Raw genomic sequence first — 114,142 nt, 5'->3', positions numbered from 1 at the left:
ACATGCCGCAGCGGCCGCGCCGGAAGCTGGAGCGGACCACAAAGGACATTGATTTTCGAGTTACCACCCGTCGTCGACGGTGTGGGCGGGAGTGAGGCGGAGCCAGCCGGTGTTTGCGGCGCCTAGCCTCGTCAGCCGACAGGACAGCGCCAAGCCCCCCCTCTCGCAAGCACCGGGGACGCAAGGCCTCGCTCCCGCACCCTTGATGTTGCCGCCGTGCGATCGGGCGGCGGAGCGCATGGAGAAATGGCGCGGCGGAAGCCGACGCCGAAGCCGGCACAAGGGAGGGGATGATGGGCGACGATAGCGCGATCCTGATCGGGGCGCCGCTCGTCTTCACCGCGATCGGGATCGCCCTCGCGGCAGCGCTCAAGACGGTGCGGAAGCGCGCCGATCTCCCGACGGAACCGATCCTGCTGTGTCTGGCCGCCGGGGTCGTCGTGACGATCGTCCAGCTGCTCGAGATGCGGTGGTAGGCCCCCAAAGTAAAAGCCCCAGCCGTTTCCGGCCGGGGCTTGGTCGGTAGTCACTCGGGGGGGGGGGGGGGGGGAGTGTGACTACCAGCGGGGGGGGTACAGGCAGAACGGCCACACCCGTATGGGGTTCCGCGAAAAATCCGCCGCGCGACGATTTTCTTGGATCAGACTGGCAGCAGGACGGTACAACGATGCGGAGCCACGCCGGTGTTGCCGACAAAACGAAGCGCCCCGGAAGGCTCCGGAGCGCTTCGCCGACAGTCCGCCATTCGGGCGACCATCTCCCGTCCCCGGAGACTATATACACGTATTTCCATGGCTTTGGGAGTCGTGTCCAACATGTGCGAAGGCGGGACGGCCAATCGCCGAGGCATCCCGCCGCAGCCGGAAGTCTAATTCAGATCAGGCATCTAACGTCAGCCGTCGTGACGGATCGGAAGCGTGAAGCTGAAACGTGCACCCTGCCCCGGCGCGCTGTCGACGCCGAGATCTCCGCCCATCGCCCGAGCGAGTCGCCGCGCAATGTAGAGGCCGAGCCCGGTTCCGCCCGGTTCCGAGGGATCGACCCGCTCGAACTTTTCGAACACGCGGCCTTGATCCTCCGGCGCAATTCCCCTGCCCTGGTCTGCAACGACCAGAATGGCGAGGTCGCCCTCGCGATCGGTGCGCACCCAGACGCTGCCACCCTCCGGTGTATAGCGGATCGCATTGGTGAGCAGGTTCATGACGATCTGAAGAGCGCGCTTGAACTCGCCGGTGGCGGGCAGCGCATCGACGCCCTCCGGGCCGTCGATGCGGACGCGGCGTTCCGCGGCGCGAACCGAAAGCAGGCCGGCCGCACGACGGGCGACATCAGCAAGATCGATCTCCTCCCGCTCCGGCGCGAAATCGCTACGCTCGATCGCCTGCAGGTCGACGAGGTCGTCGACCAGCGCAAGCAGATGGCGCCCGGCGGCGGCGATATCCTCGGCATAGCCCGCATAATCGGTGCGCAACGGTCCTTCCGGTTGCGCGCCGATCGTTTCCGCATTGCGAATGATGTCGGCGAGCGGCGTGCGCAGGGCCTTGTCCAGCCGTTCGGAGAAAGCGCCAGTGTCGCTGGCTTGCATCTCGGACTCCAGAGCATGCGGCGGCGCCGCCTCGCCGAAGAGGGTCGCAGAACCGCGAAAGCCGGAGAAGCGTCCAGCGCCGTCGATCAGGGGCACGCCGGCCAGACGGTATAGGGCTGCATCACCCCCCCGCAGCTGTGCCACCTGAGCATCGAACCGGGATTGCTCCGCCAAAGCGGCGAGCAGCGGCAAGTCTCCGGCTGGCCCCTCCTCCAACCGGAACAATCTGGTGAGCGGCTGGCCCAGCAATTGTGCGGTCGACTGGCCGGACGCGGCGGCCGCAGCCGGCGAAACCGCGCTCAGCCGCAGGGCGACGTCCGTCTCCCACATCCAGTCGGCGGCGGCGCGCAGGAAGTCCGCCTGGCGCTCAGCCTCCGCACTCGGCGCGGGAGCACGCGGCGGACGCTCGGCCCAACCGGACAGCGCGAGATCGACGCCGCCGTCGTCGGCCGGCACCGCGCGGACCCAAAGATCGATGTCGGTGTCGCCATTCGCCGCCACCGCCGCCCGCGAGATTGTGATGCCGAGCCGCCGCGCCAGCCGCGCCAGAGCGGCGATCTGGGGCACTGCGAACGGCCCGCCCGCATCGCCGCCGGCATCGCGCTGCAGCGCCAGCAGGCGCGGATCGGCGGCGACCAGTCGGCCCTCCGCGTCGACCCGGCCGTGCACCAGGCTCATGATAACCTCGCCACGGCATCGCGGTAGCCGGCATCGGCACGCCACAAGGCGAGCAGGCTTTGCGCCTGCGCCTGGCTCGATCCGTCATAAGTATCCAGCTGAGGCACGAGCGCCACTTCGTCACGAGTGAGGGCGAACAGGATAGCACCGGCGGGCTCGCGCGCCACGCCTGCGGCGCGCAATAAAAAGGCCATGCCGCGGCCGTCGCGGGCCGACATGATCTCCCACACCGCGGAACAGTCGAGGCCGGTACGCACCGACAGAATGGCCAGGAACAGCGACAGACCGGATTCAGAGAGCGCCCGCGCGGCGACCATGTCGTCGAGCTTGCCGGCGTCGCGGAGTGCGCGGGCGAGCCGGAGACTGTGCGAATCGAGCGTGTCGCCTTCGTCATAGGCAGCGAGCAGGCCGCGCCCGGCCGATGCGAGCACCTCGTCGGCCTGGCCGGGCTCGACCCCATGCTGCCCGACGATGTACCGGCGCAGCGCCGCCGCCACCGTCCAGACCAGCTGATGCTCGAGCTCGGCGGAGAGATCCGATCGGATCAGGATCGGCTCGTGGAAAGGATCGAAGCGGCCGCTTTGCGCGATCAACAAGGCCATCGCCTCCCCGGCGACGATCGAATCCGAATCGCCTGCGAGATCGATCAGCAGCGCATTGTCGCCGCCGCCGCCGCCGCCGCCGCCGCGGTGCAGCCTGTGTTCCTCGGCGCGCCGGAGCAGAGCGGTGACCAGCAGCGGATCCTCCGCCGCGCCGCTCTTGGCCAGGATCGGCCCGGCAATGTCGAGCCGGGCGGACGAAAGCGCCGCCCGCAGGGTTTCGTCGTCGAAGGCTTCGGCGATCATCGACCGCAATTCGTCCTCGATCGTGCGCAACAATTTGGGAAGCAGGGTGGCAAGCGTCGCCCGCTGGCGCTCGGTGAGCCGCAGCGCGGCCGGAATGGCAAGATCCGTGGCCGCGGCGGACACGCGCATGCGTGCGGACGCGAGCAGTTGCGCCGCGCCGTCCAGTTCCATCCCGCTCGGCCGCAAATCGGACATGCCGCGGCTGTAGTCCCGACAGAGTTAAGGGGCCGCTAATCAGCCTATGGCAGCGGCGCCGGTTTGTGGACGTGGCGCTGAGCCCAGAAGAAGCTTCCGCCTGCGTAGAATGCAAGCAGGGTGAGGCCGGTGCCCCAAAGGCCCGTCGCCGCGAACGGCAGCAGCAGCCAGCTCATCCCCTTGCGTTCGGCGAGCCACATTCTGCGGGGCACGTCCCTGCCGGCCGCCTCGTTGCGGAGCGCGATGCTGAAGGCGATGATCGTGCCGGCGAGCGCGATGCACCCCCAGCCGCTGGTGCCCGCCAACGTGAAGGCGAGCGCCACGAGCGCCGCCGCGGCAATCGCCGGCAGGAAGGTCGCCCACCAGCTGTCCGATACCGTATCCTGCATGCGCAGTGCCGCCAGCCGTTCGCCGATGCCGTCGAGCGGCGTCGCCAGCAGCAGGCAGGCCATGCCGGTGAGCAGCCAGCCCGAGGCGAAGCTCAGCACTGCGAAGGCGGTCATCAAGGCGGCGGAGAGGCCGAGCATCCCGGGTGTGGCGCTGGTCGGCATCAGCCGCCGCGTCGCGGCCTGCTCGAGGGGGCCGAGAAGATAGCGTGAAACCCAGTCGGTGCGCTGCGCGCCCGCTCCTTCGAACAGGCGCTGCTGGAGTTCGGCCAGATCTTCGGTCCGCTCGGCGATGGTGAGCAGATCGTCGGCCGGCTCGCCGCGGACCGACATCTGGCGGACTCCGGCCTGGATCGAGCGGCGCAGCAGGGTCGATTGCAGATCCCACTCGCCGAGCATCGCCGCCGTGCGTTTCAGCGTCTCGCCGTCCAGCAGCGCGAGGCCTGCCCAGCGGCTGTGCGCATCGATCCGCTCGTAACGATCGTCGACCCGCACATCGGGAACGGTGAGGATCGCGGAGCCACCGAGCCCGATCAGCCGCTCGACATGGATTTCGGTAGCGATCAGGCCGTCGGCGACGATCAGCAACTGGTCCTGCGGATGCACCGCCTCCGCGGCTTCCAGCGCGCTACGCGCCACCGCCACCTTGATCCCCTGCCCGCGCAGCCGGTCGATCGCCGCCAGCAGATCGGGCGGCACCCGCTCAACGGCGACGACGATCAGATCGGCGCCGGCGGCGACCGCGAGCCTGGCCTGGCGCTCGAGCAACGTCCGGCCGGCGAGCGGCAGAGTCGCGCGAAGACCACCGCCGGCTTCGTCGGCTTCGTGATAGGCTGCGATCAAAGCTGCCAGCGTCAAGGACGGACCCCTCCCATGCGGGCTGGGATAGTAAAGGCCGCTGCGCTTCGCAAAGACTAAACCGGCAGCCCCTCCCCCACGGGCGGCCGCCGGCGGCGATCAGCCGGCGGCGAAATCGTCGATCGCGGCGCGCAGCTTGCGAAGCACGACCGGATCGCCCGGTGCCCCTTCCAGCGCCTCGTCGGCGAGCCCCATCAGCCCGACCGCGCCGAAGCTCGCCGCCAGGCTCTTGAGCCGCGAGGCCGCGAATTCCCAATTGGCGTCGCAGCGGGCGCGGCCCATCAGGTCGGCCTGCCGGGCCGCGCCCTCGACGAAGGCGTCGCGCAGCTCGCGCATCAGGTCCATGTCGCTGCCGACGACGGCGGCGAGGGACGCGTTCAGGGCACCGGGATCGTAAGCCATGAGGCGACCGTAGCGACGGACCGTTAACGCCCGGTAACCTTCCGGCCTTCCCTGCGCTGCGAATGGTGGTAAACTCGCCGGCATGACGGGGGCAGACAGAGCCGAGACGCAGCCGGACGGCGGCGCGAACGAAATTCAAGGGCCGGAGGTCGAGAAGACCGAAGCCGACTGGATCGGTGCGGCCGGCGATCTGCCGGACGCGGCTGCCGAGCCGACCGTGCGACGCGAGTCGAGGCTGCTCGCCGCCCTTCTGCTGCTGCTCGCCATCGGATGGCTGGGCGCCGCCGCCTGGTCGATCCGGCAGGCGAATCCGGCTCCGACCCTGCAGACCATCGTCTCGTCGATCGGGATGATCAGCGGCCCACTCGTCCTCATCGTCTTGCTGTGGATCTGGCTCGGCCGCACCCCGCGGCGCGAGGCCGAGCGTTTCGGCCGTGCAGTCGCCGCGATGCGGGCCGAGAGCAGTGCGCTGGAGACGGTGCTGTCGATCGTCTCGACCCGGATCGAAGACAATCATACGCGTCTTCGGGGCGAGGCGGAGCGGCTGATGTCGCTCGGCGACGAAGCCTCGGACCGGCTCGGCCGGGTGACCCACTATCTGTCGAAAGAAACCGCCGCCCTCGACCGCAAGGCGGCGGCCCTCGATGCCGCCGCGGCGTCGGCCAAGGTCGACATCGGCGTCCTCCTTCACGATCTTCCCAGGGCCGAGGCGCAGGCGCGCGGCGTTGCCGAAGCAATGAAGGATGCCGGCATCACTGCCCACAGCCAGGCCGGAGCGCTGGAAGCGCAGCTGTCCGCGCTCTCCGCCCGCGGGCGGGAGGCCGATGACGTGCTCGGCGGCGCGGCCCAGCGCCTTTCCGCGCACGTCGCCCGGATCGAAAGCAGCAGCACCGCCGCAGCCGAGAGCATCGCCGAAGCATCCGCCGGCATGACCGCATCGGTCGACGGCGCGATGACGCGCGCGACCGAGGCGCTCGACGCCGCCCGCGCGGCGCTCGACGCGCAGGGCGTCGCCGTGATGGCGACGATCACTCAGACTCAGGCCGCGCTCGACCGTGCCGGCGAAGATGCCACCCGCAATCTGGCGCAACGGCTCGAACAGCTGTCCAGGAAGGTCGAGGGCCTTGCCGGCCATCTTTCGGCGCAGGACGCGGCCAGCCACGCGCTCGTCACCGGCCTCGCCAAGGAGCTGGCCGAGCTCGACGAGTGGTTCGCGCAGCTCGGCCGCACCGGCGGCGCCGAGAGCGAGAAGCTCGGCCAGGCCGTGCAGGGCGTCCGCGACACCACCCGCGCGCTGATCGCGGAATTGGGCGCGGGCAAGGACGGCAGCGAGGCTCTGACCGGCAGCGCCCGCGAGATGTCGGAGGTGCTGACCGGCGTCGCCCGCCAGCTCGGCGAGGATCTCCCGGCCGCGCTGGCCGCGGTCGAGGATCAGGCGGCGAGGACTCGCGCCACCGCGGTGTCGCTGGCGCCGGTGGTGGCGACCGTGCAATCGTCGGCGACCGCGGCCGCCGAACGGGTGGAGAGCGCCGAGAGCGCCGTCGCCCGCCAGCGCGACGCGCTCGAATCCCTGCTCGCCCGCATCGACGAAGGTACGCGAGGCGGCGAGGAGAAGCTCGCCGCGCTCGGCGCCGCCGCCGCGCAGGCGCAGGAAGCGGCCGCGCGCATCGCCGCCGAGACCGGCCCGCAGCTGGTCGAGGCTCTGCTGCGGGTCCGCGACACCGCCAACCAGGCCGCCGAACGCGCCCGCGAAGCGATCGCGGCGGTGATCCCGGCCAGTGCCGAAGCGCTCGGCGAAGCGGGCCGCAAGGCGCTCACCGATGCGATCGCGGGGACGGTCGAGCGGCAGATGGCTGAGCTCGCCGAAGCATCGGAACGTGCCGTCGCCTCCGCTCGGACCGCTTCCGAGCGGCTCACCCGTCAGATGCTCACCCTGGGCGAGACCGCCGCGGCCGTCGAGGAACGCATCCAGGAGGGCCGCAGCGAACGCGAGGAGCAGGAGAGCGAGAATTTCTCCCGCCGCGTCGCGCTGCTTATCGAGTCGCTCAACTCGACCGCGATCGACGTCACCAAGATCCTGTCCAACGACGTCACCGACAGTGCCTGGGCGGCCTATCTCAAGGGCGATCGCGGAGTCTTCACCCGCCGCGCCGTCCGCCTGCTCGAAGCCACCGAAGCGCGCGAGATCGCCCGCCATTATGACGACGAGCCGGAATTCCGCGAGCAGGTGAACCGCTACATTCACGATTTCGAAGCGATGCTCCGGCGCATCCTCGCCGACCGCGACGGCACCCCGCTCGGAGTCACGATGCTCTCCAGCGACATGGGCAAGCTCTACGTGGCCCTCGCCCAGGCTATCGACCGCATCCGGAAGTAGGCCGGAGCCCCCTCCGCGCACACTCCCCTCACGGCCTTCCGGAAGGGGCTTGGGGGTGGGGCGGCGAAGCCGCGTCTTCTTCTACCGCGCCGCCGGTCGCGGGTGACCGGACACGACGGCACAGCGTTGCGACCTCAAGAGAAAGAACTCGGCGGCTGCGCTATCCCGCCCCCGTCCCCTCCCGGAAGGCCGGGAGAGGAGTCAGGCTGGTGGGGCTATCGCGTCCAGTCCAGCATATCGATGGTAACCCAGCCGAACTGGTAATTGGCGTAGAAGATGGCGAACAATATCGCCGACACGATCGTCGCACGCAGGCTCGCCTGGCCGAGGCTGAAACGGTGCGGCGCGCTTTCGGCGTGGCCGAGCTCCGCCTTGGTCCCCGCTTCCTCGGCGGTGCGAACGCCGAAGGGCAGGACGAGGAACAGGCTCATCGTCCAGAACAGGATGTAGATGGCGAGGATCGACTGGATCTTCATCGTCAGATCCGGATGATCAGAACGTTCACCGTCGGCTTCTTGCCGGTCCACTCGGTGGCGCAGCGGCGCACGGCGAGCCGGATGTCTTCGCGCAACTTGTCCTCGCCCTTCGCGCCCTTGCGGGCGGCGGCGGTGGCCGCGGCGCAGGCCTCCTCGAGGAAGGCGTCACGATCCTCCTCGACCGGAAGGCCTTCGATCGCGATCTCGACATTGCCCTTGACGCGATCGTCGTCGTTCATCGCGACCGCGACGGAAATCACCCCATTGTAGCTCAGCCGACGGCGCGCATTCATCGTCGTGCCGTCCGCGGCGAGGATGACGTCGCCGTCGAGGATCAGACGCCCGACCTTCTCCTCGCCGAGCTTGCGCGGCCCATCGGGCGAGAGCCGGACGAGGTCGCCGTTCGACTGGACGATCCCACGCGGCACGCCGCGCTCCAGCGCGAACCTCTTATGCTCGACCATGTGGCGCATCTCGCCATGAACGGGCACGATGATCTCGGGCCGGATCCACTGGTACATGGCGGCGAGTTCCGGCCGGCCGGGATGACCCGAGACGTGGACGTTGGCCTGGCGATCGGTGATCATCCGGATGCCACGCAGGGCAAGCTCGTTCTGGATCCGGCCGATGGCGATTTCGTTGCCGGGGATCTGCTTGGACGAGAACACCACCAGATCATCTTCGGTGAGCTTCAACTTATGCTGATCGAACGCGATCCGAGCGAGGGCCGCGCGCGCTTCGCCCTGGCCGCCGGTGGCGATGATCATCACGTCGCGGCGCGGCAGCGTCATCGCCTCGTCGAAATCGATCGTGGCCGGGAAATCGGTGAGATAGCCGACGCTCCGTGCGACCCGCAGGATACGATCGAGCGAGCGCCCGGCGACGCAGACCTGGCGGCCGGTATCCTGCGCCACCTTGCCGAGCGTGCTGAGCCGCGCCGCGTTGGACGCGAAGGTGGTGACCAGCACCCTGCCCTCGGCCGCGCCGATCACTTCGTCCAGGCCCTTGCGGACCTCTTCCTCGGAGCCGGACGCCTCTTCTTGGAAAACGTTGGTGGAATCGCAGACCAGGGCGAGAATGCCCTCGTCGCCGACCTTGATCAGCTGCGCGGCATCGGCGGGATCGCCGATCTGCGGGAATTCGTCGAGCTTCCAGTCGCCCGTGTGGAAGATCTTGCCGTAGGGCGTGTCGATCAGCAGCGCATTGCCCTCGGGGATCGAATGGGCAAGCGGCACGAAGCGGAAGCCGAACGGCCCGATCTGGACGTTGCCGCCGATGTCGATGATCTTGACCTTGACCTCCTCGGTCAGCCCCTCTTCCTGGAGCTTTTCGGCGATCAGCCCGGCGGTGAACGGGGTCGCATAAAGCGGCACGCCGAGATCGGCGGCGAGATACGGGATCGCGCCGATATGGTCCTCATGGCCGTGGGTGAGCACGATCCCGAGCAGATCCTTGCGCCGCTCTTCGATGAAGGAAAGATCCGGCAGCACCAGATCGATGCCCGGATATGCGGGATCGGCGAAGGTCATGCCGAGATCGACCATGATCCACTTGCCGTCGCAGCCGTAGAGATTGACGTTCATGCCGATCTCGCCGGAGCCGCCGAGGGCCAGGAAGAGGAGCTCTTTGCCGGGTTTCATCTTGGGTCTTTCGCATCGTCCGACTGGCGAAAGCGGCAGGCGCGGCTTTCGTTCCGGAACAGAGTGGGAAGAAGGGACGGACGCATTCACCGCCCCTTCGCAATGGAATCAGGCCGCGCCGACGCTCCGTTTCCAGAGGAGAGCAAGGCCTTGAATGGTGAGATCGGGCTCGATCTCGTCGAAGACATCCGTGTGGCGATCGAACAGGGTGGCGAGGCCGCCTGTCGAGATCACCTTCACCGGGCGGCCGATCTCGGCCTTCATGCGCGCGACCAGCCCCTCGATCATCGAAACATAGCCCCAATAGATGCCGATATGCATCTGGTCCTCGGTGGTGCGGCCGATCACCGACAGATTGTCTTCCGGCGCCTGGATCGCGATGCGCGGCAGCTTGGCGGCGGCGGTGACCAGGGCATCGAGCGACAGATTGATGCCGGGCGCGATGATCCCCCCTTTGTAGGCGCCGGTATAATCGACGACGTCGAACGTCGCCGCGGTGCCGAAATCGATGACGATGAGATCGCCGGGATGCCGCGCATGGGCCGCGATCGCATCGACGACGCGATCGGCGCCGACGCTGCGCGGCTCGGCAACGTCGAGCTCGATGCCCCAATCCGCGGGCGGCACGCCGGCCACGAGCGGCTCCACGCCGAAATATTTGGTCGCGAGCACCTGCAGGTTGTGGAGGGCGCGCGGGACCACCGTGCCGATGATCACCGCATCGACGACATCGCGCGGGTAATCCTGCAGCGCGATCAGCTGGTGCAGCCAGACGCCATATTGGTCGGCGGTGCGCCGCGGATCGGTCGCGATCCGCCAGCGTGCGCGCACCACTCCGTCCTCCAGCAGCGCGAAGACGACGTTGGTGTTTCCGGCATCGATGGCAAGCAGCATGGCGCTTTCCCTAGCGGGAGGAGCCCGGTTTGGCGAGTGCACAGCATCGGTCCGCTCAGACCAGGAAGACATCACCCGCGTGGATGGTCCTGAGCACCCCGTCCTGCGTGCGCAGACGCAGCGCCCCAGTCTCGTCCAGCCCTTCGAACCGGCCCTCCCCGACCGACGTGGACAAGAGGGTGCCGAGCGGATGCGCAGCGGCAAGCCAGGCCGCGCGCACCGGCGCCAGGCCCAGGGTGCGCCAGCGGTCCAGCCAGCGGGCGAAGGCTTCGGCCAGCTCCCGGCAGAAGAGGCCGGGATCGGGCGCGGTGCCGGTCAAGGCCGCCAGACTGAGCGCCGGCCGCTCGAGGTCGGCGGGATGATGGGCAAGATTGACGCCAAATCCGATCACCACGGCGCCGCCCGCCCGTTCGAGCAGGATCCCGGCCAGCTTGGCATTGCCGGCAAGCAGATCGTTCGGCCACTTCAGGCGGACGCGGTCGCCGCCCGCATAGGCGCCGGCGACTTCGTGCAGCGCCGTGGCCGCGACCAGCGCCAACGTGGGTGCCATTGGATCGCCCGGCTGCAGCCGCACCAGGGTGCTGGCGTAGAGATTGCCCCCTGGCGATCGCCAAGCCCGTCCCTGTCGCCCTCTACCGCCGCTTTGCTGGTCGGCGCGCAACCACAGGCCTTCGGCCGCGCCTGCCGCGGCGAGCGCCGATACGTCGTCATTGGTGGAGCCGGTTTCGGCGACGTGTCGCAGATCGATCATCGGCGTGTCGACAGGGCCGCAGTGGCGGCGCGAACGAGTGGCGGCGGCGGACTCGACGTCCGCCGCCCGGGATCAGAACAACGCGCGCGCGGCGTTGTCGGCAAGCGGTTGAATGAACGGAATGGCAAGATAGCCGAGCGGCGACACGAACAGAGCGGCCGCGACGAGCAGCACCGTCTGCGGCACGTCCGAGGTTCGGCCGTAAGCGGGTGCCGGATCGTCGAAGTACATCGTCTTAACGATCTTGAGATAGTAAAAGGCGCTGATTGCGGAAGTCGCGATGCCGACCGCCGCCAGCCAGGTGAGATCGGCGCGGACGGCCGCATCGAACACCAGGAATTTGGGCCAGAAGCCGAACAGAGGCGGAATCCCGGCCAGGCTGAACATGAAGATTGCCATGCCGGCGGCAAGCGCCGGACGGGTGCGCGACAGACCCGAAAGGGACGCGATCGTCTCCACCGGCTCGCCCGCCTCGTCGCGCATCCGCAGAACGACCAGAAAGGATCCGATCGTCATCACCACATAGACCGCCATGTAGAATAGGATCGCCGACACGCCCTCCGGGTTGGCGGCGGCAAGTCCGATCAGGGCAAAGCCGACATTGTTGATCGACGAATAGGCCAGCAGGCGCTTGATGTTGGGTTGGCCGATCGCGGCGACACCGCCGAGGATGGTCGAGGCGAGCGCCATGAAGATGACGATCTGGCGCCATTCGAAGGTGGCCGGGCCCATGCCCTCGATCGCGACCCGGGTCAGCAGCGCCATCGCCGCGACCTTCGGCGCCGAAGCGAAGAAGGCAGTGACCGGCGTCGGCGCGCCTTCATAGACGTCCGGAGTCCACATGTGGAACGGAACCGCCGAGACCTTGAAGGCGATGCCGGCGAGCACGAAGACGATGCCGAACAATTCGCCGGTCGAAACGCCGTCCGTCTGCAGCCCGATCGCGACGTCCCCGAACAGGGTCGAACCGGTGAAGCCGTAGAGCAGCGACACGCCGTACAGCAGGATGCCCGAGGCGAGCGCGCCGAGGACGAAATATTTGAGGCCGGCTTCCGCCGAGCGGTTGTCGGTACGCTGGAACGACGCGAGCACATAGGCCGCCAGGCTCTGCAGCTCGAGCCCGACGTAGAGGGTCAGCAGATCCCCCGCTGATGCCATCATGCCCATGCCGATGCTGGAGAGCAGGACCAGCACCGGATATTCGGCACGATAATCGCCGGCGCGGCCGAACCAGCCGTCCGCCGCGATCAGCGCCGCGGCGGCGCCGACATAGATCAGCACCTTGGCGAAAGCGGCGAAGCTGTCGGCGACGAAGAGACCGTCGAAGGCGATGCCGCCGCCGGTGGTGATGCCCGGCACCCAGAACGCGGCGAGCGCCAGGGTGGCGACGGCGAGCCAGGTGATCGTCCGGGCGTGACGATCGCCGGCGAAAGCGGCAGCCAGCATCAGCACGATCGCGCCGATGGTGAGAATGATCTCAGGCAGAGTGAGCGCAAGCGACTCGCCCATCAGTGATGCGCTCCTTCAGCGGCAGTTTCGTGGCCCGCGGCGGCGGCGGGCATCTTGGCGGATTTGGCAAGGTGGGCATCGCCGGACGGCGCGGCGCGCTCGACACGGGCCATCAGCAGGCCGACATCGTTGCGCATCGGTGCCAGGAAGCTCTCCGGATAGACGCCCATCCACAGCACGACAGCGGCGATCGCACCCAGGCTGAACAGCTCGCGCGCATTGAGATCCGGCATCGCCGCGGCATCGGCGTTGCGGCTGGTGCCGTAGACGACCCGCCAATAAAGATAGAGCATGTAGGCGGCACCGAGGATGATGCCGGTGGTCGCTACCGCGCCGACCAGGCTGCTCGCGCGGTAGGAACCGATCAGGCTCAGGAACTCGCCGACGAAGCCGCCGGTGCCCGGCAGGCCGACCGAGGCCATGGTGAACAGCAGGAACAGCACCGCATAAGCCGGCATGTTGTTGGCGAGGCCGCCGTAGCGATCGATCTCGCGGGTGTGGAGCCGATCGTAGATGACGCCGACGCAGAGGAACAAGGCGCCCGAGACCAGGCCATGGCTGAGCATCACGATCAGCGCGCCTTCCAGGCCCTGGCGGTTGAAGGCGAAGATGCCGATCGTGACGAAGGCCATGTGGGCGACCGACGAATAAGCGATCAGCTTCTTCATGTCGTTCTGCACCAACGCGACCAGCGAGGTGTAGACGATCGCGACCATCGACAGTCCCATGACCAGCCAGAAGAACTGGTTGGACGCTTCCGGGAACATCGGCAGCGAGAATCGGACGAAACCATAGCCGCCGAGCTTGAGCAGCACGCCGGCAAGGATCACCGAACCTGCGGTCGGCGCCTGGACGTGGGCGTCGGGAAGCCAGGTGTGGACCGGCCACATCGGCATCTTCACCGCGAACGAGGCGAAGAAAGCGAGCCACAGCCAGGTCTGCGCTTCCGGCGGAAAATCGGTCGCGAGCAGCTTCGGGATCGACGTCGTGCCGGCGAAATTCACCATCCACAGCATCGCGACCAGCATCAGCAGCGAGCCGACGAGCGTGTAGAGGAAGAACTTGTAGGAGGCGTAGATCCGGTTGGCGCCGCCCCAGATGCCGATGATCAGGAACATCGGGATCAGGCCGGCTTCGAAGAAGATGTAAAAGAGGAAGATGTCCTGCGCCATGAAGACGCCGATCATCAGCGTCTCCATCAGCAGGAACGCCGCCATATATTCCGGCACGCGCTTTTCGATCGCCGTCCAGCTCGCCAGGATGCAGATCGGCATCAGGAACACCGACAGCATGATCAACATCAGCGCAATGCCGTCAATGCCGAGCGCCCAGGCGAAGCGCGAGAATAGCGGCGCATATTCGACGAACTGCCACTGCGCGCCGCCGATGTCGAAGCTCGCCCACAGGACGATGCCGAGAACGAAGTCGATCAGGGTACCGCCGAGCGCGATCCAGCGCGCGGTCGCCGCGGGCACGAACAGGCAGGCGAGCGCCGAGACGAGCGGCACGGCCAGCATCAGCGAAAGAATGCCGGTCATCGTGCCATCGCCCAGGTCGCGGCGGCGGCGAGGCCGAGGAGCATCACCAGCGCGTAAGTGTAGAGATAGCCGGACTGCAGCCGCGCGGTGACGACGTTGCCGCCCTTCACCAGGGCAGCGGCGCCGTTCGGGCCAAAGCGGTCGATGGTCGCCTCGTCGCCCTTCTTCCAGAAGATGCGGCCAAGCGCGACGGCGGGCCTCACGAACAGCACGTTATACGCCTCGTCGAAATACCATTTGTTGTAGAAGAAGCGATAGAGGATGCCCCATTGCGCGGTGAAGCGGCCCGGGATCGACGTATCGCGGATGTAAGCGAACCAGGCGACCACGAAGCCGATGATCATCACCACCGCGGGCGAGAGCTTCACCCAAAGCGGCACCTCGTGCATCTCGTGGGCGAGATGCTCGCTGAAGGCGATGCTGCCGCGCCAGAAATGCTCGCCGCCTTCGACGCCGATGAACCATTCGTGGAAGACCATGCCGGCGAACACCGCGCCGAGCGACAGCACGCCGAGCGGTACCAGCATCGTCCACGGGCTCTCATGCGGGTGGTAACCACCGGTGCCTTCCTTCACCGCATGCGCCGGGGTCTCGTGCGGACGCGTGTCGTGCCCGGCATCTTCCTGAGCGGGATCGTCATGGTGGTGGCCATGATCGTGCACCGCATGCTGAATGTGCTCGGACTGGATCCAGCGCGGCGCGCCGAAGAAGGTCAGGAAGACCAGGCGCCAGCTGTAGAAGCTGGTCAGCAGAGCCGCGACGACCGCGACCACGAAGGCAATGCCGCCGGCAGTGGTGCCGCTGGCAAACGCGCTCTCGATGATCGCATCCTTGGAGAAGAAGCCCGCGAAGCCGAAGCTCGGCAGCCCCTGGATCTGAATGATGCCGACACCGGTGATCGCCAGCGTGCCGAGAGTCATCGCGATGAAGGTCAGCGGGATGTGCTTTCTGAGGCCGCCATAGAAGCGCATGTCCTGCTCGTGGTGCATCGAATGGATGACCGAGCCCGCGCCGAGGAACAGCAGAGCCTTGAAGAAAGCGTGCGTGAACAGGTGGAACATCGCGGCGCCATAGGCGCCGACGCCGGCCGCGAAGAACATGTAGCCGAGCTGCGAGCAGGTCGAGTAGGCGATCACGCGCTTGATGTCGTTCTGCACCGTGCCGACCGTCGCCGCGAAGATCGCGGTGGCGGCGCCGACGAAGGTGACGACGGTGAGTGCAGTCTGGCTCTGCTCGAACAAAGGCGACAGGCGGCAGACCATGAACACGCCGGCCGTGACCATGGTCGCAGCATGGATCAGCGCGGACACCGGGGTCGGGCCCTCCATCGCGTCGGGGAGCCAGGTGTGGAGGCCGAGCTGCGCCGACTTGCCCATCGCACCGATGAACAGCAGGATGCAGATCAGGGTCAGCGTGTCGACGCGCATGCCCAGGAAGCCGATCGTCGAGCCGCCGAGGGACGGCGCCGCCGCCAGGATCTCGGGGATCGAGACGGTGCCGAACACCAGAAAGGCGGCGAAGATGCCGAGGCTGAAGCCGAAGTCGCCGACGCGGTTGACGACGAACGCCTTCATCGCGGCGGCGTTGGCCGACGGCTTGTGGTACCAGAAGCCGATCAGGAGGTAGGATGCGAGGCCGACCCCTTCCCAGCCGAAAAACATCTGGACGAGATTATCGGCCGTCACGAGCATCAGCATCGCGAAGGTGAACAGCGACAGATAGGCGAAGAAGCGCGGCTGCGACGGATCCTCCGCCATATAGCCCCAGCTGTAGAGGTGAACGAGCGCCGAGACGGTCGTCACCACCACCAGCATCACCGAGGTCAGCGCATCGACGCGCAGCGACCAATTGACGTTGAGATCGCCCGAATGGATCCAGGAAAGCACCGGGTGGACGCCCGGCTCGGCCGTGCCGGCCAGGAAGGCGATGAAAATCGGCCAGGCCAGCGCACACGAAGCGAACAGCGCGCCCGTGGTGACGAGCTTCGCGGCGGTACTGCCGATGAAGCGATTGCCGAGACCCGCGACGATCGCGGCGAGCAAGGGCAGAAAGACGAGGAGCTGGATTTGCACTTCTTGATCAGCCCTTCATCTGATTGATGTCGTCGACGGCGATGGTGCCGCGACCGCGGAAATAGATGACCAGAATGGCGAGGCCGATCGCCGCTTCGCCCGCCGCGACGGTGAGCACGAACATTGCGAACACCTGGCCGACCATGTCGCCGAGAAAGGCGGAGAAGGCGACGAGGTTGATGTTCACCGACAGCAGGATCAGCTCGATCGCCATCAGAATGACGATCACGTTCTTGCGATTGATGAAGATCCCGAACACGCCGAGCACGAACAGGATCGCGCCGACGGTGAGGTAATGGCCTAGGCCGATCATGATCGGCATCCCTCCAGAATATGGCCGATCACAGCTCCACTCCCTGGCCGACACCCGGCTGCATGTTGACGACCGCATCCTCGGGACGGCGGCGGACCTGATCCGACACGCGTTGCGGGCGAACGTCGCTGCGCTCGCGGTGGGTGAGCACGATCGCGCCGATCATCGCCACGAGCAGCACCAAGCCGGCGGCTTCGAAGATGTAGAGATAGCGCGTGTACAGCGCCCGTCCGAGCAGCTCGACGTTCGACACGTCCTGCACTGTCGGCGAGGCCCTCGGCGCGACGATCGTCCCGGCATTCCAGGCGGCGAGCGCGAACACGATCTCGGCGAGCAGCACCAAGGCCAGCAGCGTTGCAAACGGCCAGTAGCGGGCGATGCCGGCGCGAAGCTCGGCGAAGTCGACGTCGAGCATCATCACGACAAACAGGAACAGCACCGCGACCGCGCCGACATAGACGATGACGAGCAGCATCGCGATGAACTCGGCCCCGAGGATGAGGAAGAGCCCGGCGGCGTTGAAGAAGGCCAGGATCAGCCACAGCACGCTGTGGACCGGATTCCTGGCGCCGATCGTCAGCACCCCGCTGGCGATGACGATCGCCGCGAACAGGTAAAAGGCGAAGGCTTGGATCACGTTCTTGTCGGGCCCTTCAGATTCGGGGGCGGATTAGCGGTAGGGTGCATCGGCGGCAAGGTTCGCGGCCAGTGCCCGCTCCCACTTGTCGCCGTTCTCGAGCAGCTTCGCCTTGTCGTAGAGAAGCTCCTCGCGGCTCTCGACCGCGAATTCGAAATTGGGTCCCTCGACGATGGCGTCGACCGGGCAGGCCTCCTGGCAGAGGCCGCAATAGATGCACTTCACCATGTCGATGTCGTAGCGGGTGGTGCGACGGCTGCCGTCCTCGCGCGGTTCGGACTCGATGGTGATCGCCAATGCCGGGCAGACCGCCTCGCAGAGCTTGCAGGCAATGCAGCGTTCCTCGCCATTGGGGTAGCGCCGAAGCGCATGCTCGCCGCGAAAGCGCGGGCTGATCGGGTTCTTCTCGAACGGATAGTTGATCGTCGCCTTGGGCTTGAAGAAATACTTCAAGGTCAACCAATGCGCCTTCACGAACTCCCAGAGCGTGAACGACTTGATGTAGTGGGCGATCATCAGCGATCTCCGGCCGCGCGGTCGCGGCCTCCAAGGTTCGGCATGTGGCTGCGGCAGGACGGCATGTAGCGATCGGCTTCGCTATCGGTGCGGATCGACGCGAGCACGCCGGCGTCGGTCGGGCATTGCGCCTTGGTGGCAAGCAGGTAGCCCGAGACCAGGAACACCCACAGCAGGGAGATCGGCAGGAAGATCTTCCAGCCCAGCCGCATCAGCTGATCGTAGCGGAACCGCGGCACGGTCGCCTTCACCCAGCTGAACACGAAGAAGAAGAACAGGATCTTGGCGAAGAACCAGATGATCCCGGGCACGTAGTAAAGCGGCGCCCAGTCCACCGGCGGCAGCCAGCCGCCCCAGAACAGCACTGCGGTCATGCCGCACATCAGCAGCACGTTGCCATATTCGCCGAGCCAGAAGAGCGCGAAGCTCATCGAGCTATATTCGGTCTGGTAGCCGGCAACGAGCTCCGATTCCGCCTCGGTAAGATCGAACGGTGCACGCGCCGTTTCCGCCATTGCCGAGATGAGGAAGATGATCGACAGCGGGAACAGCAGAGGATTGAAGGCGAAGCCGTTCAGGAAGAAGACGTGGCTGCGCTGCGCCTCGATCACGTCGGACAGGTTGAACGAACCTGTCCACAGGATCACCGGAATGAGGACGAAGCCGACCGAGACCTCATAGCTCACCATCTGCGCGGCCGCGCGAAGCGCCGAGTAGAAGGGGTATTTGGAATTGGACGCCCATCCCGCGATGATCACGCCGTAGACGCCGAGCGACGACACCGCGAGCAGGTAGAGCAGGCCGACATTGATGTCGGCGAGCACCATGCCGTCGCCGAACGGCACCACCGCCCAGCCGATCAGCGCCACCGTGAAGGTGAGGATCGGCGCGATGATGAACAGGCCGCGATTGGCTCCGGACGGGATGATCGTCTCTTTGAGGAAGACCTTGAGCCCGTCGGCGAAGCTCTGCAGCAGGCCGAACGGCCCGACCACGTTGGGGCCGCGACGCAGTGCCATCGCCGCCCAGATTTTGCGATCGGCATAGATGATCATCGCCACCGCCAGCATCAGCGGCAGTGCGATCAGCAGAACGAAGATGAGGGTCGCGACGAACCAGCCGAAGCCGTAGCCGAGAAAACCCTGGAACCAAGCGGTCATTATTTACTCCGTCATCCCGGCGCGGGTCCCATCGAAGTCATACTTCGATGGGTGCCCGAAGGCCGGGATCTCAGGACAAGAAGTCGGGGCGGTCTCCACGAGATTCCGGCCTTCGCAGGGATCACGGGTAGACATCATAGCGTGTTCGATCATTCCGCCGCCTCCTCGAACACCTGGCCGTGCAGGATCTCGGCGGAGCAGCGCTGCATCGTCGGCGAGGAGCGTGCGATCGGATTGGTGAGGTAGAAGTCCTCGATCGGGTAGACAATCTCGCCGGAGACCGAAGCCCCGCCCTCCCCGCCGCCGCCGGCGCTTCCCGGAAAGACGGTGAGCCCGGGCTGGCCGAGATGCGGGAACTCGGCCGCCATCGCGGCACGGAGCTGGCCGAGATCATCGAACGGCAGGGTCTTGCCGACGACGTCCGACAGCGCCCGCAGGATCGTCCAATCCTCGCGTGCCTCTCCCGGCGCGTGCACCGCGAACTCCGAAAACTGCACCCGCCCTTCCAGATTCACGTAGGTGCCGTGCTTCTCGGTGTAGGCGGCGGACGGCAGGATCACGTCGGCGTGGCGAACGCCGCGATCGCCGTGCGTGCCGATGTAGATCGTGAAGGTGTCTGCGAACGCCTCGGTGTCGAGTTCGTCCGCCCCGAGCAGGAACAGGGCCTTGAGCGCCCCTGCCCGCGCCCGGAGCGTCTCGATGCCACCGTCGGTGGCGAAGCCGAGGTCGAGCGCACCGACGCGCGCCGCTGCCGTGTGGAGGACGTTGAAGCTGGCGCCGAACGCGGCGGCCGCGGCGCGCGCGGCTTCATAAGCGCCCTCATGGACCAGCGCGCCCATGCCGACGATGACCGCCGCATTCTCCTTGCCAGAGAAAGCGTCGCGAACATCCTGCGGCAGATTGCCGAGCGCGGAGAGATCGCTGCCGAGATCGATGACCGGGTAAGTGAGGTCCACCGGCGGTCCGATGCGGAACACCTTCGCGCCGGCCTTGATCGCCTTGCGGATGCGGGTGTTGACCAGCGGCGCTTCCCAGCGCGGATTGGTGCCGATCAGCAGGATCGCCGGCGCCGCCTCGATGCCGCCGATGGTGGCGTTGAAGCGATAGGCGGCAGGGTTCGAAACATCGAACCTGGCGCCGTCCTGGCGGCTCTCGTGCAGGGTGGAGCCGTAGGCGCGGAGCAGCTGCTTCAGCGCGTAGATCGATTCCAGATCCTGGAGATCGCCGGCAATGGCCGCGACCTGATCGCCGGTTGCGCCCTCGAGCCGTGCGGCGATCGTCTGGAACGCCTCGGCCCAGGTCGCCGGCTGCAGCTTGCCCTCACGCCGGATCCAGGGCCGGTCGAGCCGGCGGCGGAGCAGGCCGTCGACCGCGTGCCGGGTCTTGTCGTGCGCCCACTCCTCGTTGACGTCCTCGTTGAGGCGCGGAAGCGCGCGCATGACCTCGCGGAAGCGGTGATCGATGCGGATGTTGGTGCCGACCGCGTCCATCACGTCGATGCCCGGGGTCTTGCGCAGCTCCCAGGGACGCGCCTCAAAGCTGTAGGGCTTGGAGACCAATGCGCCGACCGGGCAGAGATCGACGACATTGCCCGAAAGCTCGGAGGTGACCGCACCTTCGAGATAGGACGTGATCTGCATATTCTCGCCGCGATTGATCGCGCCGATCTCCTCGACCCCGGCAACTTCCTCGGCAAAGCGGACGCAGCGCGTGCACTGGATGCAGCGCGTCATCACCGTCTTGACCACGGGACCCATATATTTCTCGGTCACCGCGCGCTTGTTCTCGTGGAAGCGCGAGTGGCCGCGGCCATAAGCGATCGACTGATCCTGAAGATCGCACTCGCCGCCCTGATCGCAGATCGGGCAATCCAGCGGGTGGTTGATCAGCAGGAACTCCATCACCCCTTCGCGCGCCTTCTTGACGAGCGGGGTCATGGTCGAGATTTCCTGGCCTTCCGCGGCTGGAAGCGCGCACGAGGCCTGCGGCTTGGGCGGCCCAGGCTTCACCTCGACGAGACACATCCGGCAATTGCCGGCGATCGACAGGCGCTCGTGGTAGCAGAAGCGCGGAATTTCCTTACCGGCGAGCTCGCATGCCTGCAGGACGGTCGCGCCCTGCGGAACCTCGATCTCTACGCCGTCGACTTTGACCTTGGGCATGCTGTTCTCGTTATCGCTGCGTGGCGACCGCAAGCGCGGGCGCGTCGGACAGAATGTGATGAACCGGTTCCGCGACAACTTCGCGGATGGTGGGAATTGTAAGCGAAAGCTTCACATCGGCGGTCAGGCAAGGCCCAAGCGCCGGTTTCAGCCGCGCAATCGCTCCCCGTTCGGCCGGACTGTCAGGCTCGGACGCAAGCAAGGCAACCGTGTCGGCCCAGGCGCTGGTCGCGATGCAGTGTCCGAAATCCTGCAATGCGATCGACGTCGTGTCGAGCTTTTCTCCGGCCGGAAGCGCCGCAACCGCTGCTGCAAACCAGGGTGAGAGATCTTTCGCGGGCGCCTGCTGGTCGGCCGTCTTGACTTCCTTGCGGACCAAGGCGAGCGCAACGGGACGGCGCAAAGTCCTGGGCTTAAATCCGATCTGCTTGCCGTCCATGACCAACGCGGGTGAGTCCAGGCAGGTCGACATGTCTTCAGTCATGTCCGTGATCAGCTCTCGCTCCGCCGCGGTGCCTGGAAGCATCCCCAGCCAGCTGCGTACGAATGCCGGCTGCCGCGCAACGACGCAGTCGGCGATTTGCCGAATGATGACGGGACCATCCTTCTGCTCGGCATCGCGGCCGATGCGCGTGCCGAGACGCTGCGCGACGCCGGGCGAGGACGTGGCCGCGAGCATCCCGCCGAGCGCGAGCAAGAAGAAGGGCCGCGCCCGTTTCACTCAGCGGCTTCCAACTGGCCCTGCCGCTCGACGATGCGGCGCTCGAGCTCGGGACGGAAATGCCGGATCAGGCCCTGGATCGGCCACGCCGCGGCGTCGCCAAGGGCGCAGATGGTGTGACCTTCGACCTGCTTGGTGACGTCCCAGAGCATGTCGATCTCGCCGATGTCGGCATTGCCTTCGACCAGCCGCTCCATCACCCGCCACATCCAGCCGGTGCCCTCGCGGCACGGCGTGCACTGGCCGCAGCTCTCATGCTTGTAGAAGTAGCTGAGGCGGGCGATCGCGCGGACGACGTCGGTGGACTTGTCCATCACGATCACGGCGGCGGTGCCGAGGCCGGACTTGAGATCGCGCAGGGCGTCGAAATCCATCGGCGCATCGATGATTTCCGAGGCCGGCACAAGCGGCACCGACGATCCGCCCGGGATCACCGCCAGCAGATTGTCCCAGCCGCCGCGGATCCCGCCGGCGTGGCGGTCGATCAGCTCGCGGAACGAGATCGACATCGTCTCTTCGACGACGCACGGCTTGTTCACGTGGCCGGAGATCTGGAAGAGCTTGGTACCCTCGTTCTTCTCGCGGCCGAAGCTCTTGAACCAGGCGGCGCCGCGGCGAAGGATGGTCGGCGTGACCGCGATCGACTCGACGTTGTTGACCGTGGTCGGGCAGCCGTAGAGGCCGGCGCCGGCCGGGAATGGCGGCTTCAGGCGCGGCATGCCCTTCTTGCCCTCCAGGCTCTCGAGCATCGCCGTTTCTTCGCCGCAGATATAGGCGCCTGCCCCGCGGTGAACGAAGACGTCGAAATCGTAGCCGGAGCCCGCGGCGTTCTTGCCGAGCAGGCCGGCGTCATAGGCCTGCTGAACCGCCGCGAACAACGTCTCCGCCTCGCGGATGAACTCGCCGCGAATGTAGATATAGGCCGCACGCGCACGCATCGCGAAGCCGGCGATCAGCGCGCCTTCGATGAGCTTATGCGGATCGTGGCGAATGATCTCGCGGTCCTTGCACGATCCCGGCTCGGATTCGTCGGCGTTGATCACCAGGAAGTTGGGGCGGCCGGGGGTCGGCTCCTTGGGCATGAAGCTCCACTTCATGCCGGTCGGGAAGCCGGCACCGCCGCGGCCGCGAAGGCCGGACGCCTTGATCTCGTCGATGATCGCATCCTGGCCGATCTGCATAAGCCTGGCAGTATTGTCCCAGTCGCCGCGCGCCTGCGCGCCCTTCAGGCCCCAATCCTGAAAGCCGTAGAGGTTGGTGAAGATGCGGTCCTTATCGGCCAGCGGATTGATCGTCATTCCGCCTTCTCCCGGTAATCATGATTTTCGTGGACCATCTCCTTCAAGGTGGTCGGCCCACCTTCCGGATCGCTGGTGCGGCGGTCGACGCCCTGCGGGCCTGGCTTCGGAGTCTCGCCGCGGGCGAGCGCCTCGAGCAAGGCGGTCATCGTCTCGAAGGTCAGGTCTTCGTAATTGTCGTCGTTGATCTGCACCATCGGCGCGTTGGCGCAGGCGCCGAGGCACTCGACCTCGTTCAGGGTAAACAGCCCATCCGCCGACGTCTGCCCCTTGCTCAGGCCCTTGGCCTTGCAGGCGGCGAAGACGTCGTCCGAGCCGCGCAGCATGCACGGCGTCGTGCCGCAGACCTGGAGATGGTAGCGGCCGACCGGGCGCAGGTTGAACATGGTGTAGAAGGTCGCGACCTCGTACGCCCGGATGTAGGGCATATCGAGATAGGCGGCGACATATTCGATCACCGGCACGGGCAACCAGCCCTGCGTCTGCGTCTCGGCGCCGACCTGACGCTGGGCAAGATCGAGCAAGGGGATGATCGCGCTGTGCTGGCGCCCCGGCGGGTAGCGGCCGACGACGGTCTTCGCCTTGGCGCTATTCTCCTCGGTCCAGGCGAACCCGCCCCAGCGGGCGCGGACTTCGTCCATGTCGATGGCGGTGGGCAGAATGTCGGCCATCAGCGGTCGATCTCCCCGAAGACGATGTCGAGCGAGCCGAGAATGGCGGTGACGTCGGCGAGCATATGTCCCTTGCTCATGAAATCCATGGCCTGGAGGTGGCTGAACCCCGTCGGACGCATCTTGACCCGGTACGGCTTGTTGGTGCCGTCCGAGACCAGATAGATGCCGAACTCGCCCTTGGGGCTTTCGGTGGCGACATAAACTTCGCCGGCGGGAACGTGGAAGCCCTCGGTGTAGAGCTTGAAGTGATGGATGAGCGATTCCATCGACTGCTTCATCTCGGCGCGCTTGGGCGGAACCACCTTGCGGTCGAGCGAGGCGATCGGGCCTTCCGGCATGTCGCGGATGCACTGCTTCATGATCCGTACCGACTGGCGGACCTCCTCGACCCGCACCATCAGCCGGTCGTAGCAATCGCCCTTGGTGCCGACCGGAATGTCGAACTCGACCCGGTCATAGGCATCGTAAGGCTGCGATTTGCGGAGATCCCACGGGATGCCCGCGGCCCGGATCATCGGCCCGGAGAAGCCCCAGGCGAGCGCATCTTCCTTGGACACGATTGAGATGTCGACGTTGCGCTGCTTGAAGATGCGGTTGTCGGCGACCAGGCTGATCGCATCCTCGAAGATCGGCATCAGGCCCTTGTCGAGCCAGACGTCCACCTCTTCCAGGAAGCCGGCCGGCACGTCCTGGTGGACTCCGCCCGGGCGGAAATAATTGGCGTGCATCCGCGCCCCGGACGCCCGCTCGTAGAAGTTCATGATGTCTTCGCGCGGCTCGAACAGCCACAAGTTCGGAGTCATCGCGCCGACGTCCATGACGTGGCTGCCGATGTTGAGCAGGTGATTGGAGACCCGCGTCAGCTCCGCGAAGAACGTGCGCAGATATTGCGCACGCAGCGGCACTTCGAGCCCGAGCAGCTTCTCGATCGCGAGCACATAACTGTGCTCCATGCACATCGGCGAGACGTAATCGAGCCGGTCCATATAGGGGATCGACTGGATGTAGGTCTTGTTCTCGCACAATTTCTCGGTGCCGCGGTGAAGCAGCCCGACGTGGGGATCGACGCGCTCGACGATCTCTCCATCCAGCTCCAGCACCAGGCGGAGAACGCCGTGCGCGGCCGGATGCTGCGGGCCGAAATTGATCGTGTAGTTCGCGATCTTGCTCTCGGTCGCGCCGGAACGGGCGATCTCCTGCGAACGCGACATTTCGGGGGAAGCGATGGTCATTTCTTGATCTCGTCCGCCTTGAGCGGGGTCGGGGCGCCCGGCGCTTCCGGTGCCTTTTCGTCACCCGGCAGGATGTAGGCCGCGCCTTCCCACGGGCTGAGGAAATCGAACGCGCGGAAATCCTGGGGCAGGCGCACCGGCTCGTAGACCACCCTCTTCTGCTCTTCCGAATAACGCAGCTCGACGTAACCCGAGAGCGGGAAGTCCTTGCGGAACGGATGGCCACGGAAGCCGTAATCGGTGAGGATCCGGCGAAGGTCGTTATTGCCCTCGAAGATCACCCCGTACATGTCGAACACTTCGCGCTCGAGCCAGCCTGCCACCGGCCACACACCGGTGACGGACGGCACCGGCTTGTCCTCGTCGGTGGTAACCCGGACTCGGATGCGGTGGTTCTTCGTCACCGACAGCAGATGGTAGACGACGTCGAACCGCTCCTCGCGGCTCGGATAATCGGCGCCGGCAATCTCCATCAACTGCTGATAGGCGAAGCGGTCGCGTAAGGTCGTGCAGACCTCGACGATGCGATCGCGGGCGACCGTCAGCGAGACTTCCTGAACGGCATCCCTGGCTTCGATCAGAGCATCGCCGATCGCGGCCGTGACCTCTTCGATGATGCCGTCTCTGGGCGCGATACGGGGGGCGGAATTGTTCATGCGCTCAACGCTCGATCGTGCCGACGCGGCGGATCTTCCGCTGCAGCTGCATCACGCCGTACAGGAGGGCTTCCGCGGTCGGCGGGCAGCCAGGCACGTAGATGTCGACCGGAACGATACGGTCGCAGCCGCGGACCACCGAGTAGCTGTAATGATAATAGCCGCCGCCATTGGCGCAGCTGCCCATCGAGATGACGTAGCGCGGCTCCGACATCTGATCGTAGACCCGGCGCAGAGCCGGCGCCATCTTGTTGCACAAGGTGCCGGCGACGATCATCACGTCCGACTGGCGCGGCGACGCGCGGGGCGCGACTCCGAAGCGTTCCAGGTCGTAGCGCGGCATGTTGGCGTGGATCATCTCCACCGCGCAGCAGGCCAGGCCGAACGTCATCCACCACAAGGAGCCGGTGCGGGCCCATTGGAACAGATCCTCGGTCGACGTGACGAGAAAGCCCTTGTCGGAGACTTCCGACTGGAGCTCGTTGAAGAACTTCGGGTCCGGCTGCTGGAGATCGGCCGGACGGGCGTTCTCGTGGCGCGGGTCGAGGATCACTCCCATTCGAGCGCGCCCTTCTTCCAAGCATAGATGAAGCCGAGCGTCAGCTCAGCGAGGAACAGCATCATCGCGGCCCAGCCGGCGATTCCGATCGACCCGAGCGAGACCGCCCAGGGAAACAGGAAGGCGGCTTCGAGATCGAAGATAATGAACAGGATCGCGACCAGATAGAAGCGGACGTCGAACTGGGCACGGCTGTCCTCGAACGCCGGGAAGCCGCATTCATATTCGGCGAGCTTGTCCGGATACGGGTTGGCGGAGCCGGTCAGCTTCGACACCATCATCGGAAGAACGACGAAGCTGAGCGACAGCGCCAGGGCGACGGCGAGGAACAGCAGGATGGGCAGATATTCGGCGGCGGTGGACGCCATCGAGACTCTCCAGGGGGCTAGGTTGCGGCGGCTTCTAGGACAGGGATCGGAGCACCGCAACACTCTTCACCCCCATTGACAGCTTCTCACCCAAAGGACAGCCTTGCGCCTTCGAACAGGGGGGAAATCGCAATGAAAACCAAGCTTCTGACGCTGCTGCTCGCGGCTGGGATCGGGGCCTCTCCGGCCGCTGCCCAGATGATCCAGGCGCGCGATCCGGGCAGCATCGTCAGTGCCCTGACGCAGGCCGAATTTCCGGCGACCCTGGATACCGACGGCGCCGGCGATCCGATCATCACCAGCAAGCATGACGGCAGTACGTTCAAGATCCTCTTCTACAATTGCACCGATCACAAGAACTGCGCGACCGTTCAGTTCCACTCGGGCTACGATCTCGACGCGGCGATCCCGCTCGACAAGATCAATGCCTGGAACAAGTCCCAGCGCTTCGGGCGGGCCTATGTCGACGAAGAAGGCGATCCGATCATCCAGATGGACCTCGATCTCGACGATGGCGGCATTTCGAAGGCGCTGTTCGCCGACAATCTCGAATATTGGACCAGCGTGCTCGACCAGTTCGAGGAGCATATCGGCTACGACGAGTGACCCGGCCGCCGGGACCGAGAGCATGATCCGATCATGCTCTCATCCTTGATTCAGGCCGCGACGCGGATCAGGCCCGAAGCGCTCCGGCGACGAGGCGGTGCAGCTTGGAGTGAAGCTGGTCATTGGCGGCCAGCACCTGCCCCTTGGCGAGGCCGGCCTCGCTGCCGCGGAAATCCGTGACAAAGCCGCCCGCCTCGCGCACCAGCAGGATGCCGGCGGCGAGATCCCAATATTGGAGATCTTCCTCCCAGAAGCCGTCGAAGCGGCCGGCCGCGACCCAGGCGAGATCGAGCGCGGCCGAACCGTTGCGGCGAATGCCGGCAACATTGGGCGCCACCGCTTCGAGCACACGCTGGAAGCGCGGCAGCTGGCCATGGCCGAAGAAGGGAATGCCGGTCGCGATCAGCGAGTCGGCAAGGTCGCGGCGCGAGGAGACTCGCAGCCGGCGCTCGTTGAGCCAGGTGCCCCTACCCTTTTCGGCCCAGAAGCTCTCGTCGGTGAGCGGCTGGTAGACGAGCGCCTGGGTGATTTCGGGCCGTCCGCCGGCGCCGCGCGGATCCTCGACCGCGATCGAGATCGCGAAATGGGGAATGCCGTGGAGGAAGTTGCTCGTGCCGTCGATCGGATCGACGATGAAGCGGGGCTTGTCCGGATCGCCTTCGATCGTCCCGCCTTCCTCCAGCATCAGTCCCCAATCGGGACGGGCGTGGCGAAGCTCGTCGACGATCGTCTGCTCGGCATTCTTGTCCGCCATCGACACGAAGTCGGCCGGCCCCTTGCGGCTGACCTGGAGCTGCTCGACCTCACCGAAATCGCGGCGCAGCTTGGGCGCGGCCTTGCGCGCGGCGCGCTGCATGACGGTGATCAGGCCGGAGTGGGAAACCATCAGATACTGCCTTTTTTCTCGATGACGAGGATCCGCGCTTCACCTTGCGGGCGCGCAACATGTTCCTCGCCGATGTGAGCGACGAAGATCGCTCCCGGTTCCAGGCGAACGGCCTTTTCGGCGCCATCCGCCTTGTAATGCATCATGACCGTGCCGGACAGCACCGCAAACACTTCGGTGCCGTCGTTGACGTGCCATTGGTAATCGGAGTCCGTCCAGTGGAGCCGGGCGGTCGCGCCCTCCACCTCGGCGAGGTCGAGCGCGCCCCAGGCGCGGTCGGCGCGATAGTCGGCGGGATTCTCGACGATCAGGGGCATTGGTGCTTCCTCCCTCAGCTCCTCTCCCCTTCAGGGGAGAGGGTAGGGAGAGGGGGAGTCGGGAGGTGACGTCGACCTTCGAAGGCACGCATCCCTCACCAACGCCCCCTCTCCTTGCTCGCTTCGCTCGCTTTCCTCTCCCCTCAAGGGGAGAGGCGCCGTTCAATCCGCGCGGCGCACGTAGGTGCGCTCGTAGACGTCGACGACGATGCGGGTGCCTGCGCCGATGTGCGGCGGGACCATCACGCGAACACCATTGTCGAGCACGGCCGGCTTGTAGGAGGAGGATGCGGTCTGGCCCTTCACCACCGCATCGGCCTCGACGATCGTCGCTTCGATCGTGTCGGGCAGCTGGACACTGATCGGGCGCTCGTCGTACAATTCCATGACCACGTCCATGCCGTCCTGCAGAAAGGCGGCGGCGTCGCCGAGCAGGTCGGCCGGCAGGGTGATCTGCTCGTAGCTTTCCTTGTCCATGAAGGTCAGCATGTCGCCGTCGCGGAACAGGAACTGGAAGTCCTTGGTGTCGAGGCGGACCCGCTCCACCGTCTCGGCCGAACGGAAGCGAACGTTGTTCTTGCGGCCGTCGATGAGATTCTTCATCTCGACCTGCATATAGGCGCCGCCCTTGCCGGGCTGGGTGTGCTGGATCTTCACAGCGCGCCAGATGCCGCCTTCATATTCGATGATGTTGCCGGGACGAATGTCCACGCCGCTGATCTTCATGGGTGTCTCACAAGTTGGAAAAGAGCCGCGGCGGCTTTAGCGGCGGGGCCCGTTTCCGGCAAGCAGCGGATAGGGGTTGATCGGGGTGCCCTCGTGCCAATCCTCGCCTGCCGCCATCCGGTTGATCGCGAAATGAAGGTGCGGGCCGGCCGGATTGGCGTTTCCGGTGGAGCCGACCAGGCCGATCGCATCGCCCTGCTTCACCGCCTGCCCTTCGTGCAGCCCCGGCGCATAGGCCTGCAGATGAGCATAATAGAAGGTCCACGCCTTGTCGGCCGAACGGACATAAGCGGTGATGCCGCCGCCGCCATCGCTGAAGAACAGTTTCTCGACCGTTCCCGGCGCCGCCGCGACGACCGGCGTGCCGGCCGGCGCCATGATATCTATGGCATTGTGCACCCGGGCACCGCCGGCCCGGGACTGGGAATAGGTATCGGCAAGCTGGCTGGCCTTGATCCCTGCAACCGGGATGGCGAGCCCGGTCGGCCCGAGCTCGAGATCGGCTTTGGGCGTTGCTACCGGCGGCGGCGGCGCCGCGATCGGGGACCCGGCGGGAACCGGACCGCGGTTGAACGCGATCAGCCAGAAGGCGCTGGTAACGGCGCAGCTGATCAGGGCGGTGACGACGATGACGGCGAGCAATCCGAAGCGACGCATATTCTCTCCTCCGGAGCCGCAACGATTTCGTCGCCGTTCCGTTTCGAGACGCTAATGACCGGAACCATCCGCATCGGCTGCTCGGGCTGGATCTACCGCCATTGGCGGGAGCGTTTCTACCCCGCCAAGCTCGCGCAGCGGCTGTGGTTCGGCTTTTACGCCGAGACGTTCGAGACGGTCGAGCTCAACACCTCCTTCTACCATCTGCCGAAGCCCGAAAGCTTCACCAAATGGCGCGATCAGGCGCCGGCGGACTTCCGCTATTCGGTAAAGGCGCCGCGCTTCATCACCCATATGAAGAAGCTCAAGGACTGCGCGGAGCCCGTTGAGGAGTTTCTGGGCCGGGCCCGCAACCTCGGTGCCGCGATCGGGCCGATCCTCTACCAATTGCCGCCGCGCTGGGCGTTCAACCGGGAACGGCTCGAGCAGTTCATCGCACTGCTTCCGCGCGACCTCGTCCATGTCTTCGAGTTTCGGGAGAAAAGCTGGATCAATGAGGAGGTGCTCGCGCTTCTCGACCGGCACGGCATCGCCTTCTGCGCCCACGACATGCCCGGCTCGGCAACGCCGCGCTGGGCCTCGGGCCCGATCGCCTATGTCCGCTTCCATGGCGGCGAAGGCAAATATTGGGGCCGCTATTCGGACGAGGGCCTGCTCGCCTGGACCGACTGGCTGGTGGCGCAGGCGCGTGGCGGCCGCGACGTCTGGTGCTATTTCAACAACGACATCGACGCCCATGCCATCCACGACGCACTGACCCTGCGCGCCATGGTCGGCCAGGCACTCCGGTGAAGCGGGCTCGGCCGCACGAGCGCGCTCAGCGGGCAAGGATCCCCTGAAATTCCGCGATCGCGGCGGCCGGACCCTGCTCATGGCCCCAGACCGCATTGCACACCGCCAGGAAATCGGCGCCGGCATCGACCAATATCCTGCCATTGGCGGGGGTCACTCCGCCGATCGCCACGCAGGGCATCTCGAACAGCCGCGACCACCAGGAGAGGATCGACGGATCCGGCCGATGGGTCGTCTCCTTGGTCGCGGTCGGGAAGAAGGCACCGAAGGCGACGTAATCGGCGCCCGCCTCGCCCGCTTCCATCGCCAGATGGCGGCTGTCGTGGCAGGTGACGCCGATCTGGGCATTGGGGCCGAGCAATGCGCGCGCGTCGCGCGGATCGCCGTCCCCCTGCCCCAGATGAACGCCGTCGGCGCCGAGCCTTTTGGCCAGGCTCATGCTGTCATTGACGATGAAGGCGACCTCGCGGTCGGCGCAGATCTTCATCAGCGGCTCGGCCGCACGGGCGATCGTATGCTCGTCCGGCCCTTTGATCCGCAGCTGGAAGGCGGCGACCGGGCCGGCGTCGAGCGCCGCCGCGAGCCGATCGGCGAAGTCGCTGCCGACGTCCAGCGGCGAGATCAGGTAGAGTTCGCAGGGCGCGCGATCCTGCGGGTCGAAGAGCTCGGCGAAGCCGGGATCGAGTTCGTCTTCAATCATGCCCCTCTGTGTCAGCGCGGCGCATCAGGCTCAAGCAGAGAAAGCGATCGGGCTTGCGGCCGCGGACGGCGACACAGCCGACGAGCTCGAACGCGGCCGCGCGAGCGACGATCTCCGCTGCGTCATAGGCTTTGAAGCCATGAACGTGACCGGGCCATTTGCGCAGCTCCTCCGGCGGTTCGAAGCAGAGGATGAGGAGGCCCCGGGGACGGACCACCCGGGCGAGTTCCGCCAGCGCGGCGTCGAGATCGGGCCAGAAATAAAGGCTGTTGACGCTCACCGCCTTGTCGATCGCGGCGTCCGGCAGCGGCAGGCGTTCTGGCGAGGTCTGGATCAGGTGCAGGCGCGCGCCGTGCCGCCGGAAGCGGCGCCGGGCGCGGGCCAGCGCGACGGCGGAAATATCCGCCGCGTGAACGTCGCCAGCGGTCGCCGCAAGGATGACGTCCAGCAGCGCCCCGCCGCCGAAACCGATCTCGAGGATGGTCTCGTCGCACTGCGGGGCAAGTTGGGCGAGCGCGAGCCGATTCATGCCGGCGCTGATGCGGTCGAGCCAAGGTGCTATCCAGACGCGGCCGAGCAGGCCCGAGGGACGGGCGAACTGCCGCGCGAGGAATTGGGTCAGCATCGGCTCGCGTGCCTAAAGCGTCATCGAAGCGAAAGCTGGGATCTGAGGGAAAGTACGCGCGGAGCATGTGAAAGCGCCGCGCCTTTCACGCCGGGAGATCCCAGCTTTCGCTGGGATGATGGTCAAGCGTCGCGCCCCGTCCCTTATTCCGCGCCCTTGTAGATCCCGACCAGCTTGTCGAGCATCGCCAGCGCTTCGTCGCGCGGGCGCTGGAAAGTGTTGCGGCCGATGATCGAGCCGTTTCCGCCGCCGTCTCTGATATCGCGGGCATCCTGGTAGACGGCGTCGGCACCCTTGGCGGCCCCCCCGGAGAAGACGACGATGCGGCGGCCGGCGAAGCAGCTCTGGACGACGTGGCGGACCCGATCGGCCTGCGCCGACCAGTCGCTGCCCTCGTACATCGGCTTGGCGTCCTTCTGCTCGATATGGGCGCTCGGCAGCTTGACCTTGATGATGTGAGCGCCGAGCAGAGCGGCCATGTGCGCGGCATAGGCGCCGACGTCGAGCGCGAGCTCGCCGTCCTTCGACAGCTTGCCGCCGCGCGGGTAGGACCAGATCACGGTGGCGATGCCGACCGCCTTGGCCTCCGCCGACATCTCGCGGATCTCCTCCATCATCTCGAAGATGTTGTCGGAGCCCGGATAGATGGTGAAGCCGATCGCCGCGCAGCCGAGCCGGAGCGCATCGTCGACGGTGCCGGTGACCGCCTGATCGATCGAGGTCGCCCAGCTGTTCGAGCTGTTGACCTTGAGGATGGTCGGAATCTGACCGGCGAAGGTGGCGGCGCCCGCCTCCAGCGGTCCGAGCGGGGCAGCATAGGCCGACAGGCCGGCATCGATCGCGAGCTGGTAATGATAATGAGGATCGTAAGCGGCCGGATTGACCGAGAAGCTGCGGGCCGGCCCATGCTCGAAGCCCTGGTCGACGGGCAGGATGATGAGCTTGCCGGTGCCGCCGAGCCGACCCTGCATCAGGATCCGCGCGAGGTTGGTCTTCACGCCGGGATTGTCGCTCTCGTACTTGTCGAGGATCGCCTTGACGGTCGGTGTGATGCTCATCTCTCTACCCCAATGGTTATCGGTTTCGACGGTGATTAGGCCTCGAGCGCTTTGACGCCAGGCAGTTCCTTGCCTTCCATCCATTCGAGGAAGGCGCCCCCCGCGGTCGAGACGAAGGTGAAGTCGTCGGCAACGCCCGCATGATTGAGCGCCGCCACCGTGTCGCCGCCGCCAGCGACCGAGACCAGGCCGCCGCTCTGGGTCAGGGCGGCGGCGGTCTGCGCCAGCGCCACCGTCGCAGCGTCGAACGGAATTGTCTCGAACGCGCCGAGCGGGCCGTTCCAGACCAGGGTCCGGCAGGTCTTGATCGCATCGGCGAGTGCTTCCACCGCGGCCGGACCGACGTCGAGGATCATCTCGTCAGCGGCGACTTCATGGACGTTGACGGTGCGGAGCGACGGCGGATTGGCGGCGAACTCCTTTGCGACCACGACATCGTAGGGCAGATGCACCGTGCAATCGGCACGGTCGGCGGCGTCGAGGATCTCGAGCGCGGTGGCGGTCAGATCATGCTCGCACAGCGACTTGCCGACCGCGACTCCGCGCGCAGCGAGGAAAGTGTTGGCCATGCCGCCGCCGATGATCAGATGATCGACCCTGGTGACCAGATGGCGGAGCACTTCCAATTTGGTCGAAACCTTGGCGCCGCCGACCACCGCCGCCACCGGGCGCTCCGGCGCGCCCAAGGCCTTCTGCAGCGCCTTCAGCTCCGCCTCCATCGCCCGGCCCGCATAGGCCGGGAGAATATGGGCGATCGCCTCGGTGGAGCTGTGCGCGCGGTGCGCCGCGGAGAACGCGTCGTTGACGTAGACATCGCCGAGCGCCGCGATGGCGCGGGCGAGCGCGGGATCGTTCTTTTCCTCGCCCGCATGGAAGCGCGTATTCTCGAGGATGGCGACGTCGCCCGCCTGCATGTCGGCGATGTTGGCGGCGGCGAGTTCGCCCTGGCAATCGCCGATGAAGCGAACCGGACGGCCGAGGACGTCCTCATAGGCACGGGTGACCAGCGACAGCGACATGTCGGGGCGCTGCTCGCCTTTTGGGCGGCCAAAATGGGCCAGCAGCAGGACGATCGCCCCGCGGTCGGCGAGTTCGGTGACCGTCGGCAGGGTCGCCCGCAGCCTGGTGTCGTCGGTGACCTTCAGATCCGCCATCGGCACGTTGAGGTCGACGCGCACCAGCACGCGCTTGCCGGTCACGTCGCCGAGGTCGTCCAGGGTCTTGAAGGTCATCGATCGTTTATCCCAGTCAGAAAAAAGGCGCCCGGAATGCCGGGCGCCTCGTCAGTCAGATCAGCTTGCCCATCGCGCTGGCCGTGTCGACCATCCGGTTCGAGAAGCCCCATTCATTGTCGTACCACGAGACGACGCGGACGAGCTTGCCTTCGAGCACCGCAGTCTCGAGGCTGTCGACGCTCGAGCTGTGCGGATCGTGGTTGAAGTCGATCGAGACCAGCGGCTCCTCGATGAACTGCAATATGCCCTTGAGCGCGCCTTCGGCAGCCGCACGGAGAACGCCGTTCACTTCCTCGACGCTGGTGTCGCGCTTCGGCGTGAAGGTCAGGTCGACCAGGCTGACATTCGGGGTCGGCACGCGGATCGCCGAACCGTCCAGCTTGCCCTTCAGTTCGGGAAGCACTTCGCCGACGGCGCGGGCGGCCCCGGTGGTGGTGGGAATGATCGACATCGCCGCAGCGCGCGCCCGGCGCATGTCGGGATGGATCTGATCGAGGATCTTCTGATCGTTGGTGTAGCTGTGGATCGTCGTCATCAGGCCGCGCTCGATGCCGATCGTGTCGTTCAGCACCTTGGCCACGGGCGCGAGGCAGTTGGTCGTGCACGACGCATTGGAGACGATCGTGTGACCGGCCTCGATCTTGTCCTCATTGACCCCAAACACGACGGTGAGGTCGACGCCCTTCGCAGGCGCCGAGATCAGCACTTTCTTCGCCCCGGCAGTGAGATGGGCGGAGGCCTTCTCACGGTCCGTGAAGAAGCCGGTGCATTCCAGCGCGATGTCGATCTGGTTGGCGGCATGCGGCAGCTTGGCCGGATCGCGCTCGGCGGTGACGTGGATGCGCTTGCCGTCGATGATGAGGTCGTTGCCCTCGGCATGGACCTCGCCCTTGTAGGTGCCGTGCACGCTGTCGCGCTTGAACAGCAGAGCGTTCGACTTGGCGTCGGCGAGATCGTTGATCGAGACGAGCTCGAGACCGCTTTCCGGCTTTTCGAGGATGGCGCGGGCGACGAGCCGCCCGATGCGGCCGAAGCCGTTGATCGCTACTCTGATGGCCATGTCATTGATCTCCCTTGGTTTCGAGTGCCGCGGTGATTTGCGGCACGATCGCTTCGACGGTGAAGCCGAAGCGGCGGAAAAGGTCTTCGGCCGGAGCCGAAGCGCCGAAGCGGTCGAGGCCGATGCGGATGCCGTCGCGGCCCGTATAATGTTCCCAGCCGAGCGTCGTCCCGGCCTCGATCGAGACGGTCAGCACCTCGGCCGGAAGCACGTCCGCGCGATACGCGGCGTCCTGGGCGTCGAACAATGACCAGCACGGCATCGACACAACGTCGGCACCGATCCCCTGCCCTTCAAGGGCATCGGCGGTCTTGAGCGCGAGTTCGACTTCCGATCCGGTGGCAACCAGCACCACCCGGCGCGGCGCCGCGGCAGCGCGGAGGCGATAGGCGCCGCGTGCGCACAGATTCTCGGCGCTCCGCTCGATCCGCACCTGGGGCAGGTTCTGCCGGGTCAGGGCGAGCAGCGAGGGGCCGTCCTGCCGAGCCAGCGACAGGGCCCAGCATTCTGCGGTCTCGACGACGTCGGCCGGGCGGAAGACGGCAAGGTTCGGGATCATGCGCAGGCTGGTGACGTGCTCGACCGGCTGGTGGGTCGGGCCATCTTCGCCAAGGCCGATCGAATCGTGGGTCATCACGAAGATCGAGCGTGCCCGCTGCAGCGCGGCCAGCCGGATCGCCGGCCGGCAATAATCGGAGAAGACCAGGAAGGTGCCGCCATAGGGAATGACGCCGCCGTGCAGCGCCATGCCGTTCATCGCCGCCGACATGCCGAATTCGCGGATGCCGTAGTAGATGTAGCGGCCGGAATAATCGTCCCGGGTGAGCGGCGCCTGCTTCTTGGTCTTGGTGTTGTTGGAGCCGGTGAGATCGGCGGAGCCGCCGATCGTTTCCGGCAAGGCCGCGTTGATCGCCTCGAGCGCGATTTCGGAGGCCTTACGGGTCGCGATCTTCTGCGGATTGGCGGCGAGTGCGTCGAGATGCGCATCGAGGCCGGTGTCGGCCGGCAGCCGCCCTTCCATGCGGCGGACGAATTCCTCGCGCTGCGACGACGCGGCGAGGCGGACCCGCCACTCCTCGTGCAGCGGCGCCGCGCGGCGCCCGGCCTCACGCCAGGCGTCCATGATCGGCTGCGGGATCTCGAACGGCTCGCTGTCCCAGACGAGATGCTTGCGCGCCGCCGCCACCTCGTCGACGCCAAGCGCCGCGCCGTGGGTCGCCGATGTGCCCATCTTGTTGGGCGCGCCCCAGCCGATGATCGTCTTGCAGGCGATCAGCGACGGCCGCGGATCGGCGACCGCTTCGGCGATCGCAGCGCGGATGCTGTCGAAATCATGGCCGTCGCAGGCGACGACGTGCCAGCCATAAGCGCGGTACCGCGCCGGAATGTCTTCGGACGTAGACAGATCGGTCGATCCGTCGATCGTGATATGGTTGTTGTCCCAGAAGACATTGAGCCGGCCGAGGCCGAGATGGCCGGCAAGCCCCGCCGCCTCGTGGTTGACGCCCTCCATCAAACAGCCGTCGCCGGCGATCACCCAGGTCTTGTGATCGACGAGATCGTCGCCGAAGCCGGCGTTGAGATGGCGTTCGGCGATCGCCATGCCGACCGCCATCGCGAGTCCCTGGCCGAGCGGACCGGTGGTCGCCTCGATCGCCGGGATCAGGAAATTCTCGGGATGCCCGGCGCACAGGCTGCCGAGCTGGCGGAAGTTGCGGATGTCGTCCAGCGTCGGCTTTTCGTAGCCGGTCAGGTGCAGCAGCGCGTAAATCAGCATCGAGCCGTGACCGGCCGACAGCACGAAGCGATCGCGGTCGTGCCAGGCGGGATCCGTCGGATCGTGCTTCAAATGCTCGGTAAAGAGCACGGTCGCGACATCGGCCATGCCCATCGGCATTCCCGGATGTCCCGAATTGGCCGCCTGGACGGCATCCATGGCGAGGGCGCGAATGGCGTTGGCGAGCAGTCTCGGTTCGAGGGCCATGCTGTTTCCCACTGGTCGGAGCACCCCGGAAGGCCGGCGAGGCAGGCTCCCCGGCATGCGCCCCGCTCGCCCGCTCCTTTAGAGGCGGAAGCCGCCCCGTCAACACCGAGGTGCGCGGACGGAAAGGTTCAGCGGCCGCTACCCATTTCCCCCGCGCGCCGGAACGTGCTACAAGGCGTTGATGGGGCGCGAAAGAACGACCGCTGCACTTGGCCGGCTCGAGCGTGCGCTTGCACGCATCGAGGCAAGCGCCGTGGCAAGCCGCACGCCCGCCCCAGGCGCCGAGGACGTGGACACTCTCCGCCGCAATCATCTCGCTCTTCGTGCCAAGGTGGAAGGCGCGATCGGCGAGATCGACAGGTTGCTGGACACGCAAGGGAGAGTGTGATGCCGAATGTGGAGGTCGAGATCGGCAACCGCCGCTACTCGATCGCGTGCCGCACCGGTGAAGAAGACCATCTTCGCTCGGTGGCCGCGATCGTCGACGGCAAGGCGAAGGACGCCGCCGGCGCGCTCGGCAATCTCGGCGAAAACAGGCAATTGCTGTTCGCTTCGCTGCTGCTCGCCGACGAAGTGCTCGAACGCCGCGCCGGTCACGCGCCGCCCGCCGATGCCGCTTTGTTCGAGACCAATGACGACGACGTCGCCGATGCGCTGGAACGCCTTGCCGAGCGGATGGAAAAGGTCGCTCGCACCCTTGAGGAGACGGGGCAACCATCCTAGATAGAGCCCTGACGGGCACTGCCATGTACGAGCTTTAGCGAACATCCCTGAGGCGATAAAGACATCCTAGGGGGCTGTCCCTGGCCGGATCCTGGTTCGGTCTACATGGTCCCCACCTGACGTTCTGGCGTCAGAGGATATTCCAGCAAACGGCTAGGGCGGTCCCGTCACTCCCCCGCACCGGAGCCGAGCGTGAGTCCAAAATCGGAAATGCGCAGCCGCGCTCTGGCGGAACGGCGGCTCTACGCCGCCTCGCTCACCGACAGCCTGCGCGCCGAGCTCGAGGCCAAGCTGGCGGAGCGAGTCCTGCCCCATCTGCTCGGCGCCGGCATCGTCGCCGGCTACCATCCGCTCAAGGCGGAGATCAGCCCCTATCCCACCCTGGAGCGGCTCGGTACGGGACAGCGCGCGGCGCTTCCCTGGTTCCTCGATCGCGACGCCCGCATGCTGTTCCGGGAGGCACCTGCTACTGAGGCGAGCCCGTGGGGCGTCCTCCAACCGCCGTCGTCGGCGGATGCGCTGGCCCCCGACGTCGTGCTGGTTCCCCTAGTGACCGCCGACCGCCGCGGCACTCGGATCGGCCACGGCAAAGGCCATTATGATCGTGCCCTTGCTCACTTGCGCGAAGGCGGGCCGGTGTTCACGATCGGCGTCGCGTGGGAATTCCAGATCGTTTCCGAAAATCTCGATCCGGACCCCTGGGACGTCCCCCTCGACGCGATCGCAACCCCCGGCGAATGGATCGACTGCCGATGACTCCCGCATCTCCGACATGGCGCAAACCGGCCGGGATCGGCCTGATCCTCACCCTGATCACGCTCTGGGCGGTAATCGTTGCAAGCGTCGCCGACCTGATGGCGGGCTGGCCGTGGCCCGTGCTCGCCTTGTACTTCATCGTCGCGGGGATCGTCTGGATCCTGCCGCTGAAGCCGCTGCTCCGCTGGATGGAGACGGGAAAATGGCGCCGCTGAAGAGGTGGTGACGGCGCGGCTCCTCAGTCCTCCGCCGGATCGTATCGGCCGGTCTCGAAATCCCGCATGAAGGCGGCGCCGATCGGGGCGTCGACCAGATGCAGCCAGCTGTCGTCGCGGTTGAGAACGGTGCCGAGCGCGACATAGGCGGCGGCACGGGCTTCGATCTCGGCGTCGGTCGCATCACCCATCCGGCCGCGCAGGCGCCAGCCGCTGTCCGGGTGTTCGTCGCCTTTGTCCCCAAGATCCGGTGTCTCGCGATAGAGGTATTCGACCGGTTCGGTGCCGTCGAGCACGCACTGATCGACCATGCAACGCGACCAATATTCGCGGGACGGCGGCGAAGGCGGCGCAGCCTCGGGACGATCCCAGCGGATCGCAATCACATGGTGGCGGTCGAAGACGATCGGATCGCCGAACTTGAGAATGGCGTTCGGCTCGTATGGCATGTTGTCGAGCGTGCCGTGAAGGACAAGCCCGTCCGCTGCGGTGACGGTCACCCACATCCGCTCGACCTGGTAGTCCTGCGCCTCCGGCGCATGTTCGAACATCAGCTTCACCTGGTCACCCGGGCCGATCGCCGCATACTGTTCCGGTGCGGGCAGGAAGAAGGTGTAAGGGGCGTCTGCGGCGATTGCCTGCGGATCGAGGAGCACGAACGCGTCCGACATTCTCATCCTCTCACCCGATTTGTTCGGGATCATGAAGCCGCCAAGGCTTTCAGCAACAACGTATTTGGCTCGATCCGCGCGTCCCTTGTAACCGATCTGGTACAAGATTGCGCGCGCGGAATACCCGAAGACATGCTGAGGTTTGATGAAAACGTCCCTTCGGGACGCTTGCTCGACCTCGAATGAGGGAGCCATTTGTCCAGGAGAGCGTCGCTAAGCGACTGCGTCTCCTGGAGAATGGCGCGAGTGACGGGGCTCGAACCCGCGACCTCCGGCGTGACAGGCCGGCGCTCTAACCAACTGAGCTACACCCGCGTTGGAGGGGCCACTACGGGACGGTTCCGAACCTGTCAACACGATCGGGCGCCGTATTTTTACGGAGCGCGATTTTCTTCGTGCTCCTCGTGATGGGTGCCGGTCAGCGTCCCCTCCTCGAACAGGAAGCCGGCAATGTCGGGCCGCCCGGCGGCATCGAGCACGGTCTTCATGATGATCAGGAGCGGCACGGCAAGCAATGCGCCGGTCGTGCCCCACACCCAGGCCCAGAAGCTCAGCGCGACCAGGATGAGCAGCGGATTGATTGTCAGCCGCCGCCCGACCAGCATCGGAGTCACCACATTGGCCTCGATCAGGTGAATCATCGCAAAGGCGACCGCCGGGAGAAAGGCGTACCAGGGATCGGTGAACGCCATCAGGCCGCCGAGCGCGAGCAGCAGGACCGAGGCGATCGGCCCGAGATAGGGGATATAATTGAGCACCGCGACGATCCCGCCCCACATCAGCGGGGTCGGCATGTCCAGCATCCACAGCAGGAAGGCGACGACCAGCCCCATCGCCATGTTCACCAGGGTGATCGTGCCGAGATAGGTGGAGGTCGCATCGACCACCTGCTGGATCGCCCGCGCCGTCGTCATCGCGCCGTCGAAGCTGGCCCGCGCGACGATCGTCCTCCGCCGCATCGCCGTCCAGCCGGAAAGGAAGAAGAAGATCACCAGCAACGCGAAGAACATCTGGATCGCGGCATGCGGCGCGGAGGTAGCGATGATGTCGAGCATCGAATTGGGCGTTTCGAGCTGCACCGTCCGCGCCGAATGGGCCGAGCTGCCGAATTCCTCGACGATGTCGTTGATGAACCGCTCCAGATCCGAATAGATTTCGAGCACCGGCTGCAGCGTGTCGCGGATCCGGCCGATTCGATCGGGCAGCAACCGCACCCATTCGGCCGCCGGCAGCACGATCGAGGCGATCGCGACGTTGGCGGCGACGACGAACAGGGTGAGGCAGGCGAAGGCGGCGAGGCCCGAGGGCAATCCCCGTCGCTCCAGCCATTCGAGCAGCGGCACCAAAGCGATCGCGACGACCAGAGCGGCGGTGACCGGCAGGAAGAATTCAGCGCCGGCACGCAGGGCGAACGGCAGCGCGACGGCAAGCCCCGCGCCTGCGATGAGAGTCAGGGCGGCGAGCAGACGGTCGCGGCGATAGGCGATCGCCTCCGCCTCGTGGTGCACATCGAGGTCGGGGGCCTTGGCGGCCGCCGAATCCTGTCGGATCGGAAGTTCGGGTCTCTCCAGCCTGTTCATTCGCCTACGCCCTTCAAGCCGCGGATCGCGCCGCGAATCCCTCGCGCCCTCGGTCCGCCAAGCGTCCCGCGCACGCTTTGGACGGCGCGCATGGGCCGCTCCCGCAATGCCTAACAAAGCGGCGCGCGGAAATCACGTGGAGTCGCAAGAGCATCGAAGAAGGCCGCGGGATCATGCCGGATCAAGCCGGCAGCATCGTCGAAAGCGGATGGTGCCCCCGGCCGGAGTCGAACCGGCACGCCTTGCGGCATTCGATTTTGAGTCGAGTGCGTCTACCAATTCCGCCACAGGGGCACGCGAGGCCTGCTAGCCGAGGTCGGCGCGGCCTGCAACCGGAGGATGGCGTATCGCCGCCGGCGCGAGACGCCAGTCCCCCTCTTCCGAAACATCGATCTCGGCATGGCCTTTGCAGATCGCTGCAACCGGAGAACCGCGTCCTGTCATACTATTGACGCAGTGATGAATTGCCTTGCAAGCGCAATGACCCCGTGCAAATTCCTGATTAACGGGGGAATCACTATGATCAGCGAATCGGGAAAGCGGCGCTTGCGCCGCTCGCTGTCGAGGCTTGACTGGAAATTCATCGGCGCCGGACTGGCGGTCGGTCTTCTCGTCTGCATCACCCTGTTCTATGGGCGCTGAACCGACGCTGGGGCCGCGCGCTTACGGGCTCCAAGCACCGCTATCCGCTCAGTTGCGCGGCGCCTGCCGCCGGTAGCTCAGCGCCTCCGCCACATGGACGCGCCCCACCCCGTCGCTGCCCGCAAGGTCGGCGATGGTCCGCGCCACCCGCAGCACCCGGTGGAAACCGCGTGCGGAAAGGCGCATCGCCTCGGCGGCCTGAGCGAGCAGCCGCCGGCCGGGCTCGTCCGGGGTCGCCACCCGCTCGAGCAGATCGCCGTCCGCCTCGGCATTGCTGCGCACACCCTCCCCTGCATAGCGCGCGGTCTGAACGGCGCGGGCCGCGCCCACCCGCGCCCCGACCTCGGCCGAGCCTTCCGCGGGCGGCGGCAGGACGAGGTCGGCCGCGGCGACCGCCTGCACTTCGACATGGAGGTCGATGCGATCGAGCAGCGGCCCGGAAACGCGCGCCTGATAATCGGCGGCGCAACGCGGCGCCCGCGAGCAGGCCAGGGTCGGATCGCCGAGATGGCCGCAGCGGCACGGATTCATCGCCGCGATCAGCTGCACCCGCGCCGGATAGGTGACATGGGCGTTGGCGCGGGCGACGCTGACCGTACCTGTTTCGAGCGGCTGGCGCAGCGAATCGAGTGCGACCCGCTGGAACTCGGGTAGCTCGTCGAGGAACAGCACACCGAGATGGGCGAGGCTCACCTCCCCCGGACGGACGCGCAGGCCGCCGCCGACCAGCGCCACCATCGATGCGCTGTGATGCGGCGCCCGGAACGGCCGCCGCCGGATCAACCGGCCGTCGCTCAGGTCACCGGCGACGCTGGCGATCATCGTCACCTCCAGCGCCTCGGCGGGCGTAAGCTCGGGGAGGATGCCCGGCAGGCAGGCGGCGAGCAGCGACTTGCCGGCGCCGGGCGGCCCGATCATCAGCAGATTGTGCCCGCCCGCCGCCGCGATCTCCAGCGCGCGCTTGGCTGTCTCCTGGCCTTTTACCTGGCGCAGGTCCGGGCCCGACTCGGGCGCGTCCGCGACGCCGGGCACCGGCGGGGTCAGGATCGCCGAGCCCCGGAAATGATTGAGCAGGGCGATCAGATCGGGTGCGGCGAGCACTTCCACATCGCCGGCCCACGCCGCTTCCGGTCCGTGCGCCGCCGGGCAGATCAGCCCCAGATTGGAGGCCGATGCGTGCAGCGCGGCAAGCAGGACTCCCGGGCATGGCGCGATACGGCCGTCGAGGCCGAGCTCGCCGACCGCAACATAGGCGGCGAGCATCTCGGCATCGATCGCGCCCATCGCGGCGAGCAGCCCGAGGGCGATCGGCAGATCGTAATGCGATCTTTCGACTGATGCCATAGCTAAAGCTATCATCCGCAGCATAGCAGGTTGTCCCGGTAGTCCATAGGGGGGACCCGCGACCGCCGCCGCGCGCCATCCACAGCGCTGGCGGTGGCGGTCGCGGGGGGTACCTGTGGACCCACCGGGGCAACCTGCGGCATGCAGGCGACAAAAAGAGGGGGGTTCGGGGGGAGAGGAACGCGGATACTCATTTTGAACGCGCTTCCAGGCAGGTTTGCCGAACGTGGCCTGCAAGAGTTGAAGCCATGTATCGGTTAGGGGTTTGATGCGTAAGCTTCCCAGACGCCCAACAGGAGCCGTGACGTCTCACTGGGGTCCGCGGTGTCTCTCAAGGCCTCATCCCGCCCTTTTCCATCTGCCCGGTACCAGACGTTCGTTCAGCCTTTTGAACTTTGATTAGACACCGCTGCGGCCAGCGGAGCTCGTTGGCTTTTCAGGAGATCCACCACTTCACGTTCGTGCAGGCCAACTCACTGGCGCGATCACCAACGTCAGGCGGAGGAATCGATAATAGTGAGATCAGGGATAATGGGGTGCGAGCGGTAAGGCTGACTCCTCAACAGCTCGCGCCGGGTTTCCAGCCGAAGACGCTCGGCTTCCATGATCTCGTCCAGCTCACTCGGGTAGACGTAGGCGCTGTACCTCGCGGGATCCGCATCCAGGCTGCCGAAATAGGCGAGTTCGAAAAAGCGGAAGTGAGTGCTTGCCCGGCTGAAGTATGGGATAAGCTGCGGCGAGACCATCGCGGAGCCCCTCTCCATCAGTAGACGCCGAAGCTCGACCCCTTTCCTGACCACGGCCTCCAAGAGGTTGGCCTCGCCCTTTGACAGTCCATCCCGCCATCCTGTCGTCAGCAACCCCGTGAGAGTGCGGAACTCCGCCGGAGACGCCTGTCCTCGCTTAAGCTCCCCCGCAAGGATGCGGTTCTCCTCGCTTAGCTGCATGAAAGGTCCCACGAACTCGGAGAGCCGACGATCGAGCGACTCAATCTCAAGCTCGTTGGTCTTCTGGATGATCGCCGCCCGCGAACTCGCCCGCGTGGACCAGAAACCCACCAGTGCGCCCGCCAACGCGGCGACGGCCGAGAGCAGCGCAGTCCAGAGCGGGCTTGTACCCGGGTTGGACGCTAGCCGGATTGGGCCGTCGACCACTAGGTGCGCGGTAAACCTCGGTCCAGCAGCAAGACTGTTGCCGCCGCCGTCTCCGCGATGTCGGAGATCGAGAAGAGCTCGCAGGAAGTCACCAAGATTATCGGAGTGATCGACAAAATCGCTTTCCAAACAAACCTGCTCGCGCTCAACGCCAGCGTCGAAGCGGCGCATGCCGGCGAGGCGGGACGTGCGTTCGCCGTGGTTGCCAACGAAGTTCGGGCCCTCGCACAGCGCTCCGCCGATGCCGCACAGGAAATCGGTCAGCTGATCTCGAACAGCTCCAAGCAGGTCGAGGGCGGCGTTACCCTGGTCGGAGAAGCGGGTAAGGCGCTCGGACGGATCATCGGCTCGGTCGACGAAATCTCAAGTCTGGTCGGGCAAATTGCGATGGCGTCTGATCAGCAGAGCTCGGCGCTGGCGCAGGTCAACACCGCCATCACCGATATGGACAAGGTCACTCAGCAGAACGCGGCGATGGTTGAGGAGAGCAATGCCGCCGCCCGCACCTTAGAGCGCATGGGAAAGCTCTACCGGATGGAGCGAACGGGAACGGGTCTGCGGGTGTTCGGGCATCTCCGCTAAAGTCGCCTTTCCACCCGATCCGGCTGTCACTGGCGCAATCGAAGGCGGCGCCGACGGATGTCCGCTTGCGCGCAACAGGCAGACGTTCGCGCCTGGTCCGGAGCGTTGGCCATCCTACAGCGCGGATCGGCGCATTGCCGCAATTTAGATCGCCAGCCAACCCACGCAGGTCCGCTTCGCTCGGCACCCTGCGTTTCGCCGCGGGCGTGCGCTAGGTGGGGACCTTGGACGTGCTTCGACCATTGGCAGTCCCTACTGTTCCGTTCCACCGGGCGGCTCCGCCGTGAAGCCACCCTTTCTGAAGCCTGCTCGTTGCGCCACGAAAACAGCGTGCCCGATGCACCGATACGGCGTGTTCCCATCACCGCTGACCGTCACCGAGCGCCAGCTCTTTCGAAGTTCACGGAGTGCTTCGATCATTCGGTCTTCGTCGTCGGGCAAGCTAAAGACCTGATCCGCGAACCTGATTTCGCATGCACTCGGCGGGTTGAACCGCACCGCCATAGGAAGTTGTCGCTGATCGGCTCGCTTGGCTGCCGCCAAAGCGGCCGTTGCGGCGAACGCGCTTGCTGCCGAGAATACCGCCACCAAGGCGGCTTTGCTCACCTTCCTCATACCGCCTGTTTAATCAAGCACCTCTCGACCAGCAACGTCGCCCTTTCCACCCACCCCGGCTGTTCCCGGCGCGATCGCCAGGCCACCCCGCGAAGGTCAGCTTCCGCGCGGCAGCCTGACCTTAGGCGCTGGGGTGCCTCACGTCGGGACGGTGGACCGGGTCCGACCCTTCTCAGACCTTTGCGGAGTGGATAGGCCGCTCGTCTGCCACTGATGGAGATCACGATGTTTGATCGATTGAGGAACTGCCTGGGAGCGGCTGCGGTCGGTTCCGGACATTCTCAGCCTCCTCTGATGGAACTCTCCGCAGTAGCCTATCTGGCAAATGGCAAACTGATCATTGCGCCTGTTGTCCGAACGACGGACGGCCTTGGACTCGAAGTCGAACCGAGCACCCTTGGTGGCTCGCCAGATGAAGACAGCATTGCCGAAGCATTGTCTGGCGCGCTCACCCGCTCGGGGCGTGTTGTTCCGCATCCCGCTCAGAGCGAATGGAAAGGGGTCTTTCAACCCTTTCTGAAGGCAGCGAGCGTCCGAAGCTACAAGGCGTTCATGAAGGATGCCCGAACCATCAGTATCAGAGCGACCGAGAACGCGTTGGAACTCACGCCTTATCGGAACCTCGGCAGTAAAGAGGGCTTTCAGCCGATGCCAGAAGAGGTGGTGCTGTTGCACCGCGATGACTTGAAGGGAGCCGCACAGGCCCTGCTTCGACTGGCAGGTCTGAGTACCGGATAATCAGCCGTCGTTTGTTCAGCGTATGTCGCGTTTCCACCCGATTCAGCTGTGCGCGCCGCCACCGGACGTCGCGGCGGCGAACGTCCGGTTCCGCGCGACAAGCCGACGATCGCGTTCGCTGCGAGGGACCGGCGCGTAACGGCTTGTGCACAGCATGCGGGCTCGGGCCGGCGGGCGCGGGGCCGACCTGCCTAGGCTAAGACGAAGGAGGATCAGCTTCTTCGATGCACCACGCCCCTTCTGCGTAGTTGCGGAACGTCGCTCTCTGCATCGTCCAATCGGAGCTACGCTCAGACAGACCTGGATGTGTTTCAACGAACCGCTGGCGATAGCGGCACGAAACGGTTTTTTTCACCTCATCCACCGTACGACAAACCAGATCATCGACCTCAACGCGACCCGGCTTGGCGGCTAAGTTCAAACCCGGTCTGGCAGCCGAGCACCGGCGCCATGTGGAGACCGGATGCGACCACTCGTTCGAGGCGAGCAGCCCCAGTGCTTTGAATCTGCACCGCGTATGTGCGGGCACCATCGATGACCAGATCTTCGATGGACACCCCTTCGATGCGCTTGCCAATGAAGTGGACGGCGGCCTCGCTAATGTCGATGAGGCGATTGCCGACGATCGATATCCTAGCGTCAATCGGCGCATCGAGCGCGTAGAGCCAGAGAGCTCCTACACCGACTTTCCAGTTCGGGTCGAGGCTTCCTCCTCAGACGACGAGATTTGACGCGACCCGGATGTCTCCGCTCAAAGGCACCGCCTCAAATCGGTTGCCAAATGAATGCCGCCTCCCTGCGTAAGCGTATCCGAGACGAGGTTACCCTCAACTATGATGTCCTGTCCGCCATATAAGGGATACCATTGGCTAGGATATCGACGGTTGCACGTCCCTCGTCGTGAGGGTGTCACGATCAACCCCAAGAAGACGCAGCGCCTCTACCGCGAGGAAGCGCTTACGGCAGCGGCGACGGGGACGAAAGCGCGCCGTTGGCGCGCGGGCACCCGCGCCGGTGCTTGCGTCTCCCAACCAGCGCTGGAGCCTCGACGTCGTGCACGACCAGCTCGCTACGGGGCGCCGCTTTCGCGTGCTCAACATCGTCGATGATTTCACTCGAGAATGCCTGCGGGCGATCGCCACGTCGATCTCGGGCAAACGGGTGGTGCGCGAACTTCACTTCCCTGTCTCTAGTTCCAACTGGATGAAAGTTCGAGGTCAGGACACGTCAAGAAAACGCTGCACTCGAACGTTGAACAAGTCTGCCCGCAAGATCTCGGCGATGCCCTCTGCTTGGCTGACATCATCGGTATGGAAACTATGAATAAGGCCGTCTTCATCCTCTCCCTCAGCGATAAACCGCCCCAGGGGTCGTGCCGGCTCGCGGACTTCGCGAATGGTCAGCTTAAGGGAACACATCACGGAATACACCCGGTCAAAAATCAAGAAAGGAGAGCCAATCAGACGTTCGTGAGTAGATAACTGTTAGCGCTCCCACCGGCAACGACATAGCAGTGCCGAAACCGAACCATTTCGGGTTAATCTGATCAGGCGCTTCGTTGCTGACTTGTTTTCCGGATGGTACCGGTTGACGTCCTTCCCGCAGATGGCTCATCTGCGTTTAGGGGGTCATAGATGGGGATAGATCCGAACGGCTTGAAAGTCCGGGCCGAACGCTATCGGGAGCGAGCGCGAGCGGCAGGAGCCCTGCGCGAGCGTGATATCCTGCTGCTCATGGCTGACGCCTATGAAAAAGAAGCAGAACGGCTCGAACCGCCCGTAGCGGAATCTCTACCGCCAAGCCGCGATGGCCCCTCAGCATCTTGACTGCGGGCTCACCGCTCTTCGTCGGTCAGGTGCTGCCGAAAAAGCTCTTCGAGCCTCGAACTCGAAGAGGTGGCGACCGCCTCAACGTCGAGTGTCCGGGGGAGGAAACTTCGACAGGCACGGACCTGCGAGGTGGGCTCGATATCGATCCGGCATCTGCGCGCCGAAAGGGGCTCCCGCCGCCCTCCCGTAGCCAAAGAACAGCAGGCGATCACGCGCGCAGGGGCGGTCGCCGAGGATTATTATCAGCGGACTGTTGCCGAGTGTCGAGAAGCTGGGGGTTCAGAGGCGTGCTTGCCCTGAACGCTAAGGGCATCGCCCTCCTAACGCAGAGGCGCCTGCGCCGCTTCCGACGACCTCGAGTAGGCCAAGTCGCGCTTGCCCGCGCCTTGCACGCGAAAGTCATCCCCCTCCCAGATGAGATCTGGTGCGTCTCAAAGGCTTCGTGGCGACTTTCACTGCGTACCGGCGCTCGGCTGCTTGGTCGGACAGCTTTTAACCAACGTCATCGCGCCCGCGCTGTCTTCGACGACGTGGAGGAAGTAGCGTATCGGGGTCCAGGTCTGCGATCGGGCACCGTGAAAGGAGGCTGATAGCTGCACGTGACCAATTCTATGCCGGCTGAGGGGCTCCGCCGCGGAGAAGGGACATCCACGCGACGGAGCCGATGACCGGGCCCTCCCCCTGGCGCCGAGTCGGTTGACAATACTCCTCACTGGGGTCCGCGAGAAGGCTGACGAAGCAATTCTGCGATGCCCAGGCCCAAAGTCTCGAATGTGATCCGAAACGGTACGTAGATGTGAGGCCGGTTGCACAAAAATTTCCTGCCTCCTCTTCCGCACGGCCGAGGCAGCCGCCCGCGCCCGGCTCGATTTCGTAGCGGTGACCGACGACAACACGACGGCGCAATTCAACGGACTGCGCGAGCTTCAGCCCCTGGTTCGATCGCACCGGCCTCATGCCCGGTATCGAGATCACGATGTTCCGCGGCCGTGCCAATGTCTTGGCGCGGATCGGTTTCGTCGACTCTCGGGTGGGGACGACGGTCTCAACATTCGCGCGCTTCAGCACTCCGTCGCATCAGCGGGCGCGATCATGTCGCTCAATCACCCGGCGGCGCCGTCAGGCGAAAAATGCACGAGCTGTGGCTGGATTTGGCCCGGCGCCACTATGACGCCCTCCCTACGATCAAAGTCGTGAACGGGCCGATCGCGGAAGGGCCGCTTGGGGTCTCGGCTTCTGGTATGCGCCCTCAACGAGGGTCATCGGCTCACCGGTATCGCAGGCAGCGACAATCACGACTCCGATGCGTCTGGGGGCAAGTTGCAGATCGGGCGGCCGTCCACGATCGTGCACGCTCCCGAGCGCTCGAGTGCAGGGATAGTCGCCGGAATGGCGCGCAACGTGTCCAGCGACCTCGAGGAAAGCCACAACCGCCCTCTCGAAGTACCGCGGCCACTCGCGCCCACCAACGCGAACAGCCGCAAAGTTCAAGTTTCGAGATGGTTGCGCCAATCGGCACGTCTAGCCAAAGGGGGCGGTTCCGGTCCGCCACCATGAACGTCTGTCCTGAACGAAGCTGCTGGCTGGCCCGATCGCGTCAACCTTGAACGCGCTCGTGGACGTCGCCTCGGCGGCCGATCTAACGAGGGGGGAATCGAACGGTCACTGCTTCTGATCATTCGTTCATCGCGCACGATAACAGCCAGAAATCTGCGGGTCGCTCGAACCGCTCCTGGGGCGCGCTTGCCTCCGCCTCGCGATGATCTCGACAGAAACGAAGAAAGCTGAGGATCGGAAGCGCAGGAGCGATGAGGAAGCCCTGGATCAGATCGCAGCCCATTACCCGGAGCAGCGCGCGGGACGATTCGCTCTCGACACCTTCCGCGGTGACCTGCATGCCTAGGCCATGTGCCAGGTCGATCGTGGATCGTACGATCAGCGGGTCGCGATGGCTCTCCGCCAGATGCGTGATGAACTGACGATCTATCTTGAGTTCCTGCACCGGCAGCTGTTTGAGATAATTCAGGGACGACATACCGGCCCCATAATCGTCAATCGAAACCCGCACTCCCGCGTCCGCTAGCAGGCGGAGGTTCGACATCGCGATCTCGGGGTTGTCGATGACGGCCGTTTCGGTGATCTCGATCCCGATCTTGCCGATCACTCCCCCGATCATCTCAAGGAGGCGTTGGGCAAATCCCTCGTCACCGATCAGCCGTCCCGACACATTCACATAAATGGGCAGGTCCGAACCGCAGCGCGCCATCAGCATCTGGTCCTGTATCGCCTGCTGCAGCACCCATTCCGTCATTTCCCGGATATCGCCAGTCTCCTCGGCGATCTGGACGAAATCGTCCGGAGCGATACGTCCGCGGACAGGGTGTTCCCAACGGATCAACGCTTCCGCGCCATCAATCGAATTATCCTGAAGGCGGATCTTCGGCTGGTAGGCGAGCATGATCTCTCCGCTTGCGAGAGCGGCACGCATCTCAGCCATCATTGCCAGCCTGTCAGACGGGTCTCCATATTCTGCCTCGCAGAAGCGAGCGGACTTCCGGTGAGACGCCAAGGCCTGATCGAGAGCGATCTGGGCCTGCTCGGCCAGTGTCCGCAACTCGCCGAGCGCCGCCGGGCCGGCGTAGCCGAAGGTGATAGTGACATCGACGACATGGCCGCCGACCGCGATTGAGCCTTCGGTCCCCGTGCGCAGTTGCTCCAGAAATTCCAGGGCCTCGTCTTCCGTGCGTGCTTCGAACGCGACCCCAATCGTGTCCGGCGACATGCGGTCAATAACGATCTCGTCCGCACAGGCAGCAAGCCGCTCGGTGAGTTCGCGAACGAGCTGATTGCTGTGCGAGTGTCCGATGGTCGCCCGCACGGCGTTGTAGCGGTCGATGCGCAAGGCTGCGGCGAAAACGTTGGGGCCGTTGCCGGACAGGGGACGTTCGACGTGCCTCTCCAACAATCGCCTGCGCCACGATCCCGCAGCTCCTTGGAATGGAGCCATTTCAGACACGGGAAGGAGCGCAGGGCCAGCGTCGCGCTTTGCGGCGTACATGGCTGCATCGGCTTCCGCCAAGGCATCGTCGATCGAGGCGCCTTGCCGCACGCGTGCCATGCCGACCGACACGCTCAATTCAACATCAAGATCGCTCTCGAGATGAATGGGACGCCGCGCGGCTGCTTGCAGACGCTGTGCCACCCGCTCCGCGAGATCGTCTCCGTGCTGGTGGCGGATAACACAGGCGAACTCATCGCCCCCGAACCTGACGATGAGAAGATCATCATGATCGCTTTGCACGGCACGAAAGCGAGCGCCGATTTCCCGCAGGACGATGTCGCCCGCGCGATGACCATGGGTGTCGTTGACCTCGTTAAAGTGATTGAGGTCGCTGATCAGGACGGTGAGTTCACTTCCATCCAGCCGATCTTCGTGATGGCTTGCAAAGTCCTCAAGTACTCGCCGGTTCGGCAGGCCCGTCAGGATGTCGAGACGCGCTGCCGTATCGGCTTGTTCCTTAAGGCTCTGGACCTCGGCCACGGCGTAGCGAAGCTGGCGCGCATCATGGTAGGACAACCAGGCCCCCGCACTTGTCAGCACCAGCGCGGTCGTGAGAAGCTCGTCGAGCTGCAAAGCCTCGTAATGGGCAGTGAACCCGCAGAACCACTCGAAGAAGTTCAGCTGCGCCAGCACTATGGCCACGCCGCCGGCCCCTAGGAGAACCAGACGGCGATCAGGAATGTAGCTTGGCTCCATGGTTACCTGACCTGCCCAACCGCACCTACGGCAGCCTCGACCTCATGGTCAGAAGCCCATTCTGAAGCGGCCGCCGACGACCATCCCGCTGTCAAACGCATCCTGGGATGTGCCCTGCAGCTGGAAGCGACCAAACGCACTCATCTCACCGGCACCGTTAAGGATCGGTGCACCGTAGAGAAATTCCGTGAACAGGGGTCGCTTACCCGCGGAGACGCCGATCTTCTCCGTGACCGGGCCGATGTCCCCCGTGTTGCGGTTAACGACCTTGATCACCGTATAGTCCAGGCTGCCGCTTTCCACGTGCATCGCTTGCGAAAAAGAAAGTCGCGCCCGGTCCATTCTGCCGAAGATCCCCGCCTTCACGAAGGCAACCTCGGAAGCTGTGCTCAGCAGACCGCCATCGGAAACCGAGAGATTCTGGTGGCTGCCGTTCGAAGTCTGTGTGCGGCCAACTGTGGCCGAAGTCGCGACGCTGAGGCCATGTCCCAGTTCATAGTCGAGGCCGAGCGTTGCCCCTTCCGTCGTTGAGCCATCGCCCAGATCATTCTGGTCCAAGGATTGGACGCCGAGTAGGGCGCTGCGCTCGCCGACTCTCGTGTAGCTGGCGCTGACCAGCATCGCCTCGTTCACCCGGTGAGTCACGCCGATGTTAATGCCACTGGCTTTGTAGCGGTTGACGCCGCGGTAGAGGCTGTTTTCCAAAGCCGGCGCATTCCGCCAGTCGCGGGTCAGCGTCTTCTCCGTCCCGCCGATCGTAAGCGTGGTCTTCCCATCAAGCGCCACGTCGGCCCCGGCATAGGCGCCGCCGGACGCGATGCCGAGCACGGGGTTCACGCCCCCGGTGCGCGAATCGTAGCTTGAGAACATGCCGAAGCTGTCGCGACCCCCAAGCAGGACCGCACCATCGCCGTAACCAATCCGTACGCCGAACTTGTCCGACGGCGTCGCCAACCGGACAGACGATTGGTACGCCACCCCGCTCCTGGAGAAGCCGAATGCGGCGCTGCGGGGTGCGAACGACATGGACAGATTGAGGCCCATGCGGTTCTGCACGGGCGTAGCGCTCGTGATGAAGTTGGTGAACTTGCCCTTCGTAGGTGTGCTGGTGTTCACCCAATCGACCATGCGATCATATAGATAAGCCTGGAACTGTTCGTTCGCGCCATTCACGTAGAGCGTTTGATCGACAAGCTTGGACGACAATGGGATCGCGAAATCGCGTTGCGATCCGCCAGCCAGCTTCTCGAAGGCATAGAAGAACATGTCCTTCGAGTCCCACTTGGACGTTTTCGCCTGGTCAACCGTCTTCTGGACCAAGTCGACGCTCTTCTCAGCCGACTTCTTCCCATCCCACTGATACCAGACGAGTTGATTGAAGCTCTTGGGCGACTGGGCCGCCTCCACGTCGATGAGGCCTGCGCCATAGACTCCGTCCACCCCGGGAGCGCCGAGGTCCTTGGCTGTGCTGGTGATGATGTCGACGGTCGCCTGCGGATTGCTTGCGAGCCACGGCCAGCGGTCGAGCAGCAGCGCTACGGTTCCGGCGACGATCGGCGCGGAGAAGGATGTGCCGGTCTGGCGCGTCACGCCGCCCTGATCGTCCGAGACGAGGATCAGCTCGCCGGGGGCCACGACGAAACGATATTTGAGCTTGTTCTGCTCGCTGCACGCGCCGGTGCTGGTCAGCAGGCACGCCTCCCCTGGACGATTGGAGAATTCCGAGATCTTGCCGGTTGGGTCAACGGAGCCAACCACCAGCAGGGCCGGATTGTTCGCCCAATCCCACTTGATGTTCTGGGTCTGAGTGATGCCGTCGTTGCCGGCAGCCTTGATGAACACCGTGCTCTTGAGGTTCGCAGCCACGCCCGGGCTCGAGAAGACCTTCGACCAGTCGCTCTCGAGCGTCCAGCCGGGGGTACCCAGCGACATGTTGACGACGCCGGCTTTGCCGCTGAGCATGGCGACACCGCGAGTGATGTCGTCCCATCCCGCCGTTCCACTCTCGTCGAAGGGGTTGAACGCAACGACCGACGCTTCCGGAGCGATTCCCATGACACCCTTGCCGTCATGGGCAGCAACCATCAGGCTCGCGACGCCGGCGCCGTGACCGTTGGTAAAGTTCGACACCCCGTCATAGGCGATGACGTTGTTGCGGATGTCTTGGTCGCCCGCCACCACGAAGTCGAGCAGGCCGATAACCGCGTCCTTGCCGTCTCCCTGAACCTGGGTCAGCGACGGCGTCCAATTGACCGTCTTCATCCAATGGTCGGCATGGTCGGTGCCGGAATAGTCCATCAGTCCGTCATACCAGTCGATGAAGAAGTGCGATTGCTCGGCCGGTGTAAGCGCGGCAAGCGACTCGGGTTTGTTGGGATCGATCCCGAAACGCGTGAAAAGCCTTTCGGCGAAGCCCTTGGAGAATGTGGTGCCGGTCTTGGCGCTGACGGCCTTGCCCCACATCGTCTCGGACTTCGCTACGATGCCCCTCAGCTGCGTCGCAATTGCGGCATATTTGGTGGGATTCGACTCGTAGCTTCCAGCTGCCTCCCAGTTGGCGCTGAGCGCAGACCAATCATTGCCGAGGTCCTCCCAAAAGGGACCGACCTTGTCGTAGGCCGGCGCGCCGACCACTTGCGCCGAGACGATCGGGTCGACCGTCCCCCAGAAGGCGCGGATGTTGCGATAGAACGGATCGACATCCCCCCAAAAAGCGCGAATGTTCCGGTAAAAGGGGTTCACATCGCCCCAGAAGGGACGAATGTTACGATAGAAGGGCCGGATGTTCCGATAGTAAGGCTGGACGGGCTTCGCTGCCGTTGCCGATGTCGGCTGCGCCTAAGCAGCCGCCGTTTGCGCGCCGCTTGCCTGAGCGAAGGCCGGAGCCGGCAGCGCCGCGCCGCACAGGATCGAGCCGGCCAGTAGAGACGCCCGGTGGAATTTCATGACGTTGCCCCGTTGAAACATCGGAGCACCTTGCGCACGAGACCTTTACCCGCAGGCTGACAAAGAGCCCTAAAAAACCGTTAGGCATAAGCATGGCGCAAGAGCGTCGGGCAGTTACCCGGAAGAAACGCACTTTGCCTTCTCCTATACTCCAGTGCGCGATGAAAGCGGCGCGGTAGCCGGCTTTTTCTGTCCGTGCATCGAAATCACGGAACAGGTGTTCGCAGACCGGCGTCGAGCAGCGGATGCCGAGCGGCAGCGGCGCCTATTCGAGCAGGCGCCTGGCTTCATCACCATCCTCAGCAGCCCCGAGCACGTGTTCGAATTCGCCAACGCAGCTTACCGGCGCATATTCGGCGATCGCGACTACATCGGTCGACACGTGCGCGATGTCTTCCCCGACCTCGGCGACCAGGGCTTCTTTTCCCTTCTTGACCAGGTCTACACGACCGGCGAACGATACATCGCGAGAGGCGTCTTGATCCGATTCCAGCGGGAGGATGGATCGTGGGACGAACGCATCCTCGACTTCATCTACGAGCCGGTGAGGGACGAGACTAACCAAGTGACCGGCATCTTCGTCGAAGGTCACGATGTGACGGAAGGTCATCGGGCCGCGGCGGCACTTCGCGAGAGCGAGGCGCGTCTACGCGAGCTCAACGACACGCTCGAGCAGCAGGTCGCAGAGCGGACCGCCGACCGCGATCGGATGTGGGACACTTCCCCCGACCTTATGCTCGTGCTCGACTTCAACGGCATCTTCCGCCGCGTAAATCGCGCCTGGACCAAGATCCTTGGTTACACACCGGACGAGCTTATCGGCCGGCACGTCAACGACTTCGTGATCGAAGAGGATCATGCCGCCACTGTGGGCGCCTCCGAAGCCGCTGCGGCCGGAAGCATGCCCACTCTGCACAACCGGTACCGTCATAAGGACGGTTCCGTTCGATGGATCTCCTGGGTCGCCGCACCCGGTGAAAGGCGCCGCCCTCGGCTTGATCGCTCGCGGGCACGGCCGCGATCTGCGCCCGCAGTGCGGCGATGGTCCTCTGACGTTCGGCGGCGGAAACTGACATACGCTTGCTCTACAAAGTTCGCGCTATGTTCTCGTGGACCGAGTCGAGTCAACGGCGTTGACGCTGCTGGCCCCGTTCCACATTCGTTCTCCGATGGCCAACGCACGATTCGAGACCACCATGAGCTTCGCCAGGCACAAGGCGAACTGCCGGGTGCTCTGCCGTGCCTGCGGTCACGAGATCATCGTGATGCCCTGCGCGCTGGCCAAAGTCTTTCCGATGCCGCTGACCATCAAGGAGGCTGAGCGGCGGCTTCGCTGCACCGCATGCGGTGAGAAGCAGGCGAAGCTCATCCCCATTCCCATGCCGACACGGTAGCTGCAGTACCCTTCGGGGAACGCCCCCTCCCCTGCCCGCGTTCGGCGGCCGAAGGAGACTCCAGTGGCAGACGACAAGAGCAAGGTTGGGGCCGACGATCGCAGGACCGTTGCCGGCGATGAAGGCTATGAGGTTCGCTATTTTGCGGAGAAGCACGGCATCACGCCTGACCAGGCCCGCGATCTGATCGAGAAGCATGGCAACAAACGAGAGACGCTGGACTGTGAAGCTGAGAAGCTGAAGAGCGCCTGAGGGTGGCCCGGAGCGGTAAGGCAGGACGCGCCGCGGCGCTCGACCAGGACGTGCGTTCGGCATTGAACGCGCTGCCGGTCACTGCCCCCGATCTCCCACGCGATCATCACCATCTCTATCGGTGCGCAGAGTGCGGCCTGCTCGTCGATCGCCGCAATCTTGGGGACGTTCTCTACCATGAGGATGAAGGACACGAGCCGTCAGGCGCGCTGATCGGGCTCAAGTTCGTGGACCCGATGCTTGCGACGCTGGCCGACGACCCGCCCGCGGGCGACGACTGGCTCCACGAGATCAAGTACGATGGCTATCGCACCCAGATCATCGTTGATGGCGGCGAGATCCGTGCGTTCACCCGCAACGGCCATGACTGGACCGATCGCTACAGGCCGGTGCTCCGCGCTGCCGGCGACATCAAGTGCTCGAGCGTGATCCTCGACGGCGAGATGATCGTTCAGGATGAGGAAGGGCGATCCGATTACGGCGCGTTCAAGTCGGCGATGACCCGGACGCCGGAGCGCCTCGTCTTCATGGCGTTCGACATTCTGCACCTCAACGGCCGTGATGTTCGGGGCGAGCCGCTGATCGATCGCCGGCAGATGCTGCAGGAGCTCGTCGGGTGCCATGATCCTGGCTGCCGAATACAGTTCAGCGAGCACATCATTGGCAACGGGCATGCCCTGGTCGAGGCCGCCGACCAGATGGGTCTCGAGGGCATCGTCTCCAAAAAGCTCAGCAGCCGGTATCGAAGCGGCCGCGCGCTCTCATGGCTGAAGGTGAAATGCTTTGCAGTCGAGGAGCTCATCGTCCTGGGCGCGCAGACCGGCCAAGGTGGACCTGCGATGGCGTTGTTGGCGCGTGAGGTCGATGGGGATCTCGAATATGTCGGTAGCGCCGCGCTGACGCTCGCCGGCGCCGATCGCGAGACGTTCTGGCGGAACGTCGACGACCTGACTGTCGATCGACCAGCGCTTCGCCTGCAGGGCAGTCCGAAGGCATGTTGGATTGAGCCGAGCGTAAGGGTCAAAGCCCGCTACCTCAAAGGCAGCAACAAGCTGCGCCATGCGACGGTGCAGAAGCTGATTGGCTGAGCCGCATTTGGTCGGCCGTCACGCGGGCCGGTAGAAAGGCCATGTTCTCAGGATCCAGGTAGAAGCTTACGCGCGGACCATGGCATGCTCTCTCGAGGCGCTTGGGCGCGATCACCTTCTGGAGCAGGAGACCTTCTTCCGCCGGCTTGCGATCGAGACGCCGGATGATGAACTGCGCGAGATGATATTGGGCATGGCCGACGCCTATGCGAACGCGGCTACGCTCGCAGGCGAGGTCAAGACGATCGATCCCGAGGTTGCGCGTCGGCGCCGGCGCCATGAGGCACCTGTCGCCCATTAAGGCGAGGCCCGGCACCAGGGCCGTCCCCTACCCTCCTGCGTGATGCTGCCCTATCTCCGCCGCGGCAACATTCGGGAGAGGTCACATCTGCAACCGCTATCGCATGACGGCCAGGCAAGCCGAGCTGGCGATCCGCTACGGCGTTGATCCCGAGCTCATCATGCCCGAGCCCGAGAACCTCCCTCCGCCAGAGCTATTCCCGGATAAGATAGGGTGGATGGTCCGCGAGGAAGATGGCCGGCGCGTGCTGGTTAGGGCCGCATGGGGGTTCCCGACCAAGGTCCGGGGCGCGAGCGGCAAAATGCTCGACAAGAAGGTCACCAACGTCCGCGGCCTTACCTCGCCCTTCTGGCGAGGTTCGCTCAAGGAGCCGGCGCGCCGCTGCCTGGTGCCGGTGACGGACTTCTGCGAGTGGGAGGGTGAAAAGGGATCGAAGCTCGCCCGCTGGTTCTCCCTTCCCTCTCGGCCGATCTTCTCGTTCGCGGGCCTGTGGCGTCCCACGGACACCGGCAAGGCCTACGCCTTCCTGACCTGCGGCTACGAAGGTGATCCGTCCACCCACATCGTCGGCCGCGTTCATCCGAAAGCCTGCCCCGTCATCCTGCACGAGGAAGACGAGGAGCGCTGGCTCCGCGGCGAAACCGACGACGTGTGCAGTCTGGCTGCGGCGTTCCCGTCGCAGCTCATGTGCGTGGTGTGACGCGCGGCCGCCTTACGCGGCGCGGCCGACCATGATGAAGAGGATGGCAAAGACGATCGCCACTGCTTGATAGGTGACGCGCTTCTGCATCAGCGCCTGCGAGCGCTCGACGTTAGGGTTTGTGGCGCCATTAGCCATTCCGATCACGCCTCTCACGAGCACGTGAAGGGTGGCCGCCGCCGCCACGGCAATGAGGATGAAGAGGAGGATTTGCATGGCTAACATTTGGGAATTGCGAGCCATTTTTCATTAGACCGAGCCGAGAATTAGCGCCCGACGAGTAGGGTGTTCTGCCCTGCCAGGCGGCGTGGTCAGAGCCAGCGCCGGGTCTCCCGACGCGTGCACGTCTCGCAGACCGACGACGAACAGCTTGCGCAATCTATGCTTGGCTTAACCGGCACCTTGCCGCTCAGCGACTCGCATCGCGTCCTTGCGGACTGCACGAGCTGGAAAGAATTAGCGATGTGAGCATGACGGCGTTTGAAAGCAGCGAACGTTTGCCGCCGCCGTTTGCAAACGGCATCTAACTTCCAATTTTCATCGCCGACGGCGGCTGGCAGCTCACGACCAGAGCCGGTCGTTCGAGCGCGAGCCGCGGATGTCAGCTTCTGTCGGAAGCCGCCATGCACGCTTAGCGAACGGGCCGGTGGGCTAAGCGCTACCTCTGGCCGGTTCGGGTTCGTCTTGCATTCTCCCCTAAGCGGACGCCCACGCAATACCGCCATTTGGTCTTGCCCTCAGAATTCCTTCCGAGGGCGAAGGGCCACCGCGGCCCGCAGCGCAGCTGGTGGCCGGCGATCGCGGGATAGTCGACCTCGCCGTTGCGTCGGAGCCCTTGTGATGAGCCCCTGCGCGACCTCGCACGAGATTACCCCTGGAGGTTTTTCGCATTGAGGGATGATCACCGAGCTGACGTCGAGCGCATAGCCCCATATAGCAGCGTCGATGCCCATACCCTGTCCGTGGCGCACGCGGAGTATTTGGATCGAGCCTCAGCAGAGGGAAACCGCAGGCAACGTGGCGGCAGGCTTAAAATGCGTTGTCACGGCCGCATGGAAAGGGCCCGCCAAGAGCGGCCGGTCCTGCCAGCGAAAGGAGGAAGGATGCGCATGGCAGCCCATATACGAGCTAGCAGTCCCAGCGGCTGATGGCCAACCCACGGCACCTTCTGCTCGATGATCTCTTAACGCGGAGGCCACTAGGGTCCGATTACTCCCGAATCGTTGCTCCACCGTCTGCATTCCCCGGCCGGATAGGACTTCCGGTGGATGTCTGTACGACTTCGCCTGGGTAGGCTGGCGGAGTTCAGCGAGGAGGCGGATGTGGTAAACTTTTACAACAGCAAGAAGACTGCGATCGTTCGCGGTTCGGCTGGGGACGATACCTTCTATGCATTCTCGACCAGCGGAGGGGCCCTGCTCAGCGACGCGATCGTGACAGACTTCGCCTGGACGACCTCGATCGCCCAATCCGCTGGAGCCATGTTCACCTACACGGCTCGTAACGTGAATATTTCCACGGATCTCCTGCGAGGCAGCAACGGCTACGACACGATCCGTGGCTCCGCACATGACGACGTGCTCGTCTACAACAACGGAATGCAGGGCGAGGGACTTGGCGGCTTCAGATCGATAGACGCATTCTACCTTGGCGACGGAAACGACTTCCTGGATCTTTCCGCGCATGGGCCCGGAGGGGTCGCCTACGATGTGGCGGCGGCTAGCGGAGAAAAGGGGAACGACACGCTGATCGGGGGTAGCGGGTTTGACACACTCGATGGAGGCAAGGGGAATGACCTGCTGATAGGCAACATCGGGCCGGACCTTCTCATCGGCGGAACGGGAGGCGACCACATCTACGCGGACCACATGGTGCCCGTTACGACAGTCGCACTTGGCACTGGAGACCAGATGTGGGGCGGCGACGGGCACGATCTCCTCGTCGGCGGCGCGGGTGGAGACTTCATGTTCGGTGGCAATGGCGAGGACATGATGTACGGCGGTCTCGGAAGCGACGTCATGCGCGGTACCTACGACAATGACCGCCTTTTCGGTGAAAGCGGTGATGACCTTCTCACCGGGGAGGAAGGCAATGACATGCTCCTCGGCGGCGCTGGCGACGACGCCCTCTGGGGCGAGGACCGCAAAGATGAGATCTACTGGTACAACCCCGGCAGCGACCTCCTACGAGGCGGCGCCGGCGACGACATGCTCGACGGCGCCGGCGGCGCCGATACGCTCGAAGGAGGGGCAGGATCGGACAGGATGAAGGGTGGGGACGATCAACTCCAGGATGTTTTCGTCTTTGATCCAACGGCGCTCAGCGGCGTCGACACGCTTGAGTTCGAGGATGGATTTGACGTCATCAAGTTCGTGGATTTGGGGATCACGCGCTATGAAGGCGGCGCTGCCTTGGGCACCCTCTTCGCGCGCGACGTTCCTGCTGCTCAGGGAGAATATTGGGACCACGTCGAACTGGATGTTGTCACCGGCACAGGCGATCGGTTCACGATCAAGGTGATGGGAGTCTGGCCGGTTGCCGTCACCGCATCGGATTTCACGGCAGCAGACTTCGTTTTTGGCTGAGCGGATCTGCGTTAGATTCTTCCGCTCTCGGCTAGCCGCCCTGCAACGTCTCCTCGCGACCAAACCCGGTCGTTCCCGCGCGACGCGCGGAACGGCCGCTTTTGACGGAACCGGTCATTCATCCGCGCGGATTTCAGCTTCTGCCCGAGAACCTGACGTTCGTGCGGGCAAGCACCGTTGAAGCCAGCTACAGCGTGAATCGACCCTTTGACGACATTCGCTATCTGGTGCAGCCTCTCCCGATGACGGAAGAAGAAAGACGATTGCTCGTCGTCAAGGTAGCCAGTCTCTGCCTCCGATCCTTCTAAGAGGCCATCGGCAACGGAGTCTGGGGCAATGGGTGATCGACGCTGAGGCCTTCTTCCTTCAGCGCGCGGCGCACGCTGGGCCGGCTCTCCACGCGCTCGTAATAGCCGAGCAGCTCGATCGGAGGTCGGATGCCGGCTCTGATAGCCCAGCGCAGCATCACGAAGAGGTAGGCGTCGGCGACGGTGAACCGCGGCCCGAAGAGGTAAAGCTCCCGAACCTGGCCGGCAAGGAGGTCGAGCCGCCCTGCAACGGCATAGCTTGCCTGAAGCTTCTCGACCTCGCTTCCGCCATGCCACAAGGGCCTGAAGGCGGCGTGCAGCTCGGTTGAGAGATAGGAGAGCATCTCGATCAAGCGGATCCTTCCGAGCGGATTGCCGGGCTCGAATACAGGCTCGAGGTCGGCGACGAGGGTGAGAATGGCGACATTCTCGGTGACCGCCTGACCATCGTCCAGAACAAGCATCGGAACCGAGCCCTTCGGATTGATCGCAACATAGTTTGCACCGCTCTCCGTCGCCTTGGTCTTGAGGTCGACGCGTTCGAACTTGGCCGCGAGGCCAGCTTCGTGAAGGGAAATTCGGGTGGCGAGGCTGCAAGCCCCCGGCGCATAATAGAGCTTCATCTTCTCTCTCCCAAGCTTCAGGCCCCATCGAAGGCAGGCAGCCGCAGAGTGACCGCCGTGCCGACACCGAGCTCGCTCTGGATGATCATCTCGCCGCCGATCTGGCGAACGAAGCCGTCGACCATCGGCAGACCGGCTCCTCCAAGGCCGCAGGTCTTGGTCGTGAAATACGGATCCACCGCACGCTGGACGGTCTCAGGCGACATCCCCACGCCGTCGTCCGCGACCGAGACCTCGACAGTCCGCAGGCCAAGCGCCCGGACGCGGATCCTGACGCAGCCGCTTCCCGGCAGCGCATCACGTGCATTGGAGGCGAGGTTGAGTAACGCGGTAAGCAGTGCGAAAGGATCACAGCCGATGCTCGGCACATCGGGATCTGCTTCGGTCTCAACCCGAATGGTTGGGCCGAGAAGCCTTTCGATATCTTTGAGACAACGCGATACGCTCGCCCTGTCGCCTGCGCTTGCCTCTTCGTGAACCGCGCCTGGCGACGAATTCTTCAGGAGACGGGAAAACGAGGCACGATCGTGGCCGCGGCGGAGCAGCATGTCGGTCGCCCCCTGCCCGGGCGCGGAGGGCGACGAATGTTCGTCGCCGTCAGCCGCAAGGCTGGGCGGCGTCTGCCATGAAGCCAGCCATTTCCGATTCTCGCTGATCTTCGCCGCTCTCATGGTCCTGCCCAATTGCCTCTCGCGCTTCGAAGATGACGCCTCGTGTTGCGACTTCGTCGGGCCAATGCCGCCTTAAGCTCGCCGTCGAAGAGTCCTGCACACCCGCCTTGCGTCAGGCCATCATGCTTGGCCGATCCTGCGATAAGCAAAATGCCGCCGAGCGGCCTCCGCGGCTACCGTCCGAACGGTTATTTCGACTGTGCGATCGGCAGTGGACCCTGGCTCTTGGCACAGGTCGACCCACCCTTTCCCTATCACAGCCGGAGCGAGGCCCACGCCAACCGCAACCAGCCTGGGGTGGGCCGATCGCCGTTCTTTCTCGGGTCGACCGACTTCCTGGCTGAACCATCGGCCGAGCGGCGTCCGTCGCTGTCACGGCCCGTGGATCGTCCGCGGCAGGGTGCTGCTCGCCCGGTCAACCATTTCGAATGGCGTTGCCGCCCGAGTAGCGCATGAGCCAAAGGTGGATGCTATCGGGCCTTCGCCGGTAGGCGGGTCGGCGGCTTTCAGGCTGAAAACGATGCGTGCGACCTCGTGGGCCCCGGCAGGCCGGCCCGGGGTGAACGGGGCGCCTGCGGGGAGATCGCCGCCGACGTAGCAGGTGCCTTGAACACGGACGTCACCGGGAACATCGCCCAGCGAGAGGTTGGAATTTTCCCTGGGACCGGATGCACTCGCAACCACCGGTCACCACGTAGACGGGCAAGGTAGCCTGATCGGTGTCCACACCAAGGTTCCGTTCCAGCATTTTGGCCAGGGAAAGCCGCTTTGGGGCAAGTGGCGATGGGCCGCATCAAACCGTCGGCGAAGGTGCCCCCTACCTGGTGGTATGCTCGCCTAGCGCATGGTTCGGTTGTTGGCGGCGCCCTCTCTCCAGCATAGTCGCGAGCGTGCCGTGACGGAGCGCCTATCCCCGTCCCGGCCGCCCCCCACACAGCAATCGGAGCAGCAGATGAAGATCGTCGTCATCGGAGGAACCGGCCTCATCGGGTCCAAAACGACATCCATCCTGCGGGATGGCGGTCACGAGGTGATCGTCGCAGCGCCCGAGACGGGCGTCAACACGATCACCGGCGAGGGCGTCGCCGATGCCCTGCGCGGGGCGGACGTGGTGATCGACCTGGCGAATACGCGCTCCTTGGAGCCTTCCGTCGTCCTCGAGTTCTTCGAGGCGCATGAAAGCAGCCTCCTCGCCGAGGAGCGGAAGGCCGGGGTGAAACATCATGTCGTACTCTCGATCGTCGGCGCGGACCGGTCGCCGGACAACGGCTACTTCCGCGCCAAGGTGGCACAGGAATCTTTGATCCGGGAGTCCGGCATCCCCTACACGATCGTTCGCTCCACGCAGTTCATGGAGTTTCTGCAGGCGATCGCAGATTCCGCCCAGCAGAACGGAGCGGTTCACATCGCGACGGGGCTGTTTCAGCCGATTGCGGCCGACGACGTGGCAGCAGTCGTGGCCGAAATCGCCGGTTCCCAGCCCCTCGATGGTACCATCGAGATCGCCGGGCCGGACCGGGCTCCGTTCAACCAGATCGTCGGCACCTATCTGGCCCGGAGGGGCGATGATCGCCCCGTGCTGCCGGACCCTGAGGCGACCTATTTCGGCGGTCGTGTCGAGCGCTACTCGCTCGTGCCGGTCGGCAATGCGCGCCTCGGCCGCATCAAGCTTGCCGACTGGATGGAGCGCACGCCGGCAAGGAGGACGGCATGAACAAGACCCATGCTGCAGCCTCGCTGCTCGCCCTGCTGGCCTTGGCTCAAACATCGGCCGAAGCGCAGACATCTCAGATTGCGGGAGCCCGCAACGCGAAGGTCACGCAGGTTTATGAGCATTCCCTCCCCGGACTCCCGGGCAAGAGCGTCAAGGGTGTCCTCGTCGAATATGGTCCCGGGGGCTCCTCTCCTTCGCACAGACATGCGAAGTCGGCGATCATCTACGCGACCGTACTTGAGGGCGCGGTACGTTGCCAGATCAACGGCGGGCCGGTGAAAACGTACGGCGTCGGCCAGAACTGGACGGAGCTGCCGGGCGATCACCATGGGATAAGCGCGAACGCGAGCGACTCGCAACCGGCTAAGGTGCTGGCTGTCTTCGTCGTGGACGACACAGATAGCGAGTTGACGATCCCCGACAGGAAATGAGCTCGGCACGGCTGGCGCATGCCTGGTGCGCGGGGAATGGCCGCTTCGCACCCTCAAGCTCGATGGCCGAACTCGGGACCACCGTCATGCGGGTCCGCATCATAGTCTACAAGGGAGTACTCGCTGCACCCAATGGCGCGCGGGCAAAGGGATCGGCACGGCCGCCGAGGGACGAGAAGGGGTAGGTCGCGGCAGCAGCGCCCCCAACCCACGACGTCCCGCCCAACCGGCAAGGGGAAGATGCGCCGCGCACCCCGTAGCTCGATGAATTCGGCCAAAGCTGCTTGCGATGCATCTTCACGATTGTCCGGCAGGATGGCTGAAGCTGCGGGCGCGCGTGCCGCTGCCGACGGGGCGGCATGGAGCCATCTCCGGCACGCAGCCCGGCGCGTGTCCGGACGGCGCCGCGGGAAACACCAGGCTCGCGGCAGCCAGCCGGCAAGGCTCCGACTAGGGATGCCGGCAGGACACCCCGGAAGAGGCGCTTGGAAAATGAGCCTCTCACGCGAGGAACCCACAGGCACGAACGACCCTTGCTTTCCACGGTACGGCCGCAGCCAACCAAAGTGGGCATCGGGCTTATTCCACTGGGTCATCCACCCTGCCCGAAACACGCCTGCCCTGTCGCGTCACCAATTTTCTCGAATTCAGAAGCCAGGTTTGGACATCATCTGTCGCCGCGGCAAGGATTGCCTGATCTAGCGCATCTTCAGGCCGTCGGCCGATTCCCACCCTCCCCCGAGAGCCTTGTAGACGGCTGCGAATTGCATGAGCTCCGCGACGTGCGCCTGGACACGTTGCCTGTCGGCGGAACTGAACGCCACCTGAGTCTGGAGGAGAGCCGTAAGATCCTCCTCGCCGGCCCCATACCTCCGCCGCGCCAGCTCGACCGCCTCGCCCGCCGCCGCGTGCGCCGCCTCGCGTTCGGACCGCGCTCGTCCCGCGGCCACGTACCGGTTGATCGCAGTTTCGCTGTCTGAAAGTGCCTCGAGCACCGTGCGCTCGTACCGGACGAGCGCAGCGTCGGAGCGTGCATCGGCGGCGCGGATCTGGGCACGTATGCGACCGCCCGAGAAGATGGGCCAGCGCAGCGAGGGCCCGACCTGGAAGCGCAGGCTGCTTCCCGAAACGAGGTCGCCGGAATTGCGAGCCTGCAGTCCGATCCCGCCCAGCAGCGAGATGCGCGGGAACAGCTCCGCCGTCGCGACTCCTATTTCTGCGGTGGAGGCGGCAAGCTCGCGCTCCGCCCTTCGGATGTCCGGCCGCCGCCGCAGCAGGTCAGAGCGCAGACCTGCGGCAATCTCCAGCCCGCCGGCAGGCAGACGGCCGGGCCGGCGGAGTCGATACTGCAGCGCCTCCGGCGGCCTGCCGAGGAGCAGCGCCAGCCGAAAGGCGGCCGCGGCTGCATCGGCATCGAGCAGCGGTACCGTCGCAGCCGTTGCGTGCGCCTGCGTCTCGGCACGGACGAGGTCTCCCCTGGAGGCAAGACCGACGCGAACGCGCTCCGAGACAAGGCGAGCGATGCCGTCCTGCGCCTTCGCGTCGGAGAGGGAAATCTCGCGAAGCTTTTGCGCGGCGCGCATGTCGAGATAGGAGCGCACGACTTCGCCGATCACCTGGATGAGGACGCCGCGCCGTGCTTCCTCGGCAGCTTGCGCACGGGCCTCGGCGCTTTCGATCCCGCGCTCCGTGCCGCCCCAAAGATCAAGCTCCCAGGACGCATCGAAGCCGCCGTCGAAGATCGCGAGGTCACGCCCGAGACCTGGCACCTTCCCGACCGGCAGCAAGCCGTTTTCGCTGAGCCGATTCTGCGTCACGACGGCGGATGCAGCGACCTGCGGCAATTCGCGGCCGTGCGCCGCGTCCCGATAAGCGCGTGCTTCCCGGAGCCTCGCGGCGGCTTCCTGCAGGTCCTTGTTGCCCGCGATCGCCTCCTCAACCAGCTCGGAGAGCAGCGGATCCTCGAGGCGCCTCCACCATGTCGCGTCGATCGCTCCGCCGGAGAACGGACCGAGCCAGGCCTCGTCGACTCTCAGCTCCGGCGGATGGTAATCGGGGCCGACCGTGCAGCCGGCGAGCGCGATCGCGACAAGAGGGCTCCAAAGCCCCCGAAGCCTGCCGGCCATCCGTGTCATGCCTCCTCTCCCGTCGTCCCGGGCCGCCGCCGCCGCGAAGCCGCGGCGCGCGAAAGGCCGATCTTGACTCCGATGATCACCGGGGCCGCGGCTACGAAGAGCAAGGCGACCGCATTGAAAGCGGTGTCGAACGCTATCACCGTAGCCTGCCCCATGGTCGCGCGGCCCAGCATTGCCCTTGCGGCAGTGGAGGCCGCTACGGCATCCATGCCGCGCGACACGAGCAGCGACGACGTTGCCGCGAGGCGTTCGGCGAGAGCGGGCGTGCCCGCGCTCAATCCGGCGCCGAGAACCACCGTGTTCGCAACGCTTTGCTGGGAGATCAGCGTCTGGAGCCCTGCCACTCCGATCAAGCCCCCCAGCTGCCGCCCGATGTTGAACAGCCCGATGCCCGACGCGAGGCTGGCCGGCTCGAGGCGACCGAACGCTATCAACGTAATCGACAGGAAGAGGAAGCCGAGACCAAGCCCCCGCAGCAGTAGAGCGGGCATCAAGTCTTCGGCACCGCTCTCGAGAGTCGAGCCGGAAAGGAGCCACATCGCTGCCATGATGAAGGCAATGCCGAAGGGCACCGTCGCGATCGGCGGGATGCGCCGCGCCTGCATCATGCCTCCGGCCAACAGCAGACTCGCGACGAAGAGGCCGCCGCTGGGCAGGAGAAGTTCCCCAGCCCCGCTCGCGGTAAACCCCAGGACGGACAAAGCAAAGGCGGGGATCAGAAATGCGCTGCCGAACAGGGCCGCGCCGGCCACAAAGCTGACGACGAAGGCGAAGGTGAAGTCGTCTACCTTGAACACGCGCGTGTCGAACACGGCGCGCTCTCGGTGTTGCCGAACAAGAAAAAAGCCGAAGCTGGTCGCGACGATCAGAATGGCCCAACGCATCCGACTCGCCTCGAACCAGTCCCAGCGGTTGCCCTGGCTCAGCAGATAGGTGGCGCCCGCCATCGCAATCGTCAGAGATGCGAAGGAGAGCCAGTCCATGCTGTGCTGCCGCGGAACAATTGTCGGCGGAGTATCGGCAATGAGCAGAAGCCCGGCTGCAAGGAGCGCGACGGGAAGGATTGCGAGAAAGATCCAATTCCACGAAGAGCTGTCGAGGAGCCACGCCTGAACTGCCGGGGCGAGAGCCGCCGGCGCGACCACGGCGCCGATCGCGAAGAGCGCCTGGACGAGTGGCTGGCGCGATGCCGGAAACAACCAGAAAAGGATCGCCTGGCCGCTCACGAGCAGGACCCCACCTGAAAGGCCTTGCACGAGGCGCAGCATAACCAGCGTGTCCAGCCCGCTCGCGCCTGCGGAAACCGCGCTCGACAGTCCCATCGTCAGCGTCGCGGCCAGCAGCAGCCTGACCGGATCGACACGTGTGACGAGCCAGGGGGCGAGTGCGAACCCCGCCAGCTTCGAGGCCGTGTAGGAGACGTCCAGCAACGCGAACTCGTCGGGGGTCGCGTGGATGTCCCCGCTAATGTCTCCCTTTGCCAGCGCCAGCACCGTGCCGGCGATTGCTTCCGTCAGGCTGGCGAGCAATATCCCGGCAATCAGCAACGCGCCGGACATCCCTGCCCTGTGCAGCGCCTGCGGCACCGCATTCGCCGCCCCACGGGTCACGGCACCGATCTCCGGTCGATCTCGACCCGTGCCGACAGCCCTGGCACCAGCCGGCCGGGAAGCGGGTTGCGAGTGAGCCGGATCTTGACGGGAACCCGTTGGACGACCCGAACAAAATTGCCTGTGGAATTGTCGGCGGGAATGAGGCTGAATGCGGACCCGCTGCCTGGTGCAAGGCTGTCGACACGGCCGTCGATGGCCGCGTCGGGATATCCGTCCACCTCAATCCGTACCGCCTGGCCTGGCCGGACATGCTGGAGCTGCGTTTCCTTGAAATTCGCGACCACGTACAGGGCGGCAACAGGCACGATGTCGAGAAGGGGTACGCCCGGCGCGACAAGCCTGCCAATTCGCACCTGACGATTGCCGACGACGCCTCCCACCGGCGCACGAACCACCGTATTCTCGAGATCGATGCGCGCCAGCTCCCGCGCCGCTTCGGCTTGCGCCAGCGCGGCAATCGCGGCCTCACGCTGGGTGCCGAGCACGCCGATCTTGCCGCGCTGCGCGTCGACGGTGGCCGAAGAGGCAGCAGCACCAGCTTCGGCGCGCATCCGTCCGGCGTCGCTCTCATCGACCTGTGCTTGACTGACAGCGCCGCTCTCGATGAGTTCCCGTCGCCTATCGCTCGATTTTCTCGCGAGCTCCAGGTCCGCAAGCACGGCACGCCGCTGCGCCTGCGCCTGGCGGATCAGAGCCCCCTGGAGCCGGGTTTCCTCTGCAACATTGGCGAGACGCGCGCGTGCCGCATCCACATTCGCTTCCGCCTGCTGCAGCCTTGCGCGAAAGTCTCGATCATCGATGCGGAAGAGGACATCGCCCGGGCGGACGACCTGATTGTCCTCGACCTCGACGCCGGTGACGTAGCCGCCGATCTTGGGGGCGAGGGATGTGATGTCGCCGCGCACATAGGCATTGTCGGTTGACGCTGACTCTCCGGCCGCCGCCCATGTCCAGCCAAGGACGAGCGCCAGGACGGCCGCGACGCAGAGAGCCGCACCGATCAGCTTTTTCTTGGCGACGCGCACTGTTCGACCTCCGGCGATGAGCCTTGCTGTGGCGCCGCTTCGTCAGCTGAAGATGCAAGCCCGCTCGAACGCTCCGTCGGGGTGGCGGACGCAGCTACATCGAGCGCCACCTGAACCGGGTCACGCCGCACGCCGCAAGGCTCGCCACGCGATGCACGGCGGATGGAAGCGGCGCGGGCGAGATACATCTTCTTCTCCGGAGCGGACGGCGTGTGCTGTCGGGAATGCACCGAGTGCGCCCGCGCTTCCATCCGGTCAAAGCATCCCTCGCCCGAGACCCTCGTCTAGAAAGAACCATACCAAGGAACAGGCGAACCTTCGGCGCCGCGGGCCGGGCCCGAGCTGGGGAGGAGGGCGCCCCGCCTCGCCCATCCCTGACGAAATCGGCAAGGAGCTCCGGGCGGGCGCGCCGGAAATCTCCCATGCCGAGGTCTAAGCCGGCCGCTTGGCACGAACCTCCAGCGGCAGCCTGTCCCAGGCCCGGATCAGCTCACCTACCGAACCCGACCGCATCTTCTTCATCACGTTGCTGCGATGGAGCTTCACGGTTATCTCACTGATCCCGAGATCGTGCGCGATCTGCTTGTTCAGACGCCCCTGCGCCACCTCTCCCATGACCTCGCACTCTCGCGGAGTAAGCGTCGCAAATCGTTCGAGATCCTCCTGGACCACGCGTGCGTTCGCGCGCTCGGCGGCGTTCCGCTCGATGGCGACGGAGACGGCATCGAGCAAAGTCTGATCCCGGAAGGGCTTGGTCAGGAAGTCGACCGCGCCGGCCTTCATCGCCTGGACCGACATCGGTATGTCGCCATAGCCGGTGAGGAACACGATCGGTGTTGCTATACCAGCCGTCGACAGGTGATGCTGCAGGTCCAGTCCGCTCAATCCCGGCATGCGGACGTCGAGCACGAGGCAGCCTGCACGATCGAGAAGCTGCGCCTCCATGAGCTCGCGCGTGGAGCCGTAGCAGATCGCCTCCATGCCGACGGACTGCATCAGCTCGCTGATGGCGAGCCGCACTCTCTCGTCATCGTCCACGACCAGAACGAGGGGTTTCTCGTGAGCAGCAACGTTGCCGGTCATATTCTGCGCTCCTCCCTGTTGTCGCACGCCGCGGGCATGTCGCGCACTCGTTGCGCCGCAGCGTTCCGCCGGAAGACTCGACCCAGGGCCTTTGGCAACGCCCCGGTGGAAGATGGGTGCTGGCCCTGCCAGCGGGACCCAGTTGCACAATATTGATCCAAATCGGACCGGACAAGGGTCCCGCAGGCCACCGAGGCCTTACCCGCTGCTCGCCGCGCGCACGCCCCCTGGGTTTGGGAGCATCTCTGGCCCAGGCCGGTCCGGAACACCGGCCCGCGCGGACTGGCAGCGGCGGCTCCCCGACCGACGCATCGATGCCGAGCCCGCTCGAACGATCATGCTCCGGACAACGAGGAGCAACGCAGGAACGCCCGGACCGACCTCTTTAACCGCTTCGCCGGAGCCTCCTGCACTTTCGTATGGGTCGCCCTCGCCTCGACAGCGGCGCGCCTGCGGACCAAATTTCAAGGAAATCCATGAGATGACGGGCACACGAGGTGAGGAAATGACTGCACCACGGGCACGGGCGGAACTCGCCGTTACGGTCGATCGATCGATCTCGACGCCGCTCGCCGTTCAGATTGCATCCAACCTGCGCACCGCGATCCTCGATGGCCGCCTGCGCGCGGGTGCCCGGCTGCCCTCGTGGATGGACCTCGCCGCACAGCTCGGGGTGGCTCGAGGGACGATCAAGGCCGCCTATGACGCACTGGCCGACGAGCAGCTCGTCGTGCCGTCCGGCGCCGCCGGGACGCGGGTCGCCCTGCGCGCCGCGCCTGGACCCATCGACGTCAGGCGTATCGAGATACTCTCCCCCCGCCGGGATCTTGATCGCGGAACCTCTCTTCGGCCGCTCCCTTTCCAGATGGGCGTGCCCGCCCAGGACGGCTTTCCCGCGAAACTCTGGGCCAGGCTCCGGACGCGCGCTGTCCGCGTGAACGCCGTCATGCCGGTGGGACCGCCGAACTCGCGCGGTGAGCCGGAGCTCCGCGCCGAGATTGCAGCCCATCTTGCGATCACGCGCCGCATCAGCTGCCACCCCGACCAGATCGTCCTGACAGGCGGCTACCGCAACGGCCTATGCCTTACGATGCTTGCGCTGCAAGCCGCCGGACGCTCAGCCTGGATCGAAGACCCTTGCTGCCCGGCCACGCGCATGGCGGTCAAGATGGCCGGCTTGTGCCCCGTTCCCATTCCAGTCGACGCCAAGGGTCTGCGCGTCGACCATGGCGTTCGGGCTGCGCCGCACGCGGCGGTCGCGATCGTCACTCCAGGCCAGCATGCGCCTACGGGCGCCACGCTCTCGGCGGAGCGCCGGGCCGCCTTGCTTGGCTGGGCAATCCGCGAGGATGCCTGGCTCGTCGAGGACGATACTCTTGGCGCACTCCAGCTCTCCTGCCGCGCCAGTCCGGCGCTGGCGGCTCAGGATCCGGAGGGACGGGTTATTCATGTCGGCTCCTTTGCGAGCACTGTCAGTCCGGCGATAGGCCTCGGCTACGTCGTCGCTCCACTGCAGCTCGCGCGGCGGTTCGCAGAGGTCGCGGACTGCCTCAACCCGGCTCCCAACGCCACAACGCAGCTCGCCCTTGCCGACTTCCTTCGCCAAGGTCACTTCCTGCGGCACCTGCGGCACATGAAACGCCTCTACAAGGAGCGGCGACAGGCAATGCTCGCTCGGCTCGACCCGGCCCTGCGAATCGAGGCCGCGGGCGGGCTCACCGCGATCGTCCGGCTGCCGCGGTGCGCCGACGACGTGGCGCTTGCTCATCGGGCGCCCGAACTTGGGATCGCGCCCTCCCCGCTTTCGATCTGGAGCAGCGACCCTGCCAAAGCGCGTCAGGGCTTTGTCCTATCCGTCACCAACCTGCACCGCGAGTTGCTCGACAGTGCGTGCGATGCCCTGCTCAGGCTGATCGAGAGCGCCCCATGCCAAGTCATGGAGGCACGTGCCGCATGAACGATGACTATGACTTGCAAAGATTTCTGGAGGCGCAGGCCGGAACTTACGAGGATGCGCTAGGAATGCTGCAGAGAGGTGCGATGTGCACGTCCCACATGGACTATATCTTTCCCAGAATGGCGCTGCCGGACGAGGCCAGAAGTATATACGCCCTCTCCTCCCTTGACGAGGCGAGCGCCTATCTGATCTTCCCGATGCTCGGCAATCGCTACCGGGAATGCGTGGAGACCCTGTTCACGCTGGTCAGCACTTCCGCTCTCGAGGTCTTCGGGCCCGCCGATGCCCGCAAGCTCCACCGATCCCTCACACTCTTCGCGGAGGCGACCAACGAGGTGCTGCTGCGGACGGTTTTGGCCGTCTGGTACGACAACATGGTTGACGAGGAGACGATCCTCCAGCTCCGACGGTACGGCTGAAGCCTGGCGCCATCCCTCAGGCGGAAGCGATCCATGCCCGCAGCCAATCGTCGAAGGAAGTTGACCCCGCCGGAGGTCGCCCGTGCGCCGTCAGCGGCTCGTTACGGCAAGTCGACCCGAAGTAGAGTGCGTCCGGATCCACCAGGACCCTGCGCTGGTCCTCGTTGGCGGTGAGGATCTCGAGGGCGAGGTCTGGCAGCATGTGGCGCTCGGGGCCGACGACCTCCAAGATACCGCTGGCCTCCCCGAGTGCCGCAATCCTCGCAAGCGAAGAGGCGGCATCGTCCGCGCCGATCGGCTGCATCTCGACAGGAGGAAGGCGCACGTCGTCGCCGTCGCCGCCCGAGTCCACGATATTGTAGATGAACTCGAAAAAAGGCGCAGACCGAACAATCGTGAACGCTATGCCTGCTTCCATGACGAGTGCCTCCTGCGCCTCCTTGGCGAGGAAATAACCGCTTCTCAGTCGTCCCACGCCGACTGCGGACATGGTGATATGGTGTGCGACGCCCGCCTTGCGTTCCGCCTCCAGCAAGAGGCGACCCGCCGCCGCGAAGAACTGCTCCATAGCAACTGGGGCGCCATAGCCCGAGTTCGAGACGTCGACGACAACGTCCGTCCCCTCCAGCGCCTTCGCAAGCCCGGTTCCGGTGACGATGTCGATCCCCGTCGAACGCGCCGCGACGACGACCTCATGGCCCTGCCTCCGCAGCTGGCCCACAACCCTCCGGCCGACCAGTCCGGTGCCGCCGATCACCGTGACTTTCATCTTACCTGCTCCTCATCCGGGCTATCGATCTTCGGTCTGCGCGACGAGGGTTCAACCGCCCGCTGGCTCTCGATCGTGATGCGCGAACGACCCGGACACCGGGCCGCTGCAGTCGCGCGACAGAAGGAGGCCCCACGCAGCCGCGCCTCAGGTGCTGCGCCGTCGCTGTGCCGGAATGGGCGCCGCCTTGAAGATGTTCATTCGGCGGGTCATCACCTTCTCTGCGGTCGCGCGTTTTAATGCCGCTCGTGGATTGCCCTGGCGGTGCCGGTCGTTTCCGGGCGAAGTATCCGGAATTGCCGGCCGGTTGCAGGCCCGAGACTTGTTAATCGAAATGTACCATGACCACTCCCGCGGCCTTGCCGCGGCCGCGCCGGGATCGGGCGCTGCAGCGCGCGACGACATGGTCCAGCTCGAATCGCGGATCTTGGTTCTTTCGGCGCAACGGGTGGCCTGCATATGATCGCTGCGGACCAAGCGCCGGGCGCGCAGTCCCAAGCCCCGGCGTTCGCCAAGGCCAGTCGGGACGGTGGCGCCATTTGTGGCTCGGCGAGGGAGAAGCCGTGTTGATCGGACTCGACAGCGATGATGAACGCAGGGCTTTTTCCGCTTTCACCCTGCGGCCGACGATAGGGTCGGCGAGCATCCCACCTGTCCGGCGCCTGCGTCTCGCACCGGGGTGGCGCAAGGTCTTGTGCGGCGCACCAGGCCGATCTCCGGACCTTTCTTGCCGCCGAGGGACCTTGCGACGCCAGTCGGCCCACTCCAGCCCCGGCGCTGTTGCGAACGGCCGATGGCGCCCGCCTCGGGCGCCACGGTCCGCCTCATGTAGGGAGGCCGGAGTGCCTCGTGCGCGGCGCCAGTGACCTTCGCTTCGGTGACTTACACGACTTTGTGGGCGCCGCTGCGCTCCCGAGTTTTTGCCGTGCTGTGGTGCGCAACGCTGATCGGCAATATCGGTGCCTGGATTCGCGAGGTCGGATCAGGGTGGCTGATGACGGAGCTTGCCCCCTCCCCGCTGATGGTGGCGCTGGTTCAGGCTGCCGGCACATTGCCACTCTTTCTCCTGTCTCTTCCTTCGGGCGCGCTCTCCGACCTGCTCGACCGCCGCAAGCTGCTCATCGCCGTTCAAGTGGCGATGCTCTCACTTGCGATCGGCATGGCAGCGGGGACGGTCATCGGTCTCATGACCCCCGCGATCCTTCTGCTGTGCGTCGTCGCTGCGGGGATCGGCTCGGCTGTCAGCGCCCCGGCGTGGCAGGCGCTGATTCCGGATCTGGTGAGAAAGGAAGAGCGCAAGGATGCCGTGGCACTCGGTTCGCTCGGCATCGCGCGGGCGATCGGCCCGGCACTTGGCGGAGCGCTGATCCTGATGTTCGGAGTCGCCGCGCCATTCTTCGCCTGTGCAGCGGCACAAGTCGCGGTGCTTGCCGCTCTCTTGTGGTGGAAGAGAAAGGACGCTCCCCCGACGCTTCCCCCTGAGCACCTCCTTCCGGCAATCGTCGCGGCGCGACGCTACGCCCAGGCCAGTCTGCCGCTCCGGCGGACGCTGGTGCGCACCGCAATCTTCTTCGGCTTCGGATCGGCACCCTGGGCATTGCTGCCGCTGTTCGTACGCACGGACCTGGGCGGCAGCGCCGGCTTCTACGGGACGATGTTCGCGGCGGTCGGCGCCGGTGCGATCGCCGGCGCGACCGCGCTGCCGCGCCTCCGCACCCGATACGCGACCGACCGGCTAGTCATCGCCGCCACGTTCCTTCTGTCGGCGGTGAGCCTCGCGCTCGCCCTCACCCGTCATCAGTTCCTGGCCCTGTCATTGATGCCGCTGCTCGGGGGGGCCTGGGTAACGGTGGTGACGGCGCTCAACATAACGACCCAGTCGATCCTGCCGGACTGGGTGCGCGGGCGGGGCCTCGCTCTCTATCTCACCGTATTCAACGGCGCGATCGCTGTTGGAAGCCTCGGATGGGGCCAGCTCGCCGATTATACGTCCACCCGGACCAGCCTCGCCGCCGCGGCCTTCCTGGGCGCCATGAGCGCAATTGTCGCCGCACGGATCCGACTGCCGGACGGAACCGAGGATCTCACGCCCTCCTTGCACTGGCCAGCGCCGGAGGGAGGCTTGCAGCCGTGCGATGCGGGCCCCGTCATGATCACTGTGGAATATCGCATTCCGCCCGAGCGCGCCGAGTTGTTCGCAGAAGCAATTGAGGCACTTGGCGCCAGCCGGCGCCGCAGCGGCGCCTATGCCTGGGGTACATTCCGCGACACGGCAGTGCCGGACAGATATCTCGAATATTTCCTCGTGGCGACCTGGGTCGAGCATTTGCGCCAGCACCGGCGTGTGTCTCACGCGGACGAGGCCATCCAGGCCTCGGTCCGCGCCTTGCACGCCGGCAACGACCCGCCGCGCGTGTCGCACTATCTCGAGATCGGGAGACGTGAATCGCGTACGCCTTCATGGCGCGCGTCACGAGCCTTGGACCAGCCCCGATGATGAACGCGGCCCGTCACGCTTACAGGCAATTCATCGCGCTCGCTCAGCCGGCGCTTACCCGCGCGGGCGGCGGCGTGTCGCCGTGGCAGCGGTTCGACGCGCGGCCGATCCCGCAAGCGTCCAGCGACGCCCGGTGCCGCGGTAAGCCACTTCCGCCGGTTCCGCCGAAGGTGAGGAATTGCCGCGGCCGCGCTCGGGATTGGCCGGTGACGGACGACAGATGCTGGAACTCCTGGCGATGAAGACGACCGTTCGCAATGGGCCGGGTCGCGGGCGTTCCGGTCGCCACATACTGCCTGCCCGGCTCGCCAAGGTGCTCCGGCCCGCAACGAAACAAATCTTCGCCCGCTCAGGGGATCCCCTGAGCGTGTCGACGAGCTACGTCATCCTGCGCAACGGGATCGGCGCTCTCGGGTTCGCATTCCCCCTCGTCCTCGTACTTGGCGGCGGCCTCGATCACGTCCAAGGCTCGCTCAGCGCCTACTACCATTTCTCACCGGGCCAGCCTGACAGATACGGCGCGGGTACGATGCGGGACGTCTTCGTAGGGATGCTCTGGGCGATCGGCGCATTCCTGTTCTTCTATCGAGGTCATTCCATCCAGGAGGATCTGGCGTTGAACGTCGCCGGAATTTCGGCCGTGCTCGTCGCCCTTCTTCCGATGGACTGGCCTGCGGACGAGTCGGGGCCCATGACGACAACCGGTACTTTGCATTCGGTGTCCGCCACCCTCTTCTTCGTCATGATCGCTTATGTCTGCGTGTTCCGGGCCCGGGACACGTTGTGCATGGTTCAGAGCGGCAGGCGGCGCAGGCGGTTCAAACGGCTTTATGTCGCCTTGGGCGCCATGATGCTGGCGACGCCATTGACGGTTTACGCTCTCCAGGCCGTCGCGCCCGCCGTCGGCAACGATCATGCGATCCTGATGGTGGAGGCTGCCGGAGTCTTCGTGTTTGCCGCGTTCTGGCTCGTGAAGAGCTGGGAGATCCGGGCATCGCTGCACGGCCGGGGGCGGTTGGCGCCACCGCCGGCGACCCGTTGACGGATTTGCTCCTGGTCGCGAGCACCGGAGGGAGCAGCAGGGCGACTGAGGCCGGCAGCACGTCAGGGGGTTGGGGGGAGAAGTTCTCCGGTCCTGCCGCCTCAGTGCCGCCGCGAACGGCGGTGGCGAAGCCTGCCGTCAATGATGCTGGATGCAAGTCCGACAAGCCAGATGGCGAGGATGAACTCGATCATCGCGGCGCTCGCGAGATCGCCCGTCACCTTCGCAATCGCTGGCAGCAGGAGCGCCGCAAGGGCCATGAGGAGTCCGGCGGAGACGAGCGTGCGTATGTCCATGCGACCAATCCAAGCTGTTCGGCCGACCAGCGCCGCCCTCGACCAGGCGAGGCGGCGCACGAGCCAGCTACGGTCGCCGCGCAACGATGTGCGGCACTGCGGACGCAATCGCTCCGACCTCGAGCGCGAAGAGAGATACAACACGGGTAGCGAGTTCGTACGCAGACACTTGGAGACCGAAACCGGGGGCCGCCGCCGTGGTGGCAAGGGCCGACAAGAGGATGATCCTCGCCAGGCCAACGATGACCCTAGTTTCTGCTCGCTCCTCGTTGCTCATCGAACCGGACTTCAGTTGACGACCCGCCTGGCTGTCGCCGGACGGCACCAGCCGGGGTCGGCGGCGGGCGGGCACGCGGGGAGAGTGCGCCCGCGCCGGCCTCCACGCCCGGGGCGCTCGAAGGACGGGCGGCGGCCTGCTCCAATTATTCGCGCTGTGGTCCATCCTTCAGCGCCGTTGCAGCGATGTGCGCGCGGCGTCGAGGCTGAAGGAGCCCGGGCCAGCGAAGACGAAGTATAAGAAAATGAAGCAGTATAGGATGGCCGCGTCGCCCATGTTGTTCACCGGCCAGAAGCCATGCGGAAGATGGCCGATGAAAAAGGCGCCGGCCATCGTTCCCGAAGCAAGGAATGCCGCTGGACGGGTGAAAAGGCCGAGAGCAATCAACGTGCCGGCGGTCAGCTCCACGATGCCCGCGACGGCGGCCGGATCGGCAAAAGCCCAGCCGGAGCCGGCCCTTTCGCCCGCCGGGAACCACAGGAACTTCTGCGTACCATGAGCAAGGAACAGCAATCCGCTCATAATCCTGATAAGCGCGAGCATCACCGGTGCTCGCTGGTCGAGCTGGTCGCGAAGCATTCAGTATCTCCTCCAGCAGGCGCCGCTGCATAGACCAGGGCCCCGAAACGCGGCGTTGGCGGCGCAACTCCGGGAATTGAGTGCGCGGCGTGCGCCGGCGGCCGCTGACGACATCCATTCCACTCCTCGTCGCTCGGCGAAATCATACTTTGGGGTAGCTGCGGCACATCGAAGATCACAGCAGCGTGCGCGTTGGTCTGAACGGCCCGAAAGGCCGCATCTGCAGACGGTTCGCCCGCGATCCGCCCTTCGTCGCAATGCGGCCGTGCAGAGCTGCGGGCGCGGAGGCCGAGCGGTGCAGTGGCCGCCCAGCGAATGCAGCGCCGCCCGGCGCCTGCCGCCCAAAAGGCGGCAGGCGAAACTCCCGTAATTCGCGCGTCGGCGCGCCCGCCCGAAGTCCGCTTCGATCAAAGCGTGGCATATTCAACCGGACAGGGAAGTCTGCGCCAAAGGCGGGGAAGCCTTCTCGAATCGGAAGCCCTCTGCTGGCCCTCCGCACAATGGCGAATTCGGCTCCGCGGCAGCAAGTTGTGGGCAGAAACGAGGCCCCGAAGCGCGTCATCGACCCTTGTAGCGCGCCCTACCAGCCGGGAGGTGGGCTACTTGGCGTCTGCAGCGACCGACCCGCAATCGGGACCACCAGGGCATAGGATGATCGGTGACTTGTGAAACCATGTCATTGGCGAAGGCCGGGCCTTTCGGGATGTCCCCCCCGCCCGCGGGCACATCGGACGAAGTTCACGAGTGGCCGCGGATCCGTCCCGGCAGGCGTTTCGCGCCGATCCGCGAGCCACCGGGCGAGTCTCGGCCCCTGAGATCCATGAAGACCCGATCGACCTCGTCCATCTCTCGACAGCGCACCACGTGAAGGAAGACCTCATCATGGCCTACATCACCAGCTTCGACGGCACTCAGATTTTCTACAAGGATTGGGGACCGAAAGACGCGCAGCCGATCGTGTTCCATCACGGGTGGCCGCTCAGCGCGGACGACTGGGACAACCAGATGCTGTTCTTCCTCGACAAGGGTTTCCGAGTCATCGCGCACGACCGCCGCGGTCACGGCCGCTCGGACCAGACCGACAACGGCAACGAGATGGATAGCTACGCAGCGGACGTTGCAACGCTGGCGCAAGCGCTTGATCTCAGGGCCGCTATCCATATCGGCCACTCGACCGGCGGCGGCGAAGTCGCACACTATTCGGCGCGCGCGGAGCCAGGCCGCGTGTCCAAAGCGGTCCTCATCGACGCCGTCACGCCCGTCATGGTTCAGAAGGAGTCCAATCCCGGCGGCACGCCGATCGAGGTCTTCGACGGTTATCGCGCAGCGCTCGCAGCAAATCGCGCCCAGCTCTACCTCGATGTGCCGAGCGGCCCCTTTTATGGTTTCAATCGCCCGGGCGCGCGCGTCTCCGAGGGGCTCATCCAAAACTGGTGGCGACAGGCGATGATGGGCAGCGTCAAGGCCGGCTATGAATGCATCAAGGCCTTCTCGGAAACTGACTTCACGGAAGACCTGAAGGCGATCGACGTGCCCGTGCTGGTGATCCACAGCGAGGATGACCAGATTGTTCCCTATGCGGATTCTGCACCGCTCGCGGTGAGGCTGCTGAAAAAAGCTACACTCCGGTCATACAAGGATCTTCCGCACGGCTGCTGCCAGACTCATCCCGAGTTCATCAATGCCGACCTGCTCGCGTTCATCCGCGGCGAGCCGCTGGGCGACGCCGCCGGCGAGGTTATCGTACCTGCGCAGCCGATGCCCGCGCAGTGATAAAGAGGACGCAGGGCCGGCGGCCGGCCCCGCGGCCTCGCCGCAGGCGAAGCAGGAGTGGCATTCGCGGCCGAGCCGCTCGAACAGGCCAACACTCGACGTCCCAGCGAACACGATTGGTATGCAGGCCGTCTCGATACGCATCGGGACAGGAGTGAGCCGCCTCCACGTCTCCATGGAAGCACGGCGCAGGCGCATTCGACGAAGTCGCGCTGGCGGAGACGCTCGAGGCTCGAGACCAGTGCGCCTCTGCCCACGCGCAAGCCCGCTTCTTCCGCCCGGCCAAGCAGCTTCGCAGGGCCTCTCCTCGCCAGCTTGGGGAGGGGAAGGCCGGCGCCGGCGCGCCCTGGAACCAGCCTCCCCTTTGCGGAGACCGATGGATTTCCATAGGGTGTTTCAGAGCTCCATGACCGGTATTCCTCGGTCGACGCGTCAAGCCCTGCGACTCGGCGCAAGGCTGCGGGATCGGACCGCGAGGCGGGCGAAGCATGGTGCATGCGCTCGAGGAGCAGCCTATGACGACCGTGTCGCGGATCCAAGGCCATCCCAGCAACGATCCAATCGCCGCAGCGCGGATCGTGGAGAATATTGTCGGATACGCCTGGGGGTGCGACGCCGCGGGCAGCTGCATCTACGTCACACCAGGAGCGGGCGCCGATCTCGCCACGATGCTGTCCGAGCTCAATGCGCCCCCCGGCACGGCGTTCACCTGCCGCCCGGTCATCCACCCTGAGGATTACCCAAGCACAGCGGCCCGGTGGCGCGAGTCCCAGCGCTCCGGAGAGCGGTACCAGGTCGAGCATCGCATGCTGCAGGCCACGGGGGTCTACGCCTGGGTGCGATGCTCGTCACAGCCGCTGCTGGATGAAAGCGGGCGGATAAGCGGCTGGTACGGCACGGTGATCGCCCTGGAGGCCTCAGCCGGACGGGAGGACCAGTTTCGGCAAATGGTCGATACCGTTCCGGCCCTGATCTGGTGCACCACCCCAGACGGAGCCCCTTCTTACATCAACAAGCAGCTTTCCGACGCGCTCGGCATGTCCCTCGACGATCTCGTCGGCCCAGGCCCTTCGCGATCCCTCGCCGACATTCACCCCGAGGACGTAGCGGATGTCGAGGAGGCGCTCAGCCGGTCCTTCACCACGGGATCGCCCTTCTGCAGGACTTATCGGCAGCGTCGCGCCGATGGCGGCTATCGATGGACCGAGGGCCGCGCCGAGCCCTTGCGGGGCGACGACGGTGCGATCATCCAGTGGTGCGGCGTCTGCGTGGATGTGCATGATCGCGTCGTGGCGCAGAAGGGTCTGCAGGATCGCGAACGGCAGCTGCGCCACCTTGTCGATACTGTTCCGAGCCTGACATGGTGCCTTTCGCCCGACGGGCAGCCTTCTTACTACAGCGAGCAGCTGGTCAGGTGGCTCGGCGTGCGCGTCGAGGACCTCGATGTCGGAGGTATGTCACGTCTGGCCTTCGCCGAGGCGCTGCTCGTCCACCCGGACGATGGCCGCGAGGCGCATGAAGAGCTGGCGCGCTGCGTACGGAGCGGCGACCCGTTCAAGCGCAAGTACCGGATTCGCCGGCACGACGGCATCTTCCGATGGATGGATGTGCGGGCTCAGGCGCTGCGCGACTCTCAAGGGGAGATCGTCCAGTGGTATGGAGTGCTCATCGACATAGAGGAACTCATGCGCGCCCAGGAAGAGCTGCGCAATCGCGAGGGCGAGCTCGCTCAGCTCGTCGACATGGTCCCGAGCCATATCTGGCGGCTCGACAGGGCGGGCGAGCCAACCTTCTTCAACAAGCGCATGGTCGACTTCCTGGGCATGGACGTCGCGGCTACGGATAGACCGGGTGCCAGCCGGCTCGAGGTCCTCGCCGAGGCAATCCATCCAGAGGATGCGTCGCAGTTCGAGGCCACGTTGCGCCACTGCATCGCCACCGGAGAGAGCTTCGCCATGCGATACCGTCTCCGCCGCGCCGATGGTGCGTATCGTTGGATGTCAGGTCGCGCCGAGCCAATCCGCGACGATCGCGGTCGGATCGCACAATGGTTCGGCCTCTGCCACGACGTCGACGAGCAGATGCGTCTGTACAACGAGATCGCGGAGCGAGAGGCGAAATTCAGGCGTCTGGTCGACTCCGACATCATCGGCATCGTCATCTGGGACCTGGACGGCACTCTCATAGACGCCAACGACGCGTTCCTCCGCATGATTCAATATGACCGCAAGGACGTCGCGGCCGGCCTCAACTGGCTCGGGATCACGCCGCCCGAGTGGCAAGAAGTGCATGCCCGAGAGGAGGCAGACGAGCTCGCCGCAACCGGAAAAATGCAGGCGCGCGAGAAGGAATATTACAGAAAGGACGGAAGCCGCGTTCCCGTCCTGATCGGCGCCGCGTGCTTCGACGGCCAGTCCCGGCAAGGCGTTGCCTACATCCTTGACCTTACCGAACGTAAGCGCGCGGAAGCAACGTTGCGCGATCGTGAACGCGAGCTCTCGCAGCTCGTCGACCTTGTCCCGATACCTCTCTGGCGCCTGAGCGCCGAGGGTAAGCCCGTCTTTTTCAATAAGCGGATGGCCGAGTTCGCCGGTGGAGAGGCGGGAAGCTTCGAAATCGAGGGCGCGGCCGATTTCGCGACCCTGACCGCGGCCGCCGCGCATCCCGACGACGCGATCACCGTAACGCGAACCATGGGCGAGGCCTTCGCGATCGGACAGCCCTTCTCGATGTCCTACCGGCTGCGCCGGGCGGATGGGGTTTTTCGCTGGGTTCTGTCCAATGCCGAACCGCTCCGCGACCAGGCGGGACGGGTCGTCGGCTGGTACGGCTTCTCGCACGATGTGGACGATCAGCTGCGGGTCGAGGAAGCATTGCGAGAGAGGGAGCGGTTCCTCTGGCAGATTGTCGAGACGCTGCCGGCGATGATCGACTGCGCCAACCCGGAAGGCGAGCCCGTCTACAGAAGTCATCAGCTTCGCCAGTTCCTTGGCTATGAGCTGGAGGCGCTGGACGGCCCCGGGAAAGGGCGCCTATCGGGCACGCTCGATGCCGGCGTCCACCCAGAGGACGTCGCCGGCGTGAAGGAGACGTATGCGCATTCGCTCGCGACCGGAGAGCCCTATGCGAGACGACACCGTCTGCGCCGCCACGATGGAGAGTATCGCTGGGTCGAGACACGCGCCGCCCCGATGCGGGATCTCGAAGGCAGGATCATCCAGTGGAATGTGATCTGTCTCGATGTTGACGCCGAAGTGCGTGCCCAGGAGGAGCTTCGCCTTGCGCAGGAGCGCCTCTCCCGCGCCAGCCAGGCTGCAAGCCTCGCGGAGCTTTCCGCCTCCATCGCACATGAGATAAACCAGCCTCTGGCGGCTGTCGTCACGAATTCGCATGCCTGCCAGCGCTGGCTTGCCGCCACTCCGCCAAACCTGGAGCGGGCTCAAAGGACGGTCGAGCGGATAGTCCGGGACGCGAATTCGGCAGCCGAGGTCATCAGCCGCATCCGCGCATTGTTCCGGCACAGCGGGGAGCCGAAGGGGCTCGCGCCACTTGGACAGGTCGTCCACGATGCAAGCCGGATGCTTTCCGATCTCGCGCGCGCCGCCCGCGTCCGAGTGGACGTCGACGTCAGTGAGGAGATCGAGGCGGTGGCATTCGATGGGGTACAGGTTCAGCAGGTGGTGCTTAACCTCATGCGCAACGCAGTCGAGGCCATGCAGGAGTGCGCATCCGAGCGGCTTCTATGCGTGCATGTCTTCCGGTCCGGCGACAAGGCGCAGCTCGAAATATCGGACAGCGGCCCGGGGATCGGCGACCCCGACAACGTGTTTGACGCGTTCTACACGACAAAGCGAAACGGAATGGGGATGGGACTGGCGATCTCACGCTCGATCGTCGAGACAATGGGAGGCAAGATCTGGTTACGGGACAATGAGATGGGTGGCGCGACATTTGCGTTCACATTGCCGATCGAAGCACAACCGGCTCCATGACCCAGCAGAGGCCAGTCATATTCATTGTGGACGATGACGAACGCATAAGGAGCGCCCTCTCCGACCTGCTGGAATCGCACGGTTTCCTTGCGGTGGCCTTTCCGTCCGCAGGCGAATACATAGATGCCCAGAAGCCGGACGGACCGGCGTGCCTCGTTCTCGACGTAAGCCTGCCCGACATCAACGGCCTTGACCTCCAGAATCAAATGGCCGGGCGAGACCACCCGCCGATCGTCTTCATCACCGGGCATGGCGACATCCCGTCGTCGGTTCGGGCGATCAAGCGCGGCGCGATAGATTTTCTCACAAAGCCGTTCAGCGAGGAGAACCTGATGGTCGCGATCGGCGCCGCGCTGGCGCAGGACCGCGGCGCGCGCGCCCAACGGGCGAAAGAGAGCGACCTCGTGCAACGCTATCGTCAGTTGACGCCCCGAGAGCGTCAAGTCTTGCCGCTCGTCGTCAGCGGGCTGCTCAACAAGCAGGCCGCTGCCGAACTGGGCATCAGCGAGATCACTCTTCAGGTACATCGCAGAAACGTCATGCAGAAGATGGGAGCCGCGTCCCTCGCCGATCTCGTCCGGATCTCCGAGAAGCTGCAGATTCCGGTTACGCACTCGCGCCGGCCGGGAAGGACCTGAAGATGGGCGAGCGACGACCCGTCGTGGCAGTCGTTGACGACGACGCGCGCCTGCTCGAGTCTCTCGAGGACCTTCTTGACTCCGCCGGCTACGCAACGCGCACCTTCTCCTCGGGGAATGCGTTCCTCGCGAGCGGGCTGTCAGGCGTGGACGTGCTCATCACCGATATTGGCATGCCTGGTATAGACGGTATCGAGCTTAGGGCACGCGTGCTGGACGCCGTCCCGACATTGCCGGTGTTCGTGATCACGGGGCGTCACGACCCGGCGGATGCTGAGCGACTCCAGGGGATCGGCAACGTGTTCCGTAAGCCCTTCGACGTGGAGACCCTGCTCAGGGCCGTCGACGAAGCCCTGAGTGCAAGGCGAAACGGCGGTTCGCATGCCAGCTGATCTCAGGACCCCGTGACCTCCACGCAGCTGAGGCACTACGAGATCCCGCTCAGTCTTAGCACCATGCCCTCGTTGACGCGGCACCTTGCCGCTTGATCGCTGCCGACCCGCGCCTGCTCGCGACCAATCCGAGCCGTGAACGGCAGGAACGCGATCGCTCGAAGGCAATAAAACCGGCCATTTGCCCTGAAGCGAGTCTTCGGTTGACAGCCTGGCGCCAGAGTTCTGACATTCTTGAACGTCGCATCGCAACCGCGCTGGCATAGGCTGCGGCGCCGCTCCCCGATGGCTCGGCGCCCCCCTTCGTCGCCGGCAGGCAGCACCACCTACTCTTCGCGCATGGTCTGAAGATGAGCGAGCTTGTCCGGGTTCCGGACGATGTAGATCTTCGCTATTCTTCCTTCGATAATTTCGAGTGCCGTCGTCTGCAACAGGCCACCGCGATCGATGCTGACGTAACCCGGGAGGCCATCAATGGTGGCTGTGCGCAGCAGGATAGGCGAGAAACGACCCTTGCGACGGAGCCCGGCAAACAGCCGCAGCGCGCGATCCATGCCGCGAACCACGTTCCTGAAGGCCAGCACCTTGCCGCCGCCATCCGCGTGAATCTCCACCTCGCTGGCCAGCAGCGTCGACAGCACCCTCGTATCGCCCTCGCGAGAAGCGGCGAAGAACGCGCGGCTGATCCGCTCGGCTTCTGCCGCTTCGACGTTATAGCGGGGGCGTGCGGCCTGGATATGCTTCCGCGCGCGGGCCGCGAGTTGGCGAACCGCAGGCGGTTCGCGGCCGAGCGTTGCGGCAACCTCCGTCAGCGTCACGTCGAACACGACGTGAAGGAGGAACGCTGCTCGTTCCAGGGGCGAGAGGCGCTCCATCGCCAACATCAGCGTCACGGTTAGGTCATCGGCAATTGTCTCCTCGGCCTCGACTGCTTCGATGAGCGGGTCGGGCAGCCATGGTCCGATGTAGGTCTCGCGCTGCGCGCGTGCCGATTTCAGCCGGTCGAGACACAGGCGGGTGACGATGCGGGTCAGGTAGGCGGCAGGCTGGTCGATCCCGCCTTCGACCCGGCTCCACCGAAGCCATGCATCCTGCACAACGTCCTCGGCGTCAGCGATGGATCCCAGCATCCGGTAGGCGAGGCGCACCAGGCGCTTGCGCTCGGTCTCGAAATCGTCGAGCCGCTGGCCGCGCGCTGACGCCGGTTCATTCGAGCGGCGACCCGGATTGCCTGTCGTCATGTGCGCCTCCTGCCTTGTGATGCCGACATGACGATGCGGCCCAGCCCGATGTGACACGGATCCGCGCGGGCAGGACAAAAATCTCGATGGTCGTGTCACACCCGCTGCCGCCGCCTCGTCATGCTGGTGAGCGTCAGGAACGGCGCCGCAAGCGAAAGGGACTTCATAATGAGCGAGAACAGGCGCCTTATCTGGAACGAGGTCGCCCCTCAGGGGGCCAAGGCCCTCTATGGCATTCACCACTATATCACGACCGGTACGAACCTGCCGGAAGAACTGATCCACCTGGTATTCCTGCGCGTATCGCAGATCAACGGATGCGCCCATTGCATCGACATGCACACCCGCGACCTTCTCAAGACCATGTCAATCGACAAGGTTACGCTGGTGCCCGTCTGGGCCGAAGTGCCCCATTTGTTTTCCGAGCAATACCGCGCAGCTCTGGCGTGGGCGGAGGAAGTAACGCTCGTCAGCGAAACGCACGCCTCTGACGAAGCCTACGCAGCCGCATCGGCGGTGTTCGAGCCGAAAGACCTTGTCGATCTGACCATCGTCATTGCCGCGATGAACGCCTTCAACCGTCTCGGCGCACCCTTCCGGTTGCCGGTCAAGGCGCAAGCTTAGCCCGAGCCGGCGCACTCCACCGAAGCAGGAAGCGGGCTGTCGCGACGGTGATACGACGAACGCTTGGCAGTTCTTCCAGTATCTCTCCTGGTCTGTGAGGTATATCGCGTTATGGTCCAACCGAAGCTTACAAATAATCATGCTCGGACATCTGACGGAACCGACCAACGCCGGATCGCCAGCGCATGCGATTGCTCCTGATCGAGGCAGCTCGACGGTGCTTAGCTGACCTTGAGGTCAGCTAAGCACAAAGCCCGTTCTCGATCCGCCCGCCCGGCAAGCACGGTCGGCACTGCCGAACCCGTCAATGCATATTTGATTATTGAAGGCGGCGCTCTCCTGCCAGGCTAACGCCGCTTTCCCGCTGGCCGAGATCGTCAACTTGAAGTCCGGTTTCATAGTCGGATATCGAATATCGGCAACTTCCGGGGTCAGAAGACTGTTGACGGATCGCTTGCCGGAAAGCTTTCATCCAGTGCTTCGTCGAGCTCTTGATCGAGCCTCATCGCTTGGGCTCCGACCACCGCCCGACCGGCCAGCCACAAGGCGAGGTTGCGGACGTAGCATCGGATCGAGCGCTGTGCCTCGGGCGAATGCTGCAGCGCGTTACCTGGAACTTCGGTCACGAAGCTGGGACAGCCCATCGCCGGATCCCAATTATAGTCGCAGAAATGGTGGAAGGTAGATTCTGCGATCGCCGGTCCCTCGCCTGCCGTAGGCTCGAATGCGACCGCGATGTTGAACGGCCTGCCGCTCGCCTTGCTGGTTCCCATTGCTATCACCCGGGCCACCGGATCGTCAGCGCGAGCGCCGACGGCACCTTCGTGCGGATGGGCGGGCAAATAACGGACGAGGCCGCCGGGGGAAACAGGGTCGCGAAGCACCGGATGCGGAGGATCGACCACGACGATCTCCTGATAATCTCCGTTTGCGCCCGAATGGTAGTTGGGCCACAGGATGGAACCGGTCTCTCGATCGTCCACGACATGGCGGCTTGTGTCTGGGTCGAGATGCCTGGTGTGGAAGAAATGGGCTGCGCCGATCCCGGCCAAGGTCGTGACCGAGCAGCCCAGGTCCATATGGTCGCGCGCGACCAGCAGGCCCCGGCCGCTGGCCCGAAAGCGCCCGATCGCCTCGCAGTCCAGCGGGTCCAACCCATCGCCGGTATCGACTGCGAACAGCCATAGCTGGTCATAGTCCGACCGGTCGATCGTTGAGAGTATCGGATCGGGAGCGCCCGGCCTGGTTCGATCTCGAGCGGCAACGTCGCAGAGCGGTGCGCCGGCCTCGTCGGTCAGGTCGGCGAGATAGTTGCGCAGCAAAGAGAAGCGCGAAATGTTCCAGTCGTCATCGATCGGGGAAATCGTCGTCTGGAGCAGAATGCGAATTGGCGATGACATCATTTTCTCCGAACACGATTGCTCTCGGAAAGGCCGGACAGGTTGGACGCTCGACTGCCGCTTCGTTGGCCGCAGGGTGAAATCGGAAAAACCCCTGCGTTCATCATCCCTGTCGCGTCCGATTAACACGGCCTTCGCGAGCGACTCCAGCGGCCGCCGGAGCACCCGGCGCTTGTGCTCGCGCCGGGCCGCCGGGGCAAATGGCCGAGGGTACGACTCCGCTCCCACCTTCGTGGATGTTCGCCCGTCGATACGGACAGGCATTCTCCTCCTCCGGCAGCAGGCAAGCCACCCATGCGGCCTGTCGACCAAGCCGAGATCATGTCGCTCTGCGATCTACCTCTACCCAGAGCAAGGATAGCCGCGACCAGCGCATGGGTCTTCCGCCGCTCCGGCGCTGGCTAAATCGGCGCAAGGAGCATTGGAGTGCAACACCATGGCATTGCTGACCGGCAAGACGGCGATGATCACCGGCGGAACCAGCGGGATCGGCTTCGCAATCGCACGGCTGTTCGTCGCCGAAGGTGCGCAGGTACTGGTCTCCGGCCGCCGCGTGGAGGTGGCGGAAGAGGCCGTGCGCCGGCTCGACACGGCCGCGACGCACCTGGTCGGCGACGTCGCCGATCCGGGTTTCCACGCGAGGGCGGCGGACGAGATCGAAGCCCGGTTCGGAGGTCTCGACATTTATGTCGCCAATGCCGGCATCAACACGATCCGGCATTCCGCAGAGGTTCCGGAGGCCGAGTATGACGCGCAATTCGCCGTCAATACGCGCGGTGTGTTTATCGGTGTGCAGACGATGGCGCGCCTCATGCGCAACAAGGGCGCGATCATTGTCACAGGTTCGCTCGCGAGCGACAAGGTGCTCGACGGTCATGCCGTCTACGCCGGTTCGAAGGCGGCGATCGGCGCCTTCGCACGCAGTTGGGCGCTCGAGTTCAAGGAGCGGGGCATCCGGGTCAATGTGCTGAGCCCAGGCCCAACCGATACGGAGATCCTCGGCAAGCTTGGCGTCGCGCCCGATCAGCGCGAGGCGTTCGAAGCGCAAATGGCGGCGGCGATTCCGCTCGGCCGGCTTGCGCGGCCGCAAGAAGTGGCAAGCGCGGCACTCTTCCTCGCGTCCGACCAGAGCAGCTTCGTCACCGGCGTGAACCTTCGCGTCGACGGCGGAATGGCATTGCTCTGACATCCTCCCGAGAAAGGATCCGAAGTGTCGAACTCTATCGTCGATCCGGCCATCGCCGGCTTGATCGCCGACGTCGTCCACATCGGCAGCGGCTATGATATGGACAACATGGACCGGCTCTACACCGCCGACGAGATCTTCCTCATCCTCACCGCCGAGGGAGAGGTTATCCGGCGCACGCGCGCTGTGTTCGACGAGTTTCGGGCTCATCCGGACGCCGGCGAGCCACTGGCGACCGAATATCGAGCGCTCCAGGTAGAGCAGCAGGGCGGGAACGCCGTCGCATTGCTGGATCGGCGGATGAGTCCCCAGGCGCCACCGGCGAGGCGCGCGTTGAGGCTGCGCCGCGGTCCCGATCGCTGGGCCGTTGCCGGCGAAATTGTGACGCCCTCGCCCGGCCGGGAAGGGGAAGGCGGCGCGTTCCCGCCCCTTCGCCGCCGCGCCTGATCCGTCCATCGGGTGCCGAGATGAGCTTTCCATGGGCTAAGCGCTACACGCCGAGACATCCTGTGATGCGCTGGATCGATGCGCGGCTGCCGCTGCCGCGGTTCGTGTTCAGTGTCACCGGCGGCGGCTACCCGGTGCCCCGAAACCTGAACTATTTTTGGAATTTCGGGGTGCTGAATGGTGCAGCCCTGGCGATCCAGATCATCACCGGCATCGTGCTTGCAATGCATTATGGGAACAGCGCGGACCATGCGTTCGAGAGTGTCGAGCGCATCATGCGCGACGTCAATTCGGGCTGGCTGATCCGCTATGTCCACATGAACGGTGCCTCACTTTTCTTCGTGTCGGTCTACATCCACATGTTCCGCGGCCTCTATTTCGGCTCGTACAAGGCGCCTCGCGAAATGGCCTGGCTGCTCGGCCTGGTGATCCTGCTGCTGCTGATGGCCACCGCATTCATGGGCTATGTCCTGCCCTGGGGTCAGATGAGCTTCTGGGGAGCGCAGGTGATCACCGGTCTTTTCGGGGCGATACCGGCCGTGGGCGAACCCATCCGCGTCTGGCTGGTCGGCGGCTACGCGCCCGATGCCGCGACACTGAACCGCTTCTTCTCGCTCCACTATCTGCTCCCGTTTGTAATCGCCGGCGTTGCCATCCTTCACGTCTGGGCGATCCACATTCCCGGATCGAGCAATCCGACCGGAGTCGAGGTCAAGGCGTCGCAGGACACGATCCCGTTCCACCCTTATTACACGGCTAAGGATGGTTTCAGTCTTGCGGTCGCTCTGACTTTGTTCTCGACGGTCGTGTTCTTCTACCCGAACGCATTCGGCCACCCCGACAATTACATTCCGGCGAATCCGCTTTCCACCCCGGCGCATATCGTTCCGGAATGGTACTTCTGGCCCTTCTACGCGATTCTGCGGGCGTTCACGTCGGACTTCATCCTGCCGGCAAAGCTGTGGGGTGTGATGGCGATGTTTGCCTCGATCTTTCTGCTGTTCTTCCTGCCGTGGATCGATCGATCACCGGTCCGCTCCGGCCATTATCGACCGCTGTTCCGCAAATTCTACTGGTTCGGGCTGATCCCATGCATCCTCGTGCTGGGATGGTGCGGCGGGGCACCGGCCGAGCCCGTTTATGTCATCGCATCGCAACTCGCGACCATCTACTACTTCGCCCATTTTCTGATCATATTGCCGATCATCGCATCGATCGAAAAGACGCTGCCGCTGCCGAGTTCAATCACGGCATCGGTGTTGGGAGATGCCGGTCCCTGAGCGCGTGTTCGGCATTGCCCACGCAAACTCGGACTGATACAGTCTGTGTTATGGCTCACCTCACCGTCAGTGTGGAATATGCGATCCACAGCCTCCTCTGGCTGGTGAATTCGGGCGGTACGCCAGTCAGCACCAGAGACCTCGCCGAGTTTCAGGGGCTCTCGCAGAGCTTCCTCGCTAAGATTTTCCCCAAGCTACAGAAGGCGGGGATCGTGAAGGCATGTGAAGGTGTGCGCGGCGGCTACGTGCTCGCTCGGCCGGCCGAGGAGATCAACTTTCTCCAGATCATCGATGCCGTCGACGGCAGGAAACCCCTGTTCGACTGCCAAGAGATACGGGGTCGCTGCGCAGTGTTCGGCGGCGCGCCACCAGAGTGGGCGACCGGCGGGGTTTGTGCGGTGCACGTCGTGATGCTGCAGGCCGAAAAGGCAATGCGGGACACGCTTGCCCGCCAGTCGCTTGGCACGCTTTCGCGGGCTTTGGCGGGCAAGGCGCCACCTGAGTTCGGTGCGGGCGTGCAGGCCTGGCTGGGTGCGCGCGTACAGGGCAGAACACGCCGGCCCGGCGATACGTTACCAACTGAGCGGGAGGTTGAATGATGACCTTTCAAACCATGGAGCAGGATCGTCCGCTGGTCGTCATCGTCGATGATGACGCCGCCGTCCGGGCCTCTCTCGAGGAATTGATGCTTTCAGTCGGGATCGACGCCGCCGGCTTCGGCTCGACACGCGAGTTGCTCGAGGCAGACCTGCCCGAACGTCCTGGCTGCCTCGTTCTGGACGTGCGCATGCCGGGCTCGAGCGGCCTCGACCTGCAGCAGCACCTTGCAGCGACCGGCAACGCGAAACCGATTGTCTTCCTGACCGGGCATGGCGACATTCCAATGACGGTGCAGGCAATGAAGGCGGGCGCTATTGATTTCCTCACCAAACCTTTCCGGGACCAGTCGTTGTTGGACGCCGTGGCAGCGGGTATCGAACGGGACCTCACCCAACGCGCCGATGCCGCGCTGGTAAAGGCGTGCACCGATCGTTTCGCGACCCTGACCACCCGCGAGCGGCAGGTGCTGCGCCTTGTGGCGGTAGGGCGCCTCAACAAGCAGATCGCCTTCGAGCTCGGCATCACCGAGGTCACGGTAAAGCTGCACCGCAGCGCCGTGATGAAGAAGATGTGTGCGACATCAATTGGCGAGCTGATTCGCGCATGGGATCTTCTGCCCGTGGAGCTGCGCGAACGCAGGACCTAGACCATGGTATGGTTACAAGCCCTCGTACTTTCAGCGACATCGGCACAGGCCGCACCGGCCTGATCATTGAGGGCTCTTTGTGTCGAATTCGCCCCTGATAGCGATTGTGGATGATGACGATGACGTACGGGAGGCGCTTTTCGACCTTCTCCAGGTCGAGGGTTTCTCCGCGCTCACCTTTGCCGATGGCGCAGCCCTTCTCGCGCATGCTGCGGCCCTGGATTTCGACTGCATCATCACCGACGTTCGGATGGCAGGCGTCGACGGACTGGAGCTTCAGCGGCAACTCCGCGGTCGCGGCTCGATCACGCCGGTGATCTTCATCACATCCTCGGTGGAGGATTTGACCCGCACCCAGGCACTTCAGGAAGGGGCCTGCGCCTGGTTCACGAAGCCCGTAGCCGACGAGGCGTTGCTCGAGGCCATGCGCATCGCGCTGGGTCGATCCGGCGGCGGCGCTCCTGGACGATGAGATGAGCGCGCACTCCCTCCATGCGATCGATGCCGGGCAAGTCGATGGTCCGGCGCGGTACGAGCGCCTGTTTCCAATCGCGGAGATCGCGGCGCGTTATCCGCCGACGACTGCATGCTGGGCGCTCGACATATCGAGGGCACGCCCTGTGATCGCCGCCATTGCTGCCGGGAACGGTCCCGCCGACTGGGTGACGGATTTGCTTGCCGGCGTGCGCATCGCAGACGTCGACGACAACAACCTCCATTTGCTCGGCCCGCTCGGCGGTCGCGGCAAACTGATCGGCCAGTTGTTCACGACCTTTTGCCCGCCGGAAAGCTGGCAAGTGGGCGCGGAGCTCGTACTTGCGGCCATTGCCAACTATCCGCCGGGTGCGGCGCGGCGGCGCTCGGTTACGGCGATCGCCTATCGTGATGCCTGGACCGAAGTCTCGACGCTGGAGTCCCATCCGGACATAGTCTTCGTGGCGGTCGGCGGCACGATTGCCGATGACCGGTCTCTCTGGGCGGTTCGCGCCAGCGAGGAGCGCTACCGAAACCTGTTCCACAATCTGCCTTGCGCGCTCCTGCAGGTAGACTCGCGGCCGATGCGTGCAATCTTCGACGATCTGCGCCGCAAGGGCGTTACCGACATCGGCCGCTATCTCGACGACCAACCCGCGCTGGCGCTGAAGGCGCGCGAGATTGTCCGGGTCACCGACGCCAACCTCAGTGCGGTGCAACTCCTCGGCGCCGGGGCCGGTGAACAGCTCTTTGGCGCGGTCGGCTTCATGTTCGCCGACGCCCCCGATACCGCGAAGCGAGTGATTAGCGCGCACTTCGACCTGAAGCGCAACTGGGTGGAAGTGATGAAGCTGCGGACGCTCGACGGCCGCATACGCGACGTCGAATTGTCGGTGACCTACCCAATACCGCCTGATCGGCTGGACATCACCATCCTCGGGCTGGTGGACATCACCGATCGGCTACGCACGGAGGCGCAGCTACGCCAGCTCCAGGCTGATTATTCGCGTGCGGCGCGCATCTCGATGCTTGGCGAGCTTGCCACCTCGATCGCGCATGAGATCAACCAGCCACTCTCCGCGATCGTCACCAATGCCGAGACGAGCCAGCGCTGGCTGACCCGCGACGAACCCAATCTCGCGAAGGTGCGCCAGCTCACCGCGCGAATTGCCGAGAGCGGTCGGCGGGCCAGCAACATCGTGCAGAGAATTCGCAGCATGGCGGCCCGCCGAGCGCCCGAACGCACATCCATCGACTTGAACGGGGTCGTCGAGGAGGCTTTGCTGTTCGTGCGCCACGAGATCGAGTCACGCGCGATCGCTCTCTCGATAGATTTGAAAAGCGGTCTTCCGCACGTCTCCGGCGATCGGGTGCAACTGCAGCAGGTGGTCGTCAATTTGCTCATCAATGCGGTCCAGGCGCAGGGCGGAGGTCCGGGTCGGATCGCAGTGAAAACGTCGACCGGCAACGATCGGCAGGCGATCTTCACGGTTCACGACGGCGGCCCGGGCATCGCTCCGGGAAATCTGGATCGAATATTCGGCAGCTTCTTCACCACCAAGGACGACGGCATCGGCATCGGCCTTGCCCTGTGCCAATCGATCATCGCGGCGCATCACGGTACGATCAGTGTCGCCAACCATCCGGACGGCGGTGCGGTTTTCACGGTATCATTGCCTTCAGGAACGTGATGTCCGGCGGCGCGCCCACCGCCGGACGATCCCGGCTCAGCCGCGCACGAACGCGAGCAGGTCGGCGTTGAAGCGGTCGGCATGCGTTGCGGTCAGCCCGTGCGGCAGGCCGGCATAGAAAAGCGTCTGCGCGCCCTCCACCAGCTTCGCCGACTTGTACGCCGAATCCGCAATGGGCACGATCTGGTCGTCATCGCCGTGCACGATCAGCGTCGGCACGTCGAATTTCTTCAGGTCATTGGTGAAGTCTGTCTCGCTGAACGCTTTGATGCAGTCATAGGCGTTTTTGAGGCCGGCCTGCATGCTGATCAGCCAGAACTCGTCGAGCAGGCTCTGCGGCACCTTTGCACCCTCGCGGTTGGCGCTATAGAACGGGATCGCGAAGCCCCGGTAGAATTCGGAGCGGTTTGCGAGGATGTCGCGGCGGAGCCCGTCGAATACGCCGATCGGCAGCCCGTCCGCATTGGTATCGCTCTGGACCATGATCGGCGGCACCGCGCCAAGCAGGACGGCTTTGGCAACGCGTGCCGTACCGTGGCGGCCGATATAGCGGGCTACTTCCCCGCCGCCCGTGGAATGTCCCACCATGGTGATCGCCCTGAGATCCAGCGCCTCGATCAGTTCGGCAAGATCGTCGGCATAGCCGTCCATGTCGTTGCCCGTGCTTGTCTGGGCAGACTTGCCATGCCCGCGCCGATCGTGCGCGATGCAGCGGAAGCCCTGGCTTGCGAGGAACTGCATCTGGATGCTCCAGGCGTCCGAGCTTAGCGGCCAGCCATGTGAGAAGGTGATGACCGGCCCGTCGCCCCAGTCCTTGTAGTAGATTTCGTGTCCGTCCCTGGTTGTAAATCTAGGCACCGGAAGGTCTCCTTTTCGCGCCTGCGACCCGGCCAGGCCGCCTCTGGCGAGGGAGCATTAGTTCGGCGCGACACCGCCAACGATTGCACCTTCGGGACGGTCGGACCTCGTACCCGGGCGTGACCATCCTGGCGATACGGTGAGGCTGCCCTGCCATTCAGTCTGCATCGCACATCGATGCGTCGAAGCGGCGTGGCGGACCTCACCTCAAGGAGTGGATAGACTGCTGAATGATGAGCCTTGTGCATCCCTTGGCACGATGGAGGCGACGCGGATGTTTCGCGATCTTCACCTCATCCTGATGGCCATTCCGGTGTCGGGGCGAGCGTGAGGTTAGCAATGCGAATAGTCGTTATTGGCGGCACGGGCCTGATCGGGTCCAAGACGGTCGCCTTGCTGGCGGAAGAAGGACACGATGTGTTCGCCGCAGCGCCGAATACGGGGGTCGACACCGTCACGGGCGACGGCCTCGCCGAGGCGCTCACGGGTGCACAGGTGGTGATCGACGTCTCGAACTCGCCAACACTCGATGGCGACGCGGCAATGGCGTTCTTCGAGGCTGCCGGCCGGAATATCACTGCGGCCGAAAAGGCTGCAGGCGTTCGCCACCATGTCGCGCTCTCCGTCGTGGGCACGGATCGTCTGCAGGACAGCGGGTATTTCAGGGCCAAGCTCGCGCAGGAGCGACAGATCGCCGGGGCCGGCATTCCCTACTCGCTGCTCCACGCGACCCAGTTCTTCGAATTCCTGCGCGGCATCGCCGGCTTCTCGGCACAGGGCGATGACGTTCGACTTCCTCCGGCGCACTTCCAGCCGATGGCAGCGCAAGACGTTGCAGCTGCAGTCGCACGCGCGGCGCTGGCCCAGCCGACCAACGCTATCGTCGAAGTCGCGGGGCCAGAGGCTTTCCGGATCGACGAGCTGGTCGCTCGCGTACTCGCCTTCGACGGAGATCCCCGTCGCGTCGTCGCCGATCCGAAGGCACCCTATTTCGGTGTCGCGATCGATGACGCCACGCTGATGCCCGGACCGCGAGCAGGTCTCGGGACCACCCGCTTCGACTGGTGGCTGGCCAATGTGCCACCGCCGGCGAAAAAGTGAAGCCTGCCATGGCCAGGCAGATCGCGCTCCTCTTCGCAGTGCTGTTGGGAGCAGGCGCGCTGGCGAACGGGAGCTTCATGCTCGCCTCGCCAGCGGGCTGGTACTTCGCCGTTCCCGGGGTGACCACGACCGGGCCGTTCAACCAGCATTTTCTTCGCGATATCGGCATCATCTTCCTGTTCATCGGCGCCGCGTTCCTGATCGGCGCACGCTGGGCGGAATATCGGGTGGTGCTCTGGGGTGCCGCGTCGCTCTGGCTGGCCTGCCACGCGTCATTCCATGTGTGGGAGGTGACCGTGGGCATTTGCGGCCCCTCCGCCCTCATCCGCGATTTTCCCGCCGTCTCGCTGCCCGCCCTGATCGGCGCCGCGCTGACCTTCTGGGCGGTCCGCGACCGCTCCTCCCACTGATCACCAACAGAAGGAGATTATCGATGACCCCCCGTATGAACATCTTCCAGGCTGCTCCCGAGGGCAGCAAGGCGATGCTGGCCGTCGAGGCCGCGACCGAAAAGAGCGGTCTCGAGCATGGCCTTATCGAGCTGGTCCGACTGCGCGCCTCTCAGATCAACGGCTGCGCCTATTGCATCTACATGCACGTGAAGGACGCGACCTCGAAGGGCGAGACCGACATGCGCATCCACCTGCTCGACGCCTGGCGCGAGTCGCCGCTGTTCACCGAGCGTGAGCGCGCAGCGCTCAACTGGACGGAATCGCTCACCCGCATCGCCAAGACGCATGCGCCCGATGCCGACTATGCGATGCTCCAGGCGCAGTTCAACGAAACCGAGATCGCCTACCTCACATTGCTGATCGGCTCGATCAACCTGTGGAATCGAGTGCAGGTCGCATTGCGCTGGACCCATCCGGTCGAGGCGCCGGCAATCGCCGCCTGAGCAACGGGCGGCGGGATCGGTTCTCAACGCCCATCCCGCCGCCGAACCTTCGAGGACATGCCCGTGGACACGATTCGCACCGAATCCATGCCGGTTCCCGAGATCCTGCCTCCGCTCCTCCATGCCGGGAACCGGGAGGGCGCGGTCGCGAGCGCGGGCATCCTGCACGATCTCGGCAACCTGATGCAGATCGCGTCATCCGCCATCAACATCCTTTTGCGTAGTCCGAGGATGCCGGCCGCTCACTCGGGCCCGATCCTGCGCCGGGCAAGATTATCACTGGAGCAGGCAGGCGCGATCATCCGCCAGACGATCGAACGCGAACGGCATGGCGCGTCTGCCCCCGAATTTGGCACGGACATCGGTGACTGCCTGGAAGACCTTGCCGCTCTGGTCGAAGTGATGGACGAACCGGACCTCCGGCTCGAAATCGAAGCAGAGCCCGGGCTCCGGCGAATGCATTGTGACCCGGTCGGCCTGCGGCGTGCGGTTCTGAACCTAGTCCTCAATGCCCGGGACGCGATGACCGGCAATGGCACCATCTTGATCCGGGTGCGCATGCAGGGATCCATGATCGAGCTGAGTGTAGCCGATCACGGGATCGGCATGTCTCCCGCCACGCTGGCGCGCGCCTTCGGCCCGTTCTTCACGACCAAGGCGTCGGGGTCGAGTGGCCTCGGGTTGCCGATGGTCGCGCGGCTGATGCGCGATGCCGGCGGCGAAGTGTCGATCGAAAGCGAACCCGGGATCGGCACGGTCGTCACCCTGCGCCTTCCGGCGATGGCCGGCGCGGAAACCCAACGCAAGGAGTCCCATCCATGAAGCTTTACTACGCGCCCGGCGCATGCAGTCTTTCCGGCCGCATCTCGCTGCACGAGGCGGGGCTACGCGCCGCCTTCGAAAAGGTCGACATCCAGACCAAGATCACGGAAGAGGGCTACGATTATCGCGCGATCAACCCCAAGGGCTACGTGCCCTTGCTGGTCCTCGACGATGGCCAGACGGTCACCGAAAATATCGCGATCCTGGAGCTGATCGCCGATCGCCAGCCCACTCTCGCCCCGGGTGGCCCGCTCGGTCGCACCCGCCTGATCGAAATGCTGTCTTGGCTCTCGACCGAGCTTCACGCCGCGTTCAAGCCCTTCTGGCACTCGCAGGACGAGACAGAGCGAGCGGAGGCCTCGGGAGCCGTCGCAGAACGCCTGGATCTGATTTCAGAGCACATCAACGAACTCTACCTGTTCGGGCCGCGCTTCACCGTGGCAGATGCCTATCTGTTCGTGATGCTTCGCTGGGCCATTGCCTTTGGTGTGCCGATGTCCCCGCAAATGCTTGGGTATTTCGAGCGCGTCGTCGAACGCGAGACCGTGCGTCGTGCACTCGCCGAAGAAGGGCTCGGCTTACCCCTGCCCCAGCTGACTGCGATCCCGGTCGAGGTGCTGCCGTGAAGGTCGTGGTGATCGGCAGCAGCGGCCGCGTCGGCGCGCGACTGGTCCGCAACCTGCGACAGGACGACTTGCGGGTGTTCGAGGCGTCGCGTGGTACCGGCGTCGATACGACCACCGGTACCGGGCTCGACCGGGCGCTGGACGGTGCTGACGTCGTCGTCGACGTATCGAATGCTTTGCCTGGGGATGGCTCGGCGCTGCGCTTCTTCGAGACGTCCAGCAGCAACCTGCTCGGCGCCGCCAGAAGGGCGGGTGTCCGGCACCATATCGTCCTGTCGGTCGTCGGCACCGACGGTCTCCTGGCGAGCGAATATTTCCGAGCAAAGAAGCTCCAAGAGGAGATGGCCGCCAGTTCGGGCATACCGTTCACGATCCTGCGCTCAACCCAGTTCTTCGAGTTGATAAGCGACCTCGTCCAGAACGGCACGGCGCGCGAGATCCGGGTCGCGCCGGCGCTGGTTCAACCGATTGCCGCAGAGGATCTTGCAGACGCGATCACCGACGTGGTGGCGAACGGGCCATTGGACGCGACCATCGAGATTGCGGGTCCCGACCGACTGCGCCTCGATGAGGTCGCGGCCGAGATCGCTACCGCACATGAGGACGGCCGAAGCGTCGTGACGGACGTCCATGCCCGCTACTTCGGCGTGAAGCTTGGAGCCGCTTCGCTGCTGCCGGGCCCCGATGCCCGCATCGCTACGCTGCGGTTCGAGGACTGGCTACGCGACAGCCTGCAACCGCTCCGCATTTTGAGTCCCGTCAACTGAACCTTCTCCAAGGATCCCACCATGCGCCTCTCTGCCTGTCTTCTAACCGCCGCGCTGCTTGCGAATTCAGCCTTTGCGCAGACCGCTCCCGCATCCGAGAAACCCGTGATCGTCCTCGTGCACGGCGCCTTCGCCGAATCTTCGAGCTGGGACCCGGTGATCGGCCGGTTGAAGCACGACGGCTATGATGTGATCGCCGCCGCCAACCCATTGCGTGGCGTCGCGAGCGATGGCGCGGCTATCTCCCGGATCGTTGATTCCATAAAGGGACCGGTGGTGCTGGTCGGTCATTCCTACGGAGGTCCGGTCATCACCGAAGCGGCAAACGGCAAGTCGAATGTGAAGGCGCTGGTGTTCGTCGCCGGTTTCGCACCCGAAGTGGGCGAATCGAGCCTCACGCTATCTTCCAGATTTCCCGGCAGTACGCTCGGTGAAAACCTCCGAGCGATCGCCTTGCCCGACGGCGACGAGGACCTCTACATTCGGCCCGACAAGTTCCACGCGCAATTTGCAGCGGATGTCCCGCCTGAGAAGGCTTTGATCATGGCAGCTACCCAGCGCCCGATCACGATGTCTGCCCTGGGCGAGCCCTCACGGACCGCGACATGGAAAAGGCTTTCTTCATACGTGATCTACGGCACCGCGGATCGCAACATCCCCGCCGCCGTGATGAAGTACATGGCCGATCGTGCCCACGCGCTGAAGACGATTGAGGTCAAGGACGCCTCGCATGCCGTGATGGTGTCTCATCCTCGCGAGGTCGCCGAACTGATTGAGGATGCCGCCACGGCAAGATGAAATAACGCGGGGAACACGCGCTCGCCCGGAGCGATCTCTCGCCACGGGGACAGGTACGGTCCCGGCATCGAAGGCGTGCCATTTCGCTACGAGGGGAAACGCTGCGGCGCAGTTTCCATGCCCTAAATTGCGATGTAGGAAACGAGTCAGGAACCGGCTGTTCGCGACCAATCCCGGTCGTTCCGATGCTGGCGATTGAACGGCTTCTTCTGACGAAAGCCGGCGTTTGCTTCCCGCAAAGCTCTCCGCTTCTTGGTGGGCCTGGACGAGCGCAACGGCGTCTGGACCTGCCCGAAGGCGAAGTCGACCCGCGGTGTTGTCAGCCGCTTTCCAGATTGTCAGGGCCTTCGATAACTTCGGGCGCCTTAGTCAGGCGATCGTCGCGGGTGGGACCGATCCGAGGACGGACGGGCGTCGCGTCGCGTAGTCACGGCCTTGTCGAGGCGGCGAACCTTGCGTCATGAACGCGCTGGAGCGATACTGGGCAAAGTCAGAGCGAGGGGTCGAGCAGATTGGGGAGACGTCGAGGCTCGCGCCGTCCTCGAGCCACGGCGGTTCAATGGCTGCTGAGCCTGGTCGCCGTTGTCGCAATAGCCCAGGCAGTAGGTGGCTGGGCCAATCTCGGCCTGATTGTCGTAGCGGTTGCCGGAATCCTGGCGGCCGGTATCGCGATGGTGTTCGGAGCTGCGAAGAAGCCGCAACCGAGGAAGTTCCGAGCGCAAGCGCGCGCTGCCTCGAGGTCGCTTCCAACGACGGCAGTCGTCCAAGAGGAGCTTGTGAGTAGTCCTACGGTGCATGGGAGTGAAGTCGATCCCGCGCGGTTCGTCGCCTTGATACCGGCGGAGCTCCACGATCGAAGCGGTGCCGTCTTCTATACCGGCCGCGGAGCGTTCCGCCGGGCCAGCAGGGTTTATCTTCTGGGGCTCAATCCAGGCGGATCGCCTGTTACCCAGGAAAGTGAGACGATCGGCCGCGACCTGACGAAATGGGCAAGATCGCCGGAGAGATGGTCGTCATACGTTGACGAAAGTTGGGCTGGCCGGCCGAAAGGCACCTACGGCATGCAGCCGAGGATCTCGCATCTACTAAATTCGGCGGGTTTGGACCCAAGGGACGTGCCGGCGAGCAATGTCATTTTCGTTCGCTCACGGACTGAGGCGATGTTGGCTACCGAGACATCCCGATTGCTGCGGGTGTGCTGGCCATTTCATGAGGCAGTAATCCGCGATCTCGCCGTCGACACGGTCCTATGCCTTGGGGGTACCGCTGGACAATGGGTCCGCGACGCCGTTGATGCGCACGAGCTCGTCGACGAGATGGTCGAGCAGAATGATCGTAGGTGGCGCAGCCAAGCGCATTCGGGCCGTCGGGGCGTCAGGGTGCTGACGCTGACGCATCCGGGCCGTGCGAATTGGCTGAACCCGAATAGCGACCCGTCGCCTCTCCTGCGCCGGGCGCTGCAGCTTGGCTGATCTCTTCTCTGCGGCTCTGGCGCCAACGCTGAGTGCAGGTCGGAACGAAGTTAGAAGATAGAGATGGCAGACGATAAGTCGAACGTCTGTGAACCCGACGGGAACCGCGTCGAAGGCCCAAAGCGTTGCGAGGTGAGCTATTTCGCCTCCAAGCACGAGATCAGCGCTGAGCAGGCTCGAGACCTGATCGACACGCATAGGAATGATGAGGCAACCTCGACCGCTAGGCTGAGAAGCTGAAGCAGGGTCAAGTCCGGACGCCTTCCGCGGTCGTGTCCCGGCTGGTGGTGTAGCTCGGCGGAGCGGAGCTGACCGGCCGCGCGCTTTCCCATAGCGCTGTAGCGGGCGGTCAGCTTCGCGGGGTGGCCATCGGCGATCTCAGGTAAGGTTGGGTTGCAGACTCAACTTACGGAGGCACCGATGACCGAGGACAAGATGGACCTGCAGGCGTTGCTGCAAAGAGCCCGGATGCTGATTTCCTGCGCGAGATGATCGGCTTTGCCGCGGAGCGGCTGATGGAGATCGAGGTCGGGACGATGACCGGCGCCGCTTATGGCGAGAAGAGCGCCGATCGGCTGGCGCAGCGCAACGGCTATCGCGATCGCGACTGGGAGACGCGCGCCAGCACCGTCGAGCTCAAGATCCCCAGGCTGAGGACCGGCTCCTACTTTCCATGCTTTCTCGAACCGCGCCGGCTTGCCGAGAAGGCGCTGACCGCCGTCATCCAGGAAGCCTATATCCAGGGCATATCGACCCGCTCGGTCGACGATCTGGTCAAGGCGATGGGCATGAGCGGCATCTCGAAGAGCCAGGTGAGCCGGCTCTGCAAGGAGATCGATGAACGCGTTGATGCGTTCCTCACCCGTCCGATCGAGGGCGATTGGCCGTACCTCTGGATCGACGCCACCTATGTGAAGGTGCGCCAAGCCTGCCGGATCGTGTCCGTCGCGGTGATCGTCGCCGTCGGGGCCAACAGCGACGGTCGGCGCGAAGTGCTCGGCATGGCGGTGGGGCCGTCCGAGGCCGAGACCTTCTGGACCGAGTTCCTGCGCAGCCTCGCACGCCGCGGCCTGCGCGGTCTCAAACTCGTCATCTCCGACTCGCACGAAGGCATCAAGGCGGCCGTCGCCAAGGTGTTCTGCGCCACCTGGCAGCGCTGCCGCGTCCACTTCATGCGGAATCTGCTCGCCCATTCCGGCAAAAGCGGACGCCGGGTCGTCTCCGCCTTCGTCGCCACCGCCTTCGCCCAGGAAAGCCGCGGCGGCGAACGTCCGATTGCGCGCGACAGGCCGACGTTCTCGCCTGCCCGACTGCGCCCGAGCTCCTACAGCCGCCTGCGACCCATTCCGGACATTCAGCCCAGTGCGGCCACGATGCACCCAAGCGCTAAACCAAGGCCTCCAACAGCAGCCAGATAGCTCCGATTACCCCATAAACTACCGCCATCGCTGGCTTCATTGTGACGGCTGCCACTGCTGCTGCTATCGCTGCTCCGAAGGAGGCAAAAGTAACAGCAGCCGTACCAGCGCCCCACCAAACGCCGAGCAGCAATTGTGTGAGGACAAAGGCGAGTGCGCCCGCCACCCCGGCGGCAATCAAGCTACGGCTCGGCGTGGGCTCGAGGGCGAGCGCTGCAACTTTATGGTATCTGGCTAAGCGATTGGCCACGTGGTCGTGTTACACCAAACGCTTCCACAAATGACGCATCTCCACCCTCCCGGCTGTTCCCGGCGCGATCGCCAGCCAACTCGGCCAAGGTCCGCTTCCGCGCGGCACCCTGCCATTCGCCGCTGGCGTGCGCCATGTGGGGACCTTGGCTTTGACCCGAAAAGGACGTTTCGCGCGGATCGGGATCGGCGGCAAGCGCCCGCAAGCGGTGATTGGAAGTTATAAACCATGAGCATCGAAGCTGCCCTCGGTGAGCGACGGCCACCGCGCGCAAGTCGGCAAAGCGCTCATGCTTGATGGCAGCGATCTCAAATCAACGTCGCGCTAGTCCCGGCAGACACAAGGGGAGCAATCCCAGCGTAGAAGAATGGGATGCTATCCTCAGGCCCGTTCACCGCACGTCCGTGGACCTTCGACATCACGCAGACCCCGACCTCAGCGGTTCCCTCGCCGATAACAAGCACGAAGGGGTTCTCCTTATCACCACGGAGATATCGCCCGCCGAACGCCCGACGCGCGACTTCAAAGATGTAGGCGGATGTCAGAAAGTGCAGATCTTCGGGAAGCGATGCTCCCAGGCGATAGAAGTCATCCAGCACCCGATCCACGAGTTCGAGGGATGCTTCGCTGTAATCAAGCTTGCTTCCGTCCACTGGGGAGCCTGCGGAGGAAAACGCCGTCACGAAATCTGCCGCCTGCCATTCCATTCCCTCCTCAATGCTCGTCGGCATGCCGTCCGGTACCGCTTCTAGCCTCTCGGATCGTCGCACTGGCGACACTTGTTCGGCTGCATCGTTCTTTCTGCCAAACAGCCTCTTGAAAATGCCGACCATCGCTTCGTTCTCCCACCCGATACAACCCATGCCCCTGCCCTACGGGAAAGGCGCGGTCACGAATTTTGACGTCAAAAGCGCAATGTCGCAAATCACCCTGCCCCGTCGCTCCGACGGCGATCGCCAGGCGATCCCACGAAGGTCCGCTCTCGCGGGGCGGCCTGACGTTCGCCGCCAGCGTGCACCACGTGAGGACCTAGGACGTGCACCGACCCTGTCCGGCTGCTGGCGGCGCGATCGATGGCCTAGGCGATGAACGTCCGCTTGGACGTTGCCGACGCTCCGTGTGCGTCCTATCCTGGAGCCAGGTATATTGGGAACCGGAGCTATGTACGTAGCCGAAGCCGCAAACGTGCTCGCACCTGCCTACGCCGCGCTTGTGCAGAAGGGTTTCTCAATTCGCACTTCCGGGCCATACATGATCGCTGAGCGTGGAAGCGACCGCTTTGTTGCGGAAGATCCACTTCGTCTGCTGGGATTGGTCGCGCTCACCGAGTGTCGCGGATCTGACTGGCGCGTGACCGACGAAGAGGTAGAGGAGTTTACCGCGAAGTTCGGGTGAAGGACCCTTGGCTATGTCGCGTTTCCACCCGATACGGCTGTTCCGGCCTGGAGCAGGCGCCGGCCAAGGCCACGTGCGCTTTCGCCAGGCGGGCTGACGATCGCGCCGCCACCGACAGGATCACGGCGCTACAGCGCGGATCGACCCAAAGCCGACATCAGCGGCACCTCCATTGCGGGTGGCAGGCTCTCGCAGGGGCCTACGTCTGCTCACTTGCCGAGAGCGCATACCTAGCTACGCTCACCAAATGCGAGTCACCCGCTCCTTGCTACTCGTCGGACTCTTGGTTGCCTGCAAGGCCGATGTCACGCATCCAACCATCTGCGAGATGGGCAATCGCTTCCAAGGATGGCAGGGTACAAAGGTCGAGTTCGTCGCGATGTTCACGGGAGGGAGCATGCATTCGCCGCCCTTGGTCGTGGATACTCGCTGCTGGCGAGGAATCCCCGGCGCCACCTCCAATCTTCCCGCTGCCGTCAGGCAAGCTCTCGAGAATGCCGACATGTTCAATACGTTCGGCGTAGTGACCGGAAGGATCTATTACCGGGACGCGGACGATCGTTCTTGGCTCGATATCCTGGAAGTTCGGCGCATCAAGGTTGTTAAACCTTTGAGCACGGCCGATGAAGAGGCCTTGTTCGCCAAAATGGCTGGCGAGAAAAATGCCTATCACCCCGACGCGCAATGACAGCTTTCCACCCGATCCAGCTGTTCCCCAGGGGAAGCGGCGCCGGCGAGGGCTATGTCCGCTTCCGCGAGGCAGGCTGACGATCTCGCCGCTTCGTCCAAGCTCCGCCCGCTACAGCGCAGATCGACCCATTCAGGACGTTGCAGGCGGGCCTCAGCGACGGCAGAAATCGCTTCTGCCATGCGCATTGGCGGCCTTGGCCTCTAATCAGAGGTGCAAATGCCTGCCGACTATCGAGATCCCTTTCGCATCGCACGTATGGCAACGACGCACGTAAAGCAGGACGCGACAATCACGACGCCCTGCGCTGCGAGGAGCCAGTAGCCTTCCGGAGCGACTTCGATAGCGCCGCCAAGCACCGCGTGCTTGAAGAGCCACAGCTTCATCTGAATCAGGCCAACCCAGATTAGCACTGCCAGTGCGACCGAAGCAGAAAAGGCGGCAACAATTTTGTACCGCATCTTGCTCCCTTCAGGTTCATGAAGCCTCGAACAGTACGGAACTGATTGTTGCGAATCCACCAGTTTCCGCCACATCGTCATAGACCCGTTCCCACCCGAGTCAGCTGTCAGCCGGAAGCAGCCGCGCCGGCAACGGCTATGTCTGCTTCCGCGAGGTAGGCCGACCATGGCGCCGCCACCAGCGGGATCAGAGCGCTACAGCCGCCTGCGACCCATAGCGGTCATAGCTCGGCGACAGGCTGCAGCTTGATACCGGACATTCCTCCGGTCCTACTTCTCGGCGTAGTTCGGCCGACAGCGGACTGGCGGCCTCGGAGGAGCAAAGAAGGATAGCGGACATCTGGCCGCTCTTTCAAGGAGCGGCCCGGCGCGGAGAACGGTCGTTCGCTTCGAGGACGCACGCCCGAGGATGAGCGATACCGCAAGGCCGATCGCCCCCGGCCTTTCGTCGCTTTTCGGCCGCTGCAAAAAGCCGCTGCTCCTTGGGCTGCGACTCGGGCCTGCAAGGCGCCCTCGCGCGCCACCGATTGGTCGCTGCAGCTCAGTGCCCGTTGACGCTCATCCGAACCCTGGAGAAGTCCCGGGCGGCGAGGTCCTCGGGCGCGATCCAGAAGCCGATCTCCCCGCAGTCCCAGAACGACCAGCCGAGCGCACGATCGCTGGCGAGGTTCAGCAGGCAGACCTCGGTCCCGTCGGCAGGCGCAGCCTCCTGCGACGAGGTCGCGTGGCCGAGCATTTGACAGAAGTGGAAATGGTACCAGTCCTTCTCGCCACCGCGGCTTACGCGACTGGCGTGGAAGCGGCCAGCGACCGCTTCGTAGGCGGACGGCGGGATCGTGCCGGCCAGCCGGCGATTGCCCGCCCAGCTCCTGATCACCCAAAAAGCAGCCTCGGCAGCCCAGCCCGGCGCATCCGAGCCCGCCCGCGAGCGGGGATCCCTCCGGATGTTCGCTGCCCACGCGCGAAAGGCAGCGCGATCGGTCTCATCGACCGGCGATTCGAGCGGCAGTGCGCAGGATCGATCGAACCACGCCCGCGCCGCCCGATCGAGGCGCGCCTCGGCGTCTGCGATCGCGGCGGCGGCCGTGTCAGCGTCTGATGGGGGATCCCGGCGAGAGCGCCGCAGGGCGATCCGGGCGAAATAGTGGATGAAGATCCAGTGTGACGGGAACGACCCGTCTTCGAACACGCGCCGGTTCGCCTGCGCTTCAGCGGCATAACCCGGCTCCTCGTAGATCGGCGTGCCGGTCGCTGCCTCCAGCGCGGCCGCCCGGGCTGCCGGCAGCAATTCCCCATAGCGATCCCATACCGCCGCCTCTTCGGGGTCGTCGGGCGCGGTCGGGAAACGCCGGACGCTCGGATCCCTCTCGTGGAGCGACTTCCGTACCTGGTATTCGTGGCTCCACTGCTGCCACGCCCGCTCCGAATGAGCGATCAGCTCGGGCAACCCGCTCTGGTCGGGAAAGCTGTCCATCTCCAGCGGCTGGATGGGCCACGCGACGTGCAGCCGCTGGTGGGGCTCGCCATCGAGCTGGACCTCCCGGTAGGGACCTCGAGGGAAATCCCAGCCGATCGGCGGCAGATCGGCCGGAGCCTCGGTCGGACCGGCGGCGGCCTCGGGCGCATAGAGGATTCGAAAATCGTCGCCCGCTCGTCCGCTGCTCCTTTGCTGCGCGTCGTCGTCGCGGACGAACACAAGCAGAACCCCGTGGTCGGGAAGCGGCGTCGTCCAGTGCATGTCGGCAAAATCGACCTGGCAGAGAAAGTGGAGCGGCACACCGGCCGAGGTCCGCGGCCACTCCATGCCCACGGCGAACGCAGGGAGCCCGCCGAAATGGCTGTTGCCCGGTGGCCCTGCGTGCGGCGGATAGGGGCGGTGCAGGAGCACCGCGGGACGACGATAGCGCTCGAGCAGCGCGGCTGCGCCGGCGTCGACGGCCGGATCAGCGGCGGATTGCGCGTCGCCTCCGGTCGCCCGCGGTTCGGCCAGCCCGCCAGCGTCAAGCAGCGGGTCGGGATCGTCGGGCCCGATCCAGCCCTTCGCGCGCGCCACTGCCCCGAGCGCCGCACAGACGGCGAATACGAAGCTGAACCGCGCGAAATTCCCGTCCTCCCAATAGAGGTGAAGGATGCCGGACCCGGCGGCGAGCAGCGACAGCCCTGCCAGCAGCCACGCACTCACCTTGCGCGAGGGCGTGCGACGCTCGGGTGGAACCAGCCACATGAAAAGCAAAAACGGCAGCTGGAGCAGAAGCAGGAGGAGCAGGGTACGCATCGGACTACGCTAAAGGCCGAACGGTCCGGGCGCCAGCCATGCAGCCGTCCGAACCGCGACGTCCCGACGCTGTCGGGGCGCCGGGTTGCGCGGCGCGCCGGCATCGTCCTTGAAGGATGTTCATAATATGCTCGAAGCCGGGCAACTTTGGTGCGCGTCAGGCTCCCAGACAGGTGAAGACAGGATATCGGTCCCGGCGGCACGCGTCCGCGGCGGGTCTGGCGGGGGCCGGAAATCCGATGGTTTACACGCGCAGGGAGCCAACGGCCGCTTCTAGGAACTGACTTACCCAGTATGTACGACCGGTTTTTGGCGCTGAGCTGCCGGCGTGCCTCCCCGGTTCAATGTCCGGTTCTGCGGCGATGGGGCGACGCGTGGAATGTCTCGAATCCACCCCACCCCGGCTATTCCCGGCGTGATCCCCAGGCGCCCCTGCGAAGGTCTTGTGTGGATGGCTCCCGCGTTGCAAGTGGCGATTTGAAGTTTGGCGGCTGGTCGGGTGCAGTCTTGTGTCCGGCCTGTTGGTGCGGCCGTTTTCCTGACCGCTGGCCCTGATGGTATCCGCGAGCTGGGTGCCACTCTGCTTCGCAGGCTATGATGCCTCGGACTTTCGGCGGCGTGCCCCTGCTCCCGGTCTGACCGGTGCGCCATCACATCTCTTCGTCCTCGCAACCTCGTTGAGCTGGTCTCCTGGTTAGCGTCTCATGCCGCAGCCAAAGTCGGCCGCCGATACGTGCCTCCGCGGGTCATGATCGCCCACGCGACGCGCGCGGTCCGGTTGGCGGCGGCGACTGTGACGACGCGCGCCGGTCGACGCTGCAGCATGGCAGGGATGCGCGGATCCACTGATGCAGGCGCCGTCCTGGCGCGCCTGATCAGCGATGTCATGCCAACGACGAGCAGCCGGCGCAGGTAGCGATCTCCCATGCGCGAGATCCGGCCCATTCGCTGCTTTCCACCGCTGGAGTTTTGCAGCGGCGTCAGCCCCAGAGATGCAGCAAACTGACGACCCGATCGGAAGCGCTCGGGCTCCGTGACCGAAGCGGCGAGCGCGGTCGCCGAGATGATCCCGACGCCAGGGATCGTCGCAAGCCGCTGCGACAGCTCGTTGGACCGATGCCACGCGAGCAGTTCCTTCTCGAGTGCCGCCAGTTGCACCTGCAGATTGCCGATCTGCTGCGCCAAGCCGGTGACCACCCGCTGGGCCAGCTCCGGCACGTCGGGTGCGCGGCCGTCGACCAGCCGCTTCGCGAGCTCGAGCGCATGGTGCAGCCCTCGCGCCATCTCGATCCCGAACTCCGCGAGCAAACCACGGATCATATTGACGAGCTGCGTGCGCTGCTTGACCAGCAGATCGCGAGTTCGGTGCAGCGCCAGCGCCGCCTGCTGCTCAGGCGACTTCACTGGCACAAACCGCATCGTCGGCCGCGTCACCGCCTCGCAGATCGCCTCCGCATCATTGGCGTCGGTCTTGCCGCGCTTCACATACGGCTTCACGTAAGCCGGCGGCATCAGTCGCACGTCGTGGCCGAGCCTGGTCAGTTCTCGCGCCCAGTGATGCGATGTGCCGCATGCCTCGATCCCGACCCGGCACGGCGGCAGCTTTGTGAAGAACGGCAGCACTTGCGACCGCCGGAGCGCTTTCCGGACGACCGTCTCGCCAGCGGTGCTGATCGCGTGAACCTGAAAGATGCTCTTGGCCAGATCGAGGCCGATCGTGCTAATCTCCATCGCGGATGGCTCCTCTCGTGAGTGGACGCTTCGACAGCAACCACAATTTGGCACTCAGATGCCGGGAGCGGGAGCCATCCACCCCATCTGCTTCCGCGCGGCACCCCGACGTTCGTCGCAGCCATGCGCCAGATGACACGGTGGACCGGGTCCGACCCATAGACGACATTCATGTGAGGCGGCACACCCAAGCTATGAGCGACAACATCGAACGAGTGAACCAGGATGCTGAGACGCTTCTGACCGAGCATGAACTCGTCCAGCTTCTGCGATCCCGGAACGGAAACCCGACACTCCTGACGACATGGAACGGTGAACGGATGCGGATCCACGAGATAGAAGAGGCGCCGTGGCTGGATCCTGCGTTAGCCGAGTGGGCGCATTTCGCGGAGATGGGCGGAATTCCGATCTCAGCGGACGACCGTTATCACTTCTACTCGACTGAGATCATCCGGATTGAAGATGTGGCGAGCGGCGCCGCTCTCTTCACCCGCCTCTGAGCTCAAACAAGGTCCGCTCGCCACCCGATTAGGCTGTCACCGCTGGCGAAGAACGAGGCGGTCGCCAAGTTTCTACCAGCGAGATAGCGTCTCAATCCTACCCGAGCCGGCTGCCCGAGCCGGCGCAGGAGGCCGCGGCGGCGAACGTCCGATTTCGCGCCGTAGGCCGACGGTCGTGTTCCATCCCGATGGATCAGACTGCTACATCCGCCTGCGACCCATTGCAGTGATTGACTCAGCCAATCATCGATGTGCCATTCTGCGAGCTAATCTTCACCCTTCACCGCGCTTGGACACCCTTCAAAAGGCTACAAGCTGCGCAACCCGCCCTGAATTTCGATCAGGCTCGGCTGATCCTCGTTCCGGCGGGTGGACTGCCGATCGCCGTTGACCCGGCGCACGTGTTGGAATCTCGACACAAAGGAACCACAATGTGAGAAGGAAGCAATGAAGATGCGGTCTACATTTGCTGTATTGCTACTTTCGACGGCCGCTTGCTCCGAACCAGCTGCTCCCCGACTGCTGAGGAACGAAAAGACACGTGAAGCGGCGCGGGTCTGCGGCTTTTATAAGGACGCGGTCGCTATAGGTTCGATCGAATCCGAACACCGACCCACGATGGTTGTTCACGCGCCAGACGCTGAAAGCCGGCCTGAGTCGTGGCGCTGCCTACAAGAATGGGGAGTGAAAAACGGGTACGGGATCGCTTACCGAGTTGAGTTCAACTGAAAAGCAACGGGATCGCATGCCATCGATCCGAAACCTAATCGCGAGCGTCCTCTCTTGAGAAGCTCGCTGCCCTCGATCAACCGGCTTTCGCGCTGAGTTGCCGGCTAGGATTCGCAGCTGCATGTCCGCTTCTGCGATAATGCCGGGTTGAGCGCAATGTCGCGTTTCCACCCTCTCCGGCTGTTCCGGTCGGGAGTGGGCGCAGGTGAGGCCTACGTCCGCTTACGCGCGGCAGCCTTACTTCTCGCGGCGTCGTGCGCCACCTCGGGCTTGTCGACCGGCTGCAACCCTCAGTGGACACGTGGGGAGGCTAGACGAGGTCTACTCCACGCTCCTAGGCTGCCGCTATGATCGATTTCATCCTCTCTTCCGTCGCGGCCGTTGCATCTGCCGGGACTGGTCAGCAGATCGAGCATACCTCGGAAACACTGTTCTGCCGTCAAGAGGTGCGGGAGCGGCCAAACGGAGCTTGGTTCCTGGCAGCGTTGGAAGTGGATAAGTTGCACCGCCCGGTGCGCCGATCAATAACGTTACTTGGCGATCAATATCGCGCCAGCTGGGTCTACTCAGAAGAACAGTTCCGATCTGACCAGCCCATGGCAGCCCTGGAAATTGGCTCGATAGCGTTGCCGCGCAATGTGCGGTTTCCCGTAACCGCAACAATCCGCTTCGGCGGCACCATCGTGTGGACCAAGCAGATTTCACGTGCGACCCACACGGTCATAAAGAGGGATGCTCCGCTGGCCGGCTCTGCACGTATAGGACAACCCGGGATCGAGATCGACACGGGCACTGCGCAGATCCCATCTCTCTTCGGAGAGACCGATGCCCAGGTCATCGTAGTGGAAGCAGACGGTGCCGTGGGCGCGAGACAGGTGTTGGCTGTTCCGGACTGGGTGAGCAGCGAACGACGTCTTTCGGAGGCGTTTGTCGCGCTGGAAGGGGATCGGGCGGCCGGCAGATGCCGCGCCACCGTCACCGTCACGATCGTCGACTAAGCAAACTCAACGCCGACTGTCCCGCGTCGCGACCTGCTGCGGGCAGCGACGAACGTCCGCCTTCCACCCGAGTCTGCTGTTTCCACCCAGGAGCGGCGCCGGTAACGGCTACGTCCGCTTCCGCGAGGCAGCCTGACCTTCCGCGCCGGGGTGCCTCACGTCCGGACGGTGGACCGGGTCCGACCCAAGGCGGACATTAGGCGGATCGAGAACGAGGCCTAGTGATCGAACCGCTGCACGTAGGCCTTCTTCTCAACCGGACACCAATTGAGCGTGTACTCAGAGTAGACAGGCGGGTCCGCAAAAGGGTCGCCGCCGTACGTGGCTCCTCCCTCACACGCGCTCATAGGCCACCATTCCGGCACCGGCCATCCGCGCGCTTTCACGGTATGACCATCAAACTGGGACGGCTTCAACCCCTTCATGCCCATGATCCGCTCGACCGCCTGCGACGTCGTAGAAATGGCTACGTACGTTTGCGCGCTGTCCCCAAGGGCAATGTGCTCCGCATGCAGAACCTGCGCTTCGGTTTCGATTAGGCCGGGGACTACTCCAGCTCCCTCGAACTTGCTCAACTCCTCATGATGCGTTCCAAACATCTGCACACAGCCGTAAAGCATGATCAGCAGCCAGCTGACCGCGAATACCTTTGCCGCTCTCGCAGCTCTGGGAACGCTTTCCTGGGGCCCGGCCTCTGGGGCTTTGATGGGCAGCCAAGCGGCCACGGCAGCGATGACTCCCGAGAGAATGGTCGCGATGACTGCGTTGGTCATGAAGCCAAAGAGATAGGTCAACGATCCCATCGTGAAGTGAATTCCCAGCCCGGTGCGATCTTGGCATTTGCTAATTCATTGCCTGCCAGACTGTCAGCAGCCCGAGCACCAGAAAAAGTGGGCTGTAGAGCCGCGTATCGTACTTTGCCCACCGGGTGGTCCGCAGACCCTTGAAGAGGCCGACATAGCGATTGGGTATCACGGCTCTAGCCACGAACGCCGCGCCCACCGACAGCAACACGAAGCGAACCAGAGCTTGCGGCAGCGGCAGGTGCAGATGCCCGGCCCGCGTGAGTAGGAGCAACGCAAAGCAGACCAGGCATAGGGCGACACCGCCTGCGGCGGGGCGCCACCAAGGCAGGCGATGAGCCATGACAGGTGTGCCGTCGGGCAGCTGTGGCAGAGACACCGAGTACCCGAGATGCCCTCCCAGTGCCCAATGGACGTGGAAAGCAGCAGCGAATAAGACGATTGCGAGCGCGGCGGCGAGGATCATGGCGCATTCCTGCCTTCTCGGGGGCACTCCCCACAAGAGGCCTAGTCAAGCTTGTAAGGACTATGTCTTCTTTCCACCCGGTTCAGCTGTTCCGACGACGATCGACGCCGTAGCCGGCGAACGTCGGCTTTTGCGCTGCAGCGAGACGTGGACCGCAAATTCTGCGGATCCCGTGTAAAATCGCGTCTGGTATCGCGTTGCCCAATGGATCGAAGATCACTTATGCGGTGTCGGACCGCCTGCGCA

105 protein-coding genes, 2 tRNA genes and 5 pseudogenes (1 of these 112 running past the window's edge) are annotated in these 114,142 nt (G+C 64.8%); 51 read left to right on the top strand and 61 right to left on the bottom strand.

The window, feature by feature from the left end; translation table 11 throughout:
- Both ETR14_RS22660 and ETR14_RS22655 read left to right on the top strand, forming a co-directional pair.
- On the top strand, positions 1-52 hold the end of the coding sequence (locus ETR14_RS22660) for a hypothetical protein (RefSeq protein ID WP_206185900.1). The gene continues 575 nt to the left of window position 1, outside the view; 52 of the gene's 627 nt are visible here — the last part of the coding sequence; its start codon lies beyond the left edge, outside the window; its stop codon occupies positions 50-52.
- A gap of 238 nt (positions 53-290) precedes the next feature.
- Complete coding sequence (locus tag ETR14_RS22655) at positions 291-476, top strand: hypothetical protein (RefSeq protein WP_129389323.1); 186 nt, start codon at positions 291-293, stop codon at positions 474-476.
- Between the two features lie 416 nt (positions 477-892).
- Here ETR14_RS22655 and ETR14_RS22650 read toward each other — a convergent pair whose 3' ends face one another.
- The 4 genes from ETR14_RS22650 to ETR14_RS22635 all read right to left on the bottom strand — a co-directional run bounded on the left by ETR14_RS22650 (position 893) and on the right by ETR14_RS22635 (position 4,949).
- Positions 893-2,263, bottom strand: a complete 1,371-nt coding sequence (locus tag ETR14_RS22650) for a HAMP domain-containing sensor histidine kinase (protein WP_129389320.1) — start codon at positions 2,261-2,263, stop codon at positions 893-895.
- Positions 2,260-3,303 carry a DUF2336 domain-containing protein gene (locus ETR14_RS22645; RefSeq protein WP_129389317.1) on the bottom strand — a complete coding sequence of 348 codons (1,044 nt, stop codon included), beginning with the start codon at positions 3,301-3,303 and terminating at the stop codon, positions 2,260-2,262. Before ETR14_RS22645 ends, ETR14_RS22650 begins: the two co-directional genes overlap by 4 nt.
- 44 nt (positions 3,304-3,347) lie before the next feature.
- Complete coding sequence (locus tag ETR14_RS22640; RefSeq protein WP_129389314.1) at positions 3,348-4,547, bottom strand: hypothetical protein; 1,200 nt, start codon at positions 4,545-4,547, stop codon at positions 3,348-3,350.
- Between the two features lie 99 nt (positions 4,548-4,646).
- Positions 4,647-4,949, bottom strand: coding sequence for an Hpt domain-containing protein (locus ETR14_RS22635; RefSeq protein ID WP_129389311.1), 303 nt, complete (start codon positions 4,947-4,949; stop codon positions 4,647-4,649).
- Positions 4,950-5,031: 82 nt separating this feature from the next.
- On the opposite strand from ETR14_RS22635, the gene ETR14_RS22630 reads away from it, so the two are divergent.
- Positions 5,032-7,326: a hypothetical protein gene (locus tag ETR14_RS22630; RefSeq protein ID WP_129389308.1), complete on the top strand. Its 2,295-nt coding sequence runs from the start codon at positions 5,032-5,034 to the stop codon at positions 7,324-7,326.
- A gap of 215 nt (positions 7,327-7,541) precedes the next feature.
- Here ETR14_RS22630 and ETR14_RS22625 read toward each other — a convergent pair whose 3' ends face one another.
- The 19 genes and pseudogenes from ETR14_RS22625 to ndhC all read right to left on the bottom strand — a co-directional run bounded on the left by ETR14_RS22625 (position 7,542) and on the right by ndhC (position 26,502).
- Positions 7,542-7,802 (bottom strand): DUF1467 family protein, encoded by a 261-nt coding sequence (locus tag ETR14_RS22625; protein ID WP_129389305.1) that lies wholly within the window; start codon positions 7,800-7,802, stop codon positions 7,542-7,544.
- 2 nt (positions 7,803-7,804) lie between these two features.
- Positions 7,805-9,442: a ribonuclease J gene (locus ETR14_RS22620; protein WP_129389302.1), complete on the bottom strand. Its 1,638-nt coding sequence runs from the start codon at positions 9,440-9,442 to the stop codon at positions 7,805-7,807.
- A gap of 108 nt (positions 9,443-9,550) precedes the next feature.
- Positions 9,551-10,336, bottom strand: coding sequence for a type III pantothenate kinase (locus tag ETR14_RS22615; protein ID WP_129389299.1), 786 nt, complete (start codon positions 10,334-10,336; stop codon positions 9,551-9,553).
- 55 nt (positions 10,337-10,391) lie between these two features.
- On the bottom strand, positions 10,392-11,087 hold the full coding sequence (locus ETR14_RS22610) for a biotin--[acetyl-CoA-carboxylase] ligase (RefSeq protein ID WP_129389296.1): 696 nt from the start codon (positions 11,085-11,087) through the stop codon (positions 10,392-10,394).
- Between the two features lie 72 nt (positions 11,088-11,159).
- Positions 11,160-12,596, bottom strand: a complete 1,437-nt coding sequence (nuoN, locus tag ETR14_RS22605; RefSeq protein ID WP_129389294.1) for an NADH-quinone oxidoreductase subunit NuoN — start codon at positions 12,594-12,596, stop codon at positions 11,160-11,162.
- A complete protein-coding gene (locus tag ETR14_RS22600) occupies positions 12,596-14,134 on the bottom strand; it encodes an NADH-quinone oxidoreductase subunit M (RefSeq protein WP_129389291.1) in 1,539 nt (512 codons plus the stop codon). The genes nuoN and ETR14_RS22600 overlap by 1 nt, the downstream gene beginning before the upstream one ends.
- Positions 14,131-16,206, bottom strand: coding sequence for an NADH-quinone oxidoreductase subunit L (gene nuoL, locus ETR14_RS22595; protein ID WP_243455643.1), 2,076 nt, complete (start codon positions 16,204-16,206; stop codon positions 14,131-14,133). The genes ETR14_RS22600 and nuoL overlap by 4 nt, the downstream gene beginning before the upstream one ends.
- A 7-nt stretch (positions 16,207-16,213) precedes the next feature.
- A complete protein-coding gene (gene nuoK / locus ETR14_RS22590; RefSeq protein WP_106513683.1) occupies positions 16,214-16,519 on the bottom strand; it encodes an NADH-quinone oxidoreductase subunit NuoK in 306 nt (101 codons plus the stop codon).
- A gap of 28 nt (positions 16,520-16,547) precedes the next feature.
- On the bottom strand, positions 16,548-17,156 hold the full coding sequence (locus ETR14_RS22585; RefSeq protein WP_129389287.1) for an NADH-quinone oxidoreductase subunit J: 609 nt from the start codon (positions 17,154-17,156) through the stop codon (positions 16,548-16,550).
- Between the two features lie 33 nt (positions 17,157-17,189).
- Entirely contained in the window at positions 17,190-17,672 is a 483-nt protein-coding gene (nuoI, locus tag ETR14_RS22580) for an NADH-quinone oxidoreductase subunit NuoI (protein ID WP_206185899.1), read from the bottom strand.
- 131 nt (positions 17,673-17,803) lie between these two features.
- Positions 17,804-18,832, bottom strand: a pseudogene (gene nuoH, locus ETR14_RS22575) (NADH-quinone oxidoreductase subunit NuoH); the annotation flags it as partial.
- A 149-nt stretch (positions 18,833-18,981) separates the two neighbouring features.
- A complete protein-coding gene (gene nuoG, locus ETR14_RS22570) occupies positions 18,982-20,994 on the bottom strand; it encodes an NADH-quinone oxidoreductase subunit NuoG (protein ID WP_129389279.1) in 2,013 nt (670 codons plus the stop codon).
- 10 nt (positions 20,995-21,004) lie between these two features.
- Positions 21,005-21,715: a hypothetical protein gene (locus ETR14_RS22565; RefSeq protein WP_129389276.1), complete on the bottom strand. Its 711-nt coding sequence runs from the start codon at positions 21,713-21,715 to the stop codon at positions 21,005-21,007.
- Entirely contained in the window at positions 21,712-23,013 is a 1,302-nt protein-coding gene (gene nuoF, locus ETR14_RS22560) for an NADH-quinone oxidoreductase subunit NuoF (protein ID WP_129389273.1), read from the bottom strand. Before nuoF ends, ETR14_RS22565 begins: the two co-directional genes overlap by 4 nt.
- Positions 23,010-23,684, bottom strand: coding sequence for an NADH-quinone oxidoreductase subunit NuoE (nuoE, locus tag ETR14_RS22555; RefSeq protein WP_243455642.1), 675 nt, complete (start codon positions 23,682-23,684; stop codon positions 23,010-23,012). The genes nuoF and nuoE overlap by 4 nt, the downstream gene beginning before the upstream one ends.
- Positions 23,684-24,898 (bottom strand): NADH-quinone oxidoreductase subunit D, encoded by a 1,215-nt coding sequence (locus ETR14_RS22550; protein WP_371416831.1) that lies wholly within the window; start codon positions 24,896-24,898, stop codon positions 23,684-23,686. The genes nuoE and ETR14_RS22550 overlap by 1 nt, the downstream gene beginning before the upstream one ends.
- Before the next feature lie 35 nt (positions 24,899-24,933).
- Positions 24,934-25,575, bottom strand: a pseudogene (locus ETR14_RS22545) (NADH-quinone oxidoreductase subunit C); the annotation flags it as partial.
- A gap of 4 nt (positions 25,576-25,579) precedes the next feature.
- Positions 25,580-26,134 carry an NADH-quinone oxidoreductase subunit B family protein gene (locus ETR14_RS22540; RefSeq protein WP_129389264.1) on the bottom strand — a complete coding sequence of 185 codons (555 nt, stop codon included), beginning with the start codon at positions 26,132-26,134 and terminating at the stop codon, positions 25,580-25,582.
- Positions 26,125-26,502: an NADH-quinone oxidoreductase subunit A gene (gene ndhC / locus ETR14_RS22535; RefSeq protein ID WP_129389261.1), complete on the bottom strand. Its 378-nt coding sequence runs from the start codon at positions 26,500-26,502 to the stop codon at positions 26,125-26,127. Before ndhC ends, ETR14_RS22540 begins: the two co-directional genes overlap by 10 nt.
- Before the next feature lie 132 nt (positions 26,503-26,634).
- Here ndhC and ETR14_RS22530 point away from each other — a divergent pair, with 132 nt between their 5' ends.
- Positions 26,635-27,108, top strand: coding sequence for a YbjN domain-containing protein (locus ETR14_RS22530; protein WP_129389258.1), 474 nt, complete (start codon positions 26,635-26,637; stop codon positions 27,106-27,108).
- A gap of 67 nt (positions 27,109-27,175) precedes the next feature.
- Here the strand turns inward: ETR14_RS22530 and ETR14_RS22525 are convergent, their stop codons facing one another.
- From ETR14_RS22525 to ETR14_RS22510, 4 genes are all read right to left on the bottom strand, one after another.
- A complete protein-coding gene (locus tag ETR14_RS22525) occupies positions 27,176-27,994 on the bottom strand; it encodes an inositol monophosphatase family protein (protein ID WP_129389255.1) in 819 nt (272 codons plus the stop codon).
- The gene (locus ETR14_RS22520) at positions 27,994-28,311 is read right to left on the bottom strand and encodes a cupin (protein WP_129389252.1); all 318 of its coding nucleotides are present in this window, start codon (positions 28,309-28,311) and stop codon (positions 27,994-27,996) included. Before ETR14_RS22520 ends, ETR14_RS22525 begins: the two co-directional genes overlap by 1 nt.
- Before the next feature lie 162 nt (positions 28,312-28,473).
- Entirely contained in the window at positions 28,474-29,037 is a 564-nt protein-coding gene (gene efp, locus ETR14_RS22515; RefSeq protein ID WP_129389249.1) for an elongation factor P, read from the bottom strand.
- A 36-nt stretch (positions 29,038-29,073) separates the two neighbouring features.
- Positions 29,074-29,694, bottom strand: a complete 621-nt coding sequence (locus ETR14_RS22510) for a M23 family metallopeptidase (protein WP_129389246.1) — start codon at positions 29,692-29,694, stop codon at positions 29,074-29,076.
- A gap of 54 nt (positions 29,695-29,748) precedes the next feature.
- Here ETR14_RS22510 and ETR14_RS22505 point away from each other — a divergent pair, with 54 nt between their 5' ends.
- Positions 29,749-30,486, top strand: a complete 738-nt coding sequence (locus ETR14_RS22505) for a DUF72 domain-containing protein (RefSeq protein ID WP_129389243.1) — start codon at positions 29,749-29,751, stop codon at positions 30,484-30,486.
- A gap of 25 nt (positions 30,487-30,511) precedes the next feature.
- On the opposite strand, the gene thiE is transcribed toward ETR14_RS22505, so the two are convergent.
- The 6 genes from thiE to tkt all read right to left on the bottom strand — a co-directional run bounded on the left by thiE (position 30,512) and on the right by tkt (position 37,148).
- A complete protein-coding gene (gene thiE / locus ETR14_RS22500) occupies positions 30,512-31,186 on the bottom strand; it encodes a thiamine phosphate synthase (protein ID WP_129389240.1) in 675 nt (224 codons plus the stop codon).
- The gene (locus tag ETR14_RS22495) at positions 31,179-31,811 is read right to left on the bottom strand and encodes a class I SAM-dependent methyltransferase (RefSeq protein WP_129389237.1); all 633 of its coding nucleotides are present in this window, start codon (positions 31,809-31,811) and stop codon (positions 31,179-31,181) included. The genes thiE and ETR14_RS22495 overlap by 8 nt, the downstream gene beginning before the upstream one ends.
- Positions 31,812-31,954: 143 nt before the next feature.
- Entirely contained in the window at positions 31,955-32,869 is a 915-nt protein-coding gene (locus tag ETR14_RS22490; RefSeq protein ID WP_129389235.1) for a class I fructose-bisphosphate aldolase, read from the bottom strand.
- Between the two features lie 35 nt (positions 32,870-32,904).
- Positions 32,905-34,101, bottom strand: coding sequence for a phosphoglycerate kinase (pgk, locus tag ETR14_RS22485; protein WP_129389232.1), 1,197 nt, complete (start codon positions 34,099-34,101; stop codon positions 32,905-32,907).
- A 55-nt stretch (positions 34,102-34,156) separates the two neighbouring features.
- Complete coding sequence (gene gap / locus ETR14_RS22480) at positions 34,157-35,164, bottom strand: type I glyceraldehyde-3-phosphate dehydrogenase (RefSeq protein WP_129389229.1); 1,008 nt, start codon at positions 35,162-35,164, stop codon at positions 34,157-34,159.
- Position 35,165: 1 nt separating this feature from the next.
- The gene (gene tkt / locus ETR14_RS22475; RefSeq protein ID WP_129389227.1) at positions 35,166-37,148 is read right to left on the bottom strand and encodes a transketolase; all 1,983 of its coding nucleotides are present in this window, start codon (positions 37,146-37,148) and stop codon (positions 35,166-35,168) included.
- A gap of 181 nt (positions 37,149-37,329) precedes the next feature.
- Between tkt and ETR14_RS22470 the strand changes: the two genes are divergently transcribed.
- The 4 genes from ETR14_RS22470 (at position 37,330) to ETR14_RS22455 (ending at position 38,842) form a co-directional block, all read left to right on the top strand.
- On the top strand, positions 37,330-37,536 hold the full coding sequence (locus ETR14_RS22470; RefSeq protein WP_129389224.1) for a hypothetical protein: 207 nt from the start codon (positions 37,330-37,332) through the stop codon (positions 37,534-37,536).
- Positions 37,536-37,871 (top strand): cell division protein ZapA, encoded by a 336-nt coding sequence (locus tag ETR14_RS22465; RefSeq protein WP_129389222.1) that lies wholly within the window; start codon positions 37,536-37,538, stop codon positions 37,869-37,871. Before ETR14_RS22470 ends, ETR14_RS22465 begins: the two co-directional genes overlap by 1 nt.
- 210 nt (positions 37,872-38,081) lie before the next feature.
- On the top strand, positions 38,082-38,627 hold the full coding sequence (locus ETR14_RS22460) for a 5-formyltetrahydrofolate cyclo-ligase (protein ID WP_165356583.1): 546 nt from the start codon (positions 38,082-38,084) through the stop codon (positions 38,625-38,627).
- A complete protein-coding gene (locus ETR14_RS22455; protein ID WP_129389216.1) occupies positions 38,624-38,842 on the top strand; it encodes a DUF2842 domain-containing protein in 219 nt (72 codons plus the stop codon). Before ETR14_RS22460 ends, ETR14_RS22455 begins: the two co-directional genes overlap by 4 nt.
- A 23-nt stretch (positions 38,843-38,865) precedes the next feature.
- Here the strand turns inward: ETR14_RS22455 and ETR14_RS22450 are convergent, their stop codons facing one another.
- From ETR14_RS22450 to ETR14_RS22435, 4 genes are all read right to left on the bottom strand, one after another.
- A complete protein-coding gene (locus ETR14_RS22450; RefSeq protein ID WP_165356582.1) occupies positions 38,866-39,513 on the bottom strand; it encodes a DUF2185 domain-containing protein in 648 nt (215 codons plus the stop codon).
- A 238-nt stretch (positions 39,514-39,751) separates the two neighbouring features.
- Positions 39,752-39,828, bottom strand: a tRNA-Asp gene (locus tag ETR14_RS22445).
- Positions 39,829-39,887: 59 nt separating this feature from the next.
- Positions 39,888-41,093, bottom strand: coding sequence for an AI-2E family transporter (locus tag ETR14_RS22440; RefSeq protein ID WP_129389211.1), 1,206 nt, complete (start codon positions 41,091-41,093; stop codon positions 39,888-39,890).
- 209 nt (positions 41,094-41,302) lie between these two features.
- Positions 41,303-41,387: transfer RNA gene (locus ETR14_RS22435), tRNA-Leu, on the bottom strand.
- A gap of 45 nt (positions 41,388-41,432) precedes the next feature.
- On the opposite strand from ETR14_RS22435, the gene ETR14_RS28585 reads away from it, so the two are divergent.
- Entirely contained in the window at positions 41,433-41,735 is a 303-nt protein-coding gene (locus tag ETR14_RS28585) for a hypothetical protein (RefSeq protein WP_165356581.1), read from the top strand.
- Between the two features lie 48 nt (positions 41,736-41,783).
- Here the strand turns inward: ETR14_RS28585 and ETR14_RS22430 are convergent.
- Both ETR14_RS22430 and ETR14_RS22425 read right to left on the bottom strand, forming a co-directional pair.
- Positions 41,784-43,067, bottom strand: a pseudogene (locus ETR14_RS22430) (YifB family Mg chelatase-like AAA ATPase); the annotation flags it as partial.
- 506 nt (positions 43,068-43,573) lie between these two features.
- Positions 43,574-44,233, bottom strand: a complete 660-nt coding sequence (locus ETR14_RS22425; RefSeq protein ID WP_129389208.1) for a hypothetical protein — start codon at positions 44,231-44,233, stop codon at positions 43,574-43,576.
- Positions 44,234-44,290: 57 nt separating this feature from the next.
- Here ETR14_RS22425 and ETR14_RS22420 point away from each other — a divergent pair, with 57 nt between their 5' ends.
- Entirely contained in the window at positions 44,291-44,815 is a 525-nt protein-coding gene (locus tag ETR14_RS22420) for a methyl-accepting chemotaxis protein (protein WP_129392271.1), read from the top strand.
- 252 nt (positions 44,816-45,067) lie between these two features.
- Here ETR14_RS22420 and ETR14_RS22415 read toward each other — a convergent pair whose 3' ends face one another.
- Positions 45,068-45,421: a hypothetical protein gene (locus tag ETR14_RS22415; RefSeq protein ID WP_165356580.1), complete on the bottom strand. Its 354-nt coding sequence runs from the start codon at positions 45,419-45,421 to the stop codon at positions 45,068-45,070.
- Positions 45,422-45,655: 234 nt separating this feature from the next.
- Here ETR14_RS22415 and ETR14_RS22410 point away from each other — a divergent pair, with 234 nt between their 5' ends.
- The 3 genes and pseudogenes from ETR14_RS22410 to ETR14_RS22400 all read left to right on the top strand — a co-directional run.
- Complete coding sequence (locus ETR14_RS22410) at positions 45,656-46,168, top strand: hypothetical protein (protein ID WP_129389202.1); 513 nt, start codon at positions 45,656-45,658, stop codon at positions 46,166-46,168.
- A 404-nt stretch (positions 46,169-46,572) separates the two neighbouring features.
- A complete protein-coding gene (locus tag ETR14_RS22405) occupies positions 46,573-46,899 on the top strand; it encodes a hypothetical protein (protein ID WP_129389199.1) in 327 nt (108 codons plus the stop codon).
- A 141-nt stretch (positions 46,900-47,040) separates the two neighbouring features.
- Positions 47,041-47,344: pseudogene (locus tag ETR14_RS22400) on the top strand (IS3 family transposase); the annotation flags it as partial.
- A 2,328-nt stretch (positions 47,345-49,672) separates the two neighbouring features.
- On the opposite strand, the gene ETR14_RS22395 reads toward ETR14_RS22400, so the two are convergent.
- Both ETR14_RS22395 and ETR14_RS22390 read right to left on the bottom strand, forming a co-directional pair.
- Positions 49,673-51,700 (bottom strand): EAL domain-containing protein, encoded by a 2,028-nt coding sequence (locus ETR14_RS22395; protein ID WP_165356579.1) that lies wholly within the window; start codon positions 51,698-51,700, stop codon positions 49,673-49,675.
- Positions 51,701-51,802: 102 nt separating this feature from the next.
- The gene (locus tag ETR14_RS22390; RefSeq protein WP_129389193.1) at positions 51,803-54,496 is read right to left on the bottom strand and encodes a S8 family serine peptidase; all 2,694 of its coding nucleotides are present in this window, start codon (positions 54,494-54,496) and stop codon (positions 51,803-51,805) included.
- Between the two features lie 358 nt (positions 54,497-54,854).
- Between ETR14_RS22390 and ETR14_RS22385 the strand changes: the two genes are divergently transcribed.
- From ETR14_RS22385 to ETR14_RS22365, 5 genes are all read left to right on the top strand, one after another.
- Positions 54,855-56,021, top strand: a complete 1,167-nt coding sequence (locus tag ETR14_RS22385) for a PAS domain-containing protein (RefSeq protein ID WP_129389190.1) — start codon at positions 54,855-54,857, stop codon at positions 56,019-56,021.
- A gap of 136 nt (positions 56,022-56,157) precedes the next feature.
- Positions 56,158-56,346, top strand: a complete 189-nt coding sequence (locus ETR14_RS22380) for a DUF3606 domain-containing protein (protein ID WP_129389187.1) — start codon at positions 56,158-56,160, stop codon at positions 56,344-56,346.
- A gap of 2 nt (positions 56,347-56,348) precedes the next feature.
- Positions 56,349-57,434 carry a non-homologous end-joining DNA ligase gene (gene ligD, locus ETR14_RS22375; protein ID WP_129389184.1) on the top strand — a complete coding sequence of 362 codons (1,086 nt, stop codon included), beginning with the start codon at positions 56,349-56,351 and terminating at the stop codon, positions 57,432-57,434.
- Positions 57,435-57,513: 79 nt separating this feature from the next.
- A complete protein-coding gene (locus tag ETR14_RS22370; protein WP_129389181.1) occupies positions 57,514-57,735 on the top strand; it encodes a hypothetical protein in 222 nt (73 codons plus the stop codon).
- A 103-nt stretch (positions 57,736-57,838) separates the two neighbouring features.
- Complete coding sequence (locus ETR14_RS22365) at positions 57,839-58,435, top strand: SOS response-associated peptidase family protein (protein ID WP_129389178.1); 597 nt, start codon at positions 57,839-57,841, stop codon at positions 58,433-58,435.
- 12 nt (positions 58,436-58,447) lie between these two features.
- Here the strand turns inward: ETR14_RS22365 and ETR14_RS22360 are convergent, their stop codons facing one another.
- Positions 58,448-58,651 (bottom strand): HIG1 domain-containing protein, encoded by a 204-nt coding sequence (locus ETR14_RS22360; protein ID WP_165356578.1) that lies wholly within the window; start codon positions 58,649-58,651, stop codon positions 58,448-58,450.
- Between the two features lie 1,052 nt (positions 58,652-59,703).
- On the opposite strand from ETR14_RS22360, the gene ETR14_RS22355 reads away from it, so the two are divergent.
- A complete protein-coding gene (locus tag ETR14_RS22355; protein WP_129389173.1) occupies positions 59,704-61,020 on the top strand; it encodes a calcium-binding protein in 1,317 nt (438 codons plus the stop codon).
- 304 nt (positions 61,021-61,324) lie between these two features.
- Here the strand turns inward: ETR14_RS22355 and ETR14_RS22350 are convergent, their stop codons facing one another.
- Together ETR14_RS22350 and ETR14_RS28580 are read right to left on the bottom strand one after the other, a co-directional pair.
- A complete protein-coding gene (locus ETR14_RS22350) occupies positions 61,325-61,951 on the bottom strand; it encodes a glutathione S-transferase N-terminal domain-containing protein (protein ID WP_129389170.1) in 627 nt (208 codons plus the stop codon).
- A 17-nt stretch (positions 61,952-61,968) separates the two neighbouring features.
- Positions 61,969-62,499 carry an ATP-binding protein gene (locus ETR14_RS28580; RefSeq protein WP_243455950.1) on the bottom strand — a complete coding sequence of 177 codons (531 nt, stop codon included), beginning with the start codon at positions 62,497-62,499 and terminating at the stop codon, positions 61,969-61,971.
- A gap of 1,075 nt (positions 62,500-63,574) precedes the next feature.
- Between ETR14_RS28580 and ETR14_RS22340 the strand changes: the two genes are divergently transcribed.
- Positions 63,575-64,336 carry an SDR family oxidoreductase gene (locus ETR14_RS22340; protein ID WP_129389164.1) on the top strand — a complete coding sequence of 254 codons (762 nt, stop codon included), beginning with the start codon at positions 63,575-63,577 and terminating at the stop codon, positions 64,334-64,336.
- A complete protein-coding gene (locus ETR14_RS22335; RefSeq protein WP_129389161.1) occupies positions 64,333-64,767 on the top strand; it encodes a cupin domain-containing protein in 435 nt (144 codons plus the stop codon). The genes ETR14_RS22340 and ETR14_RS22335 overlap by 4 nt, the downstream gene beginning before the upstream one ends.
- Positions 64,768-65,465: 698 nt before the next feature.
- Here ETR14_RS22335 and ETR14_RS22330 read toward each other — a convergent pair.
- From ETR14_RS22330 to ETR14_RS22315, 4 genes are all read right to left on the bottom strand, one after another.
- Positions 65,466-66,902 (bottom strand): efflux transporter outer membrane subunit, encoded by a 1,437-nt coding sequence (locus ETR14_RS22330; protein ID WP_243455640.1) that lies wholly within the window; start codon positions 66,900-66,902, stop codon positions 65,466-65,468.
- The gene (locus ETR14_RS22325) at positions 66,899-68,512 is read right to left on the bottom strand and encodes an MFS transporter (protein WP_243455639.1); all 1,614 of its coding nucleotides are present in this window, start codon (positions 68,510-68,512) and stop codon (positions 66,899-66,901) included. The genes ETR14_RS22330 and ETR14_RS22325 overlap by 4 nt, the downstream gene beginning before the upstream one ends.
- Positions 68,509-69,420 carry an HlyD family secretion protein gene (locus ETR14_RS22320; RefSeq protein WP_243455949.1) on the bottom strand — a complete coding sequence of 304 codons (912 nt, stop codon included), beginning with the start codon at positions 69,418-69,420 and terminating at the stop codon, positions 68,509-68,511. Before ETR14_RS22320 ends, ETR14_RS22325 begins: the two co-directional genes overlap by 4 nt.
- Positions 69,421-69,972: 552 nt before the next feature.
- The gene (locus ETR14_RS22315) at positions 69,973-70,623 is read right to left on the bottom strand and encodes a response regulator transcription factor (protein WP_129389158.1); all 651 of its coding nucleotides are present in this window, start codon (positions 70,621-70,623) and stop codon (positions 69,973-69,975) included.
- A 505-nt stretch (positions 70,624-71,128) separates the two neighbouring features.
- Between ETR14_RS22315 and ETR14_RS22310 the strand changes: the two genes are divergently transcribed.
- Together ETR14_RS22310 and ETR14_RS22305 are read left to right on the top strand one after the other, a co-directional pair.
- Positions 71,129-72,580: a PLP-dependent aminotransferase family protein gene (locus ETR14_RS22310; protein WP_129392265.1), complete on the top strand. Its 1,452-nt coding sequence runs from the start codon at positions 71,129-71,131 to the stop codon at positions 72,578-72,580.
- The gene (locus tag ETR14_RS22305) at positions 72,577-72,999 is read left to right on the top strand and encodes a DUF1810 family protein (protein WP_129389155.1); all 423 of its coding nucleotides are present in this window, start codon (positions 72,577-72,579) and stop codon (positions 72,997-72,999) included. The genes ETR14_RS22310 and ETR14_RS22305 overlap by 4 nt, the downstream gene beginning before the upstream one ends.
- A gap of 16 nt (positions 73,000-73,015) precedes the next feature.
- Here ETR14_RS22305 and ETR14_RS22300 read toward each other — a convergent pair whose 3' ends face one another.
- Entirely contained in the window at positions 73,016-73,768 is a 753-nt protein-coding gene (locus tag ETR14_RS22300; protein WP_129389152.1) for an SDR family oxidoreductase, read from the bottom strand.
- Between the two features lie 187 nt (positions 73,769-73,955).
- Here ETR14_RS22300 and ETR14_RS22295 point away from each other — a divergent pair, with 187 nt between their 5' ends.
- The 3 genes from ETR14_RS22295 (at position 73,956) to ETR14_RS22285 (ending at position 77,307) form a co-directional block, all read left to right on the top strand.
- Entirely contained in the window at positions 73,956-74,231 is a 276-nt protein-coding gene (locus ETR14_RS22295; protein WP_165356576.1) for a hypothetical protein, read from the top strand.
- Between the two features lie 399 nt (positions 74,232-74,630).
- Positions 74,631-76,265 (top strand): MFS transporter, encoded by a 1,635-nt coding sequence (locus tag ETR14_RS22290; RefSeq protein WP_129389147.1) that lies wholly within the window; start codon positions 74,631-74,633, stop codon positions 76,263-76,265.
- A 367-nt stretch (positions 76,266-76,632) separates the two neighbouring features.
- Positions 76,633-77,307, top strand: coding sequence for a DUF998 domain-containing protein (locus ETR14_RS22285; protein WP_165356575.1), 675 nt, complete (start codon positions 76,633-76,635; stop codon positions 77,305-77,307).
- Positions 77,308-77,408: 101 nt separating this feature from the next.
- Here ETR14_RS22285 and ETR14_RS28575 read toward each other — a convergent pair whose 3' ends face one another.
- The gene (locus tag ETR14_RS28575; protein ID WP_165356574.1) at positions 77,409-77,567 is read right to left on the bottom strand and encodes a hypothetical protein; all 159 of its coding nucleotides are present in this window, start codon (positions 77,565-77,567) and stop codon (positions 77,409-77,411) included.
- A gap of 481 nt (positions 77,568-78,048) precedes the next feature.
- Positions 78,049-78,459: a DoxX family protein gene (locus ETR14_RS22280; protein WP_129389141.1), complete on the bottom strand. Its 411-nt coding sequence runs from the start codon at positions 78,457-78,459 to the stop codon at positions 78,049-78,051.
- 882 nt (positions 78,460-79,341) lie between these two features.
- Between ETR14_RS22280 and ETR14_RS22275 the strand changes: the two genes are divergently transcribed.
- The 4 genes from ETR14_RS22275 (at position 79,342) to ETR14_RS22260 (ending at position 85,254) form a co-directional block, all read left to right on the top strand.
- On the top strand, positions 79,342-80,232 hold the full coding sequence (locus ETR14_RS22275) for an alpha/beta fold hydrolase (protein ID WP_129392263.1): 891 nt from the start codon (positions 79,342-79,344) through the stop codon (positions 80,230-80,232).
- Between the two features lie 515 nt (positions 80,233-80,747).
- Positions 80,748-84,224 (top strand): PAS domain-containing sensor histidine kinase, encoded by a 3,477-nt coding sequence (locus ETR14_RS22270; RefSeq protein WP_165356573.1) that lies wholly within the window; start codon positions 80,748-80,750, stop codon positions 84,222-84,224.
- Positions 84,221-84,862: a response regulator transcription factor gene (locus ETR14_RS22265; RefSeq protein WP_129389135.1), complete on the top strand. Its 642-nt coding sequence runs from the start codon at positions 84,221-84,223 to the stop codon at positions 84,860-84,862. The genes ETR14_RS22270 and ETR14_RS22265 overlap by 4 nt, the downstream gene beginning before the upstream one ends.
- Before the next feature lie 2 nt (positions 84,863-84,864).
- Positions 84,865-85,254, top strand: coding sequence for a response regulator (locus tag ETR14_RS22260; RefSeq protein WP_129389132.1), 390 nt, complete (start codon positions 84,865-84,867; stop codon positions 85,252-85,254).
- Positions 85,255-85,580: 326 nt separating this feature from the next.
- Here the strand turns inward: ETR14_RS22260 and ETR14_RS22255 are convergent, their stop codons facing one another.
- Positions 85,581-86,495, bottom strand: coding sequence for a sigma-70 family RNA polymerase sigma factor (locus ETR14_RS22255; RefSeq protein ID WP_129389129.1), 915 nt, complete (start codon positions 86,493-86,495; stop codon positions 85,581-85,583).
- A 168-nt stretch (positions 86,496-86,663) separates the two neighbouring features.
- Between ETR14_RS22255 and ETR14_RS22250 the strand changes: the two genes are divergently transcribed.
- Positions 86,664-87,119 (top strand): carboxymuconolactone decarboxylase family protein, encoded by a 456-nt coding sequence (locus tag ETR14_RS22250; RefSeq protein WP_129389126.1) that lies wholly within the window; start codon positions 86,664-86,666, stop codon positions 87,117-87,119.
- Positions 87,120-87,550: 431 nt separating this feature from the next.
- On the opposite strand, the gene ETR14_RS22245 is transcribed toward ETR14_RS22250, so the two are convergent.
- Positions 87,551-88,831, bottom strand: coding sequence for a hypothetical protein (locus tag ETR14_RS22245; protein ID WP_206185898.1), 1,281 nt, complete (start codon positions 88,829-88,831; stop codon positions 87,551-87,553).
- Between the two features lie 124 nt (positions 88,832-88,955).
- Here ETR14_RS22245 and ETR14_RS22240 point away from each other — a divergent pair, with 124 nt between their 5' ends.
- From ETR14_RS22240 to ETR14_RS22210, 7 genes are all read left to right on the top strand, one after another.
- Positions 88,956-89,705 carry an SDR family NAD(P)-dependent oxidoreductase gene (locus ETR14_RS22240; protein WP_129389123.1) on the top strand — a complete coding sequence of 250 codons (750 nt, stop codon included), beginning with the start codon at positions 88,956-88,958 and terminating at the stop codon, positions 89,703-89,705.
- A gap of 24 nt (positions 89,706-89,729) precedes the next feature.
- The gene (locus ETR14_RS22235) at positions 89,730-90,152 is read left to right on the top strand and encodes a hypothetical protein (RefSeq protein WP_129389121.1); all 423 of its coding nucleotides are present in this window, start codon (positions 89,730-89,732) and stop codon (positions 90,150-90,152) included.
- A gap of 20 nt (positions 90,153-90,172) precedes the next feature.
- Entirely contained in the window at positions 90,173-91,432 is a 1,260-nt protein-coding gene (locus ETR14_RS22230; protein ID WP_129389118.1) for a cytochrome b/b6, read from the top strand.
- A 50-nt stretch (positions 91,433-91,482) separates the two neighbouring features.
- Entirely contained in the window at positions 91,483-92,031 is a 549-nt protein-coding gene (locus ETR14_RS22225) for an Rrf2 family transcriptional regulator (RefSeq protein ID WP_129389115.1), read from the top strand.
- Positions 92,028-92,678, top strand: coding sequence for a response regulator transcription factor (locus ETR14_RS22220; protein WP_243455638.1), 651 nt, complete (start codon positions 92,028-92,030; stop codon positions 92,676-92,678). The genes ETR14_RS22225 and ETR14_RS22220 overlap by 4 nt, the downstream gene beginning before the upstream one ends.
- Positions 92,679-92,784: 106 nt before the next feature.
- Entirely contained in the window at positions 92,785-93,150 is a 366-nt protein-coding gene (locus tag ETR14_RS22215) for a response regulator transcription factor (protein WP_129389112.1), read from the top strand.
- A gap of 1 nt (position 93,151) precedes the next feature.
- A complete protein-coding gene (locus tag ETR14_RS22210) occupies positions 93,152-94,843 on the top strand; it encodes an ATP-binding protein (RefSeq protein WP_206185897.1) in 1,692 nt (563 codons plus the stop codon).
- Positions 94,844-94,879: 36 nt separating this feature from the next.
- Here the strand turns inward: ETR14_RS22210 and ETR14_RS22205 are convergent, their stop codons facing one another.
- Complete coding sequence (locus ETR14_RS22205) at positions 94,880-95,701, bottom strand: alpha/beta fold hydrolase (protein WP_129389109.1); 822 nt, start codon at positions 95,699-95,701, stop codon at positions 94,880-94,882.
- A gap of 339 nt (positions 95,702-96,040) precedes the next feature.
- Here ETR14_RS22205 and ETR14_RS22200 point away from each other — a divergent pair, with 339 nt between their 5' ends.
- The 8 genes and pseudogenes from ETR14_RS22200 to ETR14_RS22155 all read left to right on the top strand — a co-directional run.
- Positions 96,041-96,802 (top strand): SDR family oxidoreductase, encoded by a 762-nt coding sequence (locus ETR14_RS22200; protein ID WP_129389106.1) that lies wholly within the window; start codon positions 96,041-96,043, stop codon positions 96,800-96,802.
- Positions 96,803-96,810: 8 nt separating this feature from the next.
- On the top strand, positions 96,811-97,212 hold the full coding sequence (locus ETR14_RS22195; RefSeq protein ID WP_129389103.1) for a hypothetical protein: 402 nt from the start codon (positions 96,811-96,813) through the stop codon (positions 97,210-97,212).
- 23 nt (positions 97,213-97,235) lie between these two features.
- A complete protein-coding gene (locus tag ETR14_RS22190) occupies positions 97,236-97,697 on the top strand; it encodes a carboxymuconolactone decarboxylase family protein (protein WP_129389101.1) in 462 nt (153 codons plus the stop codon).
- Positions 97,698-97,760: 63 nt separating this feature from the next.
- Complete coding sequence (locus ETR14_RS22185; protein WP_206185896.1) at positions 97,761-98,519, top strand: sensor histidine kinase; 759 nt, start codon at positions 97,761-97,763, stop codon at positions 98,517-98,519.
- Entirely contained in the window at positions 98,516-99,145 is a 630-nt protein-coding gene (locus ETR14_RS22180) for a glutathione binding-like protein (protein ID WP_129389095.1), read from the top strand. The genes ETR14_RS22185 and ETR14_RS22180 overlap by 4 nt, the downstream gene beginning before the upstream one ends.
- Positions 99,142-99,912 carry an SDR family oxidoreductase gene (locus ETR14_RS22175; RefSeq protein ID WP_129389092.1) on the top strand — a complete coding sequence of 257 codons (771 nt, stop codon included), beginning with the start codon at positions 99,142-99,144 and terminating at the stop codon, positions 99,910-99,912. Before ETR14_RS22180 ends, ETR14_RS22175 begins: the two co-directional genes overlap by 4 nt.
- Positions 99,913-99,933: 21 nt before the next feature.
- Positions 99,934-100,710: an alpha/beta fold hydrolase gene (locus tag ETR14_RS22170; RefSeq protein ID WP_129389089.1), complete on the top strand. Its 777-nt coding sequence runs from the start codon at positions 99,934-99,936 to the stop codon at positions 100,708-100,710.
- A 1,892-nt stretch (positions 100,711-102,602) separates the two neighbouring features.
- Positions 102,603-103,441: pseudogene (locus ETR14_RS22155) on the top strand (IS256 family transposase); the annotation flags it as partial.
- Between the two features lie 717 nt (positions 103,442-104,158).
- Here the strand turns inward: ETR14_RS22155 and ETR14_RS22150 are convergent.
- The gene (locus ETR14_RS22150; protein ID WP_129389080.1) at positions 104,159-104,683 is read right to left on the bottom strand and encodes a hypothetical protein; all 525 of its coding nucleotides are present in this window, start codon (positions 104,681-104,683) and stop codon (positions 104,159-104,161) included.
- Between the two features lie 328 nt (positions 104,684-105,011).
- On the opposite strand from ETR14_RS22150, the gene ETR14_RS22145 reads away from it, so the two are divergent.
- Both ETR14_RS22145 and ETR14_RS22140 read left to right on the top strand, forming a co-directional pair.
- Positions 105,012-105,245, top strand: a complete 234-nt coding sequence (locus ETR14_RS22145; protein WP_129389078.1) for a hypothetical protein — start codon at positions 105,012-105,014, stop codon at positions 105,243-105,245.
- 247 nt (positions 105,246-105,492) lie between these two features.
- The gene (locus ETR14_RS22140; protein ID WP_129389075.1) at positions 105,493-105,933 is read left to right on the top strand and encodes a hypothetical protein; all 441 of its coding nucleotides are present in this window, start codon (positions 105,493-105,495) and stop codon (positions 105,931-105,933) included.
- A gap of 230 nt (positions 105,934-106,163) precedes the next feature.
- Here ETR14_RS22140 and ETR14_RS22135 read toward each other — a convergent pair whose 3' ends face one another.
- The 3 genes from ETR14_RS22135 to ETR14_RS22125 form a co-directional block, all read right to left on the bottom strand.
- Positions 106,164-106,394 carry a hypothetical protein gene (locus ETR14_RS22135; RefSeq protein ID WP_129389072.1) on the bottom strand — a complete coding sequence of 77 codons (231 nt, stop codon included), beginning with the start codon at positions 106,392-106,394 and terminating at the stop codon, positions 106,164-106,166.
- 541 nt (positions 106,395-106,935) lie between these two features.
- Positions 106,936-108,669 (bottom strand): DUF1963 domain-containing protein, encoded by a 1,734-nt coding sequence (locus tag ETR14_RS22130; protein ID WP_129389069.1) that lies wholly within the window; start codon positions 108,667-108,669, stop codon positions 106,936-106,938.
- 702 nt (positions 108,670-109,371) lie between these two features.
- The gene (locus ETR14_RS22125) at positions 109,372-110,400 is read right to left on the bottom strand and encodes an IS110 family transposase (RefSeq protein ID WP_129389066.1); all 1,029 of its coding nucleotides are present in this window, start codon (positions 110,398-110,400) and stop codon (positions 109,372-109,374) included.
- A 194-nt stretch (positions 110,401-110,594) separates the two neighbouring features.
- On the opposite strand from ETR14_RS22125, the gene ETR14_RS22120 reads away from it, so the two are divergent.
- Entirely contained in the window at positions 110,595-110,900 is a 306-nt protein-coding gene (locus tag ETR14_RS22120; RefSeq protein ID WP_129389063.1) for a hypothetical protein, read from the top strand.
- Between the two features lie 1,076 nt (positions 110,901-111,976).
- Complete coding sequence (locus tag ETR14_RS22115; RefSeq protein WP_129389060.1) at positions 111,977-112,627, top strand: hypothetical protein; 651 nt, start codon at positions 111,977-111,979, stop codon at positions 112,625-112,627.
- A gap of 218 nt (positions 112,628-112,845) precedes the next feature.
- Here ETR14_RS22115 and ETR14_RS22110 read toward each other — a convergent pair whose 3' ends face one another.
- Both ETR14_RS22110 and ETR14_RS22105 read right to left on the bottom strand, forming a co-directional pair.
- A complete protein-coding gene (locus ETR14_RS22110) occupies positions 112,846-113,421 on the bottom strand; it encodes a hypothetical protein (RefSeq protein WP_129389057.1) in 576 nt (191 codons plus the stop codon).
- A gap of 49 nt (positions 113,422-113,470) precedes the next feature.
- A complete protein-coding gene (locus tag ETR14_RS22105; RefSeq protein ID WP_129389054.1) occupies positions 113,471-113,896 on the bottom strand; it encodes a DUF3995 domain-containing protein in 426 nt (141 codons plus the stop codon).
- Positions 113,897-114,142 lie beyond the last annotated feature (246 nt).

The sequence above is a fragment of the Sphingosinicella sp. BN140058 genome (assembly GCF_004135585.1).
Taxonomy (GTDB): domain Bacteria; phylum Pseudomonadota; class Alphaproteobacteria; order Sphingomonadales; family Sphingomonadaceae; genus Allosphingosinicella.
The sequence above is the reverse complement of the archived record's forward strand: the minus strand, read 5'-3'. Positions and strand labels throughout refer to the sequence as shown.

Bases quoted from the DNA above. Each gene is read 5' to 3' on its own strand.
- ETR14_RS22370 (WP_129389181.1), top strand. From the start codon at position 57,514: ATGGCATGCTCTCTCGAGGCGCTTGGGCGCGATCACCTTCTGGAGCAG.
- ETR14_RS22260 (WP_129389132.1), top strand. From the start codon at position 84,865: ATGGGCGAGCGACGACCCGTCGTGGCAGTCGTTGACGACGACGCGCGC.
- ETR14_RS22440 (WP_129389211.1), bottom strand. From the start codon at position 41,093: ATGAACAGGCTGGAGAGACCCGAACTTCCGATCCGACAGGATTCGGCG.
- ETR14_RS22525 (WP_129389255.1), bottom strand. From the start codon at position 27,994: ATGGTTTCCCACTCCGGCCTGATCACCGTCATGCAGCGCGCCGCGCGC.
- ETR14_RS22650 (WP_129389320.1), bottom strand. From the start codon at position 2,263: ATGAGCCTGGTGCACGGCCGGGTCGACGCGGAGGGCCGACTGGTCGCC.
- ETR14_RS22265 (WP_129389135.1), top strand. From the start codon at position 84,221: ATGACCCAGCAGAGGCCAGTCATATTCATTGTGGACGATGACGAACGC.
- ETR14_RS22135 (WP_129389072.1), bottom strand. From the start codon at position 106,394: ATGCGGTACAAAATTGTTGCCGCCTTTTCTGCTTCGGTCGCACTGGCA.
- ETR14_RS28580 (WP_243455950.1), bottom strand. From the start codon at position 62,499: ATGCTGCTCCGCCGCGGCCACGATCGTGCCTCGTTTTCCCGTCTCCTG.
- ETR14_RS22125 (WP_129389066.1), bottom strand. From the start codon at position 110,400: ATGGAGATTAGCACGATCGGCCTCGATCTGGCCAAGAGCATCTTTCAG.
- gap (WP_129389229.1), bottom strand. From the start codon at position 35,164: ATGGCCATCAGAGTAGCGATCAACGGCTTCGGCCGCATCGGGCGGCTC.
- ETR14_RS22180 (WP_129389095.1), top strand. From the start codon at position 98,516: ATGAAGCTTTACTACGCGCCCGGCGCATGCAGTCTTTCCGGCCGCATC.
- ETR14_RS22365 (WP_129389178.1), top strand. From the start codon at position 57,839: ATGACGGCCAGGCAAGCCGAGCTGGCGATCCGCTACGGCGTTGATCCC.
- ndhC (WP_129389261.1), bottom strand. From the start codon at position 26,502: ATGGCGTCCACCGCCGCCGAATATCTGCCCATCCTGCTGTTCCTCGCC.
- ETR14_RS22130 (WP_129389069.1), bottom strand. From the start codon at position 108,669: ATGCGTACCCTGCTCCTCCTGCTTCTGCTCCAGCTGCCGTTTTTGCTT.
- nuoG (WP_129389279.1), bottom strand. From the start codon at position 20,994: ATGCCCAAGGTCAAAGTCGACGGCGTAGAGATCGAGGTTCCGCAGGGC.
- ETR14_RS22305 (WP_129389155.1), top strand. From the start codon at position 72,577: ATGAACGATGACTATGACTTGCAAAGATTTCTGGAGGCGCAGGCCGGA.
- ETR14_RS22200 (WP_129389106.1), top strand. From the start codon at position 96,041: ATGCGAATAGTCGTTATTGGCGGCACGGGCCTGATCGGGTCCAAGACG.
- thiE (WP_129389240.1), bottom strand. From the start codon at position 31,186: ATGATTGAAGACGAACTCGATCCCGGCTTCGCCGAGCTCTTCGACCCG.
- ETR14_RS22550 (WP_371416831.1), bottom strand. From the start codon at position 24,898: ATGTCGCGTTCGCAGGAGATCGCCCGTTCCGGCGCGACCGAGAGCAAG.
- ETR14_RS22270 (WP_165356573.1), top strand. From the start codon at position 80,748: ATGACGACCGTGTCGCGGATCCAAGGCCATCCCAGCAACGATCCAATC.
- ETR14_RS28585 (WP_165356581.1), top strand. From the start codon at position 41,433: ATGGCGTATCGCCGCCGGCGCGAGACGCCAGTCCCCCTCTTCCGAAAC.
- ETR14_RS22240 (WP_129389123.1), top strand. From the start codon at position 88,956: ATGGCATTGCTGACCGGCAAGACGGCGATGATCACCGGCGGAACCAGC.
- ETR14_RS22355 (WP_129389173.1), top strand. From the start codon at position 59,704: ATGTCTGTACGACTTCGCCTGGGTAGGCTGGCGGAGTTCAGCGAGGAG.
- nuoI (WP_206185899.1), bottom strand. From the start codon at position 17,672: ATGATCGCCCACTACATCAAGTCGTTCACGCTCTGGGAGTTCGTGAAG.
- ETR14_RS22350 (WP_129389170.1), bottom strand. From the start codon at position 61,951: ATGAAGCTCTATTATGCGCCGGGGGCTTGCAGCCTCGCCACCCGAATT.
- ETR14_RS22315 (WP_129389158.1), bottom strand. From the start codon at position 70,623: ATGACCGGCAACGTTGCTGCTCACGAGAAACCCCTCGTTCTGGTCGTG.
- ETR14_RS22335 (WP_129389161.1), top strand. From the start codon at position 64,333: ATGAACAAGACCCATGCTGCAGCCTCGCTGCTCGCCCTGCTGGCCTTG.
- nuoK (WP_106513683.1), bottom strand. From the start codon at position 16,519: ATGATCGGCCTAGGCCATTACCTCACCGTCGGCGCGATCCTGTTCGTG.
- ETR14_RS22610 (WP_129389296.1), bottom strand. From the start codon at position 11,087: ATGATCGATCTGCGACACGTCGCCGAAACCGGCTCCACCAATGACGAC.
- ETR14_RS22310 (WP_129392265.1), top strand. From the start codon at position 71,129: ATGACTGCACCACGGGCACGGGCGGAACTCGCCGTTACGGTCGATCGA.
- ETR14_RS22600 (WP_129389291.1), bottom strand. From the start codon at position 14,134: ATGACCGGCATTCTTTCGCTGATGCTGGCCGTGCCGCTCGTCTCGGCG.
- ETR14_RS22220 (WP_243455638.1), top strand. From the start codon at position 92,028: ATGATGACCTTTCAAACCATGGAGCAGGATCGTCCGCTGGTCGTCATC.
- nuoE (WP_243455642.1), bottom strand. From the start codon at position 23,684: ATGGCCGACATTCTGCCCACCGCCATCGACATGGACGAAGTCCGCGCC.
- ETR14_RS22420 (WP_129392271.1), top strand. From the start codon at position 44,291: ATGTCGGAGATCGAGAAGAGCTCGCAGGAAGTCACCAAGATTATCGGA.
- ETR14_RS22520 (WP_129389252.1), bottom strand. From the start codon at position 28,311: ATGCCCCTGATCGTCGAGAATCCCGCCGACTATCGCGCCGACCGCGCC.
- ETR14_RS22250 (WP_129389126.1), top strand. From the start codon at position 86,664: ATGAGCGAGAACAGGCGCCTTATCTGGAACGAGGTCGCCCCTCAGGGG.
- ETR14_RS22360 (WP_165356578.1), bottom strand. From the start codon at position 58,651: ATGCAAATCCTCCTCTTCATCCTCATTGCCGTGGCGGCGGCGGCCACC.
- pgk (WP_129389232.1), bottom strand. From the start codon at position 34,101: ATGACCTTCAAGACCCTGGACGACCTCGGCGACGTGACCGGCAAGCGC.
- ETR14_RS22150 (WP_129389080.1), bottom strand. From the start codon at position 104,683: ATGGTCGGCATTTTCAAGAGGCTGTTTGGCAGAAAGAACGATGCAGCC.
- ETR14_RS22465 (WP_129389222.1), top strand. From the start codon at position 37,536: ATGCCGAATGTGGAGGTCGAGATCGGCAACCGCCGCTACTCGATCGCG.
- ETR14_RS22145 (WP_129389078.1), top strand. From the start codon at position 105,012: ATGTACGTAGCCGAAGCCGCAAACGTGCTCGCACCTGCCTACGCCGCG.
- ETR14_RS22340 (WP_129389164.1), top strand. From the start codon at position 63,575: ATGAAGATCGTCGTCATCGGAGGAACCGGCCTCATCGGGTCCAAAACG.
- ETR14_RS22225 (WP_129389115.1), top strand. From the start codon at position 91,483: ATGGCTCACCTCACCGTCAGTGTGGAATATGCGATCCACAGCCTCCTC.
- ETR14_RS22635 (WP_129389311.1), bottom strand. From the start codon at position 4,949: ATGGCTTACGATCCCGGTGCCCTGAACGCGTCCCTCGCCGCCGTCGTC.
- ETR14_RS22510 (WP_129389246.1), bottom strand. From the start codon at position 29,694: ATGCGTCGCTTCGGATTGCTCGCCGTCATCGTCGTCACCGCCCTGATC.
- ETR14_RS22540 (WP_129389264.1), bottom strand. From the start codon at position 26,134: ATGGGAGTGATCCTCGACCCGCGCCACGAGAACGCCCGTCCGGCCGAT.
- ETR14_RS22460 (WP_165356583.1), top strand. From the start codon at position 38,082: ATGCGCAGCCGCGCTCTGGCGGAACGGCGGCTCTACGCCGCCTCGCTC.
- ETR14_RS22450 (WP_165356582.1), bottom strand. From the start codon at position 39,513: ATGTCGGACGCGTTCGTGCTCCTCGATCCGCAGGCAATCGCCGCAGAC.
- ETR14_RS22230 (WP_129389118.1), top strand. From the start codon at position 90,173: ATGAGCTTTCCATGGGCTAAGCGCTACACGCCGAGACATCCTGTGATG.
- ETR14_RS22625 (WP_129389305.1), bottom strand. From the start codon at position 7,802: ATGAAGATCCAGTCGATCCTCGCCATCTACATCCTGTTCTGGACGATG.
- ETR14_RS22255 (WP_129389129.1), bottom strand. From the start codon at position 86,495: ATGACGACAGGCAATCCGGGTCGCCGCTCGAATGAACCGGCGTCAGCG.
- ETR14_RS22300 (WP_129389152.1), bottom strand. From the start codon at position 73,768: ATGAAAGTCACGGTGATCGGCGGCACCGGACTGGTCGGCCGGAGGGTT.
- ETR14_RS22455 (WP_129389216.1), top strand. From the start codon at position 38,624: ATGACTCCCGCATCTCCGACATGGCGCAAACCGGCCGGGATCGGCCTG.
- ETR14_RS22210 (WP_206185897.1), top strand. From the start codon at position 93,152: ATGAGCGCGCACTCCCTCCATGCGATCGATGCCGGGCAAGTCGATGGT.
- ETR14_RS22140 (WP_129389075.1), top strand. From the start codon at position 105,493: ATGCGAGTCACCCGCTCCTTGCTACTCGTCGGACTCTTGGTTGCCTGC.
- ETR14_RS22275 (WP_129392263.1), top strand. From the start codon at position 79,342: ATGGCCTACATCACCAGCTTCGACGGCACTCAGATTTTCTACAAGGAT.
- ETR14_RS22620 (WP_129389302.1), bottom strand. From the start codon at position 9,442: ATGAAACCCGGCAAAGAGCTCCTCTTCCTGGCCCTCGGCGGCTCCGGC.
- ETR14_RS22105 (WP_129389054.1), bottom strand. From the start codon at position 113,896: ATGATCCTCGCCGCCGCGCTCGCAATCGTCTTATTCGCTGCTGCTTTC.
- ETR14_RS22655 (WP_129389323.1), top strand. From the start codon at position 291: ATGATGGGCGACGATAGCGCGATCCTGATCGGGGCGCCGCTCGTCTTC.
- ETR14_RS22615 (WP_129389299.1), bottom strand. From the start codon at position 10,336: ATGCTGCTTGCCATCGATGCCGGAAACACCAACGTCGTCTTCGCGCTG.
- ETR14_RS22490 (WP_129389235.1), bottom strand. From the start codon at position 32,869: ATGAGCATCACACCGACCGTCAAGGCGATCCTCGACAAGTACGAGAGC.
- ETR14_RS22195 (WP_129389103.1), top strand. From the start codon at position 96,811: ATGGCCAGGCAGATCGCGCTCCTCTTCGCAGTGCTGTTGGGAGCAGGC.
- ETR14_RS22505 (WP_129389243.1), top strand. From the start codon at position 29,749: ATGACCGGAACCATCCGCATCGGCTGCTCGGGCTGGATCTACCGCCAT.
- ETR14_RS22645 (WP_129389317.1), bottom strand. From the start codon at position 3,303: ATGTCCGATTTGCGGCCGAGCGGGATGGAACTGGACGGCGCGGCGCAA.
- tkt (WP_129389227.1), bottom strand. From the start codon at position 37,148: ATGGCCCTCGAACCGAGACTGCTCGCCAACGCCATTCGCGCCCTCGCC.
- ETR14_RS22330 (WP_243455640.1), bottom strand. From the start codon at position 66,902: ATGACACGGATGGCCGGCAGGCTTCGGGGGCTTTGGAGCCCTCTTGTC.
- ETR14_RS22115 (WP_129389060.1), top strand. From the start codon at position 111,977: ATGATCGATTTCATCCTCTCTTCCGTCGCGGCCGTTGCATCTGCCGGG.
- ETR14_RS22630 (WP_129389308.1), top strand. From the start codon at position 5,032: ATGACGGGGGCAGACAGAGCCGAGACGCAGCCGGACGGCGGCGCGAAC.
- ETR14_RS28575 (WP_165356574.1), bottom strand. From the start codon at position 77,567: ATGGCCCTTGCGGCGCTCCTGCTGCCAGCGATTGCGAAGGTGACGGGC.
- ETR14_RS22120 (WP_129389063.1), top strand. From the start codon at position 110,595: ATGAGCGACAACATCGAACGAGTGAACCAGGATGCTGAGACGCTTCTG.
- ETR14_RS22495 (WP_129389237.1), bottom strand. From the start codon at position 31,811: ATGCTGACCCAATTCCTCGCGCGGCAGTTCGCCCGTCCCTCGGGCCTG.
- ETR14_RS22470 (WP_129389224.1), top strand. From the start codon at position 37,330: ATGGGGCGCGAAAGAACGACCGCTGCACTTGGCCGGCTCGAGCGTGCG.
- ETR14_RS22280 (WP_129389141.1), bottom strand. From the start codon at position 78,459: ATGCTTCGCGACCAGCTCGACCAGCGAGCACCGGTGATGCTCGCGCTT.
- ETR14_RS22410 (WP_129389202.1), top strand. From the start codon at position 45,656: ATGTTTGATCGATTGAGGAACTGCCTGGGAGCGGCTGCGGTCGGTTCC.
- ETR14_RS22190 (WP_129389101.1), top strand. From the start codon at position 97,236: ATGACCCCCCGTATGAACATCTTCCAGGCTGCTCCCGAGGGCAGCAAG.
- ETR14_RS22530 (WP_129389258.1), top strand. From the start codon at position 26,635: ATGAAAACCAAGCTTCTGACGCTGCTGCTCGCGGCTGGGATCGGGGCC.
- nuoN (WP_129389294.1), bottom strand. From the start codon at position 12,596: ATGGGCGAGTCGCTTGCGCTCACTCTGCCTGAGATCATTCTCACCATC.
- ETR14_RS22170 (WP_129389089.1), top strand. From the start codon at position 99,934: ATGCGCCTCTCTGCCTGTCTTCTAACCGCCGCGCTGCTTGCGAATTCA.
- efp (WP_129389249.1), bottom strand. From the start codon at position 29,037: ATGAAGATCAGCGGCGTGGACATTCGTCCCGGCAACATCATCGAATAT.
- nuoF (WP_129389273.1), bottom strand. From the start codon at position 23,013: ATGACGATCAATCCGCTGGCCGATAAGGACCGCATCTTCACCAACCTC.